Annotated in this window: 112 protein-coding genes, 1 tRNA gene and 1 pseudogene (2 of these 114 cut by a window edge); 48 read left to right on the forward strand and 66 right to left on the reverse strand. The window is 52.5% G+C overall.

All coding sequences use genetic code 11. From position 1 onward, the window contains the following. The 3 genes from P0D43_RS14190 to P0D43_RS14200 all read right to left on the reverse strand — a co-directional run. A protein-coding gene (locus P0D43_RS14190) for a PQQ-dependent methanol/ethanol family dehydrogenase (protein ID WP_394672737.1) crosses the window boundary here: on the reverse strand, window positions 1-1,023 show its 5' portion. Its footprint begins 723 nt before the window's first position; 1,023 of the gene's 1,746 nt are visible here — the first part of the coding sequence; its start codon is at window positions 1,021-1,023; the stop codon falls past the left edge of the window. A 302-nt stretch (window positions 1,024-1,325) separates the two neighbouring features. Continuing rightward, a complete protein-coding gene (locus P0D43_RS14195) occupies window positions 1,326-2,303 on the reverse strand; it encodes a quinoprotein relay system zinc metallohydrolase 1 (RefSeq protein ID WP_394672738.1) in 978 nt (325 codons plus the stop codon). Then, window positions 2,300-3,151 (reverse strand): quinoprotein dehydrogenase-associated SoxYZ-like carrier, encoded by an 852-nt coding sequence (locus P0D43_RS14200; protein WP_394672739.1) that lies wholly within the window; start codon window positions 3,149-3,151, stop codon window positions 2,300-2,302. Before P0D43_RS14200 ends, P0D43_RS14195 begins: the two co-directional genes overlap by 4 nt. Before the next feature lie 66 nt (window positions 3,152-3,217). Here P0D43_RS14200 and P0D43_RS14205 point away from each other — a divergent pair, with 66 nt between their 5' ends. From P0D43_RS14205 to P0D43_RS14215, 3 genes are all read left to right on the forward strand, one after another. After that, a complete protein-coding gene (locus P0D43_RS14205) occupies window positions 3,218-4,294 on the forward strand; it encodes a substrate-binding domain-containing protein (RefSeq protein WP_394672740.1) in 1,077 nt (358 codons plus the stop codon). Window positions 4,295-4,536: 242 nt separating this feature from the next. Further along, complete coding sequence (adh, locus tag P0D43_RS14210) at window positions 4,537-6,057, forward strand: aldehyde dehydrogenase (protein WP_394672741.1); 1,521 nt, start codon at window positions 4,537-4,539, stop codon at window positions 6,055-6,057. 77 nt (window positions 6,058-6,134) lie between these two features. After that, window positions 6,135-6,509 (forward strand): DUF779 domain-containing protein, encoded by a 375-nt coding sequence (locus tag P0D43_RS14215; RefSeq protein WP_341238185.1) that lies wholly within the window; start codon window positions 6,135-6,137, stop codon window positions 6,507-6,509. A gap of 23 nt (window positions 6,510-6,532) precedes the next feature. Here the strand turns inward: P0D43_RS14215 and P0D43_RS14220 are convergent, their stop codons facing one another. Beyond that, a complete protein-coding gene (locus P0D43_RS14220) occupies window positions 6,533-7,429 on the reverse strand; it encodes a LysR family transcriptional regulator (RefSeq protein ID WP_394672742.1) in 897 nt (298 codons plus the stop codon). 106 nt (window positions 7,430-7,535) lie between these two features. On the opposite strand from P0D43_RS14220, the gene P0D43_RS14225 reads away from it, so the two are divergent. The 3 genes from P0D43_RS14225 to P0D43_RS14235 all read left to right on the forward strand — a co-directional run bounded on the left by P0D43_RS14225 (window position 7,536) and on the right by P0D43_RS14235 (window position 10,854). Further along, the gene (locus tag P0D43_RS14225; RefSeq protein WP_394672743.1) at window positions 7,536-8,615 is read left to right on the forward strand and encodes a tartrate dehydrogenase; all 1,080 of its coding nucleotides are present in this window, start codon (window positions 7,536-7,538) and stop codon (window positions 8,613-8,615) included. A 12-nt stretch (window positions 8,616-8,627) separates the two neighbouring features. Beyond that, window positions 8,628-9,572, forward strand: coding sequence for an AEC family transporter (locus P0D43_RS14230; RefSeq protein WP_394672744.1), 945 nt, complete (start codon window positions 8,628-8,630; stop codon window positions 9,570-9,572). A 61-nt stretch (window positions 9,573-9,633) separates the two neighbouring features. Then, window positions 9,634-10,854: an MFS transporter gene (locus P0D43_RS14235; protein WP_394672745.1), complete on the forward strand. Its 1,221-nt coding sequence runs from the start codon at window positions 9,634-9,636 to the stop codon at window positions 10,852-10,854. A gap of 19 nt (window positions 10,855-10,873) precedes the next feature. On the opposite strand, the gene P0D43_RS14240 is transcribed toward P0D43_RS14235, so the two are convergent. After that, window positions 10,874-11,032 carry a hypothetical protein gene (locus P0D43_RS14240; protein WP_394672746.1) on the reverse strand — a complete coding sequence of 53 codons (159 nt, stop codon included), beginning with the start codon at window positions 11,030-11,032 and terminating at the stop codon, window positions 10,874-10,876. A 158-nt stretch (window positions 11,033-11,190) separates the two neighbouring features. Here P0D43_RS14240 and P0D43_RS14245 point away from each other — a divergent pair, with 158 nt between their 5' ends. Continuing rightward, a complete protein-coding gene (locus tag P0D43_RS14245; protein WP_394672747.1) occupies window positions 11,191-12,963 on the forward strand; it encodes a pyrroloquinoline quinone-dependent dehydrogenase in 1,773 nt (590 codons plus the stop codon). Here P0D43_RS14245 and P0D43_RS14250 read toward each other — a convergent pair. From P0D43_RS14250 to P0D43_RS14265, 4 genes are read right to left on the reverse strand one after another with little or no spacing between them, the layout of a single operon-like run. After that, a complete protein-coding gene (locus tag P0D43_RS14250; RefSeq protein WP_394672748.1) occupies window positions 12,956-14,020 on the reverse strand; it encodes a DUF1513 domain-containing protein in 1,065 nt (354 codons plus the stop codon). The two genes, P0D43_RS14245 and P0D43_RS14250, sit on opposite strands and share 8 nt — an antisense overlap. A gap of 4 nt (window positions 14,021-14,024) precedes the next feature. Further along, window positions 14,025-15,122: an imelysin family protein gene (locus P0D43_RS14255; protein ID WP_394672749.1), complete on the reverse strand. Its 1,098-nt coding sequence runs from the start codon at window positions 15,120-15,122 to the stop codon at window positions 14,025-14,027. Then, a complete protein-coding gene (locus P0D43_RS14260; protein ID WP_394673733.1) occupies window positions 15,122-16,495 on the reverse strand; it encodes a di-heme oxidoredictase family protein in 1,374 nt (457 codons plus the stop codon). Before P0D43_RS14260 ends, P0D43_RS14255 begins: the two co-directional genes overlap by 1 nt. A gap of 59 nt (window positions 16,496-16,554) precedes the next feature. Beyond that, a complete protein-coding gene (locus tag P0D43_RS14265) occupies window positions 16,555-17,688 on the reverse strand; it encodes an imelysin family protein (RefSeq protein ID WP_394673734.1) in 1,134 nt (377 codons plus the stop codon). A 181-nt stretch (window positions 17,689-17,869) separates the two neighbouring features. Between P0D43_RS14265 and hemP the strand changes: the two genes are divergently transcribed. From hemP to P0D43_RS14295, 6 genes are all read left to right on the forward strand, one after another. Beyond that, window positions 17,870-18,019, forward strand: coding sequence for a hemin uptake protein HemP (hemP, locus tag P0D43_RS14270; RefSeq protein WP_236550903.1), 150 nt, complete (start codon window positions 17,870-17,872; stop codon window positions 18,017-18,019). A 71-nt stretch (window positions 18,020-18,090) separates the two neighbouring features. Then, entirely contained in the window at window positions 18,091-20,208 is a 2,118-nt protein-coding gene (locus tag P0D43_RS14275) for a TonB-dependent siderophore receptor (RefSeq protein ID WP_394672750.1), read from the forward strand. Beyond that, on the forward strand, window positions 20,189-20,491 hold the full coding sequence (locus P0D43_RS14280) for a hypothetical protein (RefSeq protein WP_159572311.1): 303 nt from the start codon (window positions 20,189-20,191) through the stop codon (window positions 20,489-20,491). The genes P0D43_RS14275 and P0D43_RS14280 overlap by 20 nt, the downstream gene beginning before the upstream one ends. 9 nt (window positions 20,492-20,500) lie before the next feature. Further along, complete coding sequence (locus P0D43_RS14285; protein ID WP_394672751.1) at window positions 20,501-22,138, forward strand: PepSY-associated TM helix domain-containing protein; 1,638 nt, start codon at window positions 20,501-20,503, stop codon at window positions 22,136-22,138. Further along, the gene (locus P0D43_RS14290; RefSeq protein ID WP_394672752.1) at window positions 22,129-22,419 is read left to right on the forward strand and encodes a hypothetical protein; all 291 of its coding nucleotides are present in this window, start codon (window positions 22,129-22,131) and stop codon (window positions 22,417-22,419) included. Before P0D43_RS14285 ends, P0D43_RS14290 begins: the two co-directional genes overlap by 10 nt. A 56-nt stretch (window positions 22,420-22,475) precedes the next feature. Continuing rightward, a complete protein-coding gene (locus P0D43_RS14295) occupies window positions 22,476-24,389 on the forward strand; it encodes a c-type cytochrome (RefSeq protein ID WP_394672753.1) in 1,914 nt (637 codons plus the stop codon). Between the two features lie 54 nt (window positions 24,390-24,443). On the opposite strand, the gene P0D43_RS14300 is transcribed toward P0D43_RS14295, so the two are convergent. Beyond that, the gene (locus P0D43_RS14300; protein ID WP_394672754.1) at window positions 24,444-26,516 is read right to left on the reverse strand and encodes a TonB-dependent receptor family protein; all 2,073 of its coding nucleotides are present in this window, start codon (window positions 26,514-26,516) and stop codon (window positions 24,444-24,446) included. A 210-nt stretch (window positions 26,517-26,726) separates the two neighbouring features. Between P0D43_RS14300 and P0D43_RS14305 the strand changes: the two genes are divergently transcribed. The 6 genes from P0D43_RS14305 to P0D43_RS14330 are packed head-to-tail and all read left to right on the forward strand — an operon-like array spanning window position 26,727 to window position 34,423. Continuing rightward, window positions 26,727-27,515 carry an aldolase/citrate lyase family protein gene (locus P0D43_RS14305; protein ID WP_341237929.1) on the forward strand — a complete coding sequence of 263 codons (789 nt, stop codon included), beginning with the start codon at window positions 26,727-26,729 and terminating at the stop codon, window positions 27,513-27,515. A gap of 1 nt (window position 27,516) precedes the next feature. Further along, window positions 27,517-28,674 carry an ATP-grasp domain-containing protein gene (locus tag P0D43_RS14310; protein ID WP_341237928.1) on the forward strand — a complete coding sequence of 386 codons (1,158 nt, stop codon included), beginning with the start codon at window positions 27,517-27,519 and terminating at the stop codon, window positions 28,672-28,674. Then, on the forward strand, window positions 28,671-30,377 hold the full coding sequence (locus tag P0D43_RS14315) for an IucA/IucC family protein (RefSeq protein ID WP_394672755.1): 1,707 nt from the start codon (window positions 28,671-28,673) through the stop codon (window positions 30,375-30,377). Before P0D43_RS14310 ends, P0D43_RS14315 begins: the two co-directional genes overlap by 4 nt. Beyond that, window positions 30,374-31,579, forward strand: a complete 1,206-nt coding sequence (locus tag P0D43_RS14320) for an MFS transporter (protein ID WP_394672756.1) — start codon at window positions 30,374-30,376, stop codon at window positions 31,577-31,579. The genes P0D43_RS14315 and P0D43_RS14320 overlap by 4 nt, the downstream gene beginning before the upstream one ends. After that, the gene (locus tag P0D43_RS14325; RefSeq protein ID WP_394672757.1) at window positions 31,540-33,279 is read left to right on the forward strand and encodes an IucA/IucC family protein; all 1,740 of its coding nucleotides are present in this window, start codon (window positions 31,540-31,542) and stop codon (window positions 33,277-33,279) included. The genes P0D43_RS14320 and P0D43_RS14325 overlap by 40 nt, the downstream gene beginning before the upstream one ends. Continuing rightward, a complete protein-coding gene (locus P0D43_RS14330) occupies window positions 33,248-34,423 on the forward strand; it encodes a type III PLP-dependent enzyme (RefSeq protein ID WP_394672758.1) in 1,176 nt (391 codons plus the stop codon). The genes P0D43_RS14325 and P0D43_RS14330 overlap by 32 nt, the downstream gene beginning before the upstream one ends. Window position 34,424: 1 nt before the next feature. Here the strand turns inward: P0D43_RS14330 and P0D43_RS14335 are convergent, their stop codons facing one another. Continuing rightward, entirely contained in the window at window positions 34,425-34,625 is a 201-nt protein-coding gene (locus tag P0D43_RS14335) for a bacterioferritin-associated ferredoxin (protein WP_159572289.1), read from the reverse strand. Window positions 34,626-34,725: 100 nt separating this feature from the next. Then, entirely contained in the window at window positions 34,726-35,202 is a 477-nt protein-coding gene (bfr, locus tag P0D43_RS14340; RefSeq protein ID WP_159572287.1) for a bacterioferritin, read from the reverse strand. A 397-nt stretch (window positions 35,203-35,599) separates the two neighbouring features. On the opposite strand from bfr, the gene P0D43_RS14345 reads away from it, so the two are divergent. The 5 genes from P0D43_RS14345 (at window position 35,600) to P0D43_RS14365 (ending at window position 40,019) form a co-directional block, all read left to right on the forward strand. Next, a complete protein-coding gene (locus tag P0D43_RS14345) occupies window positions 35,600-36,322 on the forward strand; it encodes an energy transducer TonB (protein ID WP_394672759.1) in 723 nt (240 codons plus the stop codon). Window positions 36,323-36,352: 30 nt separating this feature from the next. Further along, window positions 36,353-37,072 (forward strand): MotA/TolQ/ExbB proton channel family protein, encoded by a 720-nt coding sequence (locus P0D43_RS14350; RefSeq protein WP_159572283.1) that lies wholly within the window; start codon window positions 36,353-36,355, stop codon window positions 37,070-37,072. 3 nt (window positions 37,073-37,075) lie between these two features. Beyond that, a complete protein-coding gene (locus P0D43_RS14355; RefSeq protein ID WP_394672760.1) occupies window positions 37,076-37,489 on the forward strand; it encodes an ExbD/TolR family protein in 414 nt (137 codons plus the stop codon). A 98-nt stretch (window positions 37,490-37,587) separates the two neighbouring features. Then, the gene (locus P0D43_RS14360) at window positions 37,588-39,135 is read left to right on the forward strand and encodes a hypothetical protein (protein WP_394672761.1); all 1,548 of its coding nucleotides are present in this window, start codon (window positions 37,588-37,590) and stop codon (window positions 39,133-39,135) included. Then, complete coding sequence (locus P0D43_RS14365; protein WP_341236871.1) at window positions 39,132-40,019, forward strand: SMP-30/gluconolactonase/LRE family protein; 888 nt, start codon at window positions 39,132-39,134, stop codon at window positions 40,017-40,019. Before P0D43_RS14360 ends, P0D43_RS14365 begins: the two co-directional genes overlap by 4 nt. On the opposite strand, the gene P0D43_RS14370 is transcribed toward P0D43_RS14365, so the two are convergent. The 17 genes from P0D43_RS14370 to P0D43_RS14450 all read right to left on the reverse strand — a co-directional run bounded on the left by P0D43_RS14370 (window position 40,007) and on the right by P0D43_RS14450 (window position 54,923). Then, a complete protein-coding gene (locus P0D43_RS14370; protein ID WP_394672762.1) occupies window positions 40,007-40,861 on the reverse strand; it encodes a MurR/RpiR family transcriptional regulator in 855 nt (284 codons plus the stop codon). The two genes, P0D43_RS14365 and P0D43_RS14370, sit on opposite strands and share 13 nt — an antisense overlap. Before the next feature lie 43 nt (window positions 40,862-40,904). Next, window positions 40,905-42,473 carry an ATP-binding protein gene (locus P0D43_RS14375; RefSeq protein WP_159572275.1) on the reverse strand — a complete coding sequence of 523 codons (1,569 nt, stop codon included), beginning with the start codon at window positions 42,471-42,473 and terminating at the stop codon, window positions 40,905-40,907. A gap of 142 nt (window positions 42,474-42,615) precedes the next feature. Then, the gene (locus P0D43_RS14380; RefSeq protein WP_394672763.1) at window positions 42,616-45,201 is read right to left on the reverse strand and encodes a DUF6351 family protein; all 2,586 of its coding nucleotides are present in this window, start codon (window positions 45,199-45,201) and stop codon (window positions 42,616-42,618) included. Between the two features lie 120 nt (window positions 45,202-45,321). Then, window positions 45,322-46,473, reverse strand: a complete 1,152-nt coding sequence (locus tag P0D43_RS14385) for an ABC transporter ATP-binding protein (RefSeq protein WP_159572271.1) — start codon at window positions 46,471-46,473, stop codon at window positions 45,322-45,324. Next, on the reverse strand, window positions 46,470-46,646 hold the full coding sequence (locus P0D43_RS14390; protein WP_394672764.1) for a hypothetical protein: 177 nt from the start codon (window positions 46,644-46,646) through the stop codon (window positions 46,470-46,472). Before P0D43_RS14390 ends, P0D43_RS14385 begins: the two co-directional genes overlap by 4 nt. Before the next feature lie 5 nt (window positions 46,647-46,651). Further along, window positions 46,652-47,095 (reverse strand): molybdate ABC transporter permease subunit, encoded by a 444-nt coding sequence (locus P0D43_RS14395; protein WP_394672765.1) that lies wholly within the window; start codon window positions 47,093-47,095, stop codon window positions 46,652-46,654. Further along, window positions 47,092-47,853 (reverse strand): molybdate ABC transporter substrate-binding protein, encoded by a 762-nt coding sequence (gene modA, locus P0D43_RS14400; protein WP_394672766.1) that lies wholly within the window; start codon window positions 47,851-47,853, stop codon window positions 47,092-47,094. Before modA ends, P0D43_RS14395 begins: the two co-directional genes overlap by 4 nt. 1 nt (window position 47,854) lies before the next feature. After that, entirely contained in the window at window positions 47,855-48,565 is a 711-nt protein-coding gene (arsH, locus tag P0D43_RS14405; protein ID WP_394672767.1) for an arsenical resistance protein ArsH, read from the reverse strand. A gap of 30 nt (window positions 48,566-48,595) precedes the next feature. Beyond that, window positions 48,596-49,027: a YqaA family protein gene (locus tag P0D43_RS14410; RefSeq protein ID WP_341236865.1), complete on the reverse strand. Its 432-nt coding sequence runs from the start codon at window positions 49,025-49,027 to the stop codon at window positions 48,596-48,598. A gap of 3 nt (window positions 49,028-49,030) precedes the next feature. After that, window positions 49,031-49,735, reverse strand: coding sequence for a gamma-glutamyl-gamma-aminobutyrate hydrolase family protein (locus tag P0D43_RS14415; RefSeq protein WP_236550902.1), 705 nt, complete (start codon window positions 49,733-49,735; stop codon window positions 49,031-49,033). After that, a complete protein-coding gene (locus P0D43_RS14420; RefSeq protein WP_394672768.1) occupies window positions 49,687-50,676 on the reverse strand; it encodes an amidoligase family protein in 990 nt (329 codons plus the stop codon). Before P0D43_RS14420 ends, P0D43_RS14415 begins: the two co-directional genes overlap by 49 nt. 82 nt (window positions 50,677-50,758) lie before the next feature. After that, complete coding sequence (locus P0D43_RS14425; protein ID WP_159572256.1) at window positions 50,759-51,181, reverse strand: organic hydroperoxide resistance protein; 423 nt, start codon at window positions 51,179-51,181, stop codon at window positions 50,759-50,761. 126 nt (window positions 51,182-51,307) lie between these two features. Beyond that, window positions 51,308-51,697, reverse strand: a complete 390-nt coding sequence (locus P0D43_RS14430; RefSeq protein WP_394672769.1) for a MarR family winged helix-turn-helix transcriptional regulator — start codon at window positions 51,695-51,697, stop codon at window positions 51,308-51,310. 193 nt (window positions 51,698-51,890) lie between these two features. Next, on the reverse strand, window positions 51,891-52,757 hold the full coding sequence (locus P0D43_RS14435; RefSeq protein WP_394672770.1) for a dienelactone hydrolase family protein: 867 nt from the start codon (window positions 52,755-52,757) through the stop codon (window positions 51,891-51,893). A gap of 56 nt (window positions 52,758-52,813) precedes the next feature. After that, a complete protein-coding gene (locus P0D43_RS14440) occupies window positions 52,814-53,482 on the reverse strand; it encodes a hypothetical protein (RefSeq protein ID WP_394672771.1) in 669 nt (222 codons plus the stop codon). A gap of 26 nt (window positions 53,483-53,508) precedes the next feature. Then, complete coding sequence (locus tag P0D43_RS14445) at window positions 53,509-54,333, reverse strand: ChaN family lipoprotein (RefSeq protein ID WP_394672772.1); 825 nt, start codon at window positions 54,331-54,333, stop codon at window positions 53,509-53,511. A gap of 5 nt (window positions 54,334-54,338) precedes the next feature. Then, window positions 54,339-54,923, reverse strand: a complete 585-nt coding sequence (locus P0D43_RS14450; RefSeq protein WP_341236859.1) for an intradiol ring-cleavage dioxygenase — start codon at window positions 54,921-54,923, stop codon at window positions 54,339-54,341. A gap of 112 nt (window positions 54,924-55,035) precedes the next feature. Between P0D43_RS14450 and P0D43_RS14455 the strand changes: the two genes are divergently transcribed. Then, the gene (locus P0D43_RS14455; protein ID WP_394672773.1) at window positions 55,036-55,704 is read left to right on the forward strand and encodes a DUF305 domain-containing protein; all 669 of its coding nucleotides are present in this window, start codon (window positions 55,036-55,038) and stop codon (window positions 55,702-55,704) included. A 138-nt stretch (window positions 55,705-55,842) separates the two neighbouring features. Next, entirely contained in the window at window positions 55,843-57,267 is a 1,425-nt protein-coding gene (locus P0D43_RS14460) for an LVIVD repeat-containing protein (RefSeq protein ID WP_394672774.1), read from the forward strand. Between the two features lie 4 nt (window positions 57,268-57,271). Here the strand turns inward: P0D43_RS14460 and P0D43_RS14465 are convergent, their stop codons facing one another. Beyond that, window positions 57,272-58,375, reverse strand: a complete 1,104-nt coding sequence (locus P0D43_RS14465) for an alpha/beta fold hydrolase (protein WP_394672775.1) — start codon at window positions 58,373-58,375, stop codon at window positions 57,272-57,274. Between the two features lie 215 nt (window positions 58,376-58,590). Here P0D43_RS14465 and P0D43_RS14470 point away from each other — a divergent pair, with 215 nt between their 5' ends. Beyond that, on the forward strand, window positions 58,591-58,893 hold the full coding sequence (locus P0D43_RS14470) for a type II toxin-antitoxin system RelE/ParE family toxin (RefSeq protein ID WP_394672776.1): 303 nt from the start codon (window positions 58,591-58,593) through the stop codon (window positions 58,891-58,893). After that, window positions 58,890-59,189, forward strand: coding sequence for an addiction module antidote protein (locus P0D43_RS14475; RefSeq protein ID WP_159572227.1), 300 nt, complete (start codon window positions 58,890-58,892; stop codon window positions 59,187-59,189). Before P0D43_RS14470 ends, P0D43_RS14475 begins: the two co-directional genes overlap by 4 nt. Window positions 59,190-59,199: 10 nt before the next feature. Here P0D43_RS14475 and P0D43_RS14480 read toward each other — a convergent pair whose 3' ends face one another. Further along, window positions 59,200-61,233, reverse strand: coding sequence for a TonB-dependent receptor family protein (locus P0D43_RS14480; protein WP_394672777.1), 2,034 nt, complete (start codon window positions 61,231-61,233; stop codon window positions 59,200-59,202). 306 nt (window positions 61,234-61,539) lie between these two features. Between P0D43_RS14480 and P0D43_RS14485 the strand changes: the two are divergent. The 3 genes and pseudogenes from P0D43_RS14485 to P0D43_RS14495 all read left to right on the forward strand — a co-directional run bounded on the left by P0D43_RS14485 (window position 61,540) and on the right by P0D43_RS14495 (window position 64,452). Beyond that, window positions 61,540-62,621 (forward strand): annotated as a pseudogene (locus P0D43_RS14485) (iron-containing alcohol dehydrogenase). A gap of 132 nt (window positions 62,622-62,753) precedes the next feature. Next, complete coding sequence (locus P0D43_RS14490; protein WP_394672778.1) at window positions 62,754-63,761, forward strand: catalase family peroxidase; 1,008 nt, start codon at window positions 62,754-62,756, stop codon at window positions 63,759-63,761. 88 nt (window positions 63,762-63,849) lie between these two features. Next, window positions 63,850-64,452, forward strand: coding sequence for a nitroreductase family protein (locus tag P0D43_RS14495; protein WP_394672779.1), 603 nt, complete (start codon window positions 63,850-63,852; stop codon window positions 64,450-64,452). 6 nt (window positions 64,453-64,458) lie between these two features. Here P0D43_RS14495 and P0D43_RS14500 read toward each other — a convergent pair whose 3' ends face one another. Next, a complete protein-coding gene (locus P0D43_RS14500; RefSeq protein ID WP_394672780.1) occupies window positions 64,459-65,769 on the reverse strand; it encodes a di-heme oxidoredictase family protein in 1,311 nt (436 codons plus the stop codon). Between the two features lie 181 nt (window positions 65,770-65,950). Between P0D43_RS14500 and P0D43_RS14505 the strand changes: the two genes are divergently transcribed. Both P0D43_RS14505 and P0D43_RS14510 read left to right on the forward strand, forming a co-directional pair. Continuing rightward, on the forward strand, window positions 65,951-68,401 hold the full coding sequence (locus tag P0D43_RS14505) for a neutral/alkaline non-lysosomal ceramidase N-terminal domain-containing protein (protein ID WP_341236850.1): 2,451 nt from the start codon (window positions 65,951-65,953) through the stop codon (window positions 68,399-68,401). After that, the gene (locus tag P0D43_RS14510; protein ID WP_394672781.1) at window positions 68,398-69,657 is read left to right on the forward strand and encodes a DUF3089 domain-containing protein; all 1,260 of its coding nucleotides are present in this window, start codon (window positions 68,398-68,400) and stop codon (window positions 69,655-69,657) included. Before P0D43_RS14505 ends, P0D43_RS14510 begins: the two co-directional genes overlap by 4 nt. A 24-nt stretch (window positions 69,658-69,681) precedes the next feature. Here the strand turns inward: P0D43_RS14510 and P0D43_RS14515 are convergent, their stop codons facing one another. Beyond that, window positions 69,682-70,791: a putative solute-binding protein gene (locus P0D43_RS14515; RefSeq protein ID WP_159572215.1), complete on the reverse strand. Its 1,110-nt coding sequence runs from the start codon at window positions 70,789-70,791 to the stop codon at window positions 69,682-69,684. A 194-nt stretch (window positions 70,792-70,985) separates the two neighbouring features. Here P0D43_RS14515 and P0D43_RS14520 point away from each other — a divergent pair, with 194 nt between their 5' ends. Beyond that, window positions 70,986-71,894 (forward strand): mechanosensitive ion channel family protein, encoded by a 909-nt coding sequence (locus P0D43_RS14520; protein ID WP_394672782.1) that lies wholly within the window; start codon window positions 70,986-70,988, stop codon window positions 71,892-71,894. Here P0D43_RS14520 and P0D43_RS14525 read toward each other — a convergent pair. After that, the gene (locus P0D43_RS14525) at window positions 71,891-74,038 is read right to left on the reverse strand and encodes a TonB-dependent receptor (RefSeq protein ID WP_341236847.1); all 2,148 of its coding nucleotides are present in this window, start codon (window positions 74,036-74,038) and stop codon (window positions 71,891-71,893) included. The two genes, P0D43_RS14520 and P0D43_RS14525, sit on opposite strands and share 4 nt — an antisense overlap. Window positions 74,039-74,120: 82 nt before the next feature. On the opposite strand from P0D43_RS14525, the gene P0D43_RS14530 reads away from it, so the two are divergent. The 4 genes from P0D43_RS14530 (at window position 74,121) to P0D43_RS14545 (ending at window position 76,646) form a co-directional block, all read left to right on the forward strand. After that, window positions 74,121-75,362, forward strand: coding sequence for an RNA polymerase sigma factor (locus P0D43_RS14530; RefSeq protein WP_341236846.1), 1,242 nt, complete (start codon window positions 74,121-74,123; stop codon window positions 75,360-75,362). Window positions 75,363-75,452: 90 nt separating this feature from the next. After that, window positions 75,453-75,869, forward strand: a complete 417-nt coding sequence (locus tag P0D43_RS14535) for a nuclear transport factor 2 family protein (RefSeq protein ID WP_159572206.1) — start codon at window positions 75,453-75,455, stop codon at window positions 75,867-75,869. A 13-nt stretch (window positions 75,870-75,882) separates the two neighbouring features. Continuing rightward, window positions 75,883-76,263, forward strand: a complete 381-nt coding sequence (locus P0D43_RS14540) for a YciI family protein (RefSeq protein ID WP_341236845.1) — start codon at window positions 75,883-75,885, stop codon at window positions 76,261-76,263. Further along, window positions 76,260-76,646: a YciI family protein gene (locus P0D43_RS14545; RefSeq protein ID WP_159572200.1), complete on the forward strand. Its 387-nt coding sequence runs from the start codon at window positions 76,260-76,262 to the stop codon at window positions 76,644-76,646. Before P0D43_RS14540 ends, P0D43_RS14545 begins: the two co-directional genes overlap by 4 nt. A gap of 21 nt (window positions 76,647-76,667) precedes the next feature. Here P0D43_RS14545 and P0D43_RS14550 read toward each other — a convergent pair whose 3' ends face one another. From P0D43_RS14550 to ycaC, 7 genes are all read right to left on the reverse strand, one after another. Further along, window positions 76,668-77,342 (reverse strand): histidine phosphatase family protein, encoded by a 675-nt coding sequence (locus P0D43_RS14550; RefSeq protein WP_394672783.1) that lies wholly within the window; start codon window positions 77,340-77,342, stop codon window positions 76,668-76,670. After that, on the reverse strand, window positions 77,339-77,713 hold the full coding sequence (locus P0D43_RS14555) for a DUF6285 domain-containing protein (RefSeq protein ID WP_341236843.1): 375 nt from the start codon (window positions 77,711-77,713) through the stop codon (window positions 77,339-77,341). Before P0D43_RS14555 ends, P0D43_RS14550 begins: the two co-directional genes overlap by 4 nt. Then, window positions 77,706-78,728: a phosphotransferase family protein gene (locus P0D43_RS14560; RefSeq protein WP_341236842.1), complete on the reverse strand. Its 1,023-nt coding sequence runs from the start codon at window positions 78,726-78,728 to the stop codon at window positions 77,706-77,708. Before P0D43_RS14560 ends, P0D43_RS14555 begins: the two co-directional genes overlap by 8 nt. 9 nt (window positions 78,729-78,737) lie before the next feature. Further along, on the reverse strand, window positions 78,738-79,511 hold the full coding sequence (locus P0D43_RS14565; protein ID WP_394672784.1) for an SDR family NAD(P)-dependent oxidoreductase: 774 nt from the start codon (window positions 79,509-79,511) through the stop codon (window positions 78,738-78,740). A 1-nt stretch (window position 79,512) separates the two neighbouring features. Beyond that, the gene (locus P0D43_RS14570; RefSeq protein ID WP_394673735.1) at window positions 79,513-80,676 is read right to left on the reverse strand and encodes an acyl-CoA dehydrogenase family protein; all 1,164 of its coding nucleotides are present in this window, start codon (window positions 80,674-80,676) and stop codon (window positions 79,513-79,515) included. Between the two features lie 102 nt (window positions 80,677-80,778). Continuing rightward, window positions 80,779-81,648, reverse strand: coding sequence for a pirin family protein (locus P0D43_RS14575; RefSeq protein ID WP_341236840.1), 870 nt, complete (start codon window positions 81,646-81,648; stop codon window positions 80,779-80,781). Between the two features lie 23 nt (window positions 81,649-81,671). Continuing rightward, window positions 81,672-82,292 carry an isochorismate family cysteine hydrolase YcaC gene (gene ycaC / locus P0D43_RS14580; RefSeq protein WP_394672785.1) on the reverse strand — a complete coding sequence of 207 codons (621 nt, stop codon included), beginning with the start codon at window positions 82,290-82,292 and terminating at the stop codon, window positions 81,672-81,674. A gap of 122 nt (window positions 82,293-82,414) precedes the next feature. Here ycaC and P0D43_RS14585 point away from each other — a divergent pair, with 122 nt between their 5' ends. From P0D43_RS14585 to P0D43_RS14595, 3 genes are all read left to right on the forward strand, one after another. Further along, complete coding sequence (locus tag P0D43_RS14585) at window positions 82,415-83,302, forward strand: LysR family transcriptional regulator (protein ID WP_394672786.1); 888 nt, start codon at window positions 82,415-82,417, stop codon at window positions 83,300-83,302. 190 nt (window positions 83,303-83,492) lie between these two features. Further along, window positions 83,493-85,703, forward strand: coding sequence for a catalase/peroxidase HPI (katG, locus tag P0D43_RS14590; RefSeq protein ID WP_394672787.1), 2,211 nt, complete (start codon window positions 83,493-83,495; stop codon window positions 85,701-85,703). Window positions 85,704-85,814: 111 nt separating this feature from the next. After that, a complete protein-coding gene (locus P0D43_RS14595; protein WP_394672788.1) occupies window positions 85,815-86,933 on the forward strand; it encodes an enoyl-CoA hydratase/isomerase family protein in 1,119 nt (372 codons plus the stop codon). 12 nt (window positions 86,934-86,945) lie between these two features. Here P0D43_RS14595 and P0D43_RS14600 read toward each other — a convergent pair whose 3' ends face one another. Continuing rightward, window positions 86,946-88,943 (reverse strand): DUF1302 domain-containing protein, encoded by a 1,998-nt coding sequence (locus P0D43_RS14600; protein ID WP_394672789.1) that lies wholly within the window; start codon window positions 88,941-88,943, stop codon window positions 86,946-86,948. A gap of 170 nt (window positions 88,944-89,113) precedes the next feature. On the opposite strand from P0D43_RS14600, the gene P0D43_RS14605 reads away from it, so the two are divergent. Then, window positions 89,114-89,695 (forward strand): TMEM165/GDT1 family protein, encoded by a 582-nt coding sequence (locus tag P0D43_RS14605; RefSeq protein ID WP_394672790.1) that lies wholly within the window; start codon window positions 89,114-89,116, stop codon window positions 89,693-89,695. Window positions 89,696-89,698: 3 nt separating this feature from the next. Here P0D43_RS14605 and P0D43_RS14610 read toward each other — a convergent pair whose 3' ends face one another. From P0D43_RS14610 to P0D43_RS14640, 7 genes are all read right to left on the reverse strand, one after another. Then, the gene (locus P0D43_RS14610) at window positions 89,699-91,063 is read right to left on the reverse strand and encodes a hypothetical protein (RefSeq protein WP_394672791.1); all 1,365 of its coding nucleotides are present in this window, start codon (window positions 91,061-91,063) and stop codon (window positions 89,699-89,701) included. Window positions 91,064-91,077: 14 nt separating this feature from the next. Next, window positions 91,078-91,824 carry a 3'-5' exonuclease gene (locus P0D43_RS14615; RefSeq protein WP_159572166.1) on the reverse strand — a complete coding sequence of 249 codons (747 nt, stop codon included), beginning with the start codon at window positions 91,822-91,824 and terminating at the stop codon, window positions 91,078-91,080. A 5-nt stretch (window positions 91,825-91,829) separates the two neighbouring features. Further along, window positions 91,830-93,689, reverse strand: coding sequence for a DUF294 nucleotidyltransferase-like domain-containing protein (locus tag P0D43_RS14620; protein WP_394672792.1), 1,860 nt, complete (start codon window positions 93,687-93,689; stop codon window positions 91,830-91,832). Between the two features lie 10 nt (window positions 93,690-93,699). Continuing rightward, window positions 93,700-95,304 carry a BCCT family transporter gene (locus P0D43_RS14625; protein ID WP_159572160.1) on the reverse strand — a complete coding sequence of 535 codons (1,605 nt, stop codon included), beginning with the start codon at window positions 95,302-95,304 and terminating at the stop codon, window positions 93,700-93,702. A 198-nt stretch (window positions 95,305-95,502) separates the two neighbouring features. Then, window positions 95,503-96,564, reverse strand: a complete 1,062-nt coding sequence (locus P0D43_RS14630) for a fatty acid desaturase (protein WP_159572157.1) — start codon at window positions 96,562-96,564, stop codon at window positions 95,503-95,505. A 100-nt stretch (window positions 96,565-96,664) separates the two neighbouring features. After that, window positions 96,665-97,699 carry an AraC family transcriptional regulator ligand-binding domain-containing protein gene (locus tag P0D43_RS14635; RefSeq protein WP_394672793.1) on the reverse strand — a complete coding sequence of 345 codons (1,035 nt, stop codon included), beginning with the start codon at window positions 97,697-97,699 and terminating at the stop codon, window positions 96,665-96,667. A 9-nt stretch (window positions 97,700-97,708) separates the two neighbouring features. Further along, the gene (locus tag P0D43_RS14640) at window positions 97,709-98,329 is read right to left on the reverse strand and encodes a carboxymuconolactone decarboxylase family protein (RefSeq protein ID WP_394672794.1); all 621 of its coding nucleotides are present in this window, start codon (window positions 98,327-98,329) and stop codon (window positions 97,709-97,711) included. Window positions 98,330-98,828: 499 nt separating this feature from the next. On the opposite strand from P0D43_RS14640, the gene P0D43_RS14645 reads away from it, so the two are divergent. Next, window positions 98,829-99,332 carry an acyl-CoA thioesterase gene (locus P0D43_RS14645; protein ID WP_394672795.1) on the forward strand — a complete coding sequence of 168 codons (504 nt, stop codon included), beginning with the start codon at window positions 98,829-98,831 and terminating at the stop codon, window positions 99,330-99,332. 96 nt (window positions 99,333-99,428) lie between these two features. Here the strand turns inward: P0D43_RS14645 and P0D43_RS14650 are convergent, their stop codons facing one another. The 10 genes from P0D43_RS14650 to P0D43_RS14695 all read right to left on the reverse strand — a co-directional run bounded on the left by P0D43_RS14650 (window position 99,429) and on the right by P0D43_RS14695 (window position 106,533). Then, a complete protein-coding gene (locus P0D43_RS14650; protein WP_394672796.1) occupies window positions 99,429-99,866 on the reverse strand; it encodes a group 1 truncated hemoglobin in 438 nt (145 codons plus the stop codon). Window positions 99,867-99,877: 11 nt separating this feature from the next. Further along, on the reverse strand, window positions 99,878-100,795 hold the full coding sequence (locus P0D43_RS14655) for a DUF3034 family protein (protein ID WP_394672797.1): 918 nt from the start codon (window positions 100,793-100,795) through the stop codon (window positions 99,878-99,880). A 63-nt stretch (window positions 100,796-100,858) separates the two neighbouring features. Next, window positions 100,859-101,422, reverse strand: a complete 564-nt coding sequence (locus P0D43_RS14660; RefSeq protein WP_394672798.1) for a phosphoribosyl-AMP cyclohydrolase — start codon at window positions 101,420-101,422, stop codon at window positions 100,859-100,861. A 134-nt stretch (window positions 101,423-101,556) separates the two neighbouring features. After that, window positions 101,557-102,282 (reverse strand): response regulator transcription factor, encoded by a 726-nt coding sequence (locus tag P0D43_RS14665; RefSeq protein WP_394672799.1) that lies wholly within the window; start codon window positions 102,280-102,282, stop codon window positions 101,557-101,559. Further along, window positions 102,279-103,010 (reverse strand): sensor histidine kinase, encoded by a 732-nt coding sequence (locus P0D43_RS14670; protein WP_394672800.1) that lies wholly within the window; start codon window positions 103,008-103,010, stop codon window positions 102,279-102,281. The genes P0D43_RS14665 and P0D43_RS14670 overlap by 4 nt, the downstream gene beginning before the upstream one ends. A gap of 30 nt (window positions 103,011-103,040) precedes the next feature. Next, complete coding sequence (locus P0D43_RS14675) at window positions 103,041-103,892, reverse strand: HAMP domain-containing protein (RefSeq protein ID WP_394672801.1); 852 nt, start codon at window positions 103,890-103,892, stop codon at window positions 103,041-103,043. 105 nt (window positions 103,893-103,997) lie between these two features. Then, complete coding sequence (locus tag P0D43_RS14680) at window positions 103,998-105,104, reverse strand: OprO/OprP family phosphate-selective porin (RefSeq protein WP_394672802.1); 1,107 nt, start codon at window positions 105,102-105,104, stop codon at window positions 103,998-104,000. A 226-nt stretch (window positions 105,105-105,330) separates the two neighbouring features. Continuing rightward, complete coding sequence (locus tag P0D43_RS14685) at window positions 105,331-105,642, reverse strand: hypothetical protein (RefSeq protein WP_394672803.1); 312 nt, start codon at window positions 105,640-105,642, stop codon at window positions 105,331-105,333. Window positions 105,643-105,863: 221 nt separating this feature from the next. Further along, window positions 105,864-106,229, reverse strand: coding sequence for a hypothetical protein (locus tag P0D43_RS14690; RefSeq protein WP_394672804.1), 366 nt, complete (start codon window positions 106,227-106,229; stop codon window positions 105,864-105,866). 133 nt (window positions 106,230-106,362) lie between these two features. Next, entirely contained in the window at window positions 106,363-106,533 is a 171-nt protein-coding gene (locus P0D43_RS14695) for a hypothetical protein (protein WP_394672805.1), read from the reverse strand. 87 nt (window positions 106,534-106,620) lie between these two features. On the opposite strand from P0D43_RS14695, the gene P0D43_RS14700 reads away from it, so the two are divergent. Then, window positions 106,621-107,121: an SRPBCC family protein gene (locus P0D43_RS14700; protein ID WP_394672806.1), complete on the forward strand. Its 501-nt coding sequence runs from the start codon at window positions 106,621-106,623 to the stop codon at window positions 107,119-107,121. Window positions 107,122-107,127: 6 nt separating this feature from the next. On the opposite strand, the gene P0D43_RS14705 is transcribed toward P0D43_RS14700, so the two are convergent. From P0D43_RS14705 to P0D43_RS14715, 3 genes are all read right to left on the reverse strand, one after another. Beyond that, complete coding sequence (locus tag P0D43_RS14705; RefSeq protein ID WP_394672807.1) at window positions 107,128-107,535, reverse strand: NINE protein; 408 nt, start codon at window positions 107,533-107,535, stop codon at window positions 107,128-107,130. A 134-nt stretch (window positions 107,536-107,669) separates the two neighbouring features. Next, window positions 107,670-107,745, reverse strand: a tRNA-His gene (locus P0D43_RS14710). A gap of 984 nt (window positions 107,746-108,729) precedes the next feature. Further along, window positions 108,730-109,518, reverse strand: coding sequence for a sterol desaturase family protein (locus P0D43_RS14715; protein WP_394673736.1), 789 nt, complete (start codon window positions 109,516-109,518; stop codon window positions 108,730-108,732). A 69-nt stretch (window positions 109,519-109,587) separates the two neighbouring features. Between P0D43_RS14715 and P0D43_RS14720 the strand changes: the two genes are divergently transcribed. Then, entirely contained in the window at window positions 109,588-110,007 is a 420-nt protein-coding gene (locus P0D43_RS14720; RefSeq protein WP_394672808.1) for a rhodanese-like domain-containing protein, read from the forward strand. 114 nt (window positions 110,008-110,121) lie between these two features. On the opposite strand, the gene P0D43_RS14725 is transcribed toward P0D43_RS14720, so the two are convergent. After that, window positions 110,122-111,444 (reverse strand): sigma-54 interaction domain-containing protein, encoded by a 1,323-nt coding sequence (locus tag P0D43_RS14725; protein ID WP_394672809.1) that lies wholly within the window; start codon window positions 111,442-111,444, stop codon window positions 110,122-110,124. A gap of 210 nt (window positions 111,445-111,654) precedes the next feature. Between P0D43_RS14725 and P0D43_RS14730 the strand changes: the two genes are divergently transcribed. From P0D43_RS14730 to P0D43_RS14740, 3 genes are all read left to right on the forward strand, one after another. Next, on the forward strand, window positions 111,655-112,125 hold the full coding sequence (locus tag P0D43_RS14730; protein ID WP_394672810.1) for a hypothetical protein: 471 nt from the start codon (window positions 111,655-111,657) through the stop codon (window positions 112,123-112,125). 16 nt (window positions 112,126-112,141) lie between these two features. Next, a complete protein-coding gene (locus tag P0D43_RS14735) occupies window positions 112,142-112,729 on the forward strand; it encodes a rhodanese-like domain-containing protein (RefSeq protein ID WP_394672811.1) in 588 nt (195 codons plus the stop codon). Window positions 112,730-112,948: 219 nt separating this feature from the next. Next, window positions 112,949-113,443 (forward strand): Dps family protein, encoded by a 495-nt coding sequence (locus tag P0D43_RS14740; protein WP_394672812.1) that lies wholly within the window; start codon window positions 112,949-112,951, stop codon window positions 113,441-113,443. A gap of 99 nt (window positions 113,444-113,542) precedes the next feature. On the opposite strand, the gene P0D43_RS14745 is transcribed toward P0D43_RS14740, so the two are convergent. The 3 genes in view from P0D43_RS14745 to P0D43_RS14755 are tightly spaced (at most 12 nt apart) and all read right to left on the reverse strand, a layout consistent with a single transcriptional unit that may run on beyond the window. After that, window positions 113,543-113,968 (reverse strand): TIGR01244 family sulfur transferase, encoded by a 426-nt coding sequence (locus P0D43_RS14745; RefSeq protein ID WP_394672813.1) that lies wholly within the window; start codon window positions 113,966-113,968, stop codon window positions 113,543-113,545. A gap of 1 nt (window position 113,969) precedes the next feature. After that, window positions 113,970-114,872, reverse strand: coding sequence for an MBL fold metallo-hydrolase (locus P0D43_RS14750; RefSeq protein ID WP_394672814.1), 903 nt, complete (start codon window positions 114,870-114,872; stop codon window positions 113,970-113,972). Between the two features lie 12 nt (window positions 114,873-114,884). Continuing rightward, window positions 114,885-115,343: the end of a SulP family inorganic anion transporter gene (locus P0D43_RS14755; protein ID WP_394672815.1), read on the reverse strand. The gene runs 1,245 nt beyond the window's last position; 459 of the gene's 1,704 nt are visible here — the last part of the coding sequence; its start codon lies beyond the right edge, outside the window; the stop codon is at window positions 114,885-114,887.

The following is a 115,343-nucleotide window of genomic DNA, read 5'->3' on the forward strand; positions in this document are numbered from 1 at the left end:
GCGGTCGGCTTTTGCACCAACGCGCTTGCCATTCATGTCAAAGGTCACGAACTCGTTCACACCGTCGTAGTCCCAACCGTCGTTCGGTGTGGACTGGTAGTGCCACTTGATCTGACCAGTTTTTACATCAATCGCAACGGTTGATGTCGAGTACAGGTTGTCGCCGGGACGCAGGTGGCTGTTCCAGGGTGCTGGGTTACCAGTACCGAAGTAGGCCAGGCCTGTTTTGCTGTCATATGAGCCACCCAGCCAGGTTGCAGCGCCGCCGGTTTTCCACAAATCGCCCTTCCAGGTCGCGTTGGTGGTTCCTGAAATACCGGCTTCTTTCTTATTGCCGTCTTTGTCGAAGGTGTAACCCATGTGGCCTTCAACAGTTGGGCGCAGCCACACCATTTCGCCAGTCTTGGCGTTACGGGCTTCAACACGACCTACCACACCGAATTCACCACCCGACACACCAGTCAACACCAAACCATTGGCGATGATCGGTGCTGCAGTGTTGGAGTAACCCGCTGCGTAGTCGTCAATCTTGTCTTTCCAGACTACCTTGCCGGTGTTCTGGTCCAAGGCGATCAACTGAGCGTCCAGGGTCGAGAAAATAACCAGGTTGTCATACAGGGCTGCACCACGGTTTACCACATCGCAGCAAGGCATGATGCCTTCGGGCAGGCGGTCTTCGTACTTCCACAGTTTTTCACCCGTGGAGGCGTCCAGTGCATAAATGCGTGAATAGGAACCGGTCACAAACATCTTGCCGTCGTGAATCAGCGGCTGGCTTTCCTGCCCGCGCTGTTTTTCACCACCAAACGAGAAGGACCAGGCTGGAACCAGCTTGCCCACGTTCGATACGTTGATGTCTTTCAATGGGCTGTAACGCTGACCCTCTGTACCAATACCCCAAGACAACACATCGCCTGTGGATTTGGCATCGTTTTGAATCATTGCGTCTGTCACAGCGGCAGAAGCCACTGCGGGAATCGCCAGTGCGGTTGCTACCATCGCGCTAAGCAGAGTTTTGCGCATTATTTGTTTCTCCTCTCTTCATCCGTTACTTTGAGGTTCTCGCCCCTCTTTTGCAGAGTCGGGGCTACCCAGTTACAACCTAGCGCAAGCTTCATGCCAAGTAGAATATTTCATCTAAATAAAATTTTTATTCAATAAAATCAGTACTTTACAAACCAAGCTTCATTGAGGTGATTTCAATCGTTCCGACCATAAAAAAAAGAGACAGTTTTGTGACATTGGAACAGCTCACCTGTTCAGCAACACACAAACTGTCCCTTTTTGACACACTTGGTACAGCGTTAACCCTGACTTAAAAGTGCTTAGAATCCACCCAAAGCCTCTTTCTCATACAGGGGGTACAAATTGGTCACGTTGCGATAAAACTCCGCCGGGTAGGCTGCAAAGTTTCTGAATCGCTCTGGCGCGCCCTTCTTCATCACATCATTCATTTCCTCACCCATCGCAGCTGCGTTTTCAAGGCGCTTGTCCAACCAGCTCAGGTAATCCAGTGTTTGGTCAATGGCCTCGCTGCCCCAACTGACCGGGCCGTGGCTGGGCACAACCACCTTGGGCTTCATGGCCTGCAGCTTTTTCAGGCTTTCAATCCACGGCCTCAATTTTGCATGGGGGGTGGTCACAATTCGCTTGTAAAACACCAGTCCCCCGGCCCACATCACTTTGCTATCCGGGTCGAACAACACCAGGTCTGAATCGGTGTGGCCTTTCAACTCCACCGCTTCAAGGGACTTGCCACCCATGTTTTTCAAATTACCGGGTGCAATTGTTTGTAACGGGTAGGCACTCTCGGTGCCCTTCATCCAGTCGCCACACAAGCGGTACAAATTGGTTTCATACAAGACGGCTTCCGCCTTGATGCCTTGAAGGGTCAGCTTGGTGGCGGCCAAAGCCTCTTTTGGATAGGCCTGATTACCCAAAAAGTAATCCGGGTGAAGGTTCAAAGCGATCACTTGCCGGATCGGCTTTCCCTTGGCAATCGAATCAATCAAGGCGCGTTGCTGCTCACCGTAAAGGCGTGAAATGCCCGTATTAATGACATACACCCCTGCGTCATCCACGTAAAAACCGGTGTTGATAATGTTGCAGCCATTGGCCTGCGAAAAATCATCATTGGCACCGGCAATCACATACCAGCCACCGGCCAGTTTGGTGGCTTTCAAGCCATAGTCCAGCGCAGCCTGATTCGGCACAGGCTTTGCCACATTGGGCAATTCTGCATGGGCGGACCACACAACACAGCAAGCACTCAGCGCCAAGGCAACGGTACTGAAACCCCTCATTGCGTCACCTTCGCATCAATCCTGTTGCCATTGTTATCGCGCCCTACCAGGCTGATCGGCCCCATCGGCTTTTTGTCAAAGTCAAAGGAAAACAGGGGGTTCTCAGACACAGGCTCGAAGGGGTACAGCTTGGCCAGTACTTGTTTGTTCTTGTCTTGCAGAATCATTTCTTCAATGTAGAAGGCCGGCACGCCTGCCACCAAACCGGTGTCCATGGGGTGCGATACCTGCACGCGCAAACGGGCATCGTCACGCAACTGATTGGCATCAAACATTTTTCCTGCCACCTTGTTCAGCGTTTGCGGCCAGCTGCCATCGGCCCGTGTTGCACCCGGCACAGTACAACCGCCACCGGCTGCTTCAATGAATGCATAGCCCACATGCCACACGCCATTTTCAGCCAGTGCAGCCACACGAATGGGGCTGGCCTGCTCCAGCTTGAAACGGAAATTCAAGGCGGGCTTGGCTTTCTCCGGGATGAATTCAAGCACTTTGCGAATCGGATTGCGATCAACCAGCACCACGATTTTTTTCACCTTTCCTATCGCCGAGGCATCAAACGACACCGGTACATTCATCGCATCTTCTGCAAACAGGGGCACGGTCACCTTGATTCGGGAATCGAACACCGTTTTTTCAGTTGCGTCGAAAAACTGTCCTTTCATGTCGGGCCATTGCATGGAACCCAGCGGATCCCCGCCAGTTAAATCCGCCTTCACTGCGCCCATTTCTGCCGCAGCGGCTTGCACGGGGGTGGCAAAGAAATTGCCTGCCAGCAAAGCAACGACCACGCAACATGCGCGCGTCCAATTTGAATTCATTCTTGTGATGGAACAACCGTACTTCATGATGACCTGTCTCCTGCCATGTGCAATCTGTCAGAATGCAAGCAATCGATGTGCCTATATTCGCCAATGCTCAATTTAAAAGTATCCGCTCGCTGGAAGAAAGACGATGGTCAGTTCGTGGAACTTGATCAACGCATGTTGACCACGCTGAAAACCATCGATGCAAAAGGCTCGATCTCGCTTGCCTGCAAATCACTTGGCGTGTCTTACCGAACCTTGTGGTCGCAAATTCAACAATATAACGAAATGCTGGGTGAAGACCTGGTGGCAACGCATGGGCGCGCCGGGGCCTGCCTTACGCGCTTTGGGCACAAACTCATCTGGATGGTTGAACAGGGCAATGTACGCGTGGCGCCCGATCTAGGCACGGTCGGCGAACAACTGAACGCCGAATGGCTGGACATTGACCAGAACAAACCGTGGATCAGCCTGGCTTTAAGCGACGACCCGGTGCTGCAGGGTTTGTTTCAAAACACCGCCTTGTACAAAAAGCTGCAGGTGTCACTTCGATGGTCTGGCAGCATTGCCGCCTTGTCTGCCCTGCACCGCGGTGAAGTACGCGTGGCGGGTTGCCACTTGCCGGTGGGGTTGGAAGAACATTCCCACGTGCACCAGATCATGCGGCGCTGGCTGCGTGGCTCCAACCTATCGGTGGTTGAACTGTTTGAACGCGACATCGGCTGGATAAGCCGCCCTGCGGCCAGCCCGCCCACCCTGGACGATGTGGCCAAGCGGCGTGCATTGCTCGTGAACCGGAACTCGGCCTCTTCTACCCACCACCAGTTAAATGCCCTGCTTACAAAGGCCTGCCTGAACCCGGAAGAACTGCCGGGTTATTACCATGAAGAAAACTCGCACCTGGCCGTGGCCTGTACCATTGCTGCAGGGCATGGCGACTTGGGCTTGGGCATTCGCGCCGCGGCAAACTACTATGGCTTGCAGTTTCGCCTCGTGTCCAGGGAAAGGTACTTTTTGGTGCTGCACAACAACGACCTGAATTACCCGGCGATGGAAATCATGTTGCCCTGGCTCAACAGCCCGGAAGTGTTGGCACAGGTCGAGCAAACGGCGGGCTACAGGGCGACACACTTGGGCAGAACACAGGCACTGGAAGTGTTCCTGAATGAAATTCAGGAGAAATAAGCCTCGCCTCCCCCCGTGTGGGTGTGCCAAAACTGTGCAGCGCAACAAAATTATGCAATGTTTTGCATAATTAACGATTTACTGCTTTCCCCCAACCACAAATTCCTGCATCAATCTTCCAGATTTCAGCTCAGTCAGCAAAAATTGCGGAAACAGTTTTCCGGAAAATGCGCTGAAACGGCACTGGCATGCCCGTTGCGCCTTGTTGTTTACCTACATCAACACAACAAGGAGTTAGGGACATGAACATGGTTGACGAATTAAATTTGGGGGTCGCTTTCCCATTCAAGGCAAAGTACGACAATTTCATAGGCGGCCAGTGGCTTGCCCCAAAAAGTGGGCAGTACTTCGACAACGTCACCCCGGTCACCGGTCAGTTGCTATGCAAGGTGGCACGATCACAAGCCGAAGACATTGAAGATGCGCTGGACGCAGCCCATGCAGCCAAAGATTCCTGGGGCAAACGATCCCCCACGGAGCGCGCCACGATTTTGAATAAAATTGCAGACCGCATGGAAGAAAACCTGCGCCTGATCGCCGTGGCTGAAACCCTGGACAACGGCAAACCCTTGCGCGAAACCATGGCTGCAGATATTCCACTGGCCATTGACCACTTCCGCTACTTTGCAGCCTGTATTCGTGGCGAAGAAGGCAGCATTTGTGAAATTGACCACCAGACCTACGCCTACCATTTCAACGAACCGCTGGGTGTAGTGGGTCAAATCATTCCCTGGAACTTCCCGATTTTGATGGCCGCATGGAAACTGGCCCCTGCATTGGCCGCTGGCAACTGCGTGGTTCTCAAGCCTGCGGAACAAACACCCGCTTCGTTGCTGGTGGTGATGGAATTGATTGCCGATTTGTTGCCACCGGGCGTGCTGAACATTGTAAACGGTTTTGGTCTTGAAGCGGGCAAGCCTCTGGCATCCAGCAGTCGTATCGCAAAAATTGCGTTCACTGGCGAAACATCCACTGGCCGCCTGATCATGAGCTATGCCGCACAAAACCTGATTCCTGTCACCCTGGAATTGGGCGGCAAATCGCCCAATATTTTCTTCTCCGACATCATGGATGCCGACGATGCCTTCTTCGACAAAACACTGGAGGGTTTCGCCATGTTTGCCTTGAACCAGGGCGAGGTGTGCACCTGCCCATCCCGTGCACTGATTCAGGAAGACATCTACGACGCGTTCATTGAGCGGGCCATTGAACGCGTTGGAAAAATCAAGCAGGGCAACCCGCTGGATGAAAGCACCATGATTGGCGCACAGGCCTCGTCGGAACAACTCGAAAAAATTCTGAGCTACATCGACCTGGGCAAACAGGAAGGTGCAAAGTGCCTGATCGGCGGCGAGCAGAACAAGCAAAGCGGCGACCTGGCAGGTGGCTACTATGTGAAGCCCACAGTCTTCAAGGGACACAACAAAATGCGCATTTTCCAGGAAGAAATTTTTGGTCCCGTGTTGTCGGTCACTACGTTCAAAGACGAAGCCGAAGCCCTCCAAATTGCCAACGACACCCTGTACGGTTTAGGTGCCGGTGTGTGGAGCCGCGATGGTGCACGTGCATTCCGCATGGGCCGCGCCATTCAAGCTGGCCGTGTGTGGACCAACTGCTACCACCTGTACCCTGCACATGCCGCATTTGGTGGTTACAAGCAATCGGGTATTGGCCGCGAGAACCACAAAATGATGTTGCACCACTACCAGCAAACCAAAAACCTGCTGGTGAGCTATAACCCAAATGCAATGGGATTCTTTTAAATTGTTGTCGTAAAAAAAACCAGCACCGCTCAACCCGACCCGGGAAGAGCGGTGCTTCTGTTCAACTGGAGAAAATAATGTCAAACCGAGTCAGCGCAAGCCCGGAAGCACTGGTCTTGATCGCCTCATTAAAAGCCCAGCACGGTGATGTTATTTTTCACCAAAGCGGTGGCTGTTGCGACGGCAGCGCTCCCATGCTGTTTCCGCGCAATGAATTCCCATTGGGCGGATCCGATGTAAAACTTGGCGAGATTGGTGGCGTGCCGTTTTACATGAGCAAATCACAATTCGCGTATTGGGAACACACGCACCTCACCATTGATGTGGTGAAAGGCAATGGCGGCATGTTCAGCCTTGAGCGGCCAAGTGGCTTGAGGTTTTTAACCAGGTCTCGGCTGTATTCCGATCTTGAACTCAAGTCACTAAGCCCGGTTGAACCTGTTGTGTCATGAACTGACACGGCCACACAACAGTTTCAGTTGCGCAATCGGTCAGCTAGAAATTCAACACAAACCCGCAAGCGCGCCGAACTGGCCAAACGCGATGGGTACACCGCATAGACATTGGCGTCCTGACAATACTGCGGCAACACGCGAACCAACTTCCTGTTGCGCAAATAAGGGGCCACATCCCACGCGCTGCGCAAGCCCACACCATGACCATCTACAATCCATTGTCGAACAGACTCGCCGTTGTTCGACGACAGGGCTCCGCGCACCCGCACGATTTCTTCTCCGTGTGGTCCCTGCAGCACCCAGCGCCCCGGCTGCTGATCGCGCTCGCGAATCACAAGGCATTGGTGATTCTGCAGATCAGCCAGTTCATGCAACACAGGTGCCTGTTGCAAATAGGCAGGGCTGGCGCAAAGAATGCGTTGGTTGCCTGCAATGCGACGGCAAATCAAACCAGGCTCAGTCACTTCCCCAAGCCGAATGTCGAGGTGAAACCCTTCGATGAGCAAATCAACAGGGCGGTCAATCAGCTCCAACTCGACTTCCAGCTCGACATACTGCTTGACCAGTTCAGACAGGACGGGTGCCACCCGCGACCGGCCATATCCCGAGCTTGAGCACACCCGCAACAACCCCCTTGGGATGGATCGCTCAGCCGAGAGGGCATCCATCAAATCCTGTGAAGTATCAAGCACCCGCTGCCCCCACTCCACGCAGGTTTCCCCCACTTCAGTCAATGACAAACGGCGAGTTGTTCGGTGAAACAACTTCAACCCCAAGCGCTGTTCTAGCTGTGCAAGTCGCTTGCTGATGTAGGCGGTTGACACCCCCATTTCCCGTGCACACGCTGACAATGACCCATGCCGGCACAATGCGAGCATCAGATCCAGCTCTTCCAGAGAGGGCGGTTTTGACTTCATTTATTAACCTAATAATTGAATATGTTTTAACTTATAACAGCATTATCAACTTTACAGTTAAGCAATACAATAAAGTCTTCAACCCAACATTCAATCAGGAATGCTCATGAACACCCGAAAAATTGCGGTACTGGCTGGCGATGGCATTGGCAACGAAGTAACCCCAGAAGGCCTGCGCGTGCTGGAAGCAGCTGCTCGCCGCTACAATCTTGACCTTCAATTCACCCACTTCGACTGGGCACACTGTGACTACTACCTGAAACACGGCCAAATGATGCCAAGCGACTGGTTCGATCAACTTGTGAACTTCGACGCCCTGTACTTCGGTGCTGTGGGTTGGCCCGACAAAGTGCCCGACCACATTTCCCTGTGGGGTTCCTTGTTGAAATTCCGTCGCGAATTCGATCAGTATGTGAACCTGCGCCCAGTGCGGCTGATGCCAGGCATCCCCTGTCCGCTGGCCAACAAGAAAGTGGGCGACATTGACTTCTACGTGGTTCGGGAAAACACGGAAGGTGAATATTCGTCTGTGGGCGGCCGCATGTTTGAGGGCACTGAACGCGAAGTGGTTCTTCAGGAAGCCGTATTCACCCGCAAGGGCACTGACCGAATTCTAAAGTACGCTTTTGATCTGGCACAAAGCCGCCCCAAAAAGCACCTGACCTCGGCCACAAAATCCAATGGCATTGCGATCAGCATGCACTATTGGGACGAACGTGTGGAATCCATGGGCAAACAGTACCCCGATGTGCATTGGGACAAATACCACGTGGACATTCTTGCTGCGCGCTTTGTGCTTAGCCCGGAACGTTTTGATGTGGTGGTCGCATCCAACCTGTTCGGCGACATTCTCTCCGACCTGGGACCTGCCTGCACAGGCACCATCGGCATTGCACCCTCGGCCAACCTGAATCCGGAAGGCACATTTCCCTCCCTGTTCGAACCGGTGCACGGTTCCGCACCAGACATTTACGGCAAGAACATTTCCAATCCCATCGCCATGATCTGGTCGGGTGCTATGATGCTTGATTCCATCGGTCAGGGCGACCCCAGATTCAAGGCAGCCCACGATTCAATCCTGAAAGCTATCGAAACCGTGCTGGTGGAAGGTCCCCGCACACCGGACATGGGCGGCACTGCCACCACGTCTGATGTGGGCAAAGCAATTGCGGAGTGCATTCAGTAAAAACCTGATCACATGAATCAATTCAACGTACTCTCGGAAATTCTGGGAGTCACCGCCCCCGTGTTTGCAATGGTCTTCATGGGGTTGGTGCTGCGCAAGGTCAATCTGATCAACGATTCCTTCATTCAAACAGCATCAACGCTAACCTACAAAGCCACCATGCCCACGCTGTTCTTTCTGTCGATCTGGCAGGCTGACTTGCAAAGTGCATTCAATGCCACCCTGGTCATTTTTCTGTGTGCTGCCACGGTGGTGGGGTTTTTAGCCAGTTGGTGGTGGGCCACCCAAGCTATTCCATACAGCCAAAGGGGCGTATTTGTACAAGGGGCTTTTCGGGGCAATTGTGGTGTCGTCAGCTTAGCCTTGGTGGCAAGCTACTACGGTGCCTATGGGCTATCGGTGGGCGGCGTACTGGTTGGTTTTACCATTCTCTTGTTCAATGTGCTGTCGGTGCTGATTCTCTCTGTCTACAGCCCCACCCTGAAATTCAGCCCCGCGTCGGTGGGCAAAGAGTTGTTGAAAAACCCCCTTATTATTGCTGTGGTGCTGGGCATGTTGGCCAGCGCGGTGAAACTGTACATACCGCAGTGGCTATTGAAATCGGGCGAGTACTTTGCCGGTCTCACTTTGCCACTGGCACTCATCTGCGTGGGTGGCACTCTTTCACTGGCCGGGGTCAAGGCTTCTGGCATGTCAGCCCTGCAATCCAGCGCAATCAAAATTGCAATTTTGCCCGTGCTGGCCTGCACTGCGGCCTGGGTCATCGGCATTCAAGGGCGGGATCTCATTATTTTGTGGATGTTCTTTTCAAGCCCAACTGCGGCAGCCAGCTTTGCCATGGCCGTGGCTGCTGGGGGTGACGGCAAACTGGCCGCGAACATCATCGCCCTGACCACCCTGGTGTCCATCGGAACCATGACTTTGGGTATTTACACGCTCACCGCGCTAGGGCACTAAATTCACACGTTAAACTCGGAATGAATTCCAGAAAAACAATTCAATCCACAGGTAGCAGTACATGAATACCCAAGCAGCAAGCCAAGTGACAATGACATCCCAGCGGGAATGGGCGCTGCTGCTGATCCTTGCGGGTATTCAGTTCACCCACATTCTTGATTTCATGATCATGATGCCGCTGGGCCCACAGCTCACTGCAGCGTTTTCAATCTCCGATGCCAAGTTCGGTTTGCTGGTGTCGGCCTACACTTTCGCTGCAGGGGCCTCTGGCCTTGTGGCCTCGCTGTACATTGACCGGTTCGAACGGCGCCGCTTGTTATTGATCCTGTATGTGCTGTTTGCGGTAGCCACGTTGGCGTGCGGCTTGGCACCCACCTACGAAACGCTGATGAGCGCACGCATTGCAGCCGGCTTGTTTGGCGGTATTTTGTCTGCGATGATTCAAACAATCGTGGCCGATGTGGTGCCCTTTGCCCGACGGGGCAAAGCCATGGGCGTCATCATGACCTCCTTCTCGGTGTCCACAGTCATGGGTGTGCCGCTTGGTTTGTATGTGGCAGCCAACTCCGACTGGCACACACCATTCTTCGGTATCGCAGGCATCAGTTTCTTGCTTGTGGTGGCGGGCTGGTATGTCATTCCCACCCTGCAGGGGCATTTGCATTCGCGTGGCGAAACGGGGCCGTTGCAGGGCATTGCCCAAGTGCTTCGCGACACCAATCACTTGCGGGCATTTTGCTTTTCGTTCTGCATGATCTTTGCCGGTTTTTCAATTATTCCGTACATCACGATTTACATGCAGATCAACGCGGGTCTGTCGCCGTCCGACATTCCGCTAATTTATCTGGCAGGTGGTGCAGCCACGCTGTTCAGTGCGCAAATCATCGGCAAGTTGAGTGATCGAATCGGCAAGTTGAAAATGCTGCAAATCATTGCAGGCATTGCGGTGGTTCCCATGGCGCTAATCACGCTGACCGAGGGCATGAGCATGGCGGTCATTCTGGTGATCACCACCTGCTTTTTCGTGTTTGTCAGCGGCAGGATGATTCCTGGCATGGCCTTGGTCAGCGCTGCAGGCAATCCGAAAAACCGTGGCACCTTCATGACACTGAATTCATCCATGCAGTCTGCTGCAATGGGATTGGCTGCGCTGATTGGCGGTGTTGTCATTTCACGCAATGCCGAGGGTTTGATTGAGAACTTTTGGTTGTGCAGTGTGATTGCGATCACATTCAACCTGACCGCTTTGTTGATTGCAAAAAAATTGCGGGTGTATCAGTAAGGCGGTGAATCTGCTTTGATCAGCCCGCCGCCATGCGGCGAATAATTGACGACACCACCAAACGCAAACCCTTGACCTCTTTCACTTCCAGGGGCCGCTTTTCTTTCAGGTCTTTGTCTTTGCTGAGTTCTTCAAGCTTGTGTTCAATTTCTTTCAACAGCTCAAGTTGTTGCTTCATGATCATTTACCAATAAACTCGGGTACGCGAAATATACACGCAAGCGCGTCTGCGTTGGATGACACTTTTGTGACGCGTCATGTGCTTCACTTTGCAACAGTCACAATGGATTGATCCTTGCTTGTGTTTCCAGCACGCTTAATTCAAATACTGCAATCATGACGCTGCCTTACTTATTCGCCACCGCCATTTCCATGTCAGTTTGTGCAACTGCACTGGCCAACCCAGACACAGACTGGCCTGTATTTGGTGGTAACTGGAATCACCAACGGCACAGCCCATCAACTCAAATTGCGCCCGACAACGTTGCACAACTGGACACGGCCTGGGAATTTGACACCGGGATATCCTCCAGTTTTCAAGCCACGCCCATTGTGGTCAATGGGGTGATGTATGTGTCGCTGCCGTTTAACCATGTGGTGGCCTTGAAAGCCGACACCGGCAAGCTGCTGTGGCGCTACACCCACGACCGCATCAAAGACCGCCCCATGTGCTGCGGCCCTGCCAACCGGGGTGTGGCGGTCAGCGATGGAAAAGTGTTCATGGGCACTGTCGACTCTCGCTTGCTGGCCCTGGATGCGGGAAATGGCACCAAGTTGTGGGACATTGATGTCACCAAGGGCGATCAAGGTGTACGGGAAGATGCCAGCGCTCTGGGTTCACAACTGAATACACAGGATGGAAAACTCGAGGTGTCCGGAACCTCGGGCGCGGGCATCAACATGGCGCCCATGGTGTTTGATGGCAAAGTCATTGTGGGCATTACAGGTGTGGGCTATGGCCTGCACCTGGATTCACCCGACCCCGACGCCCCGCTGGGTTCAGTCGTGGGTATTGCAGGCAATTACGGTCGGCGCGGCTTCATGGCGGCATACGACATCAACACGGGTGCACAGGCCTGGAAATTCGACACCGTGCCCGAGAAAGGTTGGGAAGGCACATTCACCCGGAAAACACGAGATGGTGTGGTGCTGCCTCGTGATATTGATCAGGAAAAAGCAGACGTTTCAAAGTACCCGGATGCATGGCAGTTTGGTGGCGGCTCAGCGTGGAGCACCCCAGCCATAGATCGAGAAAACGGCATGCTCTATTTTGGTACGGGCAACCCTTCTCCCCAAATGGAAGGCTCGTCAAGGCCGGGCGATAACCTGTACACCGCATCGCTTGTTGCGCTCGATATTCGCACTGGCGAATTGAAGTGGCACTACCAACAAGTTCCTCACGACATGTGGGGCTACGATGTGGCAAGCCCACCCGTTTTGTTCAAGGTACGGCATCAGGGCCAAGCCGTGCAGGCTGTGGGCCAAGCAGGGAAAACAGGTTGGTTCTATGTGCACAACCGAATCACCGGCGCACTGTTGTTCAAAAGCGAAGCCTTCGTGCCACAACACAATATGTTTACCCTGCCCAGCGAACAAGGCAATGTGATCTATCCCGGTGTCATTGGTGGTTCGAACTGGTCGCCAGTTTCAGTGGATGAACAACGCCGCATGGTGTTCATCGCAGGTATTCACTGGCCTGTGAAATATCAATTGCATGAACTGAAAGCCAAGGGCAACAAACCGGCTTTGAAATATTCATCCATGTCGCCAATCGAGGACGGAGAAAAATACGGCTTGCTTTCAGCCCTTCATCTGGACACTGGCAAACTGCTGTGGCAACACAAGGTAAAGGCCCCCCTGATTGGCGGCGTCTTAAGCACCAAGACAGGTCTGGTTTTTTCTGGTGAAGGCAGTGGCGAATTTTTTGCACTGGATTCAAACACGGGCAAACGCGTTTGGGAACAGGCCAACCCGGCCGGTGTAAACGCACCATCTGTTAGCTACGAGGTGAATGGCAAGCAATATTTGGCAGTGGCAATTGGCGGCAACAAGCTGTTCGGTTTCAAACAAGGAAAAACCATCAAGGCTTGGGCATTGAAGGCTAAATAAGCAGCCAGTGATTGTCCAGTGCGAATGAATTCTTGTCTTCACCGGCCTGGTGCCCCAACCAAACTTCACCGCCCCTCGAGGCCAAGGCGCAGGCTGCTTTGGCCTGCTGCGTGTTCAGCAATCTGCCATGTAAATCAAACCTGGCCGCTGAATCATTCTTGGTGCAACTGATCACAAAGCCTTCGGGCGTGGTGGCAATATCGCCTGCATAGCCGTTCACACCAATCGACTCACCCACCGGGCTCAACCCTTGTTCATCGAGCAAGGCAAGCACTGGCGCCGCCTCTTGATCAGCCTCTACAGCATGATGGGCCTGCATGGCAATTCCCACCACACCGCTGGCATGCACGGCCATGTGGCGCAGGCTGAGCCGCGAATCACGCAGGGTCCATTGGTTCAACACCCTGCCCGTTCGGGGGTGCATGGCCACCACGGAAGAATCCATGGGCAAGTGGTTTAGTTGCGTGCGCCCCATGTCTGCATGGGTTTGTATGCCGCCATTAGCCACCAGCAAAAAAGGTTCATCGATACCCAACACACCGCCGGGCAACACCAACATTTCATGCGGGTCTCGACCCTGCGTTGGCCACACATCGAGAAGCTCAAATGTTTCCCGGTGACGAACACCCAGCACACCTTGCCCGGTCAACACATCGGTTTCTGTGGTGAACAAGCAATCACCGTGTACTGCGCTGTGTCCGTTCAAATGCCGGTCTTCGTCTTGCCAGGTGCGCGCAGTGTCTCCGGTTTGAATATTCAGCCGCATGATCCAGTCGCCTGGGCGGCGCGCAACAACCAAATACTCATCGCCCTGAAGGTGCATCAAACCATGTGGGCGGGTGGGTAAATCCACTGCCGAATCAATGGTGTAAGGGGTCGACAGGCGGGTATTTTTCCAGCTGAGCACACCCACCTGATAAACCGCTGTTGGCAGTTGCCAGGCCGCAAGCAAGCTGGCGTGCTTGCCATTCACAGCGGCCCTTGAGGGCAAGGGTAAAGCCAGCGACAGTGCCACTGCACCGCCTTGCAACAGAAATTGTCGGCGTGACAACACCATGGGCTCAATCGCCGTCTGAAGATGAAAACTGGATTGACACGTTTAATCCTTTGGCCACTTCAGTTTCCAAAAAACCTTTCAAGGCTTTTGACGCCTTCACCGATTGTTCAACACTGGCAGGCTTCGAAACATCGTTGGCCTTCACCGCAGCTGTAACTGCATTGCTGTGAACGAGCAATGTGTCCGCCAAACCAATTTTGCCCAATCCCCTTAGGTAGGCCTCTAGCGGCACCACCTGTTGATCGGCGTTGGGCACGGTCTGGCTGCTGACCACCAGCAAGTCTGCAATGCCCTGCCACTGCGCTTTCCAGGCGTTTTCGGTCAGCCCGAGTTCAGCGTACGGCCAATCGGGTGCGCCGCCTTTGGCGGTGTCGTCCCTGCTTTTCAACAACGGTTTTTCCATGCGCTCCCAAGCCAGGTTGTGTGTGGCACCCACCAGTTGATTGAAATACAGCTGCATGTCGGCCTTCAAGGAATCAGCATCTTCTTCGCTGTTTGGTTTGACGGGTTGCCAATTCAAATCAGCCACGGTGCGAGTCATGTCTCTCACCACCTCTTGCGCGTAATTGCACTGGGGCGACGCGGCCTTGAAACCTGGTTGGCCCAGTAAATATTCAATGGCCGGAAATCCCTTTGCCGGGCTTCCTACCAAAGCCATGGCCTCGGCGCCCTGGGGCTGTTTCTTGATTGCACGTTCAAGCAAGTTGACCCGCAATGGCCGAAAATCAATTTGCCGCACAGTATTGTTCTGCAGCATCGGGCCCATCACCACGGCAGACAATTCAAGCCACACCAGATAGGTGTTTGAATACTGTGTCTTCAAGGCATCAATCGGTAAATCACCCTGACAATACTTCGCGGTTGAATTGTCGAGTTGGTCCAGCTGCGCCAACAACGCCGCCGTGTCTTTGGCGTAGTGGTGAGTCACCGTGCTGTTCAACACTTCCGAAGCGTCGTAATACGGAAACAACAAAGTACTTCTGTCTACAGGCTTTGCAGCTGCAGCCAAATTAATCACCAAGAGCAAAACCCCAGCAAGCAAAATGCAAATGAGTCCACGCAATAAACCATGTTTCAATTCATGCTGGTGTTGAGGATGCATTACAACGACTCCACAAAACGGATCAAGGCAGCGCGGTCTTCAGCAGAAAATTTCATGATTCGGTTTTTGCTTGGTTCCGCCTCTCCGCCGTGCCAAAGAATGGCCTCTTCAACACCGTTTGCACGGCCATCGTGCAACAAACGCATGTGGTTATTGACATCGGAAATCAAGCCGATGCCCCACAAAGGCGGTGTTTTCCATTGCCTGCCATTGGCGTGAAAATCAGGGCGATTGTCGGCAAGCCCGTCGCCCATGTCGTGCAACAGCAAATCGGTGTAGGGCCAAATTTCCTGCCCTTCAAGTGCTTTGCTGCTCAAGGCCGGAAATGGCACTTTGCCCGTGGTGTAAGCGGGGCGATGACACACCGCACATTGCGCCTGTTCAAACAACTTTTGCCCTTTCAACACCTGTGCGTCGTTTACATTGCGACGGGCAGGCGGTGCCAGCACGGCCTGATAAAACACAATTTCATTGAACAGTTTGTCGCTCAGTTCTGGCTCGCCATTGTCAGAACCATTGGGTGCCTGCAAACAATCCTTTTGCGAGGGTGTACAGTTTTCAACAGGAAACAAACTGCTGGTGATTCCGATGTCACCCAGAAACGCACCGCCGGTTTGGTGGGCCAGTGAAGCCACATTGGCCTTCCAGCCAAAACGGCCCAGCATCTCCTTCTTTGCGTAGGCATCCCAAACACGATTAGGCACACCCTTGATCGGCCCCGCTTGCTCAGCCTGTTGCCTGGCATTGGCCAGCACATCTTTTTCCTCAATCGCTTCCAGCAAACCCAAACCGATCACCTGTGGGGCAATGCGTGGGCTCACCATCACCTTGGGGTGCATGGGCCCATAGGCCAATTCAGTGAATGAGTAGCTTGGCTTTTGCAGCACATACGGTGTGCCGTCGGGGTATTGGCCGCGCACCTCCGTGGTTTCAATCCTGATCTTGCCTTCCGGCTTTACACCGTCGACAGCGGCATTGTTCAACTGATCACCGTAAGTGGGCTCGGGCACAACACCATGGTGGTCACCCACACCCGGAATGGAAATCCTGAACAACAAATCAACAGGCTGCTCACTGTTCAAGCGATTCAATATTTCAGGTGGTTTTCCGCGACCATCCTGAACATGGCAACCACCACAGGAACGTGCAATAAAGTGCGGCCCCAAACCGTCTCGCGCGGTGGTCGACGCTGGCGCCTGTACCCAGTTGCGCTTGAAAAACGAGTTGCCGATTGCAAACCGGGTACGCTCTTCATCCGGCAAATTGGCGGCTGGAAATGAAAAGGCATTGCGACCGTCTGCAAACACTGTTGCGTCGCCAGCGCTGCGGGCAGTCATGCTCTCGCCTGCGGCCCAAGAAGCCCCTGCCACCAAAGTGGCGGTCAAGGCAAACACTATTAATTTTCGATTTTTTTTCACGGATAAGTATCTAATCAAGGCAAGGCCAAAGTAAGCCGGGTAATGCCAATTGCATTGGCAGATTCCACGATCAAGGTGCTCTGTTTGACCAAACTGGCCACTGTCGCCTTGATTCGCTGCGGACCGGGTGCGTCTGTACCGCCAATAATTTCCCGATCAAACGGTGCTTGAATTTGATTGGCTGCACTCACCGATTTCTGGATCTGTTGCGTGGTTTCTTTGGCCACATTGGGCGCTTTGGCGGCGACCATTTCAGCCAGCGAAGGCACTTTCAGCAAAGCACCGCTGGCTTGCTTGTATGTGCCGGTCCACACATTCAATATGCCTTGCGCATTGTTGACCGCATCACGATGGGTGTTGTCTGAAAAACAGGAATGTTCATCCTCTTGATCCTGACTGAACAAAGCCACCTCGAGCCGTTCGCCTGCAAGTTCACCACGCGACAAAGACCCCAGCCCAACCAGAATTTGACGAACAGACTCTTTGCCGCCCTTTTCAAATTCAGCGCGGAAGTTATCCGGTGTGGCGGGAGCCCAGGCAGACTGCACGGTTTGTAAATCATGAATCAACAGGGCAGTCACTTCACGCAAATAGTGAGCGCGGCGCTCGGCATTGCGACCCTTGCCTTTCACGTAATCCGTGTAGGGCCGGTCACCGGGACCGTCGTCGTTCAAGTCTTGACCCCACAACAAAAACTCGATGGCATGCCAGCCAGTGGCAATGTTTTCTTCTCCACCACGTTCATTTTGCGCCACCAGCGCTTCGCGGGTGATGTTGAATTTGCCGTTGTTAATGAAGCCGCTGTTTGAATCGCCCTTCACATAGTCCACATACGACTCGTCCATGGGCCACGCATTAATCTGGCCTTCCGGCCCATTCTCATCGTCGATCGGGCCACCATAAAAGCGGAAAGCCTCGGTTTGTCCGTAAAACTCACGCGCATCAAGCCATTCTTTTTTTGCAGTGTTCATTTCAGCTTGCGAAGGTGCTTTTAAAAACGCATCAATGGCAGCTTGCATTTTTTTCGCAGCATTCACAGAGTCGGTGTAGTTTGCATACACCAATTGTCCATAACCCCTTACAACCTCGTCGGCTGAAGGTGCAGCCAAAGCCACGTTGCACAATGCCAGGGCAAAACCGGCAACCATCCACTTTTTCATGAGGAATTAAAACCTTTGAGTCAATTCAAAACAGGGTACATGTTAATCTTAATGAGAATGATTTGCAATTAATAAGAACATCCATTACACTGCGCATCATTCATTGCAGGCAATCAACTGACTTCGGGCCACCATGAACATGCAACCGACTCTTAAAACAGGAACGCCCTTGACACACCGCACCGAATCCGCTGCTGCTGTGCCGTTGAATACAACAACGCTGTTTCCTCAAGGCAGTCGGGAAAGAACCATTGTTCATGACAACACTGAATACCGGTTGCGAATTACGGCCCAAGGCAAGTTGATTTTAACCAAATAAATTTCTCACCCTCAAATCGCAAGCCAGCCAGAACCACGTTAGCCAGCCAGCGTTTTTTTCAACCAAGCATCATGAACTCGAAAAAAATCCTGCCCTGCGCCATCAGCGCAATTGCCCTGTTTTGGCCACAACTCTCCAATGCACAAAACGCTGTCACCTTGCCCTCAGTCAAAGTAGAAGGTCAGGTTCAAGCTGAAGAAACCCCTGCCACGCCCGTCGAAGGCTACAAAGCCAACAGCACTTTCTCAGCAACCAAAACCGGCACCCCGATTGTTGAAACGCAGCAGTCCATCTCGGTCATCACGCGCGAGCGCATGGAAGATCAAGGCGCATTGACACTACAAGATACGCTCGGCTACACCGCAGGTGTCAGCGCCGGTTCTTATGGTTTCGACAACCGTGGCGACTGGGCCTTTATTCGCGGCACCTCGTTTGTGCAATATCAAGATGGTTTGCGCCAATTGTTCGGCTTCTACAACAACGTGCGTCCCGATCCATTTACCCTCGAACGCGTGGAAGTGGTGAAAGGCCCATCCTCGGTGCTGTACGGTCAGGGCGGTTTTGGCGGGCTGGTGAACATGGTCAGCAAGCGCCCGCAAGCGAAACAGGCAGGCGAAGGGGGCATGCAACTGGGCGAGTATGGTCGCAAGCAACTCGCCCTTGATTTGACAGGCCCACTGAACGAAGAAGGAACCGTGCTGTATCGCATGATTGCCCTGACCCGCGACAGTGACACTCAAGTGAACTTTGTCCCGGATGATCGCGACCTGTTTGCCCCATCGATCACCTGGAAGCCAAGTGCCGACACCAGCCTGACCGCTTATGCCCATGTGCAACGCGATCGATCCGGATCGTCGGTCGGCTTTTTCCCGATTGTGGGCACGCGCTTTGAAGGACCCAACGGGCGCATTCCCACCGACACCTTCATCAGCGAACCCGGCTTTGATTTGTACTTGTCCAAACAAACGGCTTACGGACTGGAATTTGATCATCGCTTGAACGACGTGTTTTCTTTCAGCCAGAAAGTGAAGCAAAGCGACAGCGCGGTCTCCTACAACTCAATTTACTCGGCCTTCACGCCGCGCATCAATGCAGATGGTCGGACCATTAACCGTGTGGCTATTTCGCAATACAACGTGGCCGACAGTTTGACCAGCGACTCACAACTGACTGCCAAGTGGAATGTTGGCGCCTTTGAAAACACCAGCATTGTTGGGCTGGATTATCAACGGGTCGCCTTGGGCGGTGCACGTGGTGTGGGCGGCAGTGCAGCACCCATTGATTACCTGAACCCGCAATATGGCAACTTTACAGCGCCTGTTCTACGGGATATCGCGGGCACACTGCAAACTCAAACCGGCATTTACGCCCAGCACCAAGTGAAGTACGACAAACGCTGGCTTTCGACTGTGGGCATTCGCCGTGATTGGGCTAAATCAGAAACGGACAATGCGCCAGCCTCAAACCTGGATGCGTCCACCAACACTTACAAAGCAAGCCTGGGTTACATCACCGATTTTGGTGCCATGCCTTACTACAGTTACTCCGAATCCTTCTTGCCGATCGGTGGTCTGGATTTCTTTGGCAATCCTTTCAAACCACAACAAGCCGAACAGCAGGAAATGGGTGTGAAATACGAAACCCCCGATGGCAAATCCTTGCTCACCGCAGCCGTGTATGAAATCAAGGAAAACAACCGCCGTGTTGCAGATCCGGCTCAAGCAAACAATCAAATTCAGGTTGGCGAGGCTGAAAGCAAAGGTGTGGAACTGGAAGCAAATCACCGCCTAAGCTCCACAGTGGATGTTCTGGCTGCATATGCCTACACCAGTGCCAAAGTGACACGCCATTCCGCCCCCAACAGCCAAGGCAAACGCCTTGCCACAGTGCCCAAACAAACACTGAGCCTGTGGGGCCGCCAAAAATTTGCCATGTTCGGTTTGCCCGGCTGGCAATGGGGTGCAGGCCTGCGGTTTATTGATGAATCCTGGGACGGCGTCGACAACGTACGCACACCCAGCGTGACCTTGCTGGATGCAATGTTATCCTATGAAACTGGTGACTGGCGCTACGCAGTGAACGCCACCAACCTGGCCAACCGTGAATACGTGTCCACCTGCCTGTCTCGGGGTGACTGCTTCTACGGCGTCGAACGCAATGTGGTGTTCAGTGCAAACTACCGTTTCTAAAATTCAATGGCTGAAAATCAGCAGTCGGCAAATTTATTGCCTGCTGCTGGCCTTTCCTGCAGGTTTGGCCTTGGCCAACCTGCTCGCTGCAGCCATGGCTATTTTATTGTTCAATGCTGGCATGGAACAAAGCGAAGCGATGACACTGAGCCTGTTGCTGGCTTATCTTGCCATGCCCTGCTGGATGCTTTGGATTTACTGCACCAGCAGCCTGGCCTGGTTAAGCGCCAAAGGGCTTCTGTTTGGCTTGCTGTGCGCTATCGTGATTTATTTTCCTTGGTGAACCATTGCAGTGAGCAAGCACAAAGCCCCATCCGTTCGCCAACACATGGCCTGGTTTCACACCTGGTTTGGCCTGTTCATTGGCTTTTTGTTGTTCGCCGTTTTCTGGATGGGCACACTGACGGTATTCGATCGGGAATTTGATCGCTGGATGCACCCCGAGAGCCGCAGCATAGCCGGTGAATGCTGCACACTGAGCCCGCAACAACTTGAAGCCGTGTTGATGAAAGCGCGTGAACTGGCGCCCGAATCCGACAACATTCGATTGCGCCTGCCCACCGAGCGCACGCCCATGACATTGATCCGCATTGTCGAACCCGATCGCAGCTTGAAAGCCTATTTCATGGATCCCGACACTGGCAAGGTGGTCAGCAATGAACACACCTTGGGGGGCAGCGGCTTCTTTTTCCCCTTCCACTACAAGTTCAATATTGCGTGGAAAGATGTGGGTTATTTCATGCTGGGTATTGCAGGCCTGGCCATGATGGCCCTGCTCATCAGCGGCATTGTGCTTCATCGGAAACTGCTGGCTGAATTCTTTGTGTTTCGCCCCAAAAAGCACACGGTGCGCAGTCTTCTCGACTTGCACAACCTGAGCAGCGTGGTGGCACTGCCGTTTCATTTCATCATCACTTTCACAGGTTTGTTGATTTTCTTCTCCATCTATTTTCCGTGGGCCACACTGGCTGCATTTGATAACGACAAGGCCGCCGCACAAAAGGCCATGAGCGGTTTTATCAATTTGCCAGCCAGTGGCTTTATTGAAAACACCGATCAACAGCTTGCCGCATTAAAAAGTGTGCCTGCGCTTGTTCAGGCACGGGAAGCGGCATGGAGCCAAGCCTTGGGCGAACCAGCACGTGCCGACGCCATCAACATTCGCAACCTGACCGACAGCAATGCGACGCTTGAAATTCGCAGGGTATTTCCCGCACGCAGCATTGCGATGAGCACCCACGCAGACACACTGCTGCTGCACACCGGTGAGCTGCTCCACGCCCACGAACCCAAACCCATCAAGGGGTTTACGCACTGGATCAACGGCCTTCACTTCATTCAGTTCGACCACGCAGCGCTGCGCGTGCTGTACGTGATTGGCGGCTTGCTCGGTTGCGTCATGATTCACACCGGTTTTCTGTTTTGGCTTGAAGCACGCCGTGTTCAACACCACAAGAAAAAGCTGCCCGGGTTTACCGTAGTTCAAGCGCTGACTGTGGGCGGCACACTGGGCATGATGATCGCCACCGCGGCTTTTCTGGTGGCCAACCAGCTTATTCCAGATCACCTCAACAACCGCGCCACAGTGGAAACCTGGGTGTTTTATGGGGTCTGGGTTGGCAGTATTGTCTGGGCTTTTGTCAACGCCCGCAAAGGCCGGCATTTACAGATCCATGCGCAAGCCCATCGAAGCAGCCAGTGGTTTGCGCCCACGGTGGCATTCACCGTGCTGTGTGCTCTGGCCTGGTTACTGAACCAGATCAACACAGGTGGCATGGTTGCAGCAATTCGCCAAGGGGACATGAATTCATTGGCCATCGATATTGGTTTGCTCATCATGGTTGCAAGCGGCATTTACACGGCTCGCAAAGCTGTGATCAAGTCTTCAGCCAGGCAGCCTGCACACAGCGAGGCCTTGAAATGCAACTAACACTGCAGCTTGCGTTGGCCTTGCCGCTTCTGTTTTTCGGTTTGCTGTCCATTGCACTGTCCCAGCAGGCCCACTTTCGCCATCGCCGTTGGGCTGGGCGCTGCAACGCAATCGGGCTGCGAACAATTATGCTGCGTCGCATTGCAGGTGTTCTTGCCTTGCTGATCAGCGCAATCCTGATGGTCCTTGTTCAGGGCATTGGTTTTGGCTTGGTGCTTTGGGTAATGGCCGCAGCGGCATTGGCCGTGCTATCGACATGGGTACTTGCCCGGTCAAGTTAAAGGGCACTTCGTGTTGTCGGCGTATAATCGCCTGATATCCAACACGAGCTGTATTCATGATCACCCGTTTTGCTACCGCCGCCCTTTTACTGCTAGCCAGCCTGTCCACCAACGCCCAAACCAATGGGTCCGCTCTTGCAACGGACATGGCCAGTCGCGTTCAAGCCTGTGTGGCCTGCCACGGTGCGGAAGGTCGCGCCAGCGCGGAAGGCTACTACCCGCGCATTGCGGGCAAACCAGAAGGCTACCTGTACAACCAGTTGATCGCATTTCGCGACGGAAGCCGCCAGCATGCGGCGATGAATGGAATCGTTCAACATTTGTCGAATGACTACCTGCTGCTAATGGCCAGGTACTTTGCTGCACAAAACCCGCCCTACCCTGCACCGGCCAAAACAACGGCAAGCCCCAGCGAACTGGAACAAGGCAAACGCCTGGTATTCGACGGTGTTGTGTCCAGGAAAATACCCGCATGCGCAGCCTGTCATGGGCAGGCACTTACTGGTGTTGAACCCTACACACCCGGTTTGATCGGCTTGCCGCGCGATTACCTGAATGCCCAATTGGGCAAATGGCGCAATGGGCAGCGCAAGGCCGCCAACCCCGATTGTATGCATGCCTTGGTCAAAGCATTAAGCCCGGCGGAACTGAACACAGCCACTTCCTATTTGGCAGCCCAGGCTGTGCCGCCTAACTCAAAAGCAGCACCGGCCAACAGCATTCAGTTTCCGCTGAAGTGCGGTACGCACACCACCACAGCCGCGCCAAACCTTGGCACTGTGTCGCCCGAACCCATTGCGCTGAATGTGCTGTCGGCACAAGAAACGCGGGGCGCCTATTTGGCGCGCATCGGCAATTGCGCCGGTTGTCACACTGCAAACCCCAAGAAACCATTTGCCGGTGGTCGTGCAATCGAAACGCCGTTTGGACCAATTTACAGCAGCAACTTAACCCCCAACCCTGAAACCGGATTAGGCAACTGGACCGCCGATGATTTTTACAAAGCCATGCACAGCGGCATTTCCAAAAATGGCGACTACCTGTACCCGGCGTTTCCATACACCGACTACACCAAAATGAGTCGGGCCGAGGTAGACGATTTGTTCGCCTACCTGAAACGCCTGCCCGCAATTGTGCAAAAAACGCCCGAACCCGAATTGCAGTTTCCTTTCAATCAACGCCCGCTGTTGGCAGTGTGGCGCGCGCTGTATTTCACTGAAGGTGAATACAAACCGAACACCCAGCAAAGCGCACAGTGGAATCGCGGTGCCTACCTGGTCAGCGGCCCAGGCCATTGCGCGGCATGCCACACCCCCCGCAACACATTGGGTGGCTTGAAAGACAAATTGAATTTAAGTGGTGCCACCATACCGGTGCTGAACTGGTTTGCACCCGCTTTAAACAATCACCCTGTGCATGGCTTGGGCAAATGGAGTGAAAGCGACATTGCCGCCTATTTGCAAAGTGGAGTTAATCGCCATGCAGCCACTTACGGCCCCATGAGTGAAGTGATCGCGCACAGCTTGCAATTTGCCACTGAAAGCGACACAAATGCCATGGCGGTTTACCTGAAAAGCCTGCCTGCTCAAGCACCTTCCGAAAATGAAAGCACAGGTCTTGGCCAGCGCACCCTGCAACCACTCATGCAGCGCGGGGAGAATATTTACGCCAACACCTGCGCAGAATGTCATGGCAAACAAGGCGAGGGAAAAGCCAACCAATTCCCTGCACTGGCTGGCAATGTCAATGTAATTGCCCCCAACCCGGTCAATGCAATTCGAATGGTGCTCAACGGTGGCTTTTCACCCAGCACGCAGGGTGCACCCTACCCGCACGGCATGCCACCCTACCGTGTGGAACTGAGCAACACCGACATTGCGGCGGTTGTTACTTACATTCGGCGAAGTTGGGGCAACAGCGCCAGTAGTGTTGCATCGGTCGAAATCGACAAGCAACGGGGCATGCAATAAAAAAAGCCGGTGATGAATTGCTTCACCACCGGCTTTTCACTGGGTACGTCGTGATCAGAAATCAACCTGCATTTCAACCAGCAACATACGTCCTGGTGCTGGCACGCGGCCAGTTGTGCTCACATCCACACCACGGAAGAAATACTGCTCATCAAACAGGTTGTTGATACCAAAACCAAGGTTCATGTTTCTGCCCTGACCAATCGGGAAATCGCGACCCACGCGCATGTTCACCAAAGTATAGGCTGGCAATTCACCCGCGCTGCCGTTGGCAGTTTCGGCTTGCGTGTTGGCTGAATCACTGAAGCTTTCAGACACATACAAAGCATTGGCATTGGCTGTCCACTTGTCGAACTTGTAAACAGCATCAAAGCCCAGGTGGTGCGTGGGCGCATTGCGCAACTCTTTGCCTTGGTCGGCGCCAGACAACTGCTCGGTGTCCAGGTAGGTGTAGCTCATGCCCAACTCGGTTTGGCTGTTCAGGTTCCAGCGGCCTTCCAGTTCAACACCCTCTTGGCGTGTTTCGCCAAGGTTGCGGAATGCACCTGTATCGAAAACAATTTGATCTTTGTAATCCACACGGAACAGGGTCGCTGCAATATTGGCTTGGGGATTGATTTGCCAGCGCGAACCAATTTCGTAGTTCTCAGCTGTTTCATTGCCCACATCGCCACCCCGTGTAACCTGCGCGGTTTGCACTGGTACCAGTGAACGTTGTGCATTGGCAAACACAAACACGTCTTTGGTGGCCTGGTAGCCCACGGTCAAGCCAGGCAACCATTCATCCGGGTTGTTTTGAAATTCCGTACCTGTGTTCAAATCGCGGTAACGGGTTTCAACATCTTCATAACGAATACCGGGCGTTACTTTCAAACGATCATCCATCAAGGCGATGGTGTCGCTTACGTAATACGCCATGGCTTTGGTTGTAAAGTCCCAGCGACGGAACGGGTTGACCGATCCAGTTGCCAGTGTGGTGCGGCTTACGTCGAAGCGCACATCTTCTTCAACAAAACGTGCGCCTGCAATCACCGTGTGGTTGCCGATCTGCTTGGTGAAACGTGGCTCTGTGCCATGTACGCTGAATACACGCGGAGAATCAAGAACAAACGCTGGCGTTTGTGCCGGGTCATCCGAGAAAGTGGCCGACTGACTAAAGAAGAAAGTGCGGTTGGCTTGGTGTGCAAAGTTGCGCCAGGTCAACTTGAAGTCATCTGAAAACGAATGGTTCCAGGTGAACGTGCCACGCCACATGTCGGCGTCATACGCATCAAAGGGCTTTTGCGACTGGTTCGGATTCTGCTCGTACGCTGTCGGGCTCAAGGCTCCCGGCAACTCGGCCTTCACTTCGTAGTACTGCAACTGCGCTTTGAAATCGTTGTTGGCGTTCAGGTAGTACTCGCCATCCACGATAAAGTTACGTACTTCCGTGTCGGAACGATCACGCTGGCCCTTGCCATCCACAATGTTCGCCTGAAATTGCAAACCCAGATCTTCACGAACAAAACCACCAATGCGGTAGTAGGTGTCGGTCAACATATTCCCGGTTTCTTCAGAAATTTGCAGGCGTTCGCGGAAGGTTTGGCTGGTTTTTGCTGGAATGGCTTTGGTCACCAAATTCAGCACGCCACCCACGTTGTTCGGGCCGTAATGAACAGCCGCACCGCCACGCACCAAGTCCACCGCCTCAAGGCTGGGCAAGGTAACCGGGAACAGCGACAAGCCCACGTTGGTGTAGGGGCCAATGGCAATCGGGTACCCGTCTACCAAAATTTGAATGCGCTCGCTGCGCAAGGGGTTCAAGCCGCGCAAGCCAATATTGGGCAAAATCCCGGTACCGGTCTCATCGAGCACTTGAACGCCCGGCACACGACGCAATGCATCTTCCAGGTTCAATGCACCACGCTCTTCAAGGTCTTCTTTTTCAAGCACGGTGCGCGCACCCGTGTAGGTTTTTACGCTTTCCTCAGTGGGTGGGCCCAACCAGTCGGATTGCACGGTAACCGGTGCCAGGGTTTCAGCAAAGGCTGCATTACCCAATGAAAGGCAAACCATGGCAACTGCCATGGAAAGCGGGGAAACAAGGGGACGTTGGCCTGTGTCAGCACGACCATCAAAAGAGTACATTGCAATTTCCTTTAGTTAATGTAAATCGTTCTCATTATCTTTATTTTTACCATTAGTTTGTTGTACCCCGCTGCCAAAACCAACTTTTTTATTCAATAAGCAAAAGAATTCATGCGCCAGTACCCATTTCGAGCGATGAATTGTTAAATCTTTTGAAGCTTTATTTTATTTAATGCTAATATAAATCATTCTCATTTACTAAATTAAAGAATGATCCAATCCTCCCCGCTGACCAAGCCAAAGCCCAACCAGTCACCTTGGCTGGGCTTGCTGAATTCCCTGCCCTCTCCGCTGATCGTCGACATGATTGCCCAGTGCAATTACGACTTCGTCATCATCGACACCGAACACGTACTACTCGATGAAAATACCTTGCGCGAATGCATTCAAACCTGTCGACACCACCGCTGCATGCCATTGGTTCGTGTTGCAGAAGTCCGCCCCAACTTCATCGGGAAGGTGCTGGATGCCGGGGCCATGGGCATTGTGTTGTCACGTGCCGAAACTGCCGATCAAATTCATGCACTGGCGCAGGCCATGAAGTTTCCCCCGCTGGGCAAGCGTGGCATTACAGGTGGCACGGTCACCGGCTACGGACAACTTGCCCTGAGTGACTACATTGCGCGGGCCAACGAGGAAATCTTGCTCGTGCCCATGATTGAAAGCCAAAGTGGCTTGACTGCCCTGCCCGATATGCTGGCCACCGGGCAGGTCAGCTTTGTCATGGAGGGTGCATTAGACCTTGCCTTGAACCTGGGCCTTGGACCCAGCCCCTTGCACCCGGCCACGTTCGAAGCATTGAACAACATGCATGAAATTTGCGTTCAAGCCAATGTCCCTTTTTGCCCGAATCCACGAACACCGAGTCAACAGAGACACTGGCAAGAACTGGGCTGCACTCTTTTTCTGTGTGGTGAAGACCGCAGCCACTTCAGCAAAACACTGCGCAACAACCTTCAACCATTCCACACACCCCAGCCCGCCCCTCAAGGAGCCTGAATTGAAACCCACCATTGTTTTCCTGACCCATGTTTTGAACAATGCGATTGTCGATGGATTCATTCCAGCAGCCCAATCGCTGGGGCACGACGTCATTGTGTTGACCGACCACGGCCATGCACACCAGCAAGCGCTGACCAATGTACACATTCATGAATGCGATGTGTTCAACCCAATCGCAGTAATTGACCTGATCGCCGCACTGAAAATTGAACCCCGGGCCGTATTCTCCAATAGCGATCACCTTCAAACCTGCACCGCGCTGGTGGCCTCGCTGTTGGGTGTTCCTGCAAAACCCTGGCAGGTTTGTTACCACGCGAAAAACAAACACTGGATGCGAAAAAGGCTTGAATCGCTTCACCTGCCCACCATCTGGAGTCAAACAATTCGCCGCGGCGATCCGGTAAACATGGAATGGCCTTTCCCTTTGGTGGTCAAGCCCACACAAGGTGTGGCATCCATGGATGTGGTTCGCGTCGACACGCCCGCACAGCTCAATCAATATCTTGCACAAATTGATGAATCGCAAAGCGTGTTGCTGGAGGAATTCATGGACGGCCCGCTCATCACGCTTGAAACGCTGGGCGATGGCAAACACCTGCACACCATCGGCGGGTTCGACGTCAGCCTGTCCAACCCACCCTATTTTGTTGAAACTGCGGCGCAATGGAATGGCCCGCACACGCGGCAATGGCGCACGCACATGGCACACATTCTTGCGCAATTTGGCGTGGCGCTGGGCGCTTGCCACAGTGAATTCATCGTGACTCCGCGTGGCCCGGTTTTGGTGGAAATCAACTACCGCAGCATTGGCGACAACCGCGAGTTTCTGCTTGATCAACTTGTGGAACAAGGCTGGTTCAAATCCATTTTACAAATTCACCTTGGTCAGGAAATTGACGTGCCACATGTAAAACCGACCTACGCACAAATCAATTACCTGGTTGCGTCCAAGCCAGGCACTGTGCGCCTGGCACCACGCATTGAAAACAATGGAAAGGTTCAATACCGGGCAATCAAACAGGAAGGGGAAACCTTACAAATCAGCCACTCCAACAAAGACTACATTGGCGTGTTCACCTTCCAGGCCGATTCCGAAATCGAACTGCAACAACTACAAAGTGAAACCTACAAGTGCAATCCCTGGAGCGTTCAATGAACACACTGCACAACCAGCGAATTGCGCTACGACTGATCAATGCCTGCCTGCGGGAAGACGTTCGTAACCTACTCAGTTTGGGACGTATTGAAGCCAACGAAGGCCGCACATTTCTGGTGTTTGACCACCTGCCCACCGCCTGCAGAATTGAAGTGAAAGAAAGCCCCAGCATGCAAACCCACCGGGCCACCAACCCCCACTGGGAAATACGTCAACACGGTCAGTGGGTTGAGCAACAAGGCGCAAGGCAATGGATCCGTTTTCTGGCGCAAGGCTTGCCCGAAGATTCAGCTGCCCTGTACCGAAATTATGAGCTTGAAGTGCAAGCGGCCATTGATCAAACCGTGCTGTGTGATCAAACCTACACAGAACAGCAGCACCAACTGAACTTTAATGACAGCCCGCGCAACTGGGCCGAGCGCATGCTGCACGCCGATCAAATGGCCAGTTTTCTGGATCATCCGTATTACCCCACCGCCCGTGCAAAATTCGGTATGGACACCAGCGAACTGAAGGCCTATTCACCCGAGTTCAACCCCACGTTTGAACTGGCCTGGTTTGCCGTGCCTGCAAGCGAATTTGAAAGTACAGGCACTGAACCCGTGTGGTGGCCCACACTGGCACAGGTGGGTCTGCCACAGTCACTTTGCACCACACACACATTGCTGCCGGTTCACCCCATGATGCGCGCTGCAATAGCACAGGGCATCCCGGAAAGCATTGAAGCACCACACACGTATTTGTCCGTCAAACCCACGCTGTCGGTGCGCACTGTGGCCGTGCTGAACCACCCCGCCTCACACCTCAAACTACCAATGCCGATTGCCACACTGGGCCAGAAAAATATTCGCTACATCAAGCCATCTACCCTCAGGGATGGCGACTGGTTTGCCTGGGCACTTGCGTCGATCGAACAAACCAATGAGGGAATCAAAGGCTTGTACCGACACGTGGATGAATCGTTCACCGGCTGCTACAAACAACTGAACACCGCAGGGTTTTTACACCGCCTGTACCCGGCAGAATTGCCCGATGAAACACTGGCTACCGTGGCCACGTTGTGCAGCCCCATGCCCAGCGGAAAATCTTATCTGCTTGAGTACCTGGAACAACAAGGGCAAGACTTGCAAAGCTGGTGGGCAAGCTATTGCACACTGATGATTGGCGTGCACCTTCGCTTGTGGATTCAACATGGCATTGCGCTGGAATCGAATCAACAAAATTCGGTGCTGTCGTTGCGCCCAGGGCGACCACCCACGCTTGTGATGAAAGACAACGACGCGGCACGTTTGTGGCCAAGTCGCTTTGAAACAGCCGCTGCAAGCCACGGACACAATGTGCACGACCTGCAAGACGCCCGCATTCTGGTGAACGACGAGGCACCGCTTGCCCACATGTTTATCACCATCACCCTGCAGCTGAACTTGCTTGCTGTGCTCGACGGGCTCGCCCAAAGTGGTGCCCTGAATCGCCAACAAGCTTTGCTTACATTGCGCAAGGCCATTGAACACACCCTGGGCAACCTGCGCAAGGAGGGATTCGACACCGACCTGGCCAGCGAGCTGTTGTTGTATTCACGCATGCATCCTGTGAAGTACCTGTTGCAAAGCGCGAGCCTGTTGAGCAAACAAGAGTGCGGCGCTCGCGACGTGAACAAGTTTTACGGCATGACTGGCCCCAACCCCTTGCGAGACCTGCCATGAATCGTGTCTTGCTTGCAGTGCTGTCCTGCCATTTTCTGGCCGCATTCACAGTGTTGGGTATGCCGCTTTACCTGCCCTTGCTGTTCACCGATCTGGGGCTGCCATCGAACAGCCCATGGATCGGATTTGTATTTGCATGGCCCACACTGCTGACCGCACTCAGCGGCCCGCTGTGGGGCAAAGTGGCTGACCGGTTTGGCCGGCGTTTCTCGTTGATTCGTGCACTGGCTGGTTTGTCCATCGCGTTCGTGTGGGTCGGTGTTGCCACTTCAGTGCCCGAACTGGTCATGGCATTAACCCTGCAAGGCCTGATGGGCGGCACGCTGGCTGCGGCCAATTCCTATCTGGCCACCACCATGCCGCGTGAAACCCTGGCAGCCACATTGAACTGGACACAGTTCAGCGCGCGCATGGCGCTGCTCACTGCGCCATTGGTGCTGGCTGTTGGCATTGAGTATCTCAAGTTGCAACAACTGTACATTGTGTTGGCAGCTCTCCCCATGCTGGGTGCACTGTATGCCTTCACATTGCCCAAAGACTCGAGCCAATCGAACTCGGCACACTTAAACCCGGCGGTAAAAAAAGACGCCATTGGCAATGAAACAAACCCGCCAGATCAATATGCATCGACGCTGGCCGTGTGCAGTCTGCAAGCCCTGTTCTGCTTCGCAATGGTGGTCACATTCCCATACTTTCTTCCCTATGCTGCCCCCGGCATTGCCAGCACAACAGCCATTGCCCTGCTGTACGTACTGCCCCACCTTGTTTATTTACTGCTTCAACCGCTGCTGAAAAAGCGTTTTCCAAACTGGGCCTTCAATTGCCAACTCAGCATGTTGACGCTTGCGACTGCCGCATGCATTCAGTGGCAATTCAGCAATGAGTTGGCGTTGGCGGGAGCACGCATTTTGTTTGGCGTTGGCATCTGGATGGGTTACCACGGCATTCACCAACTGGTTGCAAAATCATTTCAGGCCGCGCACGCCGGCGCCTGGTTTGGTTCACTCGATAGCGTCGGAAAACTGCCCGGTGTGGCTGCAGGCATTGGTGCCGGTTTTGCAGTCAGCCACCTGACCCTTGCTTCGCCTTTTCTGCTTTCCGCCGTGGCAAGCCTTGCTGCCATGCCACTTGTTTATCACATTCAAAAAACAGGATCACGCCAATGTCTCAAGCTGAACTCCACAGTCTCAACCACCTGCTGAACTGCTACCTGCGCGAATTTGCAGTGCCGCATCAACTGGTCGACTGGCATGCTCAGGGCGACCTGCCCAAGGCCTTGCAAAGCGACCTGCTGGAAGGCGAAACCGTAAGAATTCGCACAGCCTACCCCGTGCTGAAAATCGCTTTCAAGGTACAGGCACGAGGCGCATTGAACCAGATCAAACTGGGCTCAAAACTGTTTGCCAAACCCATGGGAAAACCATGGCAAGTACTGAGTACGCAAGCGGCCATTCAAGCCCTGCTTGAACACATGGCCATGCTGACCCAAACCGAACCAAACGTCGAATTGCAGGCGCAGATCAACAATAGCCTGCAGAACATGCAAAGGTTTTTGAACAGCACCAAAGTGCCTTACCTGAACGCCTTGCAACACACCGAACAGTCCTTGCTGTGGGGGCACCCGTTTCACCCAAGTCCGAAAAGCCGCTCGGGTGTCCAGCCCGACGAACTTATGAACTGCTCACCAGAAGTGGGCGCCGCTTTCCAGTTGCATTGGTTTGACATTGATCCTGCCCTGCTGCAAGAACTGGGGAAGCCAGTGATCAACAAAGTGTCTGAAGTGCTAACCGGGCGTGGCGGTTTGTACCCTTGCCACCCATGGGAAGTGAACCTTGTTCTGGGCTCAAGAATTTATCAACAGGCAAACCAGAAAAAACTGATTCGCCACCTTGGCCCTTTGGGCAAAGTGGTGTGGCCCACGTCATCGGTGCGCACGCTGTATCACCCTGAACTCGATGTGTTTTTGAAATGCTCCATTCATGTTCGCCTGACCAACTGCATTCGCAAAAATGCATGGTACGAACTTGAAAGTGCAGTGGGAATGACTGAATTACTTGCACCCACCTTTGAACAGGTTGAATACAGGCACCCTGGCTTTCGCATGTTGCAGGAACCGTCGGCCTGCACACTGAACCTGAACCAAACCGACACAGCCACCAGCATCGAAGAAATCGTCAACCTGCAGGAAAGCTTCGGAATTATTTTCAGGGAACAACTTCGAACCCAGCACAGCGATATTCACATGGCTGGATCGCTTGCCGCCTGGAACAACTCGGGTGAAAGTCAACTGGCAAAGCGACTTGGCGAACAGGTCGAAAAGCATGGCGCAGGCAAGGCTGAATTCATCCTGAACTGGTTACAGTGTTACTTCAAACTGCTGGTACCCAGCACGCTAACCTTGCTGTTTAAGCATGGCGTAGTGCTTGAACCGCATTTACAGAATACGGTGTTGGCCACTTCAAACGGATTGCCCGTGCAGGTATGGATCCGCGACCTGGAAGGCACCAAGCTGATTCCGCAACATTGGCCCCATGAACGCCTGAAAAACCTTTCGGAACGTGCGATTGCTTCGGTGCATTATTCCGCAGACCAAGGCTGGAAAAGAGTCAGCTATTGCCTGCTCGTGAACAACATTGCCGAGATGATTTTCCACGCCTGCCAGCATACCCCGGGCCTGGAACAACGCGCCTGGCAACACCTTGCAACATTGTTGCAAAACATTCTCCATGAGTTGGGTGAACCACAGGCCCTTTCCGATTTGCTGCAAGGGCATGCACTGGCATCGAAAAACAATCTTAAAACACGTTTATTCAGAAAGGCAGACCGCCTTTCAGACTACACATTTCTTTCACATCCTTTGATTGCACACCATGACAAACAAACTGAAGAAACTGCTTACTGAAAAAGCCAGCTCAGGCACATCACCCTGGTGTGCATACGTGTACGACCTGCCTTCATTGGCCACGCATGCACAACACATGAAACAGCACCTTCCACAAAACTGCCAACTGTATTACGCGGCCAAAGCCAACCCCGATGTGCGGCTGCTAAACACGCTGGCCCCACACGTTGACGGGTTCGAAGCCGCATCGGCAGGCGAGCTGGCCCACTTGAATGAGCAGCAATTTGGCAAACCCCTGATTTTTGGTGGCCCCGGCAAAACCACCGAAGACCTGCAACAGGCGCTAAACCAACAAGTGGCCTGTATTCATGTGGAAAGTCTCACTGAACTGAAACGCCTGGCCACGCTTTGCACCAACAGCTCTCAAACCCAAACCATCATGCTGCGCATGAATATTGCGCTCGACGGTATCGCGGGCAGCAAACTGCAAATGGGCGGTCAAGCCACCCCCTTTGTGCTCGACCCCAGCGACCTTGGCACCGCACTGGCGCTGATTCAAGAATCACAGCACCTTGAGTTTGATGGATTTCATTTTCATTCCATGTCGCATCAAATGTCTGTCGAGAACCATTTGAAATTGATGGAACGGTACTTTCAGATCAATCGTGAATGGGAATCGCAATGGCACATTCGCAGCAAAGTGTTGAATGTGGGCGGCGGGATTGGCGTGAACTACCAATGCGTTGACGAACAGTTCAACTGGGAACAATTTTGTAGTCAGCTTGATGAGTTGATCAAGCAGCACGACCTGCAAACACGGCAAATCAGGTTTGAATGCGGCCGCTTTGTAAGCGCGTTTTGTGGGCACTACGTGATGGAAGTGATTGATCTGAAAAAAAGCCATGGACAGTGGTTTGCAATTGGCAAAGGCGGTACCCATCACTTCCGAACGCCTGCGGCACAAAGCCACAACCACCCAGTGTGGGTGCACCGCAACGGACAGGCTGCGGTTGTACACAATTCAACGGTGAATATTGTGGGGCAGCTGTGCACACCAAAAGATCGTTTGCACCACCAACTCCCGGTTCAAGAATTGGCTCTTGGTGATTACCTGGTGTTTACGCTCGCGGGGGCTTATGCATGGAACATTTCGCACCAGAATTTCTTGATGCACGCGCCGCCGCAGGTGGTTTACCTGGAATAAATCAGGCTGTTTGCTGGCTCATTTCGCTGACCTGAACCAGCGTATTGTGAGCATCAATTTCGCTTTGGCAGTGCATGCGGCACTGACCACAGCCTGAACATGCACCTGTTTTCATGGTGATGTCGTCTACAGACCCGCAACCGCTGCGAACAGCTTCGGAAATGGTACGGTCGCTAACATTGGCACAAATGCATACGATCACGGGCGGACCTCAAAATGCGTTGAACTTGAAATTAATAATAATGATTCGCATTACTATAATCAAGTGTTTTTTCAACGCATCGTGAAAATCTTTAGAGAATTTACTCTGAAACACCCATCATGGACTGCTCATAATTCTGCAGACCTACCCTGTCAATCAGGCTCAGCTGGGTTTCCAGCCAATCGATGTGCTCTTCGGTGTCTTCCAGAATCACTTTCAAAATGTCGCGAGAAACATAATCCCGCTCTTCTTCGGAAACCTTGATGCCGTCTTTGATGGTGACCTGGGCTGCGCTTTCCATTTTCAGGTCGCTTTGCAGAATTTCATGGGTGTTCTCACCAATCATCAATTTGCCGAGGTCTTGCAGATTCGGCAGCCCGTCCAGCATCAACACACGTTCAATCAGCAAATCAGCGTGCTTCATCTCGCCAATTGATTCTTCGTACTCTTTTTTCTTGAGCACGTCCAAACCCCAATTCCCGAAAATGCGCGAATGCAGGAAATACTGGTTAATCGCTGTTAGCTCGTTCTTCAACTGCGCATTCAGCGCCGCAATAACCTTGTTCGAACCTTTCATTGTTCTTCTCCCTTGCATTCATAAATCGACTCAAGACCATAGTGTACAACGTGCGCCAAGTCGCCTGAAACCCTTTTCTGGTGCGCTTCTTAAAAAAACACTTGATAAAATCAAAAAGCTAAATGATAATGAGAACACTTCTCGTTTTAATCTTTCCGAGTGAGATTGCCGTGGGTCTACCGCAAATCTCCTTCTTCGCAACAGTTGGCATCCTCACCGGTAGGCCTTCCTCGCTCGGAAAGACCCTTCTCAGTGGCAGCGCTGCATGAGTAATGACCCGAACCTGACGGTCGAGTTTTAAAAGTGAAGATCTGCTACACTCTCTTTGATATTAATTCTCATTCACTAAACTGGAATGCATGACACCGGCTTGCTCACCCTATGGGCAGCAAGCAAAATGGCAACAAACGATTCGATGAACACCCTATCCATTCCAATGAGTGCTCCGCTGAGCAACAACGCACAAACCCTTGGCAACGCCACGACTTTGGTCGGCGTGGTGCTGTTGCACGTGCTGGGTTTGGTTTGGGCGGCACAGCAAATGAGCATTAGCGATCCGGTGATTACACCGCCAAGCGTGATCGGTGTGCTGGTGGCTCATGAGCCTGCACCACCACCGCCAAAGCCGGTTCCGCCACCACCGAAGCCCGAGCCAAAACCGGTTGCGAAACCCGAACCCAAACCGGTGCCCAAACCCACGCCAAAGCCCACACCAAGGCCCGAGCCTGTTCGTGAAGTGGCACCGGAACCCGTTGAACAGACTACACCGGTTGCACCACCTGCGCCGCCCGCACCTGTGCAAAAGGCAGCCCCGGCACCCGAGGCCCCCGCACCGGTCACACCACCCCGCACCGATGCGGCGCACCTGAACAACCCTGCCCCGCAATACCCCGCGCTGTCGCGCAGATTGGGTGAGCAAGGCCGTGTTTTGCTGGACGTTTACATTCTGCCCGACGGCAGCGTGGGCGAGATCAAACTGAACCGGTCAAGCGGTTTTGCGCGACTGGACAACGCAGCCCTTCAGGCTGTGAAAACCTGGAAGTATGTGCCCGCCAAGCGAGGCGACAAACCAATACCGTTTTGGTACGTACAGCCGGTTTCTTTTGTATTGAATAACTGAGAACATTGAATTTAAGCGAGGTTTATTGAAATGGAAAACAACCCCTACGGTATGGCCGCAATGTGGGCCCAGGGCGACTGGGTCATCAAAAGCGTTGCGTTGTTGTTGCTGATCATGTCGATCGCGTCGTGGTACGTCATCATCACCCGCAGCATTCGCCTGTACCGCTTGCGCAAAAATGTGGGCGCAGTCGATCAGTTCTGGCACACACACAGTTTTGCTGAAGGCCTGCAAGTGCTGGGCAAAGACACCGGCAATCCATTTCACCACATGGCCATTGAAGGCCAGGCAGCGGTCAACCACCACAGCACCAACAAAGACGACCTGCACGGACAAATCAGCCTGGCCGACTGGCTGAGCGAGGCCTTGCGTGGCGCCATGGACGAAGCCGCAGAAAAACTCCAATCTGGCTTGTCCATTCTGGCCTCCGTGGGCTCAACCGCGCCATTTGTTGGCCTGTTCGGTACCGTGTGGGGTATTTACCATGCCTTGGTTGGCATTGGTGTTTCCGGCCAGGCGAGCATTGACAAGGTGGCTGGCCCCGTGGGCGAGGCACTCATCATGACAGCCTTCGGTTTGGCTGTGGCCATTCCGGCGGTTCTGGGGTACAACGCACTAACCCGTGCCAACAAGGGCTTGCTGGGCAAGTTGAACCGTTTTGCACGCCAGCTGCACGCCTACTTCCTGACCGGCTCACCCATGCAAAAAGACTCCGCAGTGCGCACGATGTCCTTGAAAAAGGAGGCGTAAGCCATGTCGTTCAATTCTTATGACGATCAGCAGGAAATGAGTGAAATCAACATGACGCCCCTGGTGGACGTGATGTTGGTGCTGCTGATTATTTTCATTATCACCGTGCCCGTGATTACGCACTCGGTGAAAGTGGATTTGCCACAGGCCAGCCAGCAACCCACCGAAGTAAAACCTGATGTCGTCACGCTCAGCGTTATGCGTGACGGCACCTTGAACTGGAACGATGAAGAACTCACCTTCGAAAACCTGGAGCTTCGTTTACAGGCCGTGGCGCAACAGGAAAAACAACCTGAATTGCGCATTCAAGGCGACAGGGCTGTTGAATATGAAAAAGTGGTGCAAGTGATGGCTGCTGCACAGCGTGCAGGCGTTGAGAAACTGGGGTTCATGACCGAACCGCAAAGCACACCATGATCTAAATTTTCAGACAGATTAAACACTCTGTCTTGAAGTCGTGCGAAACTGGGCGCCAAAGCTTGTCTTTAGCGCCTTTTTTTATTGATGCCTTATTCATGAACACATCAGCCTTGAATCCCGGTTTTCTATCCCGAAGTGTTGGTCCCATTCATATCAATCTTGACAGGCAGCTTTACAGCGCCAGCGAAGTATTGAACTTTGAAAAAACAAAGGCTCACCAACAATTGTCTACATTCATTCACCACATGTTCAGCGGTGAAGTGGTCAATTGCACGGAAAACCGGCCAGCGGGCCACTGGGCCCTGCGCGCAGCATGCAATGCACAGGCCTACCATTCTCCGGTGTCTTTGGTGGTCAATGGGCGCGATGAACTGGCCTTGACCAAACAGGTGCAGCAGCACATGGAGGCCTTCGTTGATCAGGTTCGATCCGGGCGCTACACCACACCGGACGATGTACCTTATGACAGCGTGTTGCATTTGGGCATTGGTGGCTCCGACCTGGGTCCTCGCTTGCTCAACGACGTGTTCAGCAAACTGGATTTGGGCGAACCGCCTGCATTGAAAATCCGCTTTGCGGCGAACGTGGATTTTCATGAAATGAAAGCTGCACTGGCAGCACTCAATCCGAAAACCACGCTGGTGATCATCGCCAGCAAATCCTTTTCAACCCGCGAAACCCTGCACAATGCCCAGCACATTTTCAAATGGCTGGATGCGGCTGGCCCTACTTACCGCGCCAAGGCATTGGTCGCTGCCACCTGCAAACCGAACAAGGCCATTGAAGTGGGGGTGGCCGCCGATCGCGTATTTGAATTCAGTGAAACAGTGGGTGGGCGCTATTCACTGTGGGGCCCTGTGTCGATTGGCGTGCGCATGGTGCATGGCAACCTGGTATTCAATGAACTGCTGGAAGGCGCTGCCCTGATGGATGGGCATGTACTGGAAAGCAAAGCAAGCCAGTGTATTCCAACCCTGCTGGCCCTGAGCGACCTGTACAACCTGGAGCAAGGCGTGGCCTCGCTGATGTTGAGCCCCTATGATTCTCGCTTGGGCCAGTTGGTACCCTACCTACAACAACTGTGGATGGAATCGCTGGGCAAAGGCGTGAACAACAAAGGCGAGTTACTTGACAGGCCCGCCTGCCCCATTTTGTGGGGCGATGTGGGCACCAACGGCCAGCATGCATTTTTTCAAATGCTTCATCAAAGCCGCATTGCGAGTTCGGTTGAGCTGATTGCCGTGGTTCAACCCGACCACGATGAAGTGCGATCGCACCAGGTCTTGCTTTCTCACGCTTTGGCACAGTCGGAAGCCTTCTCGGTGGGTCGCTTGAACTCACCCGCTGAACTAGGCAACCCGGCCAGCAATTACAAATCTTGCCCCGGGCACCGACCGGTTCAAATGATGTTTCTCGACTCACTCACACCCTACTCACTCGGCGCACTGTTGTGCCTCTGGGAACACCGCACTGCTGCCTTGGCCGCCATGCAAAACATCAACCCCTTCGATCAATGGGGTGTTGAGCTGGGCAAAGGCATTGCCGAGCAACTGGAGCACAGTGTGCCGCCTGGCCATGCCCCTGCAGAAAACCCGGTGACAGCGCACTTGATTAACCACTTTCTGAAAAACGCTGCGCAATGATGCCTTGGCAAGCCCTGCCATTGCCTGTGTGCAGCCTGGCTGAGAGCCCTCGCTACGCGCATGGCGGCTGGGCTTGGGTGGACATCAATCAACGCGTGCTGTACCGATTAAACCAACACGATATTTTCAAGCCCAAGCCACAGAACTTGCGCACCTTGCAACTTCCCGATGAAATGGGCTGTGTGCTGCCCACTGCAAAAGCAGACACCTGGGTGGCACTGGGCAGGCAGGGTGGCTGGTTGATCGAAGGCGATGCCTGCACACATCAGCTGAACGCACCATTTGATTCGGGCAAACACCGCTTCAACGATGGCCGGGCTGACACAGTTGGCAGGATCTGGATTTCGACCCTGGTCGATGCACGCAGCCCTGCGACCGCTGCCCTGTATTGCATTGAGTCAGGAAAGGCAGAACTGAAAATTGCTGATTTGATTGTGGGCAATGGCCTTGCATTTTCACCCAAGGGGAATTCGGCTTTTCTAAGCGACACCCGGCACAAATGCATTTGGCGATTTGACTACACGGTCGAGACAGGTGAGTTAAGCAATCAACAATTGATCAAACAATATTCGGAGGGCACAGCACGGCCAGATGGTGCCTGCTTTTCTGCCGATGGCAGCTATTGGGTTGCAATTCTGGAAGGCTACCGACTAGACCGATTCAGTGAGCGCGGTGAATTTATTGAAAGCATTGAGTTGCCACTGGCCAAACCCACCATGCCGTGTTTTGGTGGTGAACACGGCAATGTGCTGTTGGTGTGCTCGGCACAGGCCGACGAGAAATTCCCCAACGCGCCAGGTTTCGAAAACATCAGCCTTGTTGCCTGCGAAACCGGCTTTAAAGCTTTACACGAAAATTTTGCCGACGCCACTCACTTGGCATAACGACTTTCGATCAGGTTTTTCTTCAATCGCGCCATGTTTTTCTGAACTGAATCGCCCAATTGAATAGCCACCTGCGTGGCCAGAATATCCACAATACACAAATGCAGCAGGCGCGACACCATGGGGCTGTACTGTTCGTAGTACTCACCGTGATCTGCGGGTATATGAACCTGCACCGCATCGGCCAGGGGTGAACCCGAGGCTGTAATCGCAATGGTATTTGCACCGGCTGCGCGTGCAATTTGGGTGGCGTCCAGCAAGTCCTGACTGCGACCCGAATTTGAAATGATGATGAGGCAATCGCCCTTGTTCAACATGGATGCTGCCATGATCTGCAAATGCCCATCGGAGTAGGCATGCGCGGTGCAGCCCATTCGAAAAAACTTGTGCTCGGCATCCAATGCCACAATCCCTGAATTGCCCACGCCGTAGAAAATCAGCCGACCTTTTTTGGCGATGGTTTTTGCAAGCAGCTGAGTGGCTTTGTCGATAGGCGTTGTGGGTACGGTATTGCGAAACGTGCGCAGTGTGTGAATTGCGTTGTCGAGTACTTTCTGAATCAGGATTTCAGGGGAGTCACTGACCTGCACCGATTGATGAACAAAGGGCACGCCCTCGGTCATGCTGGCAGCAAGTTTCAGTTTGAAGTCGCTCAAACCCTCATAACCAAGCGTTCTACAAAACCGCACCACGGAGGGGCTGCTCACCCCAGCACGTTTGGCCAACTCGGTAACCGGCATTTTCTGAAAACCACTGGGGTCTTTCAACACCAGCGTAGCCACAGCTTGCTCGGCGCCGGAAAACTGATCCAGCGCCATGCGGATTCGATCGAGTAAATTCATTCACTCAGCGGGTAAAAACCCGAGGTAATAAAATTACATTGTACTAGCGAATGACACCACGCGCCTTAAAGTACTGCACCAGCACATTGGGCTCAAAAGGCTTGGAATAAAAGGCGTCGATTCCTGCCGCCATGGCACGGGCATATTCAGCCAAACGCGAGCCTGCGGTGACAGCAACTATTGGGGTTTTCACATATTCAACCATGTCACGAATGTGGCGTGTGGCACTGAAACCGTCCATCACAGGCATGTGCAGGTCCATTAAAATGGCCGCCACATTGACACTTTTGTCCTGAAGCATGTCCACAGCCACTTGGCCATTGCCAGCCACTACCACCTGGGCACCCAGTTTGCGCAAACGAATTGCATTGATTTTGGCAACGACGGGATCGTCTTCAACCAAGAGCAACGTCAAATTATTCAAAGGCAATTCGCTTTCAGGATTCTGCGTGGAAATAGACTGGGCAGTGGCCCGCCCCACCAGCTTGACCGGAATCTGAAAACCGGCACACGTGCCTTTGCCCAGTTCACTTTGTATCTGGAACTGACCGTTCATCATCTCGAGATACTTGTGCGTGAGGTAAAAACCGACCCCCATGCCACCACCACCGCGCATGCGACGTTCCGATTGGTTTGCAAACGGAGTTCCTAACGAATCAATCAGCCCGGCAGCCATGCCAATGCCGTTGTCGCTGACCTGAAAATGGAATTCTGGCTCAGGCTGGGCATGAAACGAAATTTCGACCCGAATCTGGTTGGCATCTGAAAACTTCATGGCATTGTCGATCAGGCCATGCATCATCCGCCCGATCCTGACCTTGTCGCCCAACACAATGGGATCAAATTCAAATTGTTCTGCACTTTGCAGCAGATGAATTTGACCCGGGTGAGCGCGCTGCACCAAACGCAAACGATCAATCCACAAGGCTCTTAAATCGAATTCTTCTTCGTCCAGTTGAAGATCGCCCAACATGCTGTCGGCATAATCCATCAACATTCGCACGCTGCGGGTTACGTCAATATTGGCTTTGTCGAGGTCTTGAAAAAGCTCAGCCTGGTCTTCATCCAGTTGCGTTGCGGAAAGCTGGTTCAGCATTTCGAGAGAATTGTTCAGTGGGGTACGCAGTTCATGGCTGACCACGTTCAAAAAGTGATTTTGCTGCCGAATCACCTGCATCAACTCTTTTGTTTTGTGCCTTAAACGCTCGTTGCCGTGCTTCAATTCGGCAAGAAGCCTGGCTTTTTCAGTGACATCGGCAATGGCCAAAGTAACCAAGGGCCAGGCACCCTCGCGGTTCACATTCAAGCCGATCTGAACCATGATTTCTTCACCTGATTTGCGACAGGCCGGGAAGTATTTTTGCCCGGTACCCTGGCCCATCATTCGGCCCTGGGAAGACTGCAGAAAACCTTTAAACAGGACAGCATGGCCGGCACGCAAATGGGCAGGCAGCAGCAACTCGAAATTTTTGTTGTGCAGTTCGCGTACGGTGTAGCCAAACAGGTCTGCACAGAAAGCATTCAGAGAAAGGATCTTCCCGTGGTGATCGATCTGCATCAAACCAACAGGGCTGTGCTCCAGTAAGTCAGGGGTGATCTGTTCGAAGTTCAAGATGGAGCAGTTTCAATGTATTGATTACTGCCCAGTGTGCCAACATCCCGGCGGGAACAAGGGGACATTACAGCGGTAAAGTCCCCTCTTCTCTCTGAATTGATAAATTAATTTTTTTAAATTAATTAACAATTAAAAACTGTTAATTTCGAAACGCAGCAGACGCCCAACCCTGCCTTGAGTTGGCAGGTTTAGCGGGCAAAGGTACGCCACCAATGATCTTCTCAGTGGCAGTGCCGTAACGCAGCCAGGTCTGTGTGGGCTGTGTACCCACACCCGGCAAGGTGTAATCGCACACACCTTGCGGGAAAATTTCTTTCACCTGCGCCACAAAAGCAGCTGTATCGGCCATCGGCACCACACCTGCGTAGTCTGCTGCATCAACTGGTTTCAACACGCATTTGTTGGCCAGGGTGCGAATGTCGTCGCCAGCCACGGTGCGAGGTGTACCGAAACGCGTTTGCACCAGCACGTGTTGCAGCTCGGCAATCGGGCCGGTCAGTTGAGCCGACATGCCAGTGGAATCCACCGCCGAGAAATCCAGACCGCACACCTGATTGCTCAGCTGGTCAAAAATTTGACCCGCCTCGGGTGGTGGCTTTGGAATGCTGCTGGAATTGGCCATGGGCAAAATCGGATCGGGGAAGAACAGGTTGCCACTCATTGGCACAAACGGCCCGTCTTCGGCATAAATGCTTTGGGCCGATAAACATTTGTCGCGCGCAGCACGGGGCTTGTTGGCCACCACTTTTTCCGGCAAGGGTTTGGTGCTGCCATCGGCTTCAATCTGGCTTAGCCAGCGGTCCATCACCAGCAAGGCTTCTGTGCTGTAAGTGGAATCGCCCGCCAATACCAATTGACCGAACCAGATCACATGGTTGTCAAAATGCCCTTGGGTGGCGTTCAAGCGTGCACGCATTTGCCAGCTGTGAAATGCATCGTGGGCAATGCCGGGGTCGGGGCCGCGCAAGTCGATAATCGGAATATTGCTCAAATGTTCAGCCGTATTCACTGCACCGGTTTTGTACGAATTGGTCAAAGCCAGTGGGTCGGCCACGGTGCGCTTGGCCACACGTTGAATGTCCACATCGAAACCACCGATGTTGCGGTTCAAATCCAGAAATTGATTGGCCGTGATGGTGCCCTGCTTCAAGGCGCCCAGGCCATACTGCACGCCCACATTGTCCAGCGGTATGCCGCCGAACCCGCGACCAATTTTTTTCTCGTTGGCGCTCCACACATCGGGCGTTCTGAAGCCGAACTGGGTGCTCATGTAATCGATCAAGCCGCAACGCAAACCACCCGGGTTGTTCACGGGGTCATAAGGCGTGGCTGCGCCATTCAAGCCGCGGCAATTCTGGGCATAAGGATAGGCCTTGGGGAAAAAGGCGTTGTCAGACAACACAGGGTTGACCGGCAAGTGCCCGTAGACAGCGCTCCACTGCACATAGGGCAAAAAGTTTTGGTTGAAATTCGGGAACTGATTGGCGTTTTCCGCCTCGTTCACGCCTTGGTAACGGTTGCCAAAATAGGAATTCAACAGGTTGTAATCTGCAAACTGGCTTGCGGTAGTCCATACATCGGGATACGAACATTGCACGATAATGCCCTGATAAATTCCGGGGTAGGCATTGGCAATGTGCTGCTGCGCAATGGCCCCACCCGAACAACCAGTGCCCATGGTGTAGCGGATTTCGCCGTACTGCTCAACAATGCGTTCTTTCACCATCATCAGTGATTCGGCAGCAGTCACCAAATTCACGTTGTGACCCAAATTGGCCATGGCTGTGGAGGTGGCAATAAAACCCCGGCCCAAGGCCACGGTGATGCTGTCACCCAGCAAGAATTCAGCGCCGTCCGGGGCTGTGCCGGAAATGTCGCCATTGGGAGGATTGCCGGGCGCATAGCTCACGCCCACATTGCCACCGTGATGAACCAACACCTTGCCGTTCCATTGGGGCTGCGGCTTCCAGGGTTGCCAATCTTCTGCCGGATTAAACAGCGTGCGAATTTGATACCGATCGCGATTTTGCACACCACGCTCGGTGCGAATGATGAAAGGCACGGTCACGCCGTTGTCGGTCGTGGTCATTGCAATTTCGCTGGCGGGTGGTGGGTTCGCCGGGTCGTAAGGCAGGAAAGTGGGGGCAAATTCCTGTTCCTGAAAATTGGAATTGCTCAGAAAATGCTGCAGCTTGTTGGCAGGCAAATAAGAAAAACTGAACACGGCAGGCTGGTTGCATTGGGCATCCACGACGCCTTCGTTGGTACAGGTCCAGGGCTGCACTTGCGGCCCGGAAAACACAGGGCCACCATTGGGGTGATTGATGATGGTGGCAACAATGCGGCCTGTGTTTTTCAACACCGCCATGATGCGGTTTTCACCCAAGGTCAAGCCTTGAATGCGGCCCATGTAACGGCCATTTTCACGCAAGGCAAACTGATCGCTCACATCAACCGTGCCCAGCATCACACGCACCACTTGCAGGTTGGCGGGGTCTTCAGCAGTAATTTCAACCAGGGCATTGCCGTCGCTGATCAAATCAGCACGGTTGGATAAAACCCGAATGCCATCACCGGGCTTCAGGTCCACGGGTGTTTCTTCGTTGGGATTGGTCACGGTGGGGCTGTCGCCCCCGGCCACAGTGCTGGAATCATTGCCGCCCAGGCAACCGGCCAAAAGCGCAAGCGTGCTGAACGCCAGCGCCGTGTGAAGTGTTTTGCTCATGTTTTCTTGTAAGTTTGAATTGTCTCCAAACCTTCATACTTCAAGCCAACACTTTCAGATTCATTTTGTAAATCAGTTACTTACTTATCAAGATACTTTACCTAACAACTTTTTCGCTTTTTACTGCCGGTGTTTTTTGGGCATGATATGGATTAGCCCCAACTCCATTTCCACCACACAGGGCGCACCTTTTTTCAGGCCCAAACGCTGGGCCCCCGACACCGCCATTTTCAGTGTTTCAAAAGGCGCCACCTCCATGGTCAGATCGATCAGACTGAGTTCACCCAAGTCGCGGTGGGCATCAACATGCGCGGGCAACACCACAAATCCATCGCGTTGCAAATTATAAGCTGCGGGTTTCAAGGCCAGGCCATCGGCATGCACCACCCAATTCACAGGGAAACCTGGCGGAATTTTTCCTTTGTCTTTGACCTGAAGCTGAAAGCTGTTCGACGGCAAGGCCTGTTGCGTATCCAGCGCGCTGGTCCACTGCAGCATGCCAAATCCCGGATGATCCGAAGGACCCAGCCAGGCACCATGGAACCGGTTTTGAATACCCACCAAATCGGCCACACGAGAATTGCGAGGCCTGCGGTGTACATCAAAGGCCTCGCCTTCTTGCAACACCTGCCCATGGTCAAGCACCACCAGTTTGTCGCACAACATGCGGGCTTCATTCAGATCGTGGGTCACCAACACAATCGGAATATTCAGGTCGCTGCGCAGTTCTGCCAGCAATCGGTAAAGGCCTTCGCGGTTCATTTGATCGACTGCGGAGAACGGCTCATCCAGCAACAACAACTTCGGTTCGCGGGCCAAGGCACGGGCCAAAGCCACTCGCTGCTGCTGCCCTCCCGACAATTCGGCGGGCTTGCGCATGGCTTCGTCATTGCTCAGGCGCACACGTTTAAGCCACTGCACTGCTTCGATAATTTGATCGCCTTTGGGCAAGTGCTGCAAAGCCAAAGCCACATTGGCAGCTGCGCTTAAGTGGGGCATCAAGGCATAGTTTTGAAACACCAAGCCAACCCGGCGTTGCTGGGGTGTTTGAAACACGCCTTTTGTAGTGTCTAACCACACTTGGCCACCCACTTCGATGCGCCCCTTCGCGGGTTTCATCAAACCTGCCAATACACGCAGAATGGAGGACTTACCTGCCCCCGAAGGCCCCACCAGGGCGAGCAGTTGACCCGCCTCACAATGAAAACTTCCACGCAGTGGCATGGGTTTGAGTTGCTCAAACTCAATGTGAAGGCTTGTGGGCAGGCTCATTTGTTGCGCCTTCTTCGGTTTGACAACAACAGGGAAGCGGCCACCGCCACCAGTGAAAACATCAACAAGGCCAGCGACATGGTGTTGGCTGCTTTCAAATCGAAACTTTGCACACTGTCGTAAATGGAGATCGCCAAAGTTCGGGTTTCGCCAGGAATATTGCCGCCTATCATGAGCACTACGCCAAATTCTCCCACTGTGTGAATGGCAATTCCACTTTGGTAAAAATCGCCCAGCTACCCAAACCACTGACTTGTGCAGCTTCGTTTAAATTGTGGGGAATCGACTCAAAAGCACGTTGAATGGGTTGCAACATGAAAGGAATGTTGAACAGCACCGAGGCCAGCAGCAGCCCGGCAAAATTAAAAGTCAGCGTGATGCCAAACGTACTTTGCAACCACTGCCCCACTTGCGAACCACCGCCCACCGCCACCAACAGGTAATACCCCATCACAGTGGGAGGCAAAACAAGCGGCAGTAAAATTGCAGCTTCAATCCAGGTTCGGCCCTTGAACTGGGTGCGGGCAAGCCAGCGCCCCGAGACCAGGCCAATGGGCAACAACACCAGCAATGTGCTTAAAGCAAGTTGAATGGAAAGCGAGAAAGCAGACCAGTCCATCATGGTTTTAACACCGGATCGTAGCCATATTTTTTCAGAACCTCGCGGGCTGCTTCCGTTTGCATGTACTGCACAAACGCCTTGGCAGCCGGGTTACCTGCTTGACACAAGACCATGCCCTGAATCAATGGCTGATGCCACTCTTTGGGTATCAAACTGTGGCTTGCGCGTGCGGCCACCTCGGGTGCAATTGCCAAAGACAAGGCCACCAAACCGCCCTGAGCCGCACCAGAGGTCGCAAATTGCGTGGCCTGCCCAATGTTTTCGCCCATCACGAGTTTTCCTTGCAATGCATCCCACAACTTGATCTGGATCAGAACCTCTCGTGCCCGCATGCCGTACGGTGCCACTGCGGGGTTGGCAATGGCCAGTTTGTTCAGGCGACCGTCCTTCAGCGCGGCGGCCAGGTCTTTCAAACTGCCATCGGGTTTTAATGCACTTTGGTGCGGCACAAGCAACACCAGTCGTCCTTCCGAATACGGCACAACGGGTGTAGCGGCCAACTTTTCGTCCACCAGCTTTTGGGGAAACACCATGTCGGCCGACAAAAATACATCGAAAGGGGCACCCTGTTTGATTTGACTGTAGAAGTTGCCCGAGGAGCCATACGCCACCTTCAGTGTATGCCCAGTCGCTTGGGTAAACCGGGGCGATATTTCATCGAGTGCGTGACGCAAGGTGGCAGCAGCAGCCACTGTGACGTTGCCAGCATGGGCAAGGCCTGCACAGATCAACGCAATTAAACAGACAAATGTTTTCAAATTAAATGCTGCGCTGGTTGACTCGTTTGGACAATTCCTCTGCAGACTCTACCCGCTCAGAATAGCGATCTACCAAATACTGTGCGTGACCACGGGTCAGCAAGGTGAACTTCATCAACTCCTCCATCACATCCACCAAACGGATGTAGTACGGGGAAGGCTTCATTCGGCCACTTTCGTCAAACTCCATAAACGCTTTGGCAATTGACGATTGATTGGGAATGGTGATCATGCGCATCCAGCGCCCAAGTACCCGCAACTGGTTCACTGCATTGAACGCCTGCGAGCCACCACACACTTGCATCACCGCCAGTGTTTTGCCCTGCGTGGGCCGCTTGGCGCCACCGGTTAACGGCAACCAGTCAATTTGTGTTTTCATCACGCCGGTCATGGCGCCGTGGCGCTCGGGCGAGCTCCACACCTGCCCTTCCGACCAATCGGCCAGTTCACGCAGTTCTTGCACCTTGGGGTGCTGCTCATTGGCGTCATCCACCAAAGGCAAACCATCGGGATTGAAAAACCGGACTTCTGCCCCCATCAGCGTGAGCAAGCGCCCAGCCTCTTCTGCGGCAAGTCGACTAAAAGAGCGAGCGCGCAAAGAACCATACAAAATCAGGATTCGGGGTGGGTGCAACAGGCTGTCACCCAACAATTCCCGATCGGGTTGCTTAAAACAGTCTGCGTCCAGATTGGGCAAATCACTTGGATTCATAACAACACCATTTCCTTCCCATTCAATGATTTAGAACCAGGCCACCGACATTTCCGAGAAATAAATCACAGCCACATAACGCAGCGATTTACCAATGCCTACAAGCAGGATAAACAGCCACAGGTTTACTCGCATAATACCGGCGACCAGCGTCAACGGGTCACCACCAACAGGCATCCATGCAAACAACAGGCTCCAGACACCATAGCGTTGAAACCAGGCCTGCATTTTCTCGATTTGCCTGGGTTTGAAATAAAACCATTTTTTGTGCTGAAAGTGCAGCAGGTAACGCCCCAGCACCCAATTCACCACAGCCCCCAGGGTATTGCCCATTGTCGCAACTGCAAGCAACAGGCCGGCGGGTTCGCCTGCACGGATCATGGCAAACAGCACCACCTCGGAATAGAAAGGCAAAATGGTGGCTGCCAAAAAGGCGGAAGCAAACAGCAAGGAATACGACATGGATTATTGACTCTGGGGAGCTTGCCTGCATTGTTGCACAAGCCATTTGAACAAGCGCCTGTGTTTGGGGCGGTACAACAAATATTCCGGGTGCCATTGCACCCCCAGCCATTGGCATGCGCCGTCGGGCTCAATGCCCTGCACAAAACCGTCCAGGTCGCGGGCCACAATTCGTACACCCTGGCCCAACTCGTCTATGGCCTGATGGTGCAGGCTGTTGATGCGCAACCGGCTGGCGCAGGTTACCGCTGCCAGGCAACTGCTGGCACGCAATGCCGCTGTTTTTCGCGGCAACACGGTGCCCCGGTTTGAAGTTAATTTGCGCCTTGCGCGAATGTCGATGTGCAAACTGCCGCCCAGGCTGACATTGATTAACTGGGTACCACGGCAAATGCCCAACATGGGCAAGCCATGCTTCAATGCCCAGGCAATGTGCGCCTGTTCCAGCGCATCGCGATCGGGGTCGTAGTGTGCTTTGGGTGCTTCTTCTTCGCCATAGAGCGAAGGGTGGATATCGTCCCCACCACTTACGATCAAGGCATCAATTTGATCAATTGGCCAGTGGTGCCTCACGCTGATGCGTCGGGCCTGCCCACCAGCCAGCCACACGGCCATGCGAATGCTGAACCACGACGGCGACCACCACTTGGCATTGCCAGTTACACCGACAACAGGTTTTCGTGAATGTGCGCCAGTTCCTGGTGCCAAGGCTCTTCCTTCAGGTTGATTAAATTCTGGTTGTACTCAATCCACTGCTCGCACATGGACCTCAATGTGACCGGGTCAGCGGCCAGGTGTTCCACCACACACCAAATATTCCAGCTGTCCGTTAAAGTCCAGCCCGGTTTTTCGATTTCGCAATTCGGCAAGCGATAGTGAAAGGTTGGGCGTGCATGCACACGCTCATCGCTGACCACTGCCAGTACGCGAGTCTCATCAATTTGCTTGAACAAAGGCAACAGGTCCATGCCCCGATTTCGGGTGGGGTTGAACTTCAGATAATCGTCGATGATCTGCGACAACGGAGTATCGGCGGTGTAAGCCATGACCAATTCCACATACCGCTTCGGATACATGTCAATGTAGGGCGTCAAACGGCGCAAGGTGTCAATTCTGTGGGCCTTCATCAACCAGTGCTGTGACACACAATAGGCTTGCAGATAGGGCACGATGGTTTGTGAATTCAGATCAGGCAACTCGGCGTTGATGTGTACCCCAAAGGCATAAATGAGCGAATCGGAAGTACCCAGGGCCCCCGCGCCTTGGAGGCTGGTCACCATGTCGTTGAGTACGGAAAGCCTGTTCACAGGTATGGGTGGACACACCACTTCCAAGGGCACTATCTGCCTGGCCAAATCTGTCATCAAAGCCAGCACTGCATCTTCATTTGCGCCCTGCTCTTCAAGGCGCTTGCGGGCCATGTTCTTGGCGAAACTCCAGTCCAGTTCAATTTTAAAATGACCAAACTCGGGATGTTTTACCTTGCACTCGGCCTGCGTGTCACGAATCACTTCACCCTGCAAGGCCTTGGCCACCGCGGCTGCCGCAGATTGCAAGTCCAAGCCAGCAAACTCCAGTTCGAACCCCGCACACCGAACTTCGCGCTTGACGTTTTTCATCCAGGCGGGTTTGGCATAGTTGTGCTGCATTAATCATTCCCTGCAAAAAAACAAAGGCGGCGGGCTTTAACAAAAGCCCACCGCCAGTCAACGGTTAAGTGGCTGCGCTTGCTTACACCACAGTCAACTTTACATCCACATTGTTACGGGTTGCGTTTGAGTATGGGCACACCTGGTGTGCTTTCTCAACCAATGCGTTGGCGGCTGCTTTGTCCATGCCTTCCAGCTTGATGCTCATGTCCACCGCAATGGCAAAACCAACACCCTTCGGGTTGCCGCCAATGCCCACAGTGGCAGTAATTTCGGGCTCGGAAGGCAGCTGGATTTTGTCCTGACCGGCCACGAACTTGATCGCGCCGATAAAACAGGCGGAATAACCTGCAGCAAACAATTGCTCAGGGTTGGTACCCGGGCCGCCCGCGCCACCCAGTTCTTTGGGCGTGCTCAATTGCACTTTCAACCGTCCGTCGTCTGTGGCTGAACCACCTTCGCGACCGCCAGTGGATGTGGCCTTGGCCGTGTAAACAACTTCCATGAATTTCTCCTGTAGTTTGGTGGATGAACAATCAGATAGTTATCGCGATAACCATCTAAAGAATTGATTTGACAAAATCTTGGTCTCTTTAGAAGGTTATCGCAATAATTAACGAAGAACAAGCGGTCAGGCTTTCAACAACCTTTCCCGCAAGGCGTCCAGTTCACATTTCAAGCGATGAATTTCCGTGGGTGTCATGCCGCATTGATCAACCACACAGGCGTATACATTGAGGGCCTTTTCCCGAATCTTCTTGCCCTCTTCGGTCAGGTAGATCTGCAGTTGCCTTTCATCATCTGCACTTCGGTTGCGTGTTAGCAGGCCTTGCTCGGCCATTCGTTTGATGACGGGGGTCAATGCGCCAGGCTGTTGACCCAGTTGACGGGCCACATTGATCAAACTGACTCCGTCTTCCTTCCACAAAATCATCATGACCAAGTATTGCGGAAAGGTTAAACCCAAGGGTTGCAGCAGCGGCTTGTAAACCTGCGTAATTGCAAGAGAGGTTGCATACAAAGAGAAACAAAGCTGATTGTCTAACGCTAGTGGATTCTCGATTTTCATGTTCTTGGAGTTTTAACCAGACGATTGGGGTAACTCAAGTGTAATCGCTTGAACGGTTTGAGTCATCCTTGTCTAAGTCAATCCAAGACAATCGTGAATAAATGCGTTCAATTTGACTCAAATTGTCCTCGTCTGGCCCGTGTTTTTACACGCCCCGCTCTTTAAACCAGTCCAAAGTCAGTTTCCAGGCATATGTGGCAGCCCGCCTGTCATAGGTGGGGCGGTAGTCGGCATGAAAACCGTGATTGACAGCGGGGAAAACCACAATTTCAGAGGCGCTGCTGCCCTTGCCCAGTTCGTTGCGCATTTTGTCCACAACGTCATCGGGCACAAAACTGTCCTCGCCAGCGTACAGACCCAGCACGGGTACCTTCAGGTTTGCAGCCACATCAACCGGGTCTGCTGGCTTGTTTGGTCCTTTCAACCCGGCCAGCAAGCCGTAATAGGCAACGCCAGCCTTTACATTTGAATTGTGGTTGGCGTACAACCAAACCGTGCGACCACCCCAACAATAGCCCACGATACCCAAGCGCGTTGTATTGGCTTTGCCGCTGGCTTTTGCAAATGCAACGGTGGAATCGATGTCGCTCATCACCTGGGCATCGGGCTCCACTGGCACCACGTCTTTCAAAATTGCTTCAAGGGTCATGTTGGACACATCCGCTTCGCGGCTGAACAAGGCCGGTGCAATGGCGTAATACCCTTGCTTGGCCAAGCGACGGCAAATGTCCTGAATGTACTCATGTACGCCAAAAATTTCCTGAATCACAAGAATGACCGGAAAGTTTCCGCCTTTGGCAGGCATTGCGCGGTAGGCTGGAATTTGCCCGTCTTTCACGGGAACTTTCACTTCACCCGCAGTAATTCCCTGGGTGTCTGTTTTTATGGCCTGTGCAAACAGGGGCTCGGATGCCACTGCAAAACCACCCGCAAGCGAGGTGAGCAAGAAGCCTCGGCGACTCACGGTGGTTTCATTGATTTTCTTTGCCAAGCCAAATTTCAGTTGATCCATGGTTACTGCTCCCGGGTGTTAAAATTGAAATTATCAGTTATCACGATAACAAAATATCACAACAAATCGACTACCTTGGCGATGGAATAAGCCCGATCCTGCGGATTTTTTATCTTGAGCGCAGATTGAAGGTTGGGGCTGTAATGCAACCTCAACAATTCTTTGTAAAAGCCGTATTCGTTTTGAATTCCCAATGCAGCACGACGCATTTTCAACTGGGCTTCCTGAAAGGCTTTACGATGCTTGGGGAAATAACGCTCAACATGAGAAAGTGCGAACACATCGGCATACAGTTCTTCGCGGTGGCGCCTGCGCACAGGTCCAAAATCAATTTTCTCTTTCATTTGCACGCAATGGCCTGACTCGTGCGCAAAAAAGGCTTCGTACACCACCTGCTTCGGCAAGCCATCAAAAAACTCCAGGTACTGCTCAAAGCTGTGCCAGGTTTTGTCGCGAGTGCTGATAAGAAATGTGCAGCGCTTCAATGGGGCGTTGTACTGAACCAGCAAGGGTGACTGGTGCGGCGTTTCTTTTCCGATCAATTTAAAATCGACTGAATAGCCATGCATGCGGCCATAACCACGGGCCACGCTGCCAGCAATGTGATCGATCAACTCTGCATCATCGAAGTCTTCAAAGCCATTGGCTTTCAGTGGTGTTGAGCACAGCACCATTGCGCAGGCCAAGGCAAGGCCAGCCCAGTTAAAACACCCAGATTTTTCCACCCTGTAGTCTCCTGCCAATGTGTGGCTTATTTTTTCATCATGGCCTTGAAAGCTTCGCAAGGATCTTCACGGGAATGGGCAGGCACTGTGCGAAGCACATCAAATTGCTCAGCGCCATTGGCCTGTGAATCTTCGATAAAGCCATACACGGTTGTTGTTTGTTGTAGTTTAACGGGCAACCAGTGAACAACGCCGACATCTTTTTGGACATGGCCATTGCCTGCAATCAAAATCACATCGCGTTGCGTGGCCTGCTGTTCAATGACCTTGGCCATCCACACATCGCGAGCCACTTGTGCCGGAATCATTTTTTCGGCAACGTGCTGGGGCAGCACATTGCAGTGCCCTTCAACAATGTTTCGACGATGCTGTTCGCCCAGCGGCTTCGGCAATGGTTTGTCCAGTTCATATTGGGCAATGGTGTCTGGGTCCAGGGCCGCGCCGTACCCGCCCTTCACGATACGGTTTGCTTCTTCTCGCGACACATTGGCCGCCAACAAGGGCAGTTGATAATCAATTGCAAGTTGAATCAGGGGTTCATACAGTTCCCACTGCCAATTTTCTACCCATGGCTGCGATGTAATACAGCTTGCCTGCTTGCATTGATCTTGCGCAGTGCGCAACAAGCCCTGGTGTTCCCGATCAAACTGCTCCATTGCAATGGCGGGTCGCCAGCCTGTTTTCACTTTTGCTGCGATTATTTCATAACGGGCTTTGTGAGCCTGAGGGTTGTCGTGAACCTCGCCCATTAACCACACAGTGGGCACTGTTTGCTGTGTGGTTTGTGTTGCACAGGCCGCTGCCAGAAAGACAACGCACAGGGCATATACAATTTTTGAGGGTACTGCCATTGAAACTATCCCTTTGCCTGCACCGGCAATACAAAGTCGAACAAAGCCTGTGATTTATCGTGAGTCCACTTCACCAACAAGTCTGGGTTGAAAAAGCTGTCGCGCAGATTCAGCACTTGGTCCGGAAAATAAAGTTGTGTGGTCAGCAATGGTGTACCAGGGCCCTGTACCTTCACGTGCAAATGCGGCGTGCGCCGAAAAGTCGAATTGCCGTAAGAACCGGGCATTAAGGTTTCAAAACGAAATCGCCCTTGGGCATCAGTCAGTTGATGCCCCCGCAATTTGAAACCGGTGTTGTCGTATTCACCTTCCGAATCGCAGCCCCACACATCCACAATTGCATTGGGAACAGGTTGGCAGGCGGTATTCAATACCCGCCCTTGCAATACCAAAACATCACCGGGCAAACCATCAATCAGCGTGCTGCGTCGGGGAGTTTGCGGGGTGTAATACGGGCCTTCAATTTGCTGGGCAGTGGGCTCATCGGTGCAGGCAGGCGTTAGCGCCAAAGCCTGCCGCCAGGTAAACCAGGGAGCAGCGACCAAAAGCCCGGCACCGGCCTGAAGAATTGTTCGTCTGTATTTCAGCATGCCATCTCCCACGCCAATACTTCTCTGTTCTTGGATACAACATCCAAATAAACGTTCCCTTCAGTAAGAGATTGGGTACGCAATAACAATCACCACTTCCACTTGTCACCCTATGTTGAAACAAAAAGGTTTTTACGCTGCCTGTCTTTTCTCGCTTGGCCTGGCAGTTGGCATGCTGCTCAGCAGCGCCATGCCCGCGCTTGAAAACACAGCGACCGAATCTGCAAACACGGCAGGTACGCAGCCCAATTCGATCGACATTGGCTTTGCGCAAAGCATGATCATTCACCATGACCAAGCCATTTCCATGGCCATGCTGGTGAAGGGCAAGGTGTCGCCCAATCTGGATTTACTGGCCGATGGAATATTAACCGCCCAACTGCTGGAAATGGGACAAATGAAAGGCTGGCTAACCGCATGGAATCAGCGAGTAACCCCACCGCAGAAAGGCGCAATGGCTTGGGTCGAAGACGCAAAGAATGTGACCAATGTGCAAGACCTGCTGTACGTTGCGCAATGCAAGTCAGCCAAGGGCGTTATGCCTGGAATGTTAAATGTGGATCAATTCAACGAAATGAGAGCGCTGACAGGCCCAGATCTTGAACGAAGATTCCTCGAGGCAATGATCGACCACCACCAGGCCGCCATTCCCATGGCGCGTTTTGCGGTGAACAACGGGGAATCGTTACTGGTAAAGGGTTTGGCAAAATCCATCATTCGGGAACAGGCGGCAGAAATTTCCCTGATGAATAAATTGCTCGCACAAGTTAACTCGAAATAATGAATTGGGCTGTTGCAGTTCCGACCCCAGTTTTCACAGCGGCAAACGCTGAAGATTTGTAGGGAGATGGTGAACTGTCAGAAATCAGTAAGTGGGCAAACCCACGATGATAAAAAAAACAAACAGGGAGACAGGGAAATGCAATCTACAAAACTCGCAACTTTATTGGCCAGCACAGCTGTGTTGGCAGCATGCGGTTCAGAAGGCGTCGGGCCAACAAGCTCAAGCAGAACGACACCCAGCGAAGTGATGGGTGCCAGTTTCGTTGAGCCCGTCCAATGTGGCGCAGGCTCTGTGCCGGAAACCGGCATTCAAGGTCAAGTTCCGCTGGCCGACCGCGAGAGCGGGCGCAGCAAACAAGGCTACCGGTGCAATATGGAACTGGTGGGGCAATACCAGGGCGAAGGCAGCACATGGGTCAACCCTTCCTACAAAACCTGTTCGTACATGGGCACCACATTCTCGGGCATTCCGACCAAAGTGTCACAAGGGGTTCAGGTAATCGACGCGCGCGATCCGGCCAATCCGGTGCTGTCGACCAACCTCACCAGCCCGGCATTTTTTCAAAGCCCTTGGGAATCCCTGAAAGTGAATGAAGCACGTGGCTTGCTCGGAGGCGTTGCGGTGGGGCCGGTGCTTAGTGCCGGTTTTTTCGATATTTACGACATTGGCACTGATTGTGCGAACCCGATCTTGCTGAATTCTTTTGCGGCCAACCTGACCCTGACCGCCAACTTGATAGGCCATGAGGGCGCGTGGTCACCCGATGGAAATACTTACTGGGCCACTGGGTTGAACCCGGGCAGTATTACTGCCATTGACACCAGCAACCCCAGCCTGCCGCGAATTCTGTACACCACCATTGCCTCGCCCAGCAACCACGGCTTTGAATTGAGTGAAGACGGTAACCGCATGTATTTGACTTCACTGACCCCGCCCGGTGTGATTATTCTGGACACGAGCAGCATTCAAAACCGCGACCCAGTGCCCATGTTGACCGAGGTTGGCAGCGTGTATTGGGAGGATGGAGACTTGAGCCAACACACCATTCCTGTTTCGTACAATGGCAAACCGTTTGTGATCGCTGTGGACGAGGGCGGTGCTGGCGCAGCACGAATTATTGATATTTCGGATGAGACTGCACCCGTTGTAGTTTCCAAACTGAAACTGGCCATTCATGCAGAAGAAAATGCAGCCATTCGCGAAGCTGACACTGCGAACAATGGAAGCTTTGGCTACGAAGGGCACTATTGTGGTGTGGATAAAAAAGTGAACCCCACCGCCATTGCATGTGGCTATTTTCAATCCGGTGTGCGGGTGTTCGATATTCGCAACCCGCTGGCAGCCAAAGAAATTGCCTATTACAACCCGCCTGCGCAGTCGGAGAAAAAAGCACAGTTGGCAGGCTCTGAACACGCAACCAGCGCGATTGGAGGTGATCTAAGCACTGACTGGTGCAGCTCGCCGCCCCGCTTTGTGGGCAGCGATCAAATTTGGGTCACTTGCCAGGACAACGGATTCATGGTGTTGAAATTCACGAACAACGCGTATCCCTTGAAATAACAAGTTAGCCGTTCAACCAGCTCACGGTTTTCGCCCAAATGGTATTGGGCGATTCCTTGCCGCTCATAATGCCAATGTGACCACCTGGGCCGATGAAGAATTCTGATTTTTCAGAGCCCACCACTTTGGTAATTGGCTTGCAACACGCCACATTGGCCAGGTTGTCTGTTTTGCCCGCAATGCCCAACACCGGGCAGGCGATTTCTTTGAAATTCGCTACAGCCTTGCCCACTTTAAAGTGGCCATTCGCCGTTTCATTTTCTAGCCAAATACTTGCAAACCAGTCGCGCAGGGCACCGCCGGGATAAGCTTCCAGGCTGTCAATAAACGCAGCCTGGTTGGCGTGCTGGGCCACAAACTCGCGGTCGTGCAATTGCGAAATCAAGTTCCAGTAACCTTTCAAACTGCCCACAGGGTCAAGCAATTTAAAACCAATCACGTTGGCCCAACCCGGTGTGTACAACAACTTGGCGGGCACCTTGCGGAAATTGATTCGGGCGGATTTCAGAAGGTGTGCAAGGCGTTTGTACTGTTGACCAATCGCGCCATTGGCATGGCCGTCGATCGGCGTGCCGTAGGTCACAATTTTGTTGATGTTTTCATCTTTGAACAAGGCGGTGTAAGCCAAGGCCATGCCACCACCCATGCTCCAGCCCTGCAGGTTCAGCTTTTTGGAGCCGCTGTGTTCGCGCACAGCAGTCAGGCAGGCGGGCAAAAATTCCTTGATGTAATTCTCAAGTGTCAAACCGGCCTGTTTGCGCGTGGGTTTGCCCCAGTCGATCAGGTACACATCAAACCCTTGCGCCATCAGGTAGCGCACGAAACTGCGTTCGGGCAACAGGTCGTACACGTACATGTTCACGGCCAAGGGGGCAATCAGCACCAGCGGAATTTTGTTGCGCTTCTTGCTGACAGGCAGTGTTTCATCGCCCACAGTGATGCTTTCTTCGGTCAACGGCAGGTAATGGCGAACACTGTGAATATCGCTTTGGTGAATAATTTCAAACGGCTGCAAACCGGCACGCACCATGGATTCCGACTTGAACAGACGATTCCAGCCATTGCTGGACATGTGGCTAATGCGGCGAATACTGAGTGCGGTGGACATGGCGACAAACCTGATTGTGAAAATAATGTGTGTCAGATTCTAACAGCGCTCACGCCAAGGGGAGTGGTATGGACGTTCTAAATGTTACTCAAAAGTCACCTCATTGGGGTTACTCAAATTGAGTGAGGTGTTTGTGGGCAATCGGGACGAATGATAATTTGCGGACCCATTCAGCAAAGCCAAACAAAATGTAGCCAGAAGGCTACGCCTGAGATATGATCAAAATACGTAAAACCGCAACCTATGCCAATTGGCTTGACTGCTTGCGAGACATCAACGCACGAGCTCGAATTCAGGTTCGAATAGAACGATTGGCGGCGGGCAATGCTGGGGATGTTAAGCCGGTAGGTGGAGGCGTATCTGAATTACGCATCAATTTTGGTCCAGGCTATCGAGTCTATTTCACAAAACGTGGGCAAAAATTAATCATCTTATTGGCAGGAGGAGACAAGAGCACTCAACAACAAGACATTAAAGAGGCCTTGTACCTCGCACAAAATATTCAGGAAAACCAATGACGAAAATTTTGACTACTCGGTATGACGTCGCTGAACATCTTCGTACCCCCGAAGAGATGGCTGCTTATCTTGAAGCTTGCTTCGAGGAAGCAGGCGACGATGCAGCGTTCATCGCCAAAGCACTCGGGGATATCGCGCGCGCCAAAGGCATGACCAAAGTTGCGCACGATGCAGGATTATCCCGGGAAAGCCTTTATAAGGCACTTTCAGGCCAACGCAGCCCCGACTTTCAGACAATTCTGAAAGTGATGACTGCACTGGGTTTAAAACTGCATGCTCAAGTTGCGCGCAATTAATCTACTGCTGTTACTTCCACTTCAAACCCACGGTAACACCCAGCAAAAACTGTCGCTCGCTGGCAGGCTCAAAGAACTGCCCTGCCCCCTGGTTCACAATCACCGAGCCCACGTATTGCTTGTCGAACACATTGTCCACGCGCGCGTAGGTGCGCACATTCCAGCCACCATCCAGCGGCCAGTCTTTGCTGGCGCGCAGGTTCACCACTGAATAGGAGGGTGCAAAAGCATCGTTTGCATCATTGGCAAACAGTTTGTCAACGTAGCGCAATTCAGTTGCCGCCTCGTACAAGCTAGACGGTTTGTACACCACTTCACCGAAGAAGGTTTTCTTCGGAATGCTGGGCAGGCTGTTGCCCGCCTGAATGCTGTTGACCGAGGTGTCGTAAGTGGCGCGGATATAGTTCACCGCCACATTGGCCTGCCACTGCGTATTGAACGCGTGTTGCAAACCCAGTTCCGCGCCTTCCCGGCTGGTTGAGCCTGCATTCTGGAATGAGGTGGCACCGCCGTTTGCAGACAGCACCACGATTTCATTTTCAGTATCGACCGTGTACAGCGCGGCATTGATACGGGTGGCGCCAAACTTGGCTTTCACACCCAATTCAAGCTGCTCGCTTTTTGCAGCTTCCAATTGCGAGTTGAAATTGGGGCTGGGTGGCGCAACAGACAAATAAGCGGTTTCCAGCAAGGTCGGCGTCTCGAAACCCTCGCCATAAGAAATATAGGTGTTGATGTTGGGCTGCAACCGATAGGTGAAACCAATATTGCTGGTCACTTCGTCGTACTTTTTGCTGCCACTGCCGTTGCCATTGCTCAAGAACTGGTCGTTCGATTCAATCTGGATGGATGAATTTCGCACGCCACCCAACACACTGAATTTGTCGGTGAAAAAGTATTCCGCCTGCAGGTACTGGTCGAACTGGCTGGCCGTGTTGGCCTCGTTGCGGTTGGGTGTGGTGCTGCCCCCGAAAAATCCGAGGCGCGCCTGTTCCAGTTCACCCACGGTCAGGCCGGCATTCAAAAACAGGGGCTTTTCCAACAAGCTGGTTTGGTGGCCAAAGCGCAGGTCGGCACCGCTGTATTCATTTTTCAAATCAATCACGGCTGTGCTGGCCAACACCTGGCGAATTTTTCGGTCGCCATAGTAGGGGCTGAAAGTGACATTGGTACTGGGGCTGAATTTGTGTTCCAGCACAAACCCTGTTTGGCTTTGCTCCACGGTTTTGTTGGTGTTGTTGGCCACGGTGTTGTTGCCCGCCTGCCTGCGGTTGTTGGCCAATTGCGCCGCAGTCAACCCAGCCGGGTCTTGCGCCAGCGGAATGTCCACGTAGTTCAGTACCCAGCTCAGCCGTGTGTCGCTGCTTAAATTCCAAACCAATTTGCTGTTGAAATTGTCTCGCCGTGCTTTGCTGTGGTCGCGGTATCCATCGGTTCGGAAAGTGGACGCGTCAATCACAATGCCCACTTCCTCATTGCCTTTGTTCAATTTGATGCCGCTTCGGCGTGTGTTGTCGGTGCCGAAAATCTGGTTCACTTCCAGTTCGGTACCGGGGCGCGGGTTCTCGGTGGTCAGCAAAATTACGCCGCCCGATGAATTTCCGTACAGCGAGGAAAAAGGTCCGCGCAACACCTCGATCGACTCAGTTGACGACAAACTGAAATGCGAAATTTGACCTGAGCCATCGGGCATGGTGGCGGGAATGCCATCTGAGAACAAACGCACGCCGCGCACACCTGAGGTAGCGCGCGCACCAAAACCACGAATGGAAATTTGCAGGTCTTGCGCAAAGTTGTTGCGGTTGTTGATCACAAGGCCCGGCACGCGGGTTAATGTTTCTGACAAATTCACCTGAAAGCTGGCCGCTTTCTCCAGCGTGTTCTGGTTGATTTTGTCGACCGAGGCAGGTACTTCAAACGGGTCGCGGGCTTCCCGAGTGGCAGACACCACAAAGGTGTCCAGGCTTTCAGTTTGCGCAAAGGTTGGGGTGGCCAGCCCCAAGGCTGCAAGGGCGGCGATCAAGGGCGTACTGCGGTGCGTCATGAAAAATGTCTCAACATTGTTGTAATTGGCGTTGCGCAAGCATGAAGGAAACAGTCCGTGAAATTTTCCCGATCGTCATGAAAAGTGGAATATTTCCTCTGCTTCAAAACTGCCTACTCTTTGTACAATCATCGTAACAACTGTTAACCCCAATAAAAATCAGGAGACACCCGCATGTTGCATGCACTCGAAGTGCTCGCTCTACGCATCTATATGGCCATTTTTAAAGTGGTCACCGCCTTGATGCCATTCAAGTGGCCCCGCATGTTCGAAGGCGCAGGATCGTCGCTGGAACTGGTCCGGCACATGGCCGATGCGGGTCACCGCAATGTACTTGTTGTGACCGACGCCGTGCTGGTGAAACTTGGTGTGCTCGACAAAATGAAAACCGAGCTTGAAACCCAGGGCGTGAAATACGTGGTGTACGACGGCGTGGAGCCCAACCCCACGGTGGAACAAATTGAAGCCGGTTACCGTATGTTGATGGAGAACGGTTGCCAGGCCATCTTGGCAGGGGCGGCGGCAGCCCCATAGATGCTGCAAAAATGATCGGTGCACGCGCAAAAAACAACAAACCTGTATTGAAATTAACTGGTTTGCTGCGAGTGCACAAAGGCATGATCCCCTTGTTTGCAGTGCCCACCACGGCCGGCACGGGTGCCGAAGTGACCATTGCAGCCGTGGTCAGCGATACAGCAAACAAACGCAAAGTGGCCGCCATGGACCTGCGCCTGCTACCCACCGCAGCAGCCCTGGATGGTTCGCTGATGACTGGACTGCCTGCACACATCACCTCGTCCACAGGCATGGACGCACTTACCCATGCTGTGGAAGCTTTCGTATCGCGCAATGCCACACGGAAAACCAACCAAAAGGCGCTGGAAGCCACGCAGCTGATCATGAAATACCTTGAAACTGCAGTGGCCGATGGCAACAACCTGGAAGCCCGCCAGAAAATGGCACGTGCATCTCATTTGGCTGGCATCGCCTTTACCCAGGCTGGCGTGGGTTACGTGCATGGCATTGCCCACAAATTTGGTGCGCTGTACCACACGCCCCATGGGCTGGCCAACGCCATCGTAATGCCCCATGTACTGGACTACTCCTTACCCAATTGCGCCGATCGCTTGGCGATTTTGGCGCGCGCCTGTGGCATTGGTGACAAGGGTGCCGACGATGTTCATTTGGCTCGTGCCTTCGTGGCCCGAATTCGTGCCATGAATGAAAAGTTCAGTATTCCAACACAACTGGCCGCATTGAAACCGGCAGACATTCCGGCCGTGGCCAAGTCTGCCATCGCCGAAGCCCGCTTCACCTACGCCGTACCGCGCTACATGAGCCAACCCGTGGCGGAATCGGTCATCAAGAACATGTTGCCCACAGCCTGAATACAATCGTCTGAAAATTATATTTTTAAGACACTGTAACTTCCTTCTCGCGCCAACGATCTATTGCGTACCTCCACCCGAACCATCGGGTGGGTTGCGAGGTTGATGACCATCAAAAGAAGGATGCAGGAAATGAGAACAGCGCATGGTTTGGCCGCAGTGGCCACAATGGCCGCTTTGGCCGCACTTGGTACACAAACAGCAGTCGCCCAGACTGCTATTCCCAGCGAACCTGCCAATGCTGTGAATTTGGTAGATGGCCTTGAAGGCGTATTCGGCACCCACGCTGCACGACGTTCTGGTGCGCGCGGTGTTTGCGCAGCAGGCGAATTTGTTGGCAACAAGGCAGGCGCCGCTGTTTCAAAGGCCTCCGTATTTTCTGGCAAACCCGTACCGGTCATCCTGCGCTTTTCGGTGGGTGGCGGTAACCCCAACGCACCCGAAAGTGGCAAAGGCGTGCGTGGATTGGCGGCACAGTTCGATTTACCCAACGGTGAACAATGGCTGATGGCCAATATCTCAGCGCCTTTCTTTACTGCTGCAACACCCGATGGTTTCCTGGCATTCCTTGAGGCCCGCAAACCAGACCCAGCGACCAAAAAACCTGATTCTGCAAAAATTGCAGCGGCTGCGGCCAAATACCCCGACTTCAAACCCCAAATGGAATGGGTTGCAAAAACTGGCGTGCCTGCCAGTTACGCGGCAGTGAATTACTGGAGCACACATGCATTCAAGTTCACCAATGCTGCGGGCAAAACCCAGTTTGCAAAGTGGATGTTTGTGCCTGTGACAGGTCAGGAATTTATTGCGGACGACAAACTGGCCACACACGCCAAGGTATTTCTTGAAGACGAGCTGAAAGGTCGCGTTTCACAGATTCCGGTTGAATTCGACATGGTTCTGCAATTGGCCCAGGCGGGCGACCCCACCGACAATGCGACTGTGGCCTGGCCCGACGATCGCAAAAAGGTGGTGGCTGGTCGCTTGAAAGTCAGCGCAGTGACTGACAAAGCCGCTTGCGATGGCATCAATTTCAACCCACTGGTATTGCCCACCGGTATCGAAGGATCGGATGATCCTTTGCTGGCAGCACGGGCAGGCAGCTACGCAGTGTCACAGGCGCGTCGTTTGGCCAAATAAACGACGTTCCCCTTTTAGCCTGTACACTATTGGCCGGAATCCCCTCCAGGGTTCCGGCTTTTTTTATGCAGCAAACACGGAGCAGTACATGGAATTATTCGATGCAATTTACCAACGCCGGGCCATCAAGGCGTTCGACCCCGATTACACCATTCCGGCAGATGACGAGAAAAAACTGTTTGAAGCGGCCATCCAGGCACCCACCAGCTTCAACATCCAGCACTGGCGGTTTGTGGTGGTACGCGACAAAACCTTGCGCGCTGAAATGCGCAAGCTGGGCAATGACCAAGCTCAGATCACCGATGCCTCGCTACTGATTATCATGACCGCCGACATGAAAGCCTGGGAGAAAAACCCGTCACGATACTGGACTGAAGCCCCCAAAGAAGTGGCGGATTTGCTGGTGGGCTGGATGGGACCGTTTCATGATGGCCGCGAATGGTTGCAGCGTGACGAAGCACAGCGGTCGATCGGCATGGCCATGCAAACCCTGATGCTGTCAGCCAAAGGCATTGGCCTGGATTCCTGCCCCATGATCGGCTTTGACATTGAAGCCGTGGCCAAAGTGATCAACTTGCCTGCCGACCATGTAATGGGTCCTATGGTGGCCATTGGCAAAGGCACCAAAGCGCCTTGGCCAAAACCTGGTCAGCTCAATCTTGACGAAGTGCTGGTCAACAACACGTTCTAAAGTACGTCATAGCTTTTCGAGAAACGCAATCAACGCCGCTTGATCTGCAGGGCTTAAGCCTTGGAAGCGGCGTTTTGCACCTTCGGCCTCTCCGCCGTGAAACTCAATTGCCTTTGTAAAATCCCTGCCTGCGCGACCATCGTGCAACAAGGGTTTGTCGGTTTGACCAACACCCCACAACGGCACTGTTTTCCATTCGGTGGGCAAGCCCAAGCCTTCCGGCGCATTGTCGGCCAGTGCCTCTCCCATGTCGTGCAACAACAAATCGGAGTACAACCACACCTCGCGGTCGCTCAGCGGCGCGGGAGCCATGGCCGATGTTTTCATCATGGGTGTGTGGCAACTGCTGCACTGAATGTCGTTAAACACCCGCTGGCCTCGCAAAGTAATGCCTTTGAGCTCTGGCCTTGGGGGTGGTGCCAACCAGCGCTGGAAATCAGCCGTGGCCTGTGTTTGCGAAAGGCTAACCGCTTCGCCCACAAAGGGTGTGCAATCGGCCGTGGCCAAATTGCCTTTGGGGCGCACCGGCGCGGCAAACAGGGGGTGGAACGTCGCAATGCCCAATTCGGTTGAAAATGCACCTTGGGTGAACGATTGCACATCGGCCACAAATCCGCGGGCACCCAAACGACCCACCAACTGGTCAGCGGCGTTTGGATCATTCACGCCACCGGGAAACATCACGCCAGGGCGACCACTGACTTCCGGGTTGACTTCTGCGCTGCTCAAGCCGTTCTGAATCAAGGTGGTGTCAGGAATATTTTCCAGCAAACCAATACCAAACAGGTGGGGAGTTACCCGCGTGGTACTGGCCATGGCATGGGGCGGCACGCGCTCGCCACCCAACACGCAGCCGGGTACTTCATCTGGAAATTCAGTGGCCACAGAACGGGCATGCACATGGGGTGCACCATCGGCCTGTGTGTCCAAACCGACCGAAAAATGGGGTGCCAACACGGTGGTAAAACGCTGAATGGTTTTCGTGGGGTCGGTACCGCCCACCGCCGGTTGCCCATGGCATTCCACACAGCTTTGTGCGTTAAACACAGCGCCCAGACCGTTGCTGGGCGTAAATACCTTCTCGAAGATTGCTTTGCCCTGCTCAAAACGCGCCAGTTGAACGGGCGTTAGTCCGTCGATGGGCGCTGACCAATCATGAGTCTTTAATTTCAATGCCGGAGAATCCTGCGAATTCTGTGCGGTCTGAACTGAGGTGTTGGTATTGGCGGAGTTCTGTGAATTGTCGTCTGAAGTGCAGGCGCCAAGCAGCAATCCCAAAGCTGCAAGAGTCACCACATGGCGAGGTGTTTTGATCATGTCTCAAAAATTGTAATAGTGGTTATGGTTTTTAACTTCTTACTGTCTCCGGCAAAAATCGGATTCAAAAGTGACTAGTGTCGGTTACACGACATAGTTCAACGCTTGCCAACCCCTGCTGAATCTGTGCTCCAAGCTGCGCAGTAAGAACCCAAGGAGACATCTACAAGAATCAACAAACATGAAGAACACCAAACAACGTGCCGTCCGCAGCCTGCTGGCCTTGACTGCGGCCACAGCACTGGCTGCTTGCCTGGGCGAAAGCAACGACTTGCCTGTAAGCGATGGTCGCACCAATCCGAATGAAAATTCTGGCAACAATGAATTTGTCGACACCGCTGGTTTGCAGTGCGCGCTGACCGATCCAAATTTATTGATTGGTGAGGGGCAAGACAGCCCTTCCATTTCACCGGCCAGTACGCCCAACAGCAACGTTCAACCCAACACAGGTTTGAACAGTGGCGCTTGCAAAAACAACACTGCGTTTACCATGGGCACTGGCATTGTCGACATTACCGGCCCTGCAGCGGGTTCCGTGATGATGGGTTATGAAAGCCCCACCCACGCCAGCCTTGGTTTGCACACCCGCCAGTTTTCCCGCGCCTATGTGATCGGCTCACCCTGCAACGGCAAACGCGTGGTGTATGTGGTCAACGACCTTGGAATGATTTTTCATGCAGTGCGCCAAGGGGTGCTGAACAAGGTGGCCGCCGACACGGAATTGGCTGGCTTTTACAATGAACAAAACATCATGCTGAACGCCACCCACACCCACGCCGGGCCCGGTGGCTATGCGCACTTCACCGCATTCAATGCCTTCCGTTTGGGGCACGACGAAGAGGTTTACAACTTCATCGTCGACGGCATTGTGGAGGCCATTCGCCGCGCACACACCAACCTGCAAGCCAACCCGGAACCGGGTCGCTTATTGGTCAATAACGGTGAGCTGCTCAATGCCAATGTGAACCGCTCAACCATTGCCTACGATCAAAACCCGCAAGAAGAACGCAACCAGTATTTGAACCAGCGCGGTGAAAGCCAGAATGTGAACAAGGAAATGGCACTGCTGAAATTACGCCGTGCCGATGGCACACCGATTGGGCAAATCAACTGGTTTGGTGTGCACCCCACCACCACAGGGAACACCAACCCTTTGATTTCTTCCGACAACAAAGGTTGGGCTGCCCTGGCCTTTGAAAAATTGATGGGCACGCAATACGAGGCACCCGCCGGGAAAGACACCTTCGTCGCCGCATTTGCACAAACCGATGAGGGCGACAGCAGCCCCAATATTTTCTTCAAAGACAAACCGTTTGAGGAACGTGGTGGTTCTACAGACGAATTGAAAGCGGTTGAAATAAACGGCAGCAAACAGCTTGCGAAAGCTTTGACGCTGTACCGAGATGCCAACCAGATGGTGCGCGGTGGTGTGAACTTTGCGCAATTCCACGTAAAAATGGACGAGGTTGAAATTACCGACCCTGCGGTGTTGAATTCACTGCGCCACCCGGAATCACTGAACAGTGCCGTGAAGAAAACCTGCACGGCCGCCATGGGCGTTTCATTTGGCGCCGGTGCTGAAGACGGGCCAGGTCCAACTGTGGAAGGCGCGAGCTGCACAGCGCGCACCGACCCTGCCCGCCTCACCCGCGACCTGGCGGCACTGGCTGCGGGCAAACTGCCACCGGAAGTATTGGCGACCGCCGTGTTGTGCAACCTCAATGAGCTGCCTTTCGACGCCGTACCGGTGGGCACCAGCTTAAGCTGCCAAGCTGAAAAACCGGTGCTGTTTGTGCTCGGCCCACCCCTGAACTTCAGCAACAATGTGCTCCCATTCCAGTTGTTCACCATCGGCAATGTGGCCGTGTTGGGCTTGCCATGGGAAATTACCACCATGGCGGGGCGGCGCATTCGCCAAACCGTATTGGAAGTGTTGGAACCGCAAGGCATCGACCAGGTCATCATCAGTGGTTTGAGCAACGACTTTGTGAATTACCTCACCACACGCGAAGAATATTCCATTCAGCAATACGAAGGCGCATCTACCCAATTTGGCCCCTGGACCCTGGCCGCCGTGCAACAGGAAAGCCGCAGGTTGGCCATGTCATTGGCGCTGCAAGCTCAGCCACCCGAAGGGCCACCCCGTACAGTGACCAGCAATCCGATTCCACGCCCGCCGTATGTACCATTTGATCAGGCACCCGGTGCTGCATTTGGCGATGTATTGGCGCAGCCCACACCCTCGGTGGCGGCTGGCAACACGGTGACCGCACAATTTCAAAGCGCTCATCCACGCAATATGAAAACCCGGGGATTGGCCATTGTTGAAGTAGAACGAATGAACGCTCAAGGTGAGTGGGAAAGCTTCACCCACGACCGCGCGCCCGAGCTTCTTTTCCGCTGGCAACCTTTCGAGCCCACACCTTACCTCAGCCCTGTTCCGCTCGCTGGTTTTGTGTCCACCGCACTGGCGGAATGGAAAATTCCGGCCAACACGCCCGTGGGAAAGTACCGAATCAAACATCGAGGTGTGGCAGTGCCAGCAGGATCACCCGAAGAGTTTGAAGGTATCAGCGAAGCATTCGATGTAACGGCCACTGGGGCCACGTGCCGCGACGGGAGAACATTGTGATTCACAAGTTTTTATTTGGCATTGCAACTGCCTCGCTGTTGCTGACTGCCTGCGGTGGCGACTCAAGCAGCACAAACAGTGCTGGCACACGCGTAGGCGCCAGTGCAGCCAATACAACCAACCCGTTTCCAGACTATCAAAGTACGCTTTACACCGGCACCAGCAACTGGCTTTGCCACCCCGACTTAATGGGCACCAACAATGTGTGCAACGGTAACTTTGACAGTACTGCCGTGGCCGCCGACGCAACAGCAACCACCCTAAGCTACACACCAGCCACTGCACCGCAAGTGGATTGCTTTTATGTGTACCCCACAACCAGCATTGACCTGGCGGGTAATTCCGATTTGAACGACGACCTGCAAGAGCAACAAACCACCGCCCTTCAGTTTGGTCGATATGGTGAAGTGTGCAGGCAGTTTGCACCGGTGTACCGGCAACGCACACTGACCGCGCTGGGTTTGAACACACTCACCGGCGCACTGGGTGGCATTGACGTTGCACCCAATGCTGGCGAAGTGGCCTATGCCGATGTGCTGGACGCTTTCAAGGAATACATTGCCAACCAAAGCGAAGGGCGCGGTTTTATTTTGGTGGGTCATTCACAAGGCTCAGGCATTTTGCGCAGGCTGATTGCCGAGGAAATTGAAACCCGACCCGAGTTGCTCAGCCGCTTTATTTCCGCACACATTCCTGGCACCAATGTGCTGGTTCCAACTGGTCGAGATGTGGGTGCTTCTTTTCAAAAAGTAGCTGCATGCCGCAGTGCCAACCAGCTTGGCTGTGTGGTGGCTTACGTGACCTACCGCGCGGGCGACCCCGAACTGGAAGACCCGCGTTTTGGCTTGAGTTCAGTTGAAGGCACACAAGCCCTGTGCACCAACCCGGCCGCACTGGCGGGTGGGCAGTCTGATTTGTTTCCGATCATTCCGCGCCAGCAACCACCTGTTTTTCGCGTGTTGTTGATTCCACGTGGGCCAGGTGGACCCAATGCAAACCCAGCCTGCAACCTGACCATTCCAACGCCCTATTATTCCATGCCCGGGCAAATCAAAGGTGAGTGCAAAGTGGGCCCCAACGGTGTCAGTTATCTGGAGGCCAGCATTGTGGCCGACCCCAACGACCCACGCGCAGACGACTACCCCGGTGAATTCATCGGCGGCATGAACTGGGGCTTTCACCTGATTGATGTATCGATTGCGCAAGGTGACTTGATTCGCCTGGCACAACGCCAGGCGGGCAGTTACCTCAGGTAGTAAAAAGGCGCACAGTGCATCGATTCACTCCACATTCGTGCTGCATTCCGCAGCACTGGGTGTGTGGTGGCAACGTACCTTTTTCAGCAGGCTCATCATGCGTTTGTCGTATACGCCTTCTTGCGTTAACTGCACGCGCGCCTGCTGCATCATGACATTGTATTTTTCCTGATCGGCGGGTGTCACATCCATCCAGAATTTGGCGGGCACCTGCTTTTCAATTGTTTTGACTGCGTCAAGCGCTTGGTCAATAAAGCCCAAACCAAACTTGCGCATTTTCTTCAAACGATCGTCCAGGTCAGGCACTTCTTTTTCCAGCCGGGTACGGTTGATAATCGCTGAACCGGTCACATTCAGCAGCGGCATTTTGTAAACCCCACCCTTGGTACCCAGGCCGCGATACAGCTCCAACGGCGCAAAAGCCACAGCCGGTGCAGCCACAATATCAACCACACCGTTGTTGAATTTTTGCGCGAAGTTGGTAATGTCGCTGGGCACCGCCTGCGCACCCAATTGCTGAATCATTTTTGACTGGCTTTTGTCCCAGTCCATCACCGCGACTTTCTTGCCAGCGGCCTTCTCGATGGAATCAATGGCGCGGTCATTCACCATCACATACGCGGCGCCCAAGGGGGCCATGCCCACCACCTGGTACTTGCCTTGAATCGACAAGTCGTACAAGGTGTCGCTGCCCATCAACACCTGCAATGCAGTTTTGACATGGTCATAAGTTGGTAAGGCACCCACGGCATCAAAGCTGCCCATGAACTGATTGAACAAACGGGCACGCAACGTGGTAATACCCACCGCTTCACACTGCCCCGTGCGAAAAGATTCGGTGGCAACAGTTTCATTGGTGTGCGGAATCAGCTCGGCAAACACATTCCACTTGCGCGCTTCCAGTGCAATGTCTTGCGCAATGCTGAACACTGGGCCCGCCTTTCCCAAAATATCAAAAATGCAAATCTTGATGTGCAAGGGTTTTTCCAGCGGCTTCATCTCTTTCATAAGTTGGCGCGACACATTGCCAATCAAATTCGGAGGAATTTCCGGGCCTTTGACTTGAGCATAGGCTTGGGTAGCAGCGCACATACTGGCTAAAACCAGCAAAACGGGCAGAAAACGGGTGAGCATTGTGTTGTTCCAGTAAGGCGTGCAAAGCGGGCGCAATGGGGTACTGCAACACAGATGTAACTGAGCAGTCACATCTTGAATGAATCACGAGCAAGGGTCAACCTTGCAGCGCAATATGCTCCACTGCCGTGTATTCACGGCCTTTTCGATGTTAAAACTAAAAATGATGTGTTCATTAACAAAACAGGAAAGTCATGGAATCCATGTCCGAGTTCTTGTCGCTGGTTTACCAGTGGCTAACCACGCCTCTGTTCAATTCCGAAGAAAGTACATTTTCAATGGCCAGCATTGTCGGGCTCTTGTTCATCATTGTGCTGGCTTGGTGGGGCGCCGCCACAGTCGAAAAAATCATTCAGCGCACCACCAAAGGCAAAACCTACAAAGGCATTGATGAGTCAACCCTGTACCTGCTGGGCCGACTGCTTCGCTACACCATCTGGGTTGTGGGCACACTGATGGGCCTCTCCTACATTGGCTTTAACCTGAGTGGCCTGGCCTTCTTGGGCGGTGCAATCGGTGTGGGCATTGGCTTTGGTTTGCAGAATATTTTCAGCAACTTCATGTCGGGCATCATTCTGATTGTGGAGCGCAGCCTGAAAATCGGCGATTTCGTGGAAATGTCCTCGGGTGCCACCGGCGTTGTCAATGAAATTGGTTTACGTTTTACTCGCATCACCACGCGCGACAACGTGGACATCATTGTGCCCAATTCTGAATTCATCAATGGGCAAGTCATCAACTGGAGTTTTAGTGAAAAGTTTCGACGAATTCATATTCCGTTCGGCGTGGCCTATGGTTGCGACAAAGAACAAGTACGGCAAGCTGCGCTGGATGCAGCGGATCGCGTTGAAGGTGCAATCACTGACAACCCCACCCGCAAACCCGAAGTTTGGCTGGTTGAGTTTGGTGACAACAGTTTGAATTTTGAGTTGGTGATTTGGGTGGGCAATGAACTGATGTCACGGCCCAAGCGCACGCAGGCTTTGTTTTTGTGGGAAATTGAAACTGAACTTCGCAAACACAACATCGAGATCCCCTTCCCGCAACGCGACCTGCATGTGCGTTCAGGGCAACTCGATGTGCGCATGGTCAAATCAGATTAAAAGTCGAGCGATGCCGACACTGTCAAGGTGCGCGGGTTGCCAATGGTCAGGTAGCCCGAGCCAGGGAAACCGCCCGCTGACGCCCAATAATCGCGATCAGTTACATTGTCCAATCGGGCACGAAGTGTAAGTGCCTGATCATTGCCCACTGCCATCACATAACGCACACCCAAATCCAGGCGAGTCCATGAAGGCACTTCCTGCGTATTGGCTGCGTCGGCGTACTGGCTGCTGGTGTATATTGCGCGGGTCTCGAACGCCAAACCCTGCACCTGTTCCGGGCTCCATTCAAGGCCCACATTGGCCTGCGCAGAAGGTGCGCCAATTGCATCACGGCCATCGACATCGGTGTTCAGAACGCTCAAGCCGCCCAGCACCTTGACTGTTTTACTGGCTTTGCCAAACGCCATGATTTCCAGACCCTCATTGGTTTGATCACCAATTTGAGAAAACGTGTTGGTGCTGTCGATGCCGTAACTGGGCTTCTCGCTTTGAAACACAGACACCGACCCACCGATGTTGCCACCGTCGTATTTCACACCCAACTCAACTTGCTCGGTTTTGAAAGGTTTGAACACGGAGCCTGCGTTGGTCACAGCCTGATTATTTGCAGTCTGCGGTGCCGTTTCACCTTTCACCAAACCCTCAATGTAATTGGCATACACCGAATACTGTGGGTTCAGTTTGAATACAACCCCTGCCACCGGCGTGGTGGCGCTTTCTGAATAAGAGGCTGTTTGAGCGCCTGTGGTGAAATCAAAACTCTTGGCTTCAATTTCCTGACGACGAACGCCCACAGTCAGCAACAACTGATCATTCAGGAAGGCCATTGAGTCTGCAATTGCAAGACTCGAAGTGTCTGTTTTCTCGGTGACCAAGGGATTGTTAAAGCTACCACCCGGAAAAATCACTACCGTGGGCTCAGCCACCGGTTGAGGATTGTAAATATTGCCTGAAAAACTATTGTAGAAATTGAAGGCATTTTTTGACTCCAACTCATACATCGCAGCCGAGGTGCTCACAGTGTGCTTCACGCCACCTGTGTTGAACTTGAAACGCAAACCGGCTTCAGCGGTTTGAACGGAGTCTTCTCGCACATTCGAAAATCTGTTCGCGTCATAGTCTCCGTTGGAATCATCCACGGTAGGGTTGGCGAAATTGCCAGCCTCAACACCTTCCCGAATACCCCCAGCAATCCAGCCCGTTACTGTGTCATTGAAATCATATTCTGCACGCACAGTACCAAAGGTGTCTTCAGCGTTCGAGAATGTCCAGGGCTGCGCAATGCTGCGGTCCGCGCGCGGTGTGGGCGGAATGGCCAAGCCAGCGCCAATTGTTATATTGGGTTGCGAAGCTTGTAACTTGTGCTCCTGGTAGCCCACATCTGCGGAAATTCGCAGTTTGTCACTGCGGAAATCTGCGCCCACCGCAAACAGGGTTAATTCACGCGATTCCCCTTCAACATTCGTGTCGCCATCGCGCTTGGCAATGGTTGCGCGCACACCCGTAGAACCGTCGTTGAAACGGCGTGCAAAGTCACCCGCCAGGTAAGCCTCTCCGCCATCCTGAATGCCCACGGTGGCCTGGTTGATGTCGTAGTTGGGTGCACGTTTTGGCACCACGTTAATGGCACCACCCAAACCACTTCCACCGGGTGCTGCACCGTTCAAAAACGCATTGGCACCGCGCAACACTTCCACACGTTCAACCAACTCAGATGCCAGGTATTGGCGCGGCAACAAACCATACAAACCGTTGTAGGACATGTCATCTGAAAAAATTGGCAAACCACGGACCAAATACACTTGCTGGAAATTGCCGAAGCCTCGCGCAACGCGAACGGCTGGGTCATTCAGCAGCACTTCGCCCACGCTGGCCGCTTGCTGGTCTTGAATCAGCTTGGACGTGTAGCTGGTCAAATTAAAGGGGGTGTCCATGTTCGATTGGGTACCCAACAAACCCACACGCCCGCCTGAAGCGACCTGGCCACCTGCGTATTCAGGTGCCAAGCCCTCGGCAGAAGCATCGGCACTGGCGTTAACCTGCACGGCGGGCAACTCGGTAGTTTGAGCAAATACTGGAGAGGACAAGGCAGTAAACACGGCCAAGGCCAAGACGTTTAATTTCGGATTCTGGGCGTTCATGAGAAGATTGAGGACAATGAATAATCGAACAATTATAATGATAATTATTATCATTTGTATTAACGAGTGTTAATTTTTCACCATGACAACTGACCTGCACAATTGGCTCGACTCGTTTTACCAGCAAGAGTCGCGACGAATACTGGCAACACTGATTCGGTTGCTGGGCGACTTTGATTTGGCCGAAGAAGCCATGCAAGAGGCCTTTTCAATTGCGATTCAGCAATGGGAAATCAATGGCATTCCTGCCAATCCCCGCGCATGGATGGTCTCAACTGCTCGCTTCAAGGCCATTGACCAAATTCGTCGGCGTGCAAAATTTGATACGTCATATGAAGAGGTCGCCGATACACTGGCAGAACAACTGCACCACGAACCCGATTACACAGACGAGGGCATTGAAGACGATCGCCTTCGACTGATTTTCACTTGCTGCCACCCTAGCCTGTCACCCGAGGCACAACTTGCACTCACCTTGCGAGAGGTCTGTGGTCTGTCAACAGAAGAAGTGGCCAGTGCATTTTTAAGCGCAGTGCCCACGATCGCTCAACGAATTGTTCGTGCCAAAACAAAAATCCGCGATGCCAAGATTCCCTACGAAGTGCCACAAGCAGAGCAACTTCAAGAACGTCTGCATGCGGTTTTACAAGTGATCTACCTGGTCTTCAATGAAGGCTACTCCGCTTCGGCGGGCGACGCCTTGATTCGTCAGGAACTGAGCGGTGAAGCCATTCGACTGGGGCGTTTGCTGGTGGAGTTATTGCCCGAACCAGAAGCGATGGGGCTGCTGGCGCTGATGCTGATTAACGACTCGCGCCGCACAGCACGCAGCACGCCCGAAGGCGACTTGATCTTGTTGGCAGACCAGAATCGCAAATTGTGGAATCAGGAACAAATCAACGAAGGTGCCCAGTTGGTTTTGCAAGCGTTGGCATCCCGACGATTTGGTGCCTACACGCTTCAAGCGGCAATCAGTGCAGTGCATGCCGAGGCGCCAAGCGCCGAGGAAACAGACTGGATACAAATTGTGGGCCTGTACGATGCCCTGCTGGAGCACACCCACTCACCGGTGGTTGCACTGAACCGCGCTGTAGCAGTGGCCATGCGCGACGGCCCCGAGGCAGGGCTTGCACTGGTGGACGAATTGCTTGCGCAAGGGCAGTTGACCGAGTACCACCTGGCCCACGCAACACGTGCCGACTTGTGCCGACGCCTGGGCAAACTCAACGAGGCCATGGACGCTTACCAGGCAGCACTTCGACTGACTCGGCAAGGACCGGAACAACGTTTTCTGCAGAGCCGCATCAACGATCTGAAAAAGTAATTGAAAAATTTTTGATCGCTTGTCGATTTCCAGATTTGCCGTTCGACTAATTCATGAAGCACCAACCCAAGGAACCACAAAGGAGTGAGCATGAACGCAATCAAAGCTGTACTGGAAAGCTGGCAGCAAGCCGTAGTCGAGGAAGATCTGGACAAGATCATGAGCCATTACAGTGAGGACATCGTTTCTTTTGACGCGGTCAAAGCGCTACACATCGTTGGCAAGGCCAATTACACAGCGCACTGGGAATACTGCATGCAATTGTGTGGCGGCGGAGTCATCATGGAAATTCATCAGCTGGCCATGCATGCTGCAGGCGACCTGGCTTTTTGCCACTACCTGTCACGCTGCGGTTCCGTGCAAGATTTCGGCGAGGAAAACATCGGCTGGATGCGGGCCACGGTTTGCCTGCGCCTACAACACGGCGAGTGGAAAATCGTGCATGAACACTTTTCCTCCCCCTTCGACCCTGAAAGTGGCAAAGCCATTTTTGATGCACAACCTTGAAAGGCGGTGTGAAATGAAATACTTGTGCCTGGCCCACGAGGAAGAGGCCCTTTTCAATGCCATGCCACGCGAGGAGTGGTTGGCCTTGCGACAGGAAACATTGGGTTATGTAGAAGCTTTGAAAGCCAGCGGTCATTTGCTTGCAACACACGCCCTGCAAAGTGCCAGCAATGGCGTGCTGGTGCGTGTACGCAACCAACGGCTTGTGACCACCGATGGTCCTTTTGTTGAAACAAAAGAACAATTGGGTGGGTATTTTCTGATAGAGGCCCACGACTTCAACGAAGCCCTGCGCATTGCATCACAATGGCCTTCTGCAAGACTGGGTACCATAGAAATTCGCCCAATCGAGGAAACACTTCGCGAAGACTCTCGCTACGGAGACCCATCATGAAATATCTGGCATTGGTGTACTACGACGAAAACATCATGAACGGCATGTCCCAGCAAGAATGGGACGCCTTGAACAACGAGTGCAGTGCCTGTGTAGAGAGCCTAAGCCAACGTGGACATTTCATCACTGGGAGCCCATTGTTGCCTGTGAATACCGCCACCACCGTGCGGGTACGCAATGGCAAAACTCACACCACCGACGGCCCTTTTGCAGAAACCAAAGAACAACTCGCTGGTTTCTACATGCTGGAAGCCAAAGACCTGAACGAAGCCATTGCATTGGCCGAAAAAATTCCGCCGGCCCGTTATGGCTCCATTGAAGTACGTCCTGCCCGCGAACTGCTTAGCCATGGCAATGCAGCGGGCGGTGCGCAGGCAGGCTGAATCAAAGACTCATTAATAAATTTACATCGACGTGTTCAAATGCGCTGGCAAGTGGCTTACGCCGTTGAAACTCAGCAAACTGACTTTGCCTTTGGAGTACAGCACTTCGGTGAGTGACGCATTTCGGATCACGCGCAGCAGGCTGTACCAGCTGGCATTGGGCAAACCCATGACTTCACACACCAGCGCTGCAATCGACCCCGCCGAGGTTACCACCCATTCAGTTTGTCCCGGCGCCTGCTGCGCTTGGGTGTGGCTGTTCAGCCACTCGCGCAATTGCGCACGAAAATCCACCAGGCTCAGGCGGCCCGGAATGTCCACTTCACCATTGCCCCAGGCGCGGCAAGTGGCATCGTAATCGCGCAATATCTCGATTCGTTCGCGCCCTGCATTCAGCGCCATGGATCGGCCCAGCAATTGTTCGGCTGTGCTGAAAATTTCCTCGCCCTCGGCAAACTCGTCCAGCAGCGCGTATTCAACACCTCGCAATTCAAAACCTGCATCCCTCAACAACCACGCAGCCGTGTCAGCCTGCCGTTGACGCGGACCATGCAACACCGCTGTGGGTTGAACACCCTGCGTGCGCAACCACTGCCCGGTGGCGCGTGCCTGTGCCTGCCCCACTTCCGACAAGGCATCGTAGCGCGCTGCACCAAAGGAAGCCTGGCCATGTCGCATCAACACCAGGGTGCTCATGCTGATTGGCCTTTCAATACTTTGGGGTTGCTGGCCAATAAGCGGCTTTTGCCCACCTCGCGCAAATGATTCAACACCGCTGCACACTCGGTGCTTTCAGGGTCAGCAACACCGGCACGAATGCGAGCCGCAAGTTCACGATTGGCCTGCGCCACATCAAACACAGGTTCCCCCAACAACTGGGCCAGCGCTTGCTGTTCGCGCTCATCAGGGGCTGTTCCCTGCTGCAGTTCACGCTGCGCAATTGACATGGCGTTCATCACCATCAACACGTCTCGCTTGGCGTCGCCTTGCAGCATGGGCAGCACATTGTTTTTCAACACATCGCGGGCGCATTGCAACAGCGACTCACCTGTGGGTTGTTCACGCATTGTTGTGCTCCGTCATGTTCAAAATTTCCCATTCCAGTTCAGGCACAATGTGCCCGGTCAAGGCCAGCAGCAAAGAGTTTTCCTGACCCGAGCAATAACGCTGTGCCTGCTCAATGGCCACTACAGCCCAACGCACATGGGCCATCACTTCCCAGTAATGAATTTGATCGCGGTCGATTTTTTCACCCGACTCCGCTTCATAGCCTTCGTAGAAATGCGCTCGCTCGCCAATACCACCTGCCTGTAAATCGTTTTGACCAAAACGCCAGCACTTGGCGCAAAACCAGCCAATGTCCTCCAGCGGGTCGCTCCATCCGGCAAATTCCCAATCCAGAATACCGGTCAAGCCATGTTCGTCCACCATGTAATTGCCAGTGCGAAAATCGCCATGCGCCAAGGCAATCACATTGCGCTGTGGCGCGTGCCGTTCAAGCCAGCGCAAACCCCACTCCAAGGCTGGGTAGGCCGTGTGGTGTTGGTCCAGAAAAGCACGGTGGGTGTTGATTCGGTACAGCGCAGGCGACTCGGTGTAAGCATGCAAAAAGCCAAGCGCATCAACAGGTGGCTTTACCGAATGAATGCGTGCCAATTCCCGCCCCAAGCGGCGTGCAAGCTCGATGCGATCCGGTGCATACCCCGTGTTTTTTACAAGCACATGGCCAGCGGCAGTGCCGCCTATTCTGCGCATCACAAAAAACGGACGCCCAAACACGGAAGTGTCTGCGCACAAACACAGCGGTTGCGGCACAGCCACCCCGGCATTAAAAACTGTTTGCAACAATGCAAATTCCTGGGCACGACCATGGCTAATGGCCACACCTGCAGTGGGTGAATCACAGCGCAACACGGTATTCAGCAGCCCGGAATATTCACCACCCTTTACTTGCAAATCAAGCGCCCAGTTCTCTTGCACGGCACCGCCTGAAAGCAAGGCAGCCTTCAGGATTACTACGGTGTCCGCAGCCAGGGCCGTGGTCAAAAATCGTTGCAGTGATTCTTTCTGTGTCTCGTTCATTCCACCGCCCTACAGTGCGCTGACCAAATGGCCACGATCCACTGCAACACAAGCGCCGGTCATGCCTGCACCTGCATTCGAAGCAAGCAGCAACAGTGGCCCAGTCAAATCGCTGAGTTCACAAAACTGCCGGGAGGGAATTCGCTTGCGCAATTTGTCGCCCAGTTCGCTGTGCAAAAAATCGCTGTTCATGTCGGTGGCCACATAGCCCGGCAAAATTGCATTCACGCGAATGTTGTAGCGGGCCAGTTCAAGCGCCATGGCTTTGGTGGCCTGCACCAAACCGGCTTTTGAAATGGTGTAAGGCCCCACCGAGCCACCCACCCGCTCGCCCAATATGGAGGCAATGTTCACAATGGCACCCGGCTTCCCCGCTGAAGCCAAGGCACGCGCAAGTTCGGTGGCCACAAGCCAGCAACCCTTCAAATTGGTGTCAAGTATTTGGTCCCAGTCTTCCTCGGTCTGCTCCAGCATGGGTTTGGCAATGGATTGCCCTGCGTTGTTCACCAGCACATCGGGCACACCATACATTTGGACCAAGTGTGCCATTGCGTTGCTCACCGAGGCTGAACTACTTACATCCATGGCCACCGCAAATGCCTTGCCGCCCTCCGACTGAATTTGGGCAAGCACCTGCTGCAATTTGTCCACGCTGCGTGCGCTCAACAACACGGTTGCACCGGCCTGCGCCAATACGTGTGCAAAATGCTTGCCCAGCCCGCTGGAAGCACCTGTGACCAGCACCAACTTGCCCTGCATCGAAAACAATTGATTTGTATTCATCTTAATACCGCCCGGCAATCAGTTTCTTGCCCATGCTGAATCGGTGCACTTCACTGGGGCCGTCGTAAATTCTGAAAGCGCGCATGTCGGTGAAAATTCGGCTCACAATGGTTTCGCCGGTTACGCCCTGCCCACCCAGAATTTGCACACTGCGATCCACCACGCGCCACTCGGCTTCTGAGCACACCACCTTGGCGCGGCTGGATTCAAAATTACAGCGCTCGCCTTGGTCCAGCATCCAGGCGGTGTGCCATATGTGCAAACGTGCCGTGTGCAAATCCATTTCATTGTCGGCCAACATAAAACTGACCCCTTCATGCGCACCCAGTTGCACACCAAAAGCCTGCCGCTTTCGGGCGTAGTCCAGCGCAATGTCGTGCGTGCGGCGGGCTTGCCCCAACCAACGCATGCAATGGGTTAAACGGGCAGGTGCCAGGCGCACTTGCGCATACCGAAAACCTTTGCCAATTTCACCCAATACATCGGTGGCAGGCACACGCAAATTGTTGAACTTCAACACACCGTGCCCGCCTGTAAAGCAGGCATCCATCGCGTCCATGGTGCGCACGTACTCAATGCCGGGGGCGTTCATGTCGCTTAAAAACATGGTGGCGGCGCCGTCTTCCATCTTCGCCATGATGATCGCGAAGCTTGCGCCTTCCGCACCGGTGATAAACCATTTGTCGCCATTGATCACGTAGTGGTCGCCGTCTTTCACCGCGGTGGTTTGCATCATGGAAGGGTCGGCGCCTGCGCCAGGTGCAGGCTCGGTCATGGCAAAGCACGAGCGAATTTTTCCCTGCACCATGGGTTTTAACCAGCGCTCTTTTTGCGAATCCGTGGCCACCACCTCCAGCAAATGAATATTGCCTTCATCGGGCGCATGGATGTTCATGGCCGTTGGACCCAGTGTGGAGTAGCCCGCCTCTTCGAACGCAATTGCTTTTTGAATGTGGCTCCAGCCCCGACCACCCAATTCCACTGAAGCATGGGGTGTTAACAAACCGGCACTGCGGGCCAGGCTGACCAATTCCTCGCGCAAAGCCTCAGTGGGACCATGCGCGGTTTGGCGCGCGTCTTTTTCCAGCGGAATGATTTTTTCGGCGATGAAACTTCTCACTTCGTCTTGAAGTGACTTCAGCGCAGGGGTCAGGGAAAAATCCATGGAGTACTCCGTGTCAGTCGATACATCTACTGTAATCGACTTCAACGCGGCCACCCAAATGCAGACAACCAGCCCGGCTCATGGATAACCCTGAAAACCCGCTTATGACCAGGGCAGAATGGGGGCTTGTAAACGCGCGGCAGAACCCACATCACCAAAACGCGCATCGCCCTGCTCCCAAGCCCGCTGGGCCTGGGCAATGGCTTCTTTGCTGTGGCCCACAAAATTCCACCACATTTGCACGGGCTGCTTGAATGGTTCGCCGCCCAGCAACAACACGCGCGTATTCGCGCCAAGCGTCATATCCAGGCCTTCTGAACCCTTCTCCAAATAAGCGAATTCTTCAGGCGTGTAGATCTCGCCCTGCACATTCACTTGTCCGGTTAATGGCAAAAATCCGTACTCAAAATCGGGGTTCAAATTCAGCGCAACCGTGCCGCCTTGTGGGCTGAACAAATCCATGCCCAGCATGGGCGAATGCACCGCAGTGGGTGCCTTCATATCGCCATAGCTGCCCGCCAACAGTGTGAACTGAACACCGTCGGAATGCCAAACTGGCAACTCGGGATAATGCGCAAAATCAGGATCGCAATTGGCCAAGGCTTCAGGCAACGCGATCCACAATTGCGCAGCGTGCAGGCGGCCACCGTTCACCACCGAGTCTTCGGTGTGCACAATGCCACGGCCTGCTGTCATTAAATTCACTTGGCCTGGGCGAATAATCAGTTCATTGCCCAAGCTGTCTTTGTGCAACACTTCGCCATCGATCAGCCAGGTGAAAGTTTGCAAGGCTGTGTGCGGGTGCGCCCCCACATGCATGCCTTTGCCGGGCGCAAAGTTCACCGGGCCAGCATGGTCAAGAAAACACCACGCCCCCACCATGCGCTGGTGGCGACTGGGCAAGGCACGTTTCACCAACATGCCTTCGCCCAAGTCTGCGCTTCGAAGTTCAACTCGCTTGATTTTATTCATAACAAAATCATAACGCCTTGCGCTTACTTCGTCAGTGCGGTGTAGCTGGTAATCAGGTTGCGGTAGTCAGGAATGTGATTGGAGAACAAAGCACCCAAACCTTCAATGTCGTTGCGCCAGTCGCGATGCAATTCACAGGCCACGCCAAACCAGGTCATCAGTTGCGCACCCGCTGCCGTCATGCGTTCCCAGGCGGAATCGCGGGTCAGCTCATTGAATGTGCCCGATGCGTCGGTGACCACAAACACGTCATAGCCCTCGGCCAAGGCGGACAAGGCTGGAAATGCCACACACACCTCAGTGACCACACCGGCAATAATCAACTGCTTTTTGCCGGTGGCTTTGACGGCCGCCAAAAATTCTTCGTTGTCCCATGCATTGATTTGTCCGGGGCGTGCAATGTAAGGCGCATCGGGGAAAATTTCCTTCAACTCGGGCACCAGCGGGCCGTTCGGGCCAGTCTCGAAACTGGTCGTCAAAATGGTGGGCAAATTGAAATATTTTGAAAGGTCGGCCAGGGCCAATACATTGTTTTTGAAACGATCGGGGTCGATATCGCGTACCAGCGAAAGTAAACCCGCTTGGTGATCCACCAACAGCACTGCAGCATTGTTTTTATCAAGGCGAACGTAGGGCTTGCTCATGATTATTTCCTTTACATATTGACAGTGAATAATGGCAATATGCTATTGGAATAAACAATCACCGATAAGTAGTCCAATTTTCAACAAATCGTTCCACCAATAGAACGATTAAGGGGAGCCCAGTGGACTTAAATGACCTGTATTACTTCGCCAAAGTGGTTGAGCATCAAGGTTTTTCAGCTGCGGCGCGTGCATTGGGCGTGCCCAAATCCAAAATAAGTCGCCGAATTGCCGAACTCGAAAAGCGCCTGAACACCCAGCTGCTTTATCGCTCCACACGCAAACTGCACATCACCGAAATTGGCAAAACTTACTACCAACACTGTAAAGCCATGTTGATCGAGGCAGAAAGCGCCCAGGAATTGATTGAGCACAGCCACGCCGAACCCAGGGGCCTGATTCGCGTGACCTGCCCCATTGCCTTATTGCATGCTCACATTGGCGACATGCTGGCCGAGTTTCTATTGAAACACCCACAGGTAACCCTGCACATGGAAGCCAGCAACAGGCGGGTGGATGTGGTGGCCGAGGGCATTGACCTTGCCATTCGTGTTCGCCCCTTGCCCCTGGACAGCAGCGACTTGGTACTCAAGGTGTTGTCAGACCGTGGATTGTGTTTGGTGGCCTCGCCTTGCCTGATCAGCAAAATGGGCATACCCAAACACCCCAACGACTTGAATAAGTGGCCAAGCCTTGGCCTGGGTCAAACCCAAGGTCAGGTGCAGGCCAGTTTTGAATGGTGCTTGACTCACGACAGTGGCGAACGCGTGGTGGTGCCCCACTCACCCCGGCTTGTGACCACCGACATGGTTGCTTTGCGCGCCAGTGCCATGGCTGGCGTGGGCGTAGTTCAACTGCCCAACCTGATGGTGCCCAAGCAAGTGACCGCGGGCGAGTTGGTGAAGTTACTGCCCGGTTGGTCACCCCGGCGGGAGGTTATTCATGTGGTGTTTCCCTCTAGGCGCGGCATGCTGCCCGCGGTTCGCGCTTTGATTGACTTCCTTTCTTAAAAATATGACTCTTTTGACGAGGAGTGACCAACTTTTTTTTCAGGATTAATATGGAAGACATGCAGGCGGTCAACAATATCCATTGTCACTGCCTATAGAGCAAATTTATAAAAACAACTTGATTGATAGGATTTAGCCACCTACACTCAATTGAGCAGTTAATGATTAACGGCAACACAAGGAGAGATGTATGTCAAACGATGCAAAATGCCCTTTCACGGGCGACGGTCCTAAAACAGCGATTGCCGGCACACCCACTAACGCAAGCTGGTGGCCCAACGCACTGAACATCAAATTGTTGAATCAAAACTCCCCATTGACCAACCCGATGGGTGAAGATTTTGACTATGTTGAAGAAGTCAAAAAGCTCGACGTACCTGCCCTTCTGAAAGACCTTGAAGCGCTGTACACCAATTCCCAAGACTGGTGGCCCGCCGACTACGGCCACTATGGTCCATTTTTCGTTCGCATGACATGGCATGCCGCAGGTACATACCGTATCGCCGATGGCCGTGGCGGTGCTGGCACCGGCATGCAGCGTTTTGCACCCCTGAATAGCTGGCCCGACAACGGTAACCTGGACAAGGCCCGACGCCTGCTGTGGCCCATCAAGCAAAAGTACGGCAAGCAATTGTCATGGGCTGACCTGATCACCCTGGCAGGTACTTACTGTATGGACACCATGGGTTTCAAAACCTTTGGTTTTGCATTCGGCCGCAAAGACGTTTACGAGCCAGAGGAAGTGTACTGGGGCCCTGAAGCGGAATGGCTCGCCACAAGCGACAAAGCCAACAGCCGTTACAGCGGCAAGCGCGACCTGGAAAACCCATTGGCTGCCGTACAGATGGGCTTGATCTACGTGAACCCGGAAGGTCCGGACGGTAACCCCGATCCCAAACTTTCTGCACACGACATTCGCACCACATTTGCCCGCATGGCGATGAACGACTATGAAACCGTTGCACTGGTAGCCGGTGGCCACACCTTCGGCAAGGCGCACGGCGCGGGCGATCCATCACTGGTTGGCCCTGCCCCCGAGGGCGCACCAATTGAAGAGCAAGGTTTGGGCTGGATCAACAAGCACGGCACAGGCAAAGCCGGTGACGCTACCACCAGCGGCATTGAAGGCGCCTGGAAACCCAACCCCACCAAGTGGGACATGGGCTACCTGGAAACCCTGTTCAACTACGACTGGGAGCTGACCAAGAGCCCAGCCGGCGCACACCAGTGGAAGCCCAAGGGTGGCGCAGGTGCAGGCACAGTGGTCGACGCACACGACCCCAACAAGAGCCATGCCCCCATGATGACCACCGCCGACCTGGCGCTGCGCATGGATCCTGATTACGAGAAAGTGTCTCGCCACTTCCTGAACAACCCGGACGAGTTTGCCGATGCCTATGCACGCGCATGGTTCAAACTGACACACCGCGACATGGGTCCAAAGAGCCGTTACATCGGCCCATTGGTACCGAAAGAAGATTTGATCTGGCAAGATCCAGTGCCAGCAGTGGACCACAAACTGGCCGATGATGCGGATGTTGCCGCACTGAAAGCCAAGGTGTTGGGCCGCGGCTTGAGCATTGCAGAATTGGTGCGCACGGCTTGGGCTTCTGCATCGACTTACCGCAACAGCGACAAGCGTGGCGGCGCCAACGGTGCACGTATTCGCTTGGCTCCTCACAAAAACTGGGAAGCCAACAACCCTGCTGAATTGGGCAAGGTGTTGGAGCAGCTTGAAGCAGTGAAAGCCGAATTCAACGATTCTGCAAAAGACGGCAAGAAAGTTTCACTTGCTGATCTGATCGTTATAGCTGGTGCTGCTGGTGTTGAAGCCGCAGCCAAGAAAGCTGGTCATGACATCAAAGTGCCTGTTGCCTTGGGTCGCACCGATGCAACGCAAGACCAAACCGATGTGGATTCGTTTGAAGTACTTGAACCCACAGCAGACGGCTTCCGCAACTATGCCCGCAAGGGTCTGGAAGGAACCGCAGCAGAGCGTTTGATCGACAAGGCCAACCTGTTGGGCCTGACTGCACCTGAAATGACTGTGTTGGTAGGTGGCCTGCGTGCCTTGAATGCCAACGTGGGTGGCATCAAGCATGGTGTATTCACCAAGCGCCCAGAAACACTGACCACCGACTTCTTCACCAACCTGCTCGACATGAGCACCAAGTGGAGCAAGTCAACCAGCGCCGATGGCGTACTGGAATGCCGTGATCGCAAAACGGGTGAAGTGAAGTGGACAGGTACACTGGCCGACATGTGCTTCGGTTCCAACTCGCAACTGCGTGCCCTGTGTGAAGTGTATGCAGGTGCCGACGCCGAGAAGAAGTTCGTGAGCGACTTCGTGGCCGCATGGAACAAGGTGATGAATGCCGATCGTTTTGATTTGCACCATTAATTTGTTTTAAAACTTGCTTTGCAAGCGAGAAAGCCCGGTGTGAAAGCACCGGGCTTTTTTGATTGGTGTATCTTTTGCAGTCCGGTTAAATTCTAAAAGCACATTCACAGCATGTCAGCACCCGTTATTTTCAGCACCATCACAACTGCCAGCGGTCACCTATTCGGGCATGCCCTATTGAACAACCCTTCCGCCTTGAATGCGCTGACACTGCCCATGATCGATCTGCTCGATCCGCAGCTGAAAGCCTGGGCTGAAGATGATTCCATTGCTGGCGTGGTGTTGAGCGCAGCGGGCGACAAGGCATTTTGTGCAGGCGGCGATGTGGTCAGTTTGCACCATGCCAGCAAACGTGTAGGCGCCGGGCAAGTACCCCCCGAGGCCGAGGCGTTTTTCGAGCGTGAATACCGTTTGGATTACCGCATTCACACCTACCCGAAACCGATTCTGTGCTGGGCGCATGGCATTGTAATGGGTGGCGGTGTGGGCTTGATGGTGGGTGCTTCGCACCGCGTGGTCAGCCCCAATGCGCGAATCGCTATGCCGGAAATTCACATTGGTTTGTACCCGGATGTCGCGGGCACCTGGTTTTTGCACCGCATGCCAAAACACACCGGTTTGTTTCTAGCATTGACTGGCGCCATGATCAACGCCGGCGACGCCATGCTGGGCAACTGGGCTGACGCGGTTGTTGAACATGCGCAGTTTTCAGAAGTGTTGCAGGTCATTGAAAACACGAACTGGTTCGGTGAATTGAAAGCAGACCGCGAGCTGTTGTCCACATTGCTCAAAGGGTTCGAGACCGAGGCACCCAAACCCTTGTTACACACGCATGCGAAAGCAATTGATGAAGTAATGAATCGCGATGCACTGATCGACATCGATCTGGCGTTACGTGAACTTTTGCAACACAGCGAGCCCTGGCTGGCCAAGGCCGCACAAGCTTATGCACACGGCTCACCCACCTCGGCAGCGTTGTCGTATGAACTGATGAAACGGCATGCCAATGCCGATTTGGCTGATGTGCTCAGGCTGGAATATCAAGCTTCAGTGGGTTGCTGCGCACACCCGGATTTCCCGGAGGGTGTGCGTGCGCTGCTGGTCGACAAAGACAAGTTACCGAGATGGACACCAGCTCACCTACGCGAAGTTGAAGCTGAACTGATCGCCGATATTCTTACACCCCGGTTTAAAGACTCACATCCGTTGGCTGATCTAGGCAAGGCTTAACCCGCGCCTGCCCTACAAATTAGCACCCACCACAAGCGACAGGAAATCCCGATCTTTAAACGGATCAAAATAGGCTTGATCGTTGAACATGCTGTAATTCATTTCCGCAAAATATTTGGCAGATTGTATTTCAGCGCGAAGGCCCAGACCCAAATTCATGCGGTCTTCAAGAAATACGCCATCGGCCGAATAGCCTTTGAAATCATGCGAGAAAAATACACGCGGGGCCAGATTAATCCCGAATAAAGCATCCGGATAGGTCAGCGCTGCCAAAATGCGGTAGCCGAACGCGGTCTCGGTGGCGTAACCGTCCACCACGCAGTTGCGCGCATTGGGATTGACGCCTGCATCGCAATTGCCACCGTTGTAACTGATATGCGAACCCGCTCCAAATGCGGGTGAGCGCCCGAAGCGATCCCCAGTGAAGGGGTCGCCGATTCCGCGCCACATTTGAGCACCAAGCTCGCCAACCACAGCCAGTTGGCTTGCACCCAAGCGACGCGGAAACAATGCAATTGTGGACACCTGGGCTTGAATTTTATCCAACGGTTTGTAACCCTGCAGCACGGAGCCCATTGGAAACTGGGAAGCATCGCCGTATCGAGCCAGTGGACCATCCCCAGTGGCAGAACCCTTGATCAAATCAACCGTGTTGTAACTGACCGGATAATCTTTGGTGTAACTAAGCTCGCCAAAAACCGAGTATCCGAACAGTTCTGTTGCTGCGGAAAAACCGGCAACCTGAATATTTTCCTGACTGTAATCAAAAAAGTACGACAGCGGATTCACGACACTTTGCCCGGCCACAGCCAAACCATTGAATATTGAATTGTCAAACCCGGACGGGGTTTTCACTAGGCTCAACGAAGGAATTCGTTGGTGATAATTCACCAGATAAGCGCCAAACTCGGTGCCGATTTCCCCGGCGTAGTACCGCGCCGCCAAACCCATTTGCCCAGAATCTTTGGGTCGACCGTCCGCCAGTTGCGCCATTCGAAAATTCAAACGCGCAAGATCCAAGGGCAATCCGGTCAAATTGGCCAGCGTACCCAAGCCGGGCAAGGAAGACAGGCCACTTAGCAAAGCGGTGTTCACTGGCACGCCAGACACGTTCACAACACCACCGCCCGAAAACGTTTGTTGATCGTTGTAACCCGTGAAATCAACCGTGGCAGGCCCTAGACTCAAGACCCCCGGATTAACGGGTGCGCCCTGAAAATTACAATTCAAAAGGTCTGCCTGTGAAAAGAATGTGCCACAACCATCCACGACCACTTTTTCATGATTCAGCTGAACAAAACCCTCCAGCGACAAATCGGGAGTCGCCTGAAGGTTTCCATAAATTTGAGGGATAGGCAGAAATACTTCCTTCAATTGTGCCCCTGGCCGGCGCAGCGCAGCAGAATCGAAATTTGAATACTGATTCACGCCACCCAACACGAACAAGGCCTCGCCCCAAGTCACGACCTGATTGCCCACTTTCATGGTCAATGGCTTGCCTAAGGGTTCAAAGTCTGCAAACACATAGCTGTCAAGAAATTGGGCATCCTCGAACTTGGTGCCCTTCTCGAAGCCATTGTCATTGAGCGGTTCGTTGGAGCGAAAACCATTGTTTGAAGAGCCGTGAGGCACTCGATTGCTGCGGTTGTGGAAGTCTGAAAACGCTTTGGCGCGAACAAAAACACCATAGTTGTCTTTCTTCAATTCGAGTTCGCCCACTGCTTTGGCAACCGAATTGAACACATCGCCCTTGGCATAATTCAAATTGCCATCATCGACGGTGCCACTTGAAGCCTCGCCCCCATTGCCAATGAACACCAGGGATTTGTCGGCATCCTTGGTGCGCATGGAGGCCCCCACGCTGACCTCCATGGCCCATCGCCCTTCAATACCGACAGGCCCATTAAAAGTTCCTGCACCGAATCCGCTTGCGCTGTAAAATGTCAACGCCAAAGGCAGCAGGCCTTGCGCAGACACGCCTTGCCCGAGTTTGAGCCACGATGGTTTCATTGGAATTTGTCTCCCACAATTTTAGGTATGTTCGTAATCAATCTTGGTACGTGCCTTGATTTTTTACTTACGACATATTTGCTCAGTATATTACTAAGCAATTTGTGAGATGTTACCGGCGCAACACATTAATCCAACACTTTGTATGAATTGACTTCAGGAATTTTTAAATGTCATCGGCACTTCTCGTTTCAACCGGTGTGATTGCACTTGCTGAAATTGGGGACAAAACCCAACTTCTCGCATTCTTGCTAGCTACCCGCTTTAAAAAACCCATTCCCATCATTGTGGGCATTACTTTGGCCACACTCATTAACCATGGCCTGGCAGGTGCTGTTGGCAGCTGGATCACAGCCAATGTGGATCCATCGGTTCTTCGTTGGGTACTGGGTGCGTCCTTTATCGCCATGGCGGTGTGGACTCTGATCCCTGACAAAATTGAAGATGAAGAAGCCCAGCTTGCAAGCAAGCTGGGGGTGTTTGGAGCCACTTTCATTACCTTTTTCCTCGCCGAGATGGGCGATAAAACGCAAATTGCCACCGTGGCCATGTCGGCTCACTACGCCGATGTGCTCATGGTGGTGGCTGGCACCACCTTGGGCATGTTGATTGCCGACGTGCCCGCGGTATTTGCAGGCGACAAATTGGCTGAAAAAATTCCAATGAAACTGGTTCACCGAATTGCGGCGGCCATGTTTGCTGCACTGGGTGTGGCAACGCTGCTGGGTGTTGGAGCAAACCTTGGCCTGTAGCGATTAAAAGTAATATCCAAAATTGATGTTGAACCGGTGGTTTCGTTTCTGGTCTGGGTTGGCACCAAACCGGCTGTTGAAACCGCCGTCACCACCAATGAAATCGTTGCCATTGCTGGTGGCGTATTCTGCATAGGTGTACCACCCCCCGGCAGTGCCAAAAGCCGCACCAATGGTGTAGAGCTCGCTGTCATTGAATCCGTTTTCGTCTTTCATGATCGAGCTGTATTCCGCAAACGGAATCAAATAGTTCAACCAGCCAATCGAGGGAGTTTCCAGGTAGTAACTTAGCGACACTGCAGGAATAAAGGCCTTCTGGGCCACAGCGGTCGGGAACGCAAATGCGCCCATTAAAATTTCGCCCTGATTGGGCACACCGGCCTGCTGCACATCGTAGTCGTAATAAGTACCCTGTGTGGCCAGCGTGAAGTTGTTCCACTTGTTCACCATGTGCGGTGAATAGGCCGACATGTCGCCGTCTTGCGTTGGATTGCCCAAAGCGTTGACACCCTCGCCGCGAAGCTGACCGTACTGGGTCGAGAAACCCAAATCGGAATCAATACCAGCCAGCTTGGTGGAGTAGATCCCCCTCAAGTTCAACTGGTTTTCTTCGGCGTAACCATTGCCTGCGCCATCGGTAATGACATCGTAGGAATAGCGGTCTGCTTTTTTGGATCCACCTTTGTAAGAACCTTCATCCTGCAGGTAATACCCTGCATCCCATTTCCAGTCACCTGTGGTCCATGAATATTTCACGCCCAAATCCATGTCATCGGACAAGCCCACGTAGTAGTGTTGGTCAAAGAAAAAACTTTGCGAAACACCGTAGGGGCCAGGGCCAAACGGTACCCTGTTCACACCCACTTGCACCTGGCTGCCATTGGCGTAGTTGTAGCCCAACCAGGCGGTGTGCAACATGTGGTAGCCCGTTCCAAATCCACCATACCCATCGTAAAACCGGTATTCAAACTTGCCCAGCACGTTGCCGTTCTCGTAATCCAGATTAATACGTGCGGTGTCCAATCCGACATTGCCCCCATCGGGGAAGGCACGGCTGCTTTCCCCGCCTCCGGTGTCTTTCGGGTAGGTGCCTGCGGTGTAGTTCACACGCACCGCACCGCCCACTTTCAGTCGGCCACCTGCAAGGTCAAAAGCCATGTCGGTGTCGGGCTCAGTCGAGGCCGTTTCTGTCACCTTGCTTTGTTGCTCAGCCTTGGCCAAGGCACGTTTGCTTTCTTCAAGCTGTGCCTCAAGCACTCGGATCCGCTCTTTCAACTCGGCGGCACTTTCCTGGGCCATCACAGGCAAACTCAGGGACAAACACATCAGTGCAGCTGCACAGCGTATGGGCTTTAAACGGGTGGTCATTGGTGTTGTTCTCCTTATCTCAATGGCAAAATCTGGCTGACCGGGCGTGCGTCAAGGCCATGGTATTGAATCTGTGCCTGTAGCAATTCTGCGCAGGCTAACGCATCCAGCAAGGCGTTGTGTGGTCTGTAAAAAGGCAGTTTGTATTGGCTGCGTACATCGGCAAGGCGTAAGGAACCCGCCTGGTTTTTTCTGAACATGCGAGCAAAAAGGCCCAAGTGCTGATTGTTTGAAAAATGCCGTTCAATGCCCATGGTGTCGAACGCCGGAAACGAAATTCCTTCCCCAATGCGGTACTGCAAGGCAGTCGACAAAAACTGCGATTCAATGCCCGCACAGTGCGCAACCACCACGCGATTTGTCATCATTTCCAGCAGGTCTGGAAATACATCGATCAAATCGGGGGCCTGCTCAATATCCGAGTGCGTGATCCCGTGAATCGGTATGGTGTCTGCACGCAACTTTGCGGCGGGTTTTAACACCCAATAGCGGCTTTGCCCCAACAGAATTCGTTTTGAATCCATGGGTATTGCACCAATGCTGATGATGTCGTCGTACTCAGGATTCAGGCCTGTTGTTTCAAAGTCGAGTGCCAACATGGGGGTGCCGTTCAAAGGCAAATCTTCATCCAGTTTCAAGCCTGAGTAAAACGCTTTCAAGGCGGGGTGCTGGGCCAGACTCGCAGCCTTTTCAAATGGCATGCGCCAAGACTGCTGCGCGCCAGGTTTGAGATAGGTGGTCAACTTGGGCAAGGGCATCATGGTTGCTATTGACCACGGCTGGATTGATAACGAAACTTCAGGAAATTTTGGGCATCACTGAGAATCTGGAATGCGTCTTTCAAATTCTTGCGCTCAAAATCAGACAATTGCCGGGGATCAACATTGTTGTCAGGCTGCTTGCCCGCTTCCACGCTAAGTGCCTGGTGGCGAATTCGAACCATGGCAATCAACTCCATGGAATCCCGAATATTTGCCACCTGACCTTTGACCAAAATACCTGCCTTTTCAATGTCTGTGAGCCGGGAGAAAGAATTGCGCGAAGTACTGCCCACAGACAATGCATGCACCCGGATCAAATCGGCCAAGGGCGCTGTACCGCGGCGCTTCATGTTGATGGTTTTTGTTTGACTGCCATCGGTTTCCATGACGAAGTCTTTGAAAAATCCAAGTGGTGGAGTGCGCAGCAAGGCGTTGCGAACCATTGACGATAAAAAACGATACGATGAACTGCCTTTGCTGCGAATCAGTTGATTCAGTTGATTCGCAAATGCGGTTTCGCCCCACACGCCATCCAGATCAAAAAACACATTGCTGTTGAGCAAGCCCTCCGGGCTGGGGTTTTCTATCCACTCGGTGAAAGTCTGCTTCCATGCAGCCAAAGGCATTCGCCATTGTGGATTGCTCGCCATGATTTTCCCGGTGCAATAGTCGTAGCCACAGGCATCCAAACCATCGCATACAAAATTTGCGAGCTTCTCAAAGTACTCACCATGTAAATCCGGGCTATAGGTATCGGCCAGCACCAGTGCATTGTCCTGATCAGTCACAATCAACTGTTCTTCACGGGCCATTGAACCCAAGGCCAGAAAACAGCAAGGTACCGGGGGTTGCCCAAATTGCTGAACAGCCAACTCGAGCAGTTTTTGTTTGAAGCTTCGGCCGATTGCCGCCATCGCGCTACCCACCATGCGCGAATTGGCATCCTCTTGCACCATGCGAACAAAAGCGTCTTGAACATCTTTCTTCAGGGCCGCCAACTCTTCCACTGACCCTGCATTGAAAATGCTGTTCACCAAAAACAAACTGTTTCGCGACTGGTACTTCACCAAATCAGATTGCGACACAACGCCAATTACTTCGCCATTTTTCATCACAGGCAAATGCTGTGTATTGTGGCGCAGCATCAGCATCATCGCCTCGAACACCAATTGATTGTGTTTCACCGTTTTGGGGGTTTCGGTCATGATGTCCCGCAGTGGCGTGCTGTAGGGCAGACCTTTGGCAACCACGCGATCCCGGAAATCCTGATCACTCACAATGCCGATCAATGCCCTGGCTTCATCCTGCACAATCAGGGCAGTCTGGTTCGTTTGCACCATGTGGCGTGCCGCCTCTTGCAAGGGCGTATGACCAGGCAAACACAGGGGCGCTGAGCTGATCAATTGATCAATATTCGAGGTGAACAACACATTGTTTTGATGACTGCGCGATACAGCTTGCCGCAAGCGGGTGTGGTCTTCGATCTCAACGTAATCGGCGAACGCCTCACATTGCTCAAACAGGCTCGTGAACACCGGCGCGGGAATCATGTAGCACAGGGTGTCCTCCAGGGCTTTGGCCGGGAAACGTACTTTTTTTCCGCGCAACAAACCGAACTCGCCAAAGTACCCCCCTTCGCAAAGTCTGTTGTACAGCTGACCGTTCCGCCTGAATACCTCCACTGCACCACTGCGAATCACAAACCAGTAATTCGAGGGTTTATCAAAATTCAGGATTGGAGAACCGGCCTTGAAATAACTGATTTCGAGGTTGGAAAGCACAAGTTGAAGCTGCGCCTCGCTCAATGTGTTCAAGGGCGCATGCTTCTGAAAAAACTCTGTGATTTCCTGTTGCTCAACGTTCATGGACAATCCATTAGGCTCGCGGCTCGCTGGCCAAGCCTTTGATCACCGCCACAGTGGCAACCAGCAACACAATGGTGAACGGGAACCCGGTGGACACCGACATGGCTTGCAATGCGGCCAAACCACCCCCGAGAATCAGCGCGATGGCCACCAAGCCTTCGAATACACACCAGAATACGCGCTGAGGGGTCGGCGCATCAACCTTGCCGCCTGCTGAAATTACGTCAATCACCAACGAACCTGAATCAGACGAGGTCACAAAAAACACAATCACCAACACAATGGCCACGAATGAGGTAATTTGCGCCAAGGGCAAGGCTTCAAGCATCATGAACAACTGCAAAGGCAATTCCGCTTCGGCGGCCGCCTGGTAACCCTGATTGACCACTTGCTCAATGGCCACGCCACCAAACACCGACATCCAGAGCACACAGGCCAGCGATGGAACCAGCAACACTGACACGATGAATTCACGCACTGAGCGGCCCCGGGAAACCCGCGCAATGAACATGCCCACAAAAGGTGACCAGGAGATCCACCAGGCCCAGTAAAAGGCGGTCCAGCCCTGCGTGAAATTGGCATCTTCCCGGCCCACCGGATTAGATAGCGCGGGCAGGTATTGAATGTAGGCAAGCAGGTTGTCCAACACACCTGTCAAGATCAGCACCGTTGGGCCCACTATGATGACGAACAACAGCAGCGTGACGGCCAGCACCATGTTGATCTCGGACAAACGCTTGACCCCCGCGTCCAGCCCAGCCACCACGGAAAGCAATGCGATCGCGGTGATACCGATGATCAGTAAAACCTTGCTGGTGTCATTGGCGGGAAAGTCGAACAGGAAGTTAAGGCCGGCTGCAGCTTGCGACGCCCCGAACCCGAGCGATGTGGCCAAACCGAACAAAGTGGCAAGAATCGCCAGAATGTCGATGATGTGGCCGGGCCAACCCCACACACGCTCGCCCAGCAAAGGGTAAAAAATTGAGCGAATGGTGAGCGGCAATCCTTTATTAAATGAAAAGACTGCCAAACCCAAAGCGATGATTGCGTAGATGCCCCAGGGGTGCAAACCCCAATGAAAAATGGTGGCCGCCATGCCCAAGCGAGTGGCCGCAGCAGGGTCACCTTCCGCGCCACCCAAAGGTGCCCAGTCGGTGCCGCCCACGGAACTTGTGTAATGCGACAAGGGCTCGGACACGCCATAAAACATCAAGCCAATGCCCATGCCTGCGGCAAACAGCATGGAAAACCAGCCTAGATAAGTGTAGTCGGGCTTGGCCTCGGTGCCGCCCAACCTGACTTTTCCCAGGGGGGAAACCGCAATTGCAAGGCAAACAATAATGAATACATTTGCCGCGCTCAAGAAGAACCAGTCGAGATTTGAAGTGAGCCAATCGCGCATTGAAGTAAACAACGGCGCCACATCATTTTGAAACGCCAGGGTCAGGATAACAAAGGCCACCACGGCAAGGCCGGAGATTGCAAAAACACGGTTGTGAATGTCCAGGCCGAATGGGCCTACTTTCATGACGATGTTGTCTTGGCCCACCTTGTAATCCGTATCAATCGGATTAACAGCACCATCCGGCACCATCAGATCTTTGCTGTCGCTCATCAAACTTCCTCTGTGATTCTTGGATTTGGTTTTTACCTTAACAGAGATTGATGGTTTAACAACACCACATTTACTTCATAAAGCGAATGATTTTAATAAAACGCACAACGCTGACTATTGGTTGCTGCACCGCGTACAAATGGAATAAAAAAAAACCCGCATCGGTGATGCGGGTTTTTTCGATTGAACAGCCAACAATCACACGGCCAGTGAATACCTGTTGGCGCGGCGAAAGGTGCCGATGTCATTGAAACGCACACCCATTTCACGCATCACTTCATGGGCCCGCTTTGCAGTCAGTTGGCGGATGTAGAAGGTTTCCTTGACAACAAAGTGGTGAATGGCGTGTGTGCTACCAAAGTTGAAGCAGAACAACTGGAAGGGCAGCAGCCACCACACATTCAACACCTGGGTTTGTTGCAAGGGGTTTCTGGATTCCACATCGCCGTAGTAGTGCATGTTCGAGCTGATGAAGTGCAGGCAGAAGGTTCGTAAAAACGAGGGCAACATGTACACCACCGCAAACACATTCAGGCCATCCAGCACGGGTTGATACTCAACGGGCAGGGCAACAGGCATGCCAATGGCGGCTGAACCCAGCAACACCGCATGTGTAACCACCCAAGCGTGGAACAGCGTGTAGTAAATAAGGCCCAGCGGGGAATAGCCAAACATCTGCTCACGGGCCATGGCTTTTTGTGCGGCGGGTGTTTCTGGTTTTTGGGCATGAATGTAGGCACGCACCGCCTTGATCATGGTGAATGGGCGCAGGTACACGGCCAGCAGGTTGTCGCCTGTCATGAAGAAGCGGCGAATGCCCCACTTCTCGCCGTTGGTGATGCCACGCTCTTCAAGATCCGATTCTGTGCCGGAAAACTTGTGGTGGTGCATGTGCAGCTTGCGGCGAACAAAAGGGCTGATCGTGCTCGCACGGGCCAGCCAGCCCACGGCCAACATCAGGTTATTGACCCAAGGCTTTTGGCGAAAGTACATGGAGTGGATCAGATCGTGTTCCAGCTCGTGAATAAACGATGCAAAAATTGCAGTGACGGGCACACACAGCCACCAAGGGATGATGCCTTCTACATACAGCAGGCCAGAACCGATCATGCCCAGCAGGGACACAACCATGATGGTTGCGCCAATGGCATCCTGGTGTTTCAAAATTGGGTACTTGCGGCGGACGTCGTCACTGGCCTGAAGTACAACTTCTTTGACGCGCGCAATGCGCTGGGCGTCGGTCATTTGTGTTGGGTTCATAAGAGCCTCCTAAGGTGAGCGCAACATGCGCTTCTTGATGGATGCCATCTTAGGTCGCATCACGCCATCTACGTGATAGCCGTTGGGGACGTTGTACCGGTCATTTCGGGCCAAGTTGCTGAGCGCGGTATTCGCTGGGCGAGAATCCTGTCCAACGTTTGAAGGCGCGACGAAAGTTGGCGGGGTCGGCATAACCCACACGCGTCGCAATGTCGTCGATGGCCCGGTCGGCATTGAGCAACAACTGCACACTGTCGCGCTTGCGCACCTCGTTCAGTAAATCACCAAAGGTGGTGTTCTCTTCCGCCAACCTGCGTTTCAGCGTACGAGCCGACAGGTGCAAACGCTCAGCCGCTGCCTCCAGGTTGGGGTACTGCCCGCCAGTACTGGTGAGCAGGGCCAACACGCGATCAGTCACACTTTGCGTGTAGCCCAGCAAGGACATTTCGCGCTCGCATTCTTCAAATGCCATTTGTGCGCTAATCGGATTTGCTGTAGGAATTGGTACGTCCAGCAGGGCCACGCTGAAACGAAACTGATTCGATGGCATGCCAAAACGCAGGCGTGGCAGGCGGTCTGCATACTTCGCATAGTAAGGCTGCTCGGGCGAATCAAACCAGATTTCAGTGTGTGCATGGGCTTCGGCCGAACCTTGCGGGTTGGCGAAAGCACGGCAAATTTGATACACCTCGGCCATGAAATGATCAAAGCCAAACTGATGAAGCGGTCCCAGCGGCACCACCTCGCGAGCCTGCACAACCGCCAGGTCTCCCTCAATTGATTTGGTCAGGGTGAAGTACGGCACACGGGTTTTGAGATAACGCACCCCAAGGTCGGAAACCTCCTGGAACGTGGCACAGCTCATCAGCCCAAACCCCATCAAACCGGTTTTGGTGATGTTCGATCGCAAACCCAATTCCAAACCCACGCCAGGGTCGTCCAGTTCGGTGACCAGGTTGTAACTGATTACCGCCTGCTGCATCGGCGTAATGCGCGCGCTGGGCTTGTGCAATTGTTCAAGGGTGAGGTCTGCGTTGTTCAGGATTCGCTGCGCAGACACCCCCCGCTCCACCGCGAACTGAATCATGGAGAGCGGATAAATGGCAGAAACCGAAGCGTGGCTAAATGGGTTCATGGGTGTGACTCAAACCTTCTCAAGCAACTTGTCCAGCTTGTGATCAAGCGGCAAACCCGTTGAATTCAATACACCAGCCAGCATTTCATAGTGACCGATCAGCATCAGTACCTCGAGCAACTTACGCGTGCTGTAGTGTTGTTCCAATTCCGCCCAAGTGCTTTCACCCACCATGCGGTCGTGATGAAATTCATCACAAGCCTTCATCAGTGCTTTGATACGCGGCTCGAAATTGGGTGCTGTTTCCCCCAAAGGCACTTGCACAATATCATCCTCAGACAAGGCCGTGCGCAATCCAATGTCAACATGCTGGCCCCACTCGTAGCGGCAACGGCAATTCCAGCCCACACGCAATATCACCAGTTCCGTGTCGCGCCGATCAATTTCGCCGTAAGGCATCATGCGTGCGGCAAAACCCAACCAGGCTTTGAACAACCTGAAATTGCGCAACAACATCATGAACAGGTTGGAGGCCTCGAGTTTGCCCACTTTGTTGATCACACGAATTGCAATGCGTGCGAACAAACTCATTTCCTCTGGCTTCAAGGGTGCCACACGAATGCGCTCGGCTTTGCGCCAGCCGCCCTCGGGAACCAAATGACCAATTTTGTTGTGCTGCGCCTCACCCATTGAACTGTCTCCTGTCTGTTTTTATTGCGTTTATTCAACCACGAATACACAGACTGCAATTCACCAGCAGGTTAAACACGCAAATAAGGCCAAATCCACACTCTTATTCCCAGACCAACCTCGCATGCTCCCCCTATTAATGGTTAAACAAATCGAACGATGAAAGTATCACTCCCAGCTCGCCAGTCCACGGGTATGACGGCGGATGGGCCAACACTAAAACCCCCCGTTTTCCGAACAGCAAAAACAGTGGATTGCCGCTAGTACGCAAGCATAATGTACCACTGCACACACCGTGCCCGATGGTCAAAAAGACCCTCAATTGGCTTTTCAAACCAGAACACGCCGTTGATGTTGTGTTGATGGATATTCAGATGTAGATTGTGGATGGCAAGACCGCAGTGATGTGCCTGCTCGAAACTGGAAAGTTTGATACCCTATCCGTGATAAAACTCACAGGCGGTGCCTTGCTCAGCGAGCGGGAGAAGTCGCTTCAGGCATGAACAACTCCAACATTTTCAAGCAAAGCGACCTTCAAGCGATTGCAGTGGCCGACACGCCACCCACAGCATGGAACTGCCCTCCGCAGTTTGTCGCCAAACTCACTGTACAGCCTGAACATCTTGATGAATTCGAGCACACCAACAACACCATTTACCTGGCTTGGATGCAAGCCATTGCAGCGTTGCATTCACGGCAGCTTGGGCTGACCTTTCAAGACTTTGTTGATTTGGGCTACGGCTGCGTTGCGCGCCAACACCACCTGGAATACAAACGACCAACCTTCGCGGGCGATGTACTTTGGGTGGCCACCTGGATCAGCCACAACGAAGGCAAAGCCGACATGACCCGTCAATATCAATTTGTGCGTGAAAGCGACCAAGCCACAGTGATGCTTGGCCATACCCAATGGGTTTGCATTGATATGAAAACCGGAAGGCCGAAAAAGCAGCCGTCACGATTTGTTGAAGCCTACAAGGCCGTTGAAAACAACGAGGCATGAACGATTTCTGGTTTCAATGTAATAACAAACGATAATCCAACTTAAATGGGGCAGCAAGGCGACCCCGAGTTAAAAAACTCGGAGGCCTGTTCATGATTAACGCACGGTAATCACATCCCGATGCATTGGTGCCAACATACTCAATACTTCAAGCTGAATGTCAAACGGCACACTGTGTGCATTCATGCTGATTTGAAGCACTTCCACCAAGGCATTGAAATGTGCTTTTGTGATCACCATTCCAGCATGAGCTGCTGTCATGTCAAGACCCACATATTTACAAGGTCCACCAGTAGCTTCGCACACCTGATCAGTTAACTGAGAAGCCAAACGCTCCGCATTGGTTGCTGCAAATTGGTCGCCAATGCGCGGATCTGCCTTGAGCCTGACCACAAAGTCATCCATTACCTTGCGAATACTTTCCTTGCCACCAAGCTGGTCATACAAAGACTTCTCCGGACCGACCTGCGCCGCAATCGGCAAACACATGGCCATAGCCAAGACAGCTACAAAAGATCGAATTGATTTCATCATGATGGTCTACCTCAAAATGCAAGTTGAGCGGACAAATAAACCCCGGTTTGTCGACGACTGTCTGTCGTGGCAGGAACGATGCGCCCTAAATCCACATACGCTGCGGTCAGCGACAAATTCTTCGTGGGAGCCCAAGCCACAAACAGATCCATCCAGTCGTCCGCGCGAAGACCGTCGCTCAGCCCCACATTGCGACCAGCCGCCTCCAGATTATTGGGCATCATTCTGTATTCCGCACCAATAGCCAAGTTGTTGCGCAGCAGTTTGGCCACTGAAATTTCAGGCATCAACTCATAACTGTCGTCGGTGTTGGAACCAAACCCCAGCAAACCATTCTGATTGGCCTTGGTCGCACGCAAAGTGCCGTTCACCAATACACCCTGCTTTAAAAAAAGCTTGGTCGCACTCACGTACAAATCGGTACCACTGTCGTCGGCACCCAGCGCAGTCAAAGTTGATCCCAGAGCACCAGAATCAAGCGACTTGTACTGCAAACCGACAGCGACTTGGGGATACCAAGTGTCACTGTCCAGCACGCCGTCACCAAACACGCGAACTTTCACACCGACAATTTGCTGCTTCAAATCCAGGCCCGCATTGGTCAAAGTGATCCCTGTAACACCTGTATCAAGCGACTGCTGACCCAAAGAAAATTCCAATCGCTCGCTCCAGCCCACAGTTGCACCGTAGGTGGTTAGTGAATAGTCACGCGTTTCAACCTGAGTCAAATTTCCTGCAAATCCAAGTTCATTCTCTGTGGCCTGTGTGCCGATGAATGCCCAAGGCGTAATACCACCACCGCCAGAACCTTCTACCGTACTAACACCACCAGTCAACACCAGTTTTCCGGTGCTTGCCCATGCGGGAGCGCAAAAAACTGCGGCGCTCAATGCAGCCGCTTTGATCCATTTTGATTGTTGTTGGTTCATCACAAATGCTTCCATGAGAACGAAGAAAATGACCGATCGATTGACCGGCCAACAGATGACCTCTTAGTTGCTGTAAGGCAAGGAAGAGTGATGGAGTACGATCTTCACGTTGCCAGCACTGTCTTTCACATAACCCCATGTTTTGTCCACGATGGTTACTTTGCCGTTCTTGTCGGTAAAGCTCACGTTACCCATGGTCAATGCCGTGTTACCGCTCAGGTGAATCACAGAGTTTTTCGATTCCACGTTTCTCCAGCCTTTCAATGCAAAGCCAGAATCATTGGGGAAGCTTTTGTTACCACCAACGAAGTACGACAACGCGCCCTCTTCTGTACTGCGGATATTCTGTGGGATCGCTGCCAATGTGGGCTTGAACAATACTGGGCCCATGTCATAAGCATAGGCAGCATCCAGCGCAGCCTGAGCTGTGGTCTTAGCTTTCTTAAGACCACCTGCTTCGAAATCTTTGGAAATTTGCACTACTGCGTCGCCCCATATTTTCTGGGCTTTGAGTACTTCGGCTTCAGTGATATTGCTGTTGACCACTGCGGTATTTGCAAATGCAGCACCACTCAATACGACACCGGCAGACAACAGGGTAGCTTGTACAAAATTCGATTTTTTCATCACGATCTCCTTCAGATTGAGGTTCGAAAAACAAACATTGCTTTTCATGAACACCATTCTGAAAGATCAAAATGAACCAGAACTTTGTTACCCGATGAATTAAACTGGCATCCAAGATGAACGCCAGATGAATATCACTGCAAGTCTTTTTCCTGCAGCGATTCAAGGCGATAACCCAAACCACGCTGGGTATGAATCAGGGGAGCCATGTCGTCCAAGTCAATCTTTGCTCGCAAGCGGCGAATGTACACATCCACGACATTGGTAAGAGGATCCTCGTTGACACCCCACACATTGGACAGAATCCGCTCCCGGCTAAACAATCGGCCAGGCGCACTCATCAACAGCTCAACGAGCGCCAGTTCCTTGGCAGTCAGCTGAATTTCACGCCCACCACGGGACAAACGCATTTTCTCTAGATCAAGATTAAGATTACCTACAATCAGATTTGTGCGTGTCTGTTTCGGTGCTGTGGTGCCAACGCGTCTCCCCAAGGCCTCTAGCCTTGCCAGAATTTCATCAAAAGCGAATGGCTTACCCAAGTAATCATCTGCTCCCATTCGAAGACCAGCCACCCTATCCTCCACAGAATTCAGAGCAGTCAGCATGAGAATGGGCAAAGCGAAACCCTCCGCCCGCAGCGTTTGACAAACATCAAGACCTGAACCATCCGGCAACATCACATCTAGAATTACTACCGCATTCTCAAAATTTTCCCGCACCTCCTTTTGCAGTGCCCTGCTCATCGAAATTCCTGTACTTGCGTTATAAGCCACTTGAGGCCTATAACCCTCTGCCTTCAAACCTCGTTCCAAAAAACTGGATACCCGCGCATCATCTTCAATAATCAACACCTTCATAATGCATCCTCAATCATTGAATCAAATGCTGGTAAATTCACCGTCACTCTGCACCCCTTGTTCTGCCCACTACTTAGTTCAATACTGCCATGGTGAGCCCGCACTATTGCTGCTGCCAACGGCAACCCCAATCCACTCCCTTCCGGTCGAATTTTCTTTGCCATGCCACCACGATAATGACGCTCAAAAACGCGCTTCACTTCATGCTCCGGAATACCTGATCCATTGTCCTCAATGGTGATCAGGCAGCGACGCATATTTTCGGTATCTTCAATAGATGCGGTACTAATACGAATCACTCCATTTGCGCCGCTGTAATGGATAGCATTGTCCAAAATAATATTGAATACCTGCTTCAAGCGTTGCGCATCACCAAGCACCAAGCTATTACTGAGAATTTCCGTCTCAACCACATAACCACGCTGTGCAATTTGTGGCTTGAAAAACGCGACTGATTCCCGACACAAAACGGAAATGTCCACTGCTTTTCGATCAAGAACCAGTGCATCTATATCACTACGGGCCAAGGTCAACATGTCGTCAACAATGTAATTAAGCTGCTGAGTGTATTGAACAATTCGCTCCAGAGTTTCTCGATAACCTGCTGCATCATGAGAACTGCGCCGCAAGCTAATTTCAGCTTCACCTCGAATCGCTGTGGTGGGCGTTTTCAGCTCATGGCTAATATCGGCAAACATTTGACGGCGACGAAGTTCGATTTTCTCCAAGCGATGTAAAGCCTCCTGCAAGTCCGTAGTTCACTCGATCACTTGCACTTCTAGTTGCTCACGCACCTGTTGATCGCTTGCACGCAAACGCGCAATTTCCCGGGCCATATCGTTCATGCTTCGGGCCACTTGAGAAAACTCATCGTGACCGAATGCAGGTACGCGATAACTCAAGTCGCCAGCTTGAAGTGCCTCAGCCCCTCTTATCAAACGGCTAACCGGTTTACTCAAGGACTTTACAAAATAGAAGGCGAGAAAGACCAAAAACAAGGTCAATCCAATTGAGGCTGTTATCACCACGTTGGTCATGAAGTTCAGTGACACATCAGCGGCAGCTCTATCCCGCGCAGTGACAAGCCGCTCCCTTGCGATACTTTGCATAAGAGCGACCCGCAAATCCTGACCATCTGACACATCGAAAATTTGATCCAGTTTTTGACGTTTAGCCTGTGGTGTAACAGCGTCAAACTTCCAGTCAGACGCAGTCATGACAGAGCCGAGCTGGTTGACACCTTTGCGCAAAATAATAAGACTTTCACTTCGCTCCATATGCTCTGGAACCAATTCCTGATCACCCTTGCTCAAACCCTTGGCTGTCTCAGCAAGTCGATCCAGAGTGTCTAGACTACGGATCATGTTGTAATAGAAAACCTGGCTTTGCTGCGGATCAAATTCAAGCCCGGTCATCTCATTGGTCAACTGGGTGCGTAGCAATTGTTTGTTGGAGAGCAGATCCATATAGCCAACAAGTAATTCATTGGCCACACGCCCTTTTTGAACATTCTGACTGGCCGTGATCATAGCAAAGTAACCAATCACCCCTTGGGCGATCGCCACCAGCGCCAATGCCACAAATGCCAGCAGAATTCTTGTTTTGAACATTACCCTTCCCTTTGGCATCAGATCAATTTCAAATGCTAGGGAATTTAGCCGTTAAACACCAGATTTTTTGAGTATTTAATCTGGTGTTCATCTTGCACTTTGCAGTTAATAGGTGAACTGCAAGCGCATACGCAATTCATTGCCGGTGTCGCTGTTGGTGTTACTGTCACCATCCATATAACTCATACCGATTTTTACGGAATCGTTCATGTAATAGTTCACACCCAACGTGGTTTGCTCAGCGTCAATGGCCCCCAACCCAATGTCACTGAAACGACCATCACCGTCCTCATAACGAGCAACCACTTCCCATGTGCCACCAGGTAAAGCTTTGACCCGCTTAAAGATGCCATCGCTGTAGGGGCGAGAGCCGCCGCCATTTAGGACATATCCCACTTGCGCGTAGTAACCACTGAAGTTTTGTGGGCCAACATCCGAATCGAAATACTCAGCCTGTGCATGTAAAGGACCAAAGGCACCGGCCACCTCCACATTCATGTTGTCGGCTTCTTCCAATGGATCGGTTGCACCCACATTTTGATAACCTACACCCAAATGCAGCAAACTGGTTTTGGTCATGATCGGTGCGAATGTAACCCGCCCAGCCAAAGCCTGCTCCTGGAAGTCATTTGTGCCGTTGCCATCGGCTTCGAATAGACCCACACCGTAGGTAAATCGTTTATCCAACCCGCGTCCGCTCAACTTGATCCCCGCCGACCGCTCCAAGGTATAACGTTCGGTCATGGCTGACCGCTCAAGCAAAGAAATATCATTTGAACTGGTCAATACTTCCAAACCCAAAGGCACACGCTGTTTACCAATGGTTAGATTGGCCATATCACCAAAACCTTTGTATTTCACATACAAGTCTTCAACACTGCCACCACTACCCGATTCAGCAATATTGAACTCCGCCTTGTATTCAAAATCATTCACATACCCGCGCAATGCAATTCGCGCTCGACGTGCATCGAAATCTTCAAGTGTCTGGTTGCCATTGGCTACGGTATCTGACTCATCCTGAGTGTAATCCCAGTGCAGCCGGCCACCAATTTGAAAGCCTGCACTTTTGTCTTCCGTTTCAAGTTTCAAACCACCTTTGGTAGAAAGTATGATGTCCTGACCATCGGTTCGAACCTGGCCTGCCTGGACGTTGATCGAGATTGCGCCAAGCATTAGCAAAGCCAACACGGAACAAGAACTGATTTTCATTGGGCACTCCTTGGTTTTATGTGGAGCCCCATTGTTGGTTGCCGAGATGAACCGGTATTGAAAATCACATGAAGTTATTCATCCACGTTGATGAACGCAAAATGAATGAATTTTGACTAGACACAGAATTGTAATTTAAGATATTTTTACGAAAAAAAAGCCTGAATACTCAGGCTTTTTTGTGGGCACATAAACGCCCAATTTCAAATGAGAAATACTCTGACTGTTACTTAATTTTCTCCCAAGGTTCAAGACTGGTTCCATCACCAAACTCCACATATCGGTAACCTTCCATTGTTCGAATCACATCTGCTCGAGTGAGCGTTGAACTAGGTTTGTAGCTAGGCGCAACAGTTCCGTCCAGAAAATTGGCGATATTGCTGCTGTCTGTTTTGGAAAGTACCTCAGCTCGAGTCAAGGTCGACGGCGTATTGTCCATGCGAACATGATTGGTACCATCGCCAAGGAACAAATCACTCTCAGCCAAAGCATTTCCGCTCAGACCCATTACTAGTGAAAGAACGATCATTTTTTTCATGGTATTTCTCCTAAAAGGGTTTTGATGAATTAGTCCAATCTGCTTGCTTCAAAACCAGTTTGATCGCCGCGCCTTAACCTAAACTGCTTCACAAGATGAACATCTGTGCCAGGAAATATGAACGTTTGATGAACTGTAAAAAAAGGCCCGATTGCTCGGGCCATGTAAAGGGCTATTAAAAAGCCCGATGAGGGTAACAACGAAGAAACAGGAATCGTCAGTTAGTTGGTTGAGGAGGCAGATTCGTTGCTGCCGTCCTGAGCCAAATTGCTGTTGTCATCGCGCATCTTCACCCAAGGAGTCGGGTTGGTTGCATCACCAAAATCTGCGTACTGAAAACCTTCCATCTTGCGAATCACCTCGGCACGGCTCAGCATTGGATTGGCTGGGGTCGAGGGTGATACAGAGGCATCCAAAGCGTTGGCCAGGTCGGTGCTATTTGTCTTAGAAACCACTTCGGCACGGGTCAGACTGGAAGGCTTGCTTTCTTTCACAACATGGTAAGTACCATCGCCGTAAAACAAATCGCTTGCCATCACTGCGCTGCTCAAACCTAGGGCAAGGGTAAATGCGACAAACTTTTTCATGATTTCTCTCCTGTGGGTTGAGTGCAGCAAACTCGCTGCATGAACATCAGTTTGAGCGCCGCGCCTTAACCTAAACCACGCGTTTCTATGAACAAGTCGTCACAGGAAGATGAACATTAGATGAATGGAAAACTCAGGAAACTTCGTCGGAAAGAATTCCGCTGGTCACCGCATTGCGCAGAAACTGTTTTTCGTAATGACGATTTCGACGCGCTTTCTTGGCCTTCGCCCTTTTTCCATAGCGTTTGTCGACCACCAGTTCATCCAGATTCGTCAACTGGTCTGGGCTTACGACCTGCTTCATCGAACTTCGCTTCGCCATTTTTGCTGCCTACACTGCCACCACACTAAATTAATGATAAAACAAACCAACTTAACAAGGAGAAACAGCATGGCCATTTGGTTCGACCTGGACAAAGTGACAGACGAATCGTTTTTCGATACCGCACCAATTCAGTTTGCCTATTCAATGCACCTGAATGCCAGCGCCGAGGAAGTGTGGGCAGGCTTGGTGGCCGACCAACCTCTCGCTTGGTGCAAAGCGCTCGATGGGCGCTACACCAGTGAACGTCCTTTTCGTGTGGGCACCACGCGCGAAGTTGGAGCGAACTTCAATACGATCAAGTTGAAAGAGCGTTTTTTTATCTGGGACGAAACCGCTCGTCAACACGCGTTCTATGTAGAACAGGCGAACGCACCGGCATTCAAACAATTTGCAGAATTGTACGAAGTAACGCCCGCGGAACAAGGATGCGAATTTGTCTGGAAATTTGCCATGGCAGGGCGCTTGGGGCTGGGCCTACCCCTGAAGCTAATCAGCCCTGTCGCCAAACTAACGCTGTTTGATGGATTCATTCGCGACACTGAGAAACATTTCGGCACCGTCAAATAAACCGGCTTAATTCAAACGACCATCACGGTGCAGCTCATCGATTTGGTCGTTCAATGTGCACCAGTCATAAATAACGCCAATACCAAACAAACCCACTGTAAGCAGGTAAATCAAACCTGTGATCCATTTGCGCTGATAAAAGCGATGAATGCCAAACACGCCCAAGAATGTCAGCAGCACCCACGCAATGTTGTAGTTGATCGGACCCGTTAAAAAACGGCGATCGGCGCTTTTGTCCATGCCTGGAATCAAGAACAAATCCACGATCCAGCCGATCAGGAACAAGCCCAAGGTGAAAAACCAGATGATGCCGGATATGGGGCGACCATAATAAAAACGGTGTGCTCCCATGAATCCAAAAATCCAGAGGATGTAACCGATTACGATGCTGTGGCTGTTGGTGTGCTGATTCATTCGACCTTGGTTCTCAAAAAGATAGAACCCAAAATACCACAGTACGTGGGTTTCTACATTGAACATGGTCTGGTTCTATGAGGCTAAAACAAAAAGGACCTAGCGGATCACTCACGCTAAGTCCTTGTTTTATTTGGGGCGATGTATGGGGCTCGAACCCACGACCCATGGAATCACAATCCATTGCTCTACCAACTGAGCTAACACCGCCACCGTAAACCGGTACTAAATTCTTGGCCTGCCCGGAGGGGTTCGAACCCCCGACCCCTTAGAAGTTTGGTACACGTAACTGTGTAGAAAACTACACAGTTAGTTACCAAATGGCGTAAATGCGTGCTCTCAGCGAGGTTGTAACTCTTGTGATCCATGCCAATAATGTCGTTTAACATCAACATAGCACTGGTAACTCAAACCGGATGAACATCCAAAAACGTTCTAATCTGAGCATCGGTTCAACTAGAACTGCGGCTAAACGAGGACTAGGTATCAGCCTATTAGACTAAGTTTGCTGATCTTATAACCGGTATAGTCTATTTGCTTCGAGTCTAAGCATACCCCAAAAAGGTTAACCAATTTAGACAAACCTCGATCCTCAAAATGACTCGTCATAAACTGCCCGGGCGTAAATATTTGCAAGTCCAACTTCATCATTTGATCAACTTGCACCGCAGCAATTGATCTTTTCAATACCCGCAAATTGCTTAGATTTTCCTATCAATTTTTTTACCACTAAAAAATTTCCATCACCTAGAGCATCTAGCACTGGACTACCCCGCCCATCTTGGACAACTCCCGGCTAATATTTGTGAATAGACGACAGTCATCATGAGTGGACAAAGGTAATCCTGCAAACAGGAATCTCACCAAGGTATTGCCGAGATTTCGGGATCGAGATTGGCGCGAAGCAAAGTTACTTGCGAGTATTGGATGGGAGTTCACTTGAGTTGCAATCCGGGTGTGAATAATGTCGATGCAGAAGGTAAGCCTCAAAATTAAGGTTTCCTAAAGAAATTGATTTAGATCATGAAAAAACCAAGCCATTGATATATTTGAAACTGCTCTAATCTGCTCTGGATGAATCCGTACAGAACAAACGGACAATTTCAGATCAAGTAGGAACTGCCGCAATAAATCACGCTCTCCTTCATTAGTCATCCGACTATTAAATGATTGCGGAATTAGAAAAAGTCGGTCTCAGCGCCCCGAAACAAACGGCTGAATCAGCATTTTTGGAAGACTGGAATCACCCTCTTGCCTAAATAACTCAATGCCGATTGGCATCGTTTGGGCGTTGTCTTTCGGTTTTGTCACATAAGTGCCAAACAGTCGGTCCCACCACGGGAAATTGAATCCATAGTTTGAATTGGTCTCCTCTGGGCGAATAGAGTGGTGCACACGGTGCATGTCTGGAGTGACCACAAACCATCTAAGCACCCTCTCGGCCTTGGCCGGTATAGAGAAGTTGGCGTGATTGAACAGCGCCGTACCGTTGAGAATCACCTCAAAAACCAAGACAACCATTGGGTGAATACCCAAGGCCCAAACAACGGCAATTTTGTAAATCATGGAGCCTACGATTTCAATCGGATGAAACCGCAGGGCTGTAGACATATCAAAGTCCAGGTCCGCATGGTGCATGCGATGCAACCGCCATAAAAGGGGCACATTGTGAGAAGCCCAGTGTTGGGCATAGATGGCCAAGTCAAGCAGCAGGAAGCCCAGAGGGGCTGCGAACCACAAAGGCAGCTCAAGCAAGCCAAACAACCCTGATTGCTGGGAGTAAACATGCTCCGCCACGCCCACGGCAAGAATGGGTAGAAGAAGCCGAACGGCGATTGAGTCCACCACCAAGACTCCGAAATTGTTTAACCAGCGAAAGCCTTTTCTATGCGAAAGCGTTCGGAAGGGGTACTTCCACTCAAGAAAGCCCACAACAACGAATATTGCGCCAAATGATAACAATCGAACTACTGCTTCGGACATCACAAAACCTCATGTATGATTACTTAATCATATAGCGAACAACATCGCGCGTCCACATCAGGAGACATCTTGAATAAGCTCTCAGCAATCATTGTAAGCGCCGTCCTTGTAATTGGTATGCCAGCAGTCAACGCGCAAGACAACGGTGAGTTGGTCGATGGCCTGAACGGCTACCTGGAGTTTGTTGAATACAGCGGGGGCACAATCCAACCCAAGCAAATACCTGAAGAAGACTTGGCCAAGTTCTTTATTATTGACGCAAGGGATGCCGGACAGTTTGAGAAGGAGCGAATTCCTGGTGCGACCAACATCGAATGGAGACAAGTAGTCAGCAGACGTTCGGAGATTCCGAAGGACAAACCGGTGCTCATTTACTGCAATACAGGCTCCCTGTCAGCACAGGGTGGGTTTGCGCTACGGCTGCTGGGATATGAGAACGTTTTGATTCTTCAGGACGGCTTTGAGGGCTGGAAAGCGGCTCAGAATTAGAAACGCTTAAACACAAGCGCACCTAATAAGGTAGAGACAACGATAATCTCCACCTGCTACTGCCAGAACAGTAACTTGCACCTTGTTTAATTTTTTTAAAACTAGCCGTTCAACCTAGCCCGTCTCTCTGTCGCTACCAAGCTTTCGGTATAACGTTCTTTCGCTCATGCCCAAAAACTCAGCAAGCTCTCGCCGAGAACCATTGAAGTTGTTTTCAATCTCACGCAACTCGTCAACTGTGAGCTTTTTAGATTTCGGCCTGGATGTACCTGCTTCAACAGTTTCATAAGCCTGACTAGGGCGCAGCAACTCCTCTGGCAAATGCTCCAATTCAATTCGCCCATCATCGGCGAATACACGTGCGCGATCCAGAACGTTTTTAAGTTGTCGGATGTTGCCAGGCCATGAAAACCCCATCAGGGCATGCATGGCTTTCTCACTCACAACATATTGAATCCCCAACGGTCCAGATCCCCGACGCAGCAAGGAATGAACCAACTTTGGAATGTCGTCTTTTCGATTTCGCAAGGCAGGTAGTTCAATTGGGAATGCACAGATACGATAAAAAAGGTCAGCCCTAAACTTTCCCTCATCCACCATTTTTTGAAGTGGTTTGTGTGTGGCAGCCACCAGTCGAAAGTCAGAATTCTTTGTTTCCAGGCCCCCAACGCGACGAAAGGTTCCAGATTCCAATAAGCGCAACAGCTTTACTTGCATGGTCAACGGCACGTCACCGATTTCATCCAGAAAAACAGTCCCGCCTTTTGCAGTTTCAATCAGCCCGGCTTTGGCCTGCTGCGCGCCAGTGAATGCTCCCTTTTCATAGCCGAATAGCTCACTTTCAAACAAGGTATCTGCCAACCCTGTGCAATCCACCACCACAAACGGCGCATTTTTTCTGGGGCTTCCATCATGCACAGCGCGCGCAAACAACTCCTTGCCAGTACCACTTTCACCTTGTAGCAGCACAGGCAAATCAGTTTTGGCCACACGCGATAAATCGGATAGCGCCTTGTTAAACACCGGGGAAGATCCAACCAACCCGCTTCCAGTTGCCTGCACTGAAGCAGACTTAATCGTATTGATTCGTTCCACGTAGCCGACTACTTCACGCGAGTCGTTCAATATCGGGCGCAACTCCACATCCACGTGTTCTTGGCCACGTGGCGTGTAATGAATATGCAAAAGCTTGGCTGGCGCTTTGGTTTTCTTCGCAGTATTCATCGGACATTGCTCACCCGACAAATCACAGGGCTTGTCGTAGTGGTGGGAGACCTGAAAACATTTTTTTCCCACTGGGATATCTTCTGCAGGGTTCCCATACGCTCGAAGATAGGCGCTGTTGGCACCCAGAATTGTGTAATCGAGATCTAAAACAATCGAGGGCTCGGAATCAATTTCCAGATACGACAAGAGGGTTTGAATACTTTCTTTCAACGGTGAATACCTGCAATCGCGACTCTGTCATCTTACTGCCAAAAACGCTGCCAATGGCAGGCTTTATGAATCAAAACTATGCTTCCGCAAGCATATGTAAACTCAACATCCCCCATAAGCATCTGTTTTATCTCGATTAATTTAAATATGAGCAATCAGGCATGTTTCTTGATATAGAGATAACAACAGTATATTTTCCGGGAGATTGACATGAGATCGAATGTGGGTAGATTTGACAAAGCTGGACGAATTGCCATTGGAGTTGGTCTGATTGGCCTTGCCGGCATCAGCCTTGGCGCTTTTGCACAAACAAGCGGCGCCAAAACTGAAAAAGCACTGTTTATTTTGACCAGCGACTCTTTGCAAACCCAAGGCATGAGCATGGTGTTGGCCAATGCCATGGCCAAGCAAGGCACACAGGTTAATGTTTTGCTCTGCGACAAGGCAGGCGACTTGGCGTTGAAGAGCACAACAAGTGAACCTCTTAAACCCATGGGAGCAACGCCAGAAGGCTTGATGATGAACTTGATCAAAGGCGGCGCGCAGGTGAAAGTCTGCGCACTTTACCTGCCGAACAAAGACGCCAGTAAGGAAGATCTTCGTGAGGGGGTCACCGTGGCTTCGCCCCCTGAAATGGCTGCCATGATGGGGCAGCAGGAAACAAAAGTAATTTCAAACTAAACCAAGGAGCTTCAAAATGGCCTATCAAATCAAAAAACGTCAATTTTTCCGCGACTTGGTGGTGATCGCCTTGATAGCCCTCGGCCTGAGCGCAGCCACGCTAAGCTTCGCCCAAGAGATCAAGCCTCGCTCTCTCACACCGCACAAAACATTTGAGATGGTGCTGAACGATCCTGGTGTGCTGTTTGTTGATGTACGCGATCCGATCGAAATCATGTTCATCGGCAGTGCGCCAGCAACCCACGTGAACATTCCATTCATGTTTGCTGATCGCACCGAATGGAACGCCAAATCTGGTGCGTTCGCCATGAAACAGAACGCGAACTTCGTCAAAGAAATTCAGGCAGAGCTGGAGAAACGTGGATTAGACCGAAACGCGACCATCATCACGATGTGCCGTACGGGTAGCTCACGCGGTTTACCAAGCGCAGAGTTTTTGATGAAAAACGGCTTTCCCAACGCCTATTACGTAGACCATGGGTTTCAGGGCGAAACGTTGAAAGACGGGCCACAAAAAGGTCAACACTTGATTAATGGATGGCTAAACAGTGGACTGCCCTGGAGCAGCAAAATGAACCCAGACACAATTTATCGATCCAAGTAAGGAACCCCGAAAGCGGCAAGCTGTTTGCCGCATTTCTTTGACGTCAGCTCATGATGAGCTGACGTTTTTTTCAGGTGTGAATCACTCAACTTTGAATTCAGACTCCGAAATGTTTTTGAAAAGGAGCTTCACCTCATTTTGCTGAGAATAACTGATCGCCTTAAAATCAAATTAGCATTATGAATATTGGTCTTTTACACATCAATGTAGGGAATCATCATGAAAGAAAAAAAATCCAAACCAATCGCCATGGATGTTGGAATCTCTGAGTCAGATCGAAAAAAAATTGTGGAAGGTCTGTCAGCTCTGCTCGCAGACAGTTACACGCTCTATCTGATGACACACAATTTTCATTGGAACGTTACCGGCCCGCAATTTAATAGCCTGCACAACATGTTCATGACGCAGTACACCGAGCAATGGACCGCTCTCGACCTGATCGCTGAACGCATCCGTTCTCTAGGCTTTCCAGCACCCGGTACCTACAAGGAGTTTGTGAAACTCGCATCAATTAAGGAAGTAGAAGGAGTTCCTAAGGCAACTGAAATGATTAAGCACTTGGTCGCAGCTCAAGAGGCAACAGCCAGAACAGCCAGAAAGTTGTTCCCTGTTGTTAATGAAGCCAACGATCAACCGACCGCTGACGTGCTAACGCAGCGGATTGACATTCATGAAAAAACTGCGTGGATGTTGCGAAGCATGCTTGAGGAATAATCTTCGCTTGGGGAGAATTCAAGAAGAGTAACTACCCCGAGAGCGGCAAGCTGTTTGCCGCGTTTCTTTGACGTCAGCCCAAGTGGGGCTGACGTTTTTTTACAAGTGATTTTTCAAAACCTCAACATCAAAGCCGTGCGCCTTGAACTCGTTGACCACCGACTCAACACTTTCACCATTTTTTAATTTTGAAAAAGCCAGTGGCAGTGCTGCCCTACGGCCAGTTTTACAAAATGCATGTGCTGGCTTGGGCGCTTCTTCAATGATGCGATGCATCTGCTGCATCAATTCCGAAGACACCTGCGCCACATCATAAGGCAGGTAGTAACACACCAATCCCAACTCAGAAGCCTCACGGGTTAGATCGTCAAATTCTGGCTGCTCCGGGTGTTCTCCGTCGGGCCTGAAACAAATCACTGATTTAACGCCCAGCGCTTGAAGATGCTTCAACTCGTCTTTGGATATTTGAGCCGAGCAAGAATACCCATCTGTCAAACTCTTCACATGCATCGCATTAATTTCCATATTAGAGTCCATTGATGGGTACCTTCAAATAGCGCTGACCATTGCTTTCAGGCTCAGGCAAATGCCCTGCCTTCATATTCACTTGGATGGAAAGAATGATCAGCTTGGGCATTGCAAGCGTTGCATCGCGGGTTTCCCGCATTTTTACGTATTCGTCTTCACTGATCGCATCGGCCACGTGAATATTCTGGCGACGCTGCTCACCCACAGTGCTCACGTGCCTCAACTCTCGGCCATTGGGTGCATAGTCATGGCACATGTACAGCACAACCTCTTCAGGAAGGCTGAGCAAGCGGTGAATGGACCGGTAAAGCGTGCGTGCATCGCCGCCCGGGAAGTCTGCGCGAGCAGAGCCCGAGTCGGGCATAAAAATGGTGTCGCCCACGAAAGCCGAGTTTCCAATTACATGGGTCATGCAAGCCGGTGTATGGCCAGGTGTGTGCATGGCATGGCCTATTAGCGAACCGATTTGGTAAGAATCGCCGTCGCAGAACAAACGGTCAAACTGTGAACCATCGCGTTGAAATTCTGTGCCTTCATTGAACACCTTGCCAAAGGTATCTTGCACGACATTGATGTTCTCACCGATGCCGATCAGGCCACCTACGCGCTCTTTGATGTAAGGCGCTGCTGACAGGTGATCCGCATGCACATGGGTCTCGATGATCCATTCAACTTTCAGATCATGCTGGCGAACGTAATCAATAATCTCGTCCGCGCCCTGATACGACAAACGACCAGCAGCATAGTCAATGTCCAGTACTGAATCAATGATCGCGCATGAATTGCTGTGTGGGTCCTTCACCACGTAACTGAAGGTGCTGCTTTGTTCATCAAAAAAATGGACCACCTCAGGCTGCTGGCTCATGTCCACTTTGAATTGAATACTGCTTTGTTGGTTCATTTTCTAACTCCTTTAACTAACTTTGGCCCTCTCAACTGTTTCCAGATGAGTCAAGCCGATTCGATTTTGGATAGTTGCGTACCAATGCGAATTTAAAAGCTGGTCCTGCACAGGCCCTTTCACCTCGGATAAATACAAAGTGATGCCCATGGCCTGAAGGTTCTCATCGATTTTTTCCAGCGACTCCAATGCGCTGGCATCAATGTGGTTGATCGCATTGCATTGAAGAACCATGGCTTTGGTCTCAGGCTTTTGAGTCGCCACTTCAAGCAGTGCATCTTCAAGCCATCTCGCATTAGGAAAGTACAAGCTTTCATCCACACGCACAGAAACAACCCCATCTACCATCGTCACTTTGTGGCGCTTCTCGTTGCGAAAGTGCTCAGTGCCAGGTACCTGACCAACCACAGCCATGTGTGGCTTGCTGATTGCTGCCAGCAAAGCCAGTATTGAAAACACCACGCCCGCAAT

This window comes from Limnobacter sp. (assembly GCF_043511195.1).
Taxonomy (GTDB): domain Bacteria; phylum Pseudomonadota; class Gammaproteobacteria; order Burkholderiales; family Burkholderiaceae_B; genus Limnobacter.

Coding starts and splice junctions, on each gene's coding strand:
- P0D43_RS14195 (WP_394672738.1), bottom strand. CDS start 2,303: ATGAGGGGTTTCAGTACCGTTGCCTTGGCGCTGAGTGCTTGCTGTGTT.
- P0D43_RS14200 (WP_394672739.1), bottom strand. CDS start 3,151: ATGAAGTACGGTTGTTCCATCACAAGAATGAATTCAAATTGGACGCGC.
- P0D43_RS14205 (WP_394672740.1), top strand. CDS start 3,218: ATGCTCAATTTAAAAGTATCCGCTCGCTGGAAGAAAGACGATGGTCAG.
- adh (WP_394672741.1), top strand. CDS start 4,537: ATGAACATGGTTGACGAATTAAATTTGGGGGTCGCTTTCCCATTCAAG.
- P0D43_RS14215 (WP_341238185.1), top strand. CDS start 6,135: ATGTCAAACCGAGTCAGCGCAAGCCCGGAAGCACTGGTCTTGATCGCC.
- P0D43_RS14220 (WP_394672742.1), bottom strand. CDS start 7,429: ATGAAGTCAAAACCGCCCTCTCTGGAAGAGCTGGATCTGATGCTCGCA.
- P0D43_RS14225 (WP_394672743.1), top strand. CDS start 7,536: ATGAACACCCGAAAAATTGCGGTACTGGCTGGCGATGGCATTGGCAAC.
- P0D43_RS14230 (WP_394672744.1), top strand. CDS start 8,628: ATGAATCAATTCAACGTACTCTCGGAAATTCTGGGAGTCACCGCCCCC.
- P0D43_RS14235 (WP_394672745.1), top strand. CDS start 9,634: ATGAATACCCAAGCAGCAAGCCAAGTGACAATGACATCCCAGCGGGAA.
- P0D43_RS14240 (WP_394672746.1), bottom strand. CDS start 11,032: ATGAAGCAACAACTTGAGCTGTTGAAAGAAATTGAACACAAGCTTGAA.
- P0D43_RS14245 (WP_394672747.1), top strand. CDS start 11,191: ATGACGCTGCCTTACTTATTCGCCACCGCCATTTCCATGTCAGTTTGT.
- P0D43_RS14250 (WP_394672748.1), bottom strand. CDS start 14,020: ATGGTGTTGTCACGCCGACAATTTCTGTTGCAAGGCGGTGCAGTGGCA.
- P0D43_RS14255 (WP_394672749.1), bottom strand. CDS start 15,122: ATGCATCCTCAACACCAGCATGAATTGAAACATGGTTTATTGCGTGGA.
- P0D43_RS14265 (WP_394673734.1), bottom strand. CDS start 17,688: ATGGTTGCCGGTTTTGCCCTGGCATTGTGCAACGTGGCTTTGGCTGCA.
- P0D43_RS14275 (WP_394672750.1), top strand. CDS start 18,091: ATGAACTCGAAAAAAATCCTGCCCTGCGCCATCAGCGCAATTGCCCTG.
- P0D43_RS14290 (WP_394672752.1), top strand. CDS start 22,129: ATGCAACTAACACTGCAGCTTGCGTTGGCCTTGCCGCTTCTGTTTTTC.
- P0D43_RS14295 (WP_394672753.1), top strand. CDS start 22,476: ATGATCACCCGTTTTGCTACCGCCGCCCTTTTACTGCTAGCCAGCCTG.
- P0D43_RS14300 (WP_394672754.1), bottom strand. CDS start 26,516: ATGTACTCTTTTGATGGTCGTGCTGACACAGGCCAACGTCCCCTTGTT.
- P0D43_RS14305 (WP_341237929.1), top strand. CDS start 26,727: ATGATCCAATCCTCCCCGCTGACCAAGCCAAAGCCCAACCAGTCACCT.
- P0D43_RS14315 (WP_394672755.1), top strand. CDS start 28,671: ATGAACACACTGCACAACCAGCGAATTGCGCTACGACTGATCAATGCC.
- P0D43_RS14320 (WP_394672756.1), top strand. CDS start 30,374: ATGAATCGTGTCTTGCTTGCAGTGCTGTCCTGCCATTTTCTGGCCGCA.
- P0D43_RS14325 (WP_394672757.1), top strand. CDS start 31,540: ATGTCTCAAGCTGAACTCCACAGTCTCAACCACCTGCTGAACTGCTAC.
- P0D43_RS14330 (WP_394672758.1), top strand. CDS start 33,248: ATGACAAACAAACTGAAGAAACTGCTTACTGAAAAAGCCAGCTCAGGC.
- bfr (WP_159572287.1), bottom strand. CDS start 35,202: ATGAAAGGTTCGAACAAGGTTATTGCGGCGCTGAATGCGCAGTTGAAG.
- P0D43_RS14345 (WP_394672759.1), top strand. CDS start 35,600: ATGGCAACAAACGATTCGATGAACACCCTATCCATTCCAATGAGTGCT.
- P0D43_RS14350 (WP_159572283.1), top strand. CDS start 36,353: ATGGAAAACAACCCCTACGGTATGGCCGCAATGTGGGCCCAGGGCGAC.
- P0D43_RS14355 (WP_394672760.1), top strand. CDS start 37,076: ATGTCGTTCAATTCTTATGACGATCAGCAGGAAATGAGTGAAATCAAC.
- P0D43_RS14360 (WP_394672761.1), top strand. CDS start 37,588: ATGAACACATCAGCCTTGAATCCCGGTTTTCTATCCCGAAGTGTTGGT.
- P0D43_RS14365 (WP_341236871.1), top strand. CDS start 39,132: ATGATGCCTTGGCAAGCCCTGCCATTGCCTGTGTGCAGCCTGGCTGAG.
- P0D43_RS14370 (WP_394672762.1), bottom strand. CDS start 40,861: ATGAATTTACTCGATCGAATCCGCATGGCGCTGGATCAGTTTTCCGGC.
- P0D43_RS14380 (WP_394672763.1), bottom strand. CDS start 45,201: ATGAGCAAAACACTTCACACGGCGCTGGCGTTCAGCACGCTTGCGCTT.
- P0D43_RS14385 (WP_159572271.1), bottom strand. CDS start 46,473: ATGAGCCTGCCCACAAGCCTTCACATTGAGTTTGAGCAACTCAAACCC.
- P0D43_RS14390 (WP_394672764.1), bottom strand. CDS start 46,646: ATGATAGGCGGCAATATTCCTGGCGAAACCCGAACTTTGGCGATCTCC.
- P0D43_RS14395 (WP_394672765.1), bottom strand. CDS start 47,095: ATGATGGACTGGTCTGCTTTCTCGCTTTCCATTCAACTTGCTTTAAGC.
- arsH (WP_394672767.1), bottom strand. CDS start 48,565: ATGAATCCAAGTGATTTGCCCAATCTGGACGCAGACTGTTTTAAGCAA.
- P0D43_RS14410 (WP_341236865.1), bottom strand. CDS start 49,027: ATGTCGTATTCCTTGCTGTTTGCTTCCGCCTTTTTGGCAGCCACCATT.
- P0D43_RS14420 (WP_394672768.1), bottom strand. CDS start 50,676: ATGCAGCACAACTATGCCAAACCCGCCTGGATGAAAAACGTCAAGCGC.
- P0D43_RS14425 (WP_159572256.1), bottom strand. CDS start 51,181: ATGGAAGTTGTTTACACGGCCAAGGCCACATCCACTGGCGGTCGCGAA.
- P0D43_RS14435 (WP_394672770.1), bottom strand. CDS start 52,757: ATGGATCAACTGAAATTTGGCTTGGCAAAGAAAATCAATGAAACCACC.
- P0D43_RS14445 (WP_394672772.1), bottom strand. CDS start 54,333: ATGGCAGTACCCTCAAAAATTGTATATGCCCTGTGCGTTGTCTTTCTG.
- P0D43_RS14450 (WP_341236859.1), bottom strand. CDS start 54,923: ATGCTGAAATACAGACGAACAATTCTTCAGGCCGGTGCCGGGCTTTTG.
- P0D43_RS14455 (WP_394672773.1), top strand. CDS start 55,036: ATGTTGAAACAAAAAGGTTTTTACGCTGCCTGTCTTTTCTCGCTTGGC.
- P0D43_RS14460 (WP_394672774.1), top strand. CDS start 55,843: ATGCAATCTACAAAACTCGCAACTTTATTGGCCAGCACAGCTGTGTTG.
- P0D43_RS14465 (WP_394672775.1), bottom strand. CDS start 58,375: ATGTCCACCGCACTCAGTATTCGCCGCATTAGCCACATGTCCAGCAAT.
- P0D43_RS14470 (WP_394672776.1), top strand. CDS start 58,591: ATGATCAAAATACGTAAAACCGCAACCTATGCCAATTGGCTTGACTGC.
- P0D43_RS14475 (WP_159572227.1), top strand. CDS start 58,890: ATGACGAAAATTTTGACTACTCGGTATGACGTCGCTGAACATCTTCGT.
- P0D43_RS14480 (WP_394672777.1), bottom strand. CDS start 61,233: ATGACGCACCGCAGTACGCCCTTGATCGCCGCCCTTGCAGCCTTGGGG.
- P0D43_RS14490 (WP_394672778.1), top strand. CDS start 62,754: ATGAGAACAGCGCATGGTTTGGCCGCAGTGGCCACAATGGCCGCTTTG.
- P0D43_RS14495 (WP_394672779.1), top strand. CDS start 63,850: ATGGAATTATTCGATGCAATTTACCAACGCCGGGCCATCAAGGCGTTC.
- P0D43_RS14500 (WP_394672780.1), bottom strand. CDS start 65,769: ATGATCAAAACACCTCGCCATGTGGTGACTCTTGCAGCTTTGGGATTG.
- P0D43_RS14505 (WP_341236850.1), top strand. CDS start 65,951: ATGAAGAACACCAAACAACGTGCCGTCCGCAGCCTGCTGGCCTTGACT.
- P0D43_RS14515 (WP_159572215.1), bottom strand. CDS start 70,791: ATGCTCACCCGTTTTCTGCCCGTTTTGCTGGTTTTAGCCAGTATGTGC.
- P0D43_RS14520 (WP_394672782.1), top strand. CDS start 70,986: ATGGAATCCATGTCCGAGTTCTTGTCGCTGGTTTACCAGTGGCTAACC.
- P0D43_RS14525 (WP_341236847.1), bottom strand. CDS start 74,038: ATGAACGCCCAGAATCCGAAATTAAACGTCTTGGCCTTGGCCGTGTTT.
- P0D43_RS14530 (WP_341236846.1), top strand. CDS start 74,121: ATGACAACTGACCTGCACAATTGGCTCGACTCGTTTTACCAGCAAGAG.
- P0D43_RS14535 (WP_159572206.1), top strand. CDS start 75,453: ATGAACGCAATCAAAGCTGTACTGGAAAGCTGGCAGCAAGCCGTAGTC.
- P0D43_RS14540 (WP_341236845.1), top strand. CDS start 75,883: ATGAAATACTTGTGCCTGGCCCACGAGGAAGAGGCCCTTTTCAATGCC.
- P0D43_RS14545 (WP_159572200.1), top strand. CDS start 76,260: ATGAAATATCTGGCATTGGTGTACTACGACGAAAACATCATGAACGGC.
- P0D43_RS14550 (WP_394672783.1), bottom strand. CDS start 77,342: ATGAGCACCCTGGTGTTGATGCGACATGGCCAGGCTTCCTTTGGTGCA.
- P0D43_RS14555 (WP_341236843.1), bottom strand. CDS start 77,713: ATGCGTGAACAACCCACAGGTGAGTCGCTGTTGCAATGCGCCCGCGAT.
- P0D43_RS14560 (WP_341236842.1), bottom strand. CDS start 78,728: ATGAACGAGACACAGAAAGAATCACTGCAACGATTTTTGACCACGGCC.
- P0D43_RS14565 (WP_394672784.1), bottom strand. CDS start 79,511: ATGAATACAAATCAATTGTTTTCGATGCAGGGCAAGTTGGTGCTGGTC.
- P0D43_RS14570 (WP_394673735.1), bottom strand. CDS start 80,676: ATGGATTTTTCCCTGACCCCTGCGCTGAAGTCACTTCAAGACGAAGTG.
- P0D43_RS14575 (WP_341236840.1), bottom strand. CDS start 81,648: ATGAATAAAATCAAGCGAGTTGAACTTCGAAGCGCAGACTTGGGCGAA.
- ycaC (WP_394672785.1), bottom strand. CDS start 82,292: ATGAGCAAGCCCTACGTTCGCCTTGATAAAAACAATGCTGCAGTGCTG.
- katG (WP_394672787.1), top strand. CDS start 83,493: ATGTCAAACGATGCAAAATGCCCTTTCACGGGCGACGGTCCTAAAACA.
- P0D43_RS14595 (WP_394672788.1), top strand. CDS start 85,815: ATGTCAGCACCCGTTATTTTCAGCACCATCACAACTGCCAGCGGTCAC.
- P0D43_RS14600 (WP_394672789.1), bottom strand. CDS start 88,943: ATGAAACCATCGTGGCTCAAACTCGGGCAAGGCGTGTCTGCGCAAGGC.
- P0D43_RS14605 (WP_394672790.1), top strand. CDS start 89,114: ATGTCATCGGCACTTCTCGTTTCAACCGGTGTGATTGCACTTGCTGAA.
- P0D43_RS14610 (WP_394672791.1), bottom strand. CDS start 91,063: ATGACCACCCGTTTAAAGCCCATACGCTGTGCAGCTGCACTGATGTGT.
- P0D43_RS14615 (WP_159572166.1), bottom strand. CDS start 91,824: ATGATGCCCTTGCCCAAGTTGACCACCTATCTCAAACCTGGCGCGCAG.
- P0D43_RS14620 (WP_394672792.1), bottom strand. CDS start 93,689: ATGAACGTTGAGCAACAGGAAATCACAGAGTTTTTTCAGAAGCATGCG.
- P0D43_RS14625 (WP_159572160.1), bottom strand. CDS start 95,304: ATGAGCGACAGCAAAGATCTGATGGTGCCGGATGGTGCTGTTAATCCG.
- P0D43_RS14630 (WP_159572157.1), bottom strand. CDS start 96,564: ATGAACCCAACACAAATGACCGACGCCCAGCGCATTGCGCGCGTCAAA.
- P0D43_RS14635 (WP_394672793.1), bottom strand. CDS start 97,699: ATGAACCCATTTAGCCACGCTTCGGTTTCTGCCATTTATCCGCTCTCC.
- P0D43_RS14640 (WP_394672794.1), bottom strand. CDS start 98,329: ATGGGTGAGGCGCAGCACAACAAAATTGGTCATTTGGTTCCCGAGGGC.
- P0D43_RS14645 (WP_394672795.1), top strand. CDS start 98,829: ATGAACAACTCCAACATTTTCAAGCAAAGCGACCTTCAAGCGATTGCA.
- P0D43_RS14650 (WP_394672796.1), bottom strand. CDS start 99,866: ATGATGAAATCAATTCGATCTTTTGTAGCTGTCTTGGCTATGGCCATG.
- P0D43_RS14655 (WP_394672797.1), bottom strand. CDS start 100,795: ATGAACCAACAACAATCAAAATGGATCAAAGCGGCTGCATTGAGCGCC.
- P0D43_RS14660 (WP_394672798.1), bottom strand. CDS start 101,422: ATGAAAAAATCGAATTTTGTACAAGCTACCCTGTTGTCTGCCGGTGTC.
- P0D43_RS14665 (WP_394672799.1), bottom strand. CDS start 102,282: ATGAAGGTGTTGATTATTGAAGATGATGCGCGGGTATCCAGTTTTTTG.
- P0D43_RS14675 (WP_394672801.1), bottom strand. CDS start 103,892: ATGTTCAAAACAAGAATTCTGCTGGCATTTGTGGCATTGGCGCTGGTG.
- P0D43_RS14680 (WP_394672802.1), bottom strand. CDS start 105,104: ATGAAAATCAGTTCTTGTTCCGTGTTGGCTTTGCTAATGCTTGGCGCA.
- P0D43_RS14685 (WP_394672803.1), bottom strand. CDS start 105,642: ATGAAAAAAATGATCGTTCTTTCACTAGTAATGGGTCTGAGCGGAAAT.
- P0D43_RS14690 (WP_394672804.1), bottom strand. CDS start 106,229: ATGAAAAAGTTTGTCGCATTTACCCTTGCCCTAGGTTTGAGCAGCGCA.
- P0D43_RS14695 (WP_394672805.1), bottom strand. CDS start 106,533: ATGAAGCAGGTCGTAAGCCCAGACCAGTTGACGAATCTGGATGAACTG.
- P0D43_RS14700 (WP_394672806.1), top strand. CDS start 106,621: ATGGCCATTTGGTTCGACCTGGACAAAGTGACAGACGAATCGTTTTTC.
- P0D43_RS14705 (WP_394672807.1), bottom strand. CDS start 107,535: ATGAATCAGCACACCAACAGCCACAGCATCGTAATCGGTTACATCCTC.
- P0D43_RS14715 (WP_394673736.1), bottom strand. CDS start 109,518: ATGTCCGAAGCAGTAGTTCGATTGTTATCATTTGGCGCAATATTCGTT.
- P0D43_RS14730 (WP_394672810.1), top strand. CDS start 111,655: ATGAGATCGAATGTGGGTAGATTTGACAAAGCTGGACGAATTGCCATT.
- P0D43_RS14735 (WP_394672811.1), top strand. CDS start 112,142: ATGGCCTATCAAATCAAAAAACGTCAATTTTTCCGCGACTTGGTGGTG.
- P0D43_RS14740 (WP_394672812.1), top strand. CDS start 112,949: ATGAAAGAAAAAAAATCCAAACCAATCGCCATGGATGTTGGAATCTCT.
- P0D43_RS14745 (WP_394672813.1), bottom strand. CDS start 113,968: ATGGAAATTAATGCGATGCATGTGAAGAGTTTGACAGATGGGTATTCT.
- P0D43_RS14750 (WP_394672814.1), bottom strand. CDS start 114,872: ATGAACCAACAAAGCAGTATTCAATTCAAAGTGGACATGAGCCAGCAG.